This is a genomic window from Klebsiella sp. Sb-30 (assembly GCF_057652795.1).
Genome location: NZ_CM172749.1, coordinates 3033250 through 3148592, shown reverse-complemented (window position 1 = coordinate 3148592; position 115343 = coordinate 3033250). Strand labels below are relative to the sequence as shown.

The window sequence follows — 115343 nt, the reverse complement described above, 5'->3', positions numbered from 1 at the left end:
AATCAGCGCGATGATCAACAAAATCGCTATTTCCCTGAAAGCCTACCATAGCCGTACCGGTGAGTCGCAGACGGCTATGGGCGACGGCTCGGCGACGCTGCGTCATCGCCCGCATGGCGTGCTGGCGGTGTTTGGCCCATACAATTTTCCCGGCCATTTGCCCAATGGGCATATTGTGCCGGCGCTGCTGGCGGGGAATACGCTGGTGTTTAAGCCCAGCGAACTGACGCCACACAGCGGCGAGGCGGTGGTGAAGCTATGGGCCGAGGCGGGACTGCCGCCGGGGGTTCTGAACTTGCTGCAGGGCGGACGAGAAACCGGCGAAGCGCTCAGCGCCCAGCCGGATATTGACGGGCTGCTGTTTACCGGCAGCTCGGCGACGGGGTTTCAGCTGCACCGCCAGCTCGCCGGCCAGCCGGAAAAGATTCTCGCGTTGGAAATGGGCGGCAACAATCCGCTGATTGTCGACGACCCGCAGGACATCGATGCGGCGGTACATTTGACCATCCAGTCAGCCTTTATTACCGCCGGACAGCGCTGTACCTGTGCTCGTCGCCTGTTGGTGAAGCGCGGCGAGAAAGGCGATGCGTTTCTTGCCCGTTTGGTGACGGTGTCACAAACTTTGGTGCCCGACGCCTGGGATGCGTCGCCGCAGCCGTTCCTTGGCGGGCTGATCTCGCCCCAGGCGGCGCAAAAGGTTCATCAGGCCTGGCTCGGGCACGTTGCTAACGGCGGAAAAACGTTGCTGGAGCCGCGGCTGCTACGGGCCGGAACCTCGTTGCTGACGCCGGGAATCATCGAGCTGACGACGGTGGCGGAAGTCGCCGACGAGGAAGTGTTTGGTCCGCTGCTCAGCGTCTGGCGCTATGACGATTTTGCTGAGGCGATTACTCTCGCGAATGCCACTCGATTTGGGCTTTCCTGCGGGTTGATTTCCGCAGAGCGCGAGAAATTCGACCGTCTGCTGCTGGAGGCGCGGGCCGGAATTGTCAACTGGAACAAACCGCTGACCGGCGCCGCCAGCACCGCACCGTTTGGCGGCGTGGGAGCCTCCGGTAACCACCGTCCGGGAGCGTGGTACGCGGCCGATTATTGCGCGTGGCCGATGGCAAGTCTCGAAACGCCGGAACTGACGCTGCCGGAGACCCTCAGTCCCGGTCTCGACTTCCTGCGAGGAGCCGGACGATGAAAGCCTTTGAGGTAAATTTTGACGGGCTTCCCGGTCTGACCCATCACTACGCCGGACTCTCTTTTGGCAATGAGGCGTCGACACGGCATCGCTATCGGGTATCGAACCCGCAGCTGGCGGCGAAGCAGGGGCTGAAAAAGATGAAGGCGCTGGCGGATGCCGGCTATCCCCAGGCCGTCATTGCGCCACAGGAACGGCCGAATGTTCCCCTGCTGCGCCAGCTTGGATTCAGCGGCAGCGATCCGCAGGTCATCGAGAAGGCGGCCCGCCAGGCGCCGGATCTGCTGTCGGCGGTGAGCTCGGCTTCGTCAATGTGGGTGGCCAACGCGGCGACGGTTTCACCTTCCGCCGATTCGCTGGATGGCCGGGTTCACCTGACCGTGGCCAATCTTAACGATAAATTCCACCGCGCCAGCGAAGCGCCAACGACCGAGGCGCTGCTGCGCGCGATCTTCCCCGATGAGCAGCGCTTTGCTATCCATCCTCCTCTACCGCAGGTGGCGCTGTTTGGCGATGAAGGGGCGGCGAACCATAACCGCCTCGGTGGCGAGTATGGCGCGCCGGGTCTGCAGCTTTTTATTTACGGTCGTCAGCAGGGCGGCGAGGGAGAAAGCCCGCAGCGCTACCCGGCACGGCAGACGCTGGAAGCCAGTCAGGCGGTTGCGCGCCTGAATCAGGTTAACCCGCGGCAGGTGATTTTTGCCCGACAGAATCCGGCGGTGATTGATAAAGGGGTATTTCACAACGATGTGATTGCGGTGAGTAATCGCCAGGTGCTGTTTTGCCATGAGCAGGCGTTCGTCGATCAGCCGCAGCTGATGCGCCAGCTTGCCGGGCAGGTTGCCGGGTTTACGCCCGTTATCGTACCGACTCAGGCGGTGACGGTAGAAGAGGCGGTGGCGACCTATCTGTTTAACAGTCAGTTGCTGAGTAAGCCCGATGGAACGATGCGGCTGATTCTCCCTCAGGAGGCACAGGAACATCCTGGCGTCTGGCGCTACCTGAATACGCTTCTGGCCGCAGATAATCCGATTGATGAACTGCAGGTTTACGATCTGCGCGAAAGTATGGCGAACGGCGGGGGGCCGGCCTGTCTACGCCTGCGAGTGGTGTTGACGGAGGCGGAGCTGCGGGCGGTGAATCCGGCGGTGTTGATGAACGAGGCGCTGTTTGTGACCCTCAATGACTGGGTCGATCGCTACTATCGCGATCGTCTCACCCAGGCGGATCTGGCGGATCCACAGCTGCTGAACGAAGGTCGCGAGGCGCTCGATCGGCTGACGCAAATCCTGCAGCTGGGTTCCGTTTATCCGTTCCAGCAGTCGCTGTGACTCAGTTTTCGTTTCAAGGAGGCGTCGTGGACGACTTTCTGGCATTAACTCTGGCGGGGCGTTTGCCTCACCATTTTCATGGCGAAACGGCGCATTTTCGCTGGCACTGGCTGGACTGCGGGGTGTTGCAATTGACTCCGCATGCGCGCTGCGAGCGTTCGCTGGTTCTGTCCGCGGGTATCCACGGCAATGAAACCGCTCCGGTGGAGATGACCCATCTGCTGCTACAGCAGCTGTTTAGCGGTGAGCTGCCGCTGCACTGGCGGCTGCTGGTGATCTTTGGCAACCCGCTCGCGCTGCGGGAAAATAAGCGCTACCGCGACAGCGACATGAACCGGATGTTTGGCGGGCGCTGGCAGCGTTTTCCCGTCAGCGACGAGACGGCCAGAGCGCGTCAGCTGGAGCAGGTACTGACGCGGTTTTATGGCGCCGGCACGGGCAGCCGCTGGCACCTTGATTTACATACCGCGATACGCGGATCGCTGCATACGCGCTTTGGCGTGCTTCCGGCGCGGGAAACTCCGTGGGATGACGGGTTTTTAAGTTGGCTGGGAGGTGCCGGGCTGGAGGCGCTGGTCTTCCATCAGCAGCCGGCGGGGACATTCACCCACTTCAGCTGCGAACGCTTTGCTGCGCTCTCCTGTACCCTGGAACTTGGTAAGGCGTTACCGTTTGGCGCTAACAATCTGACGCAATTTAACGTCACCCAACGGGCGCTAATGCGTTTGCTGGTGGGCGATCTGACGGTCGTTGACGCCGATCCGGCGCCGCTGCGCTATCGGGTGGTGCAGCAAATTACCCGTCATAGCGATAATTTTCATCTCTGTATGTCGGATCAGACGCTCAATTTTACCGCCTTTCCTGGCGGAACCTTGCTCGCCGAAGATGGTGATACCCGCTATGTGGTAGAAAAGGCACAGGAGTTTGTTCTGTTTCCTAACCCGTCCGTGGCGCGGGGGCTGCGGGCCGGGTTGATGCTGGAGCGTTTATCGTAGCCGCTCGCCGAATATTCTGCCGCTCATTCGGGCGGCCGTTTAATTTTGTATAGTCACCTCTTGTGCATAATTTTATTTTTTCGTGCGCGGGGGGCTGATTGCAGATTATTCCTGGATAAATGCTTTGTTTTTAATCTCTGCTGCTTTATAATCCATCAAAACAAATAAAAAACAATGCGTTATATATTTTTTGTTGCAATTCCCTCCTTAATTTCCTTATTTTCTCCACAATTGGTGAGAAAATGTTTTTTACACTTTCATTGTTTTACTCTTGCTCTGACTAATTGACGATAAACGTCGTAAAGTTTATCTCGTCAACACGGCAACACGCCGTAAGAATAACTTAAAGTAAGGACTGGATATGAAGAAGATTACTGCTCTGTTTGTTGCCTCTACACTGGCTCTGGGTGCCGCTAACCTGGCTCACGCTGCTGATACCACCGCGGCTCAGCCTGAAAGCAAACCGATGATGCACCATAAAGGTATGCATGGCGGCCAGCACGAAATGATGTTCAAGGGGCTCAATCTGACCGATGCGCAAAAACAGCAGATCCGCGACATCATGAAGGGCCAGCGCGAAAACATGAAACGTCCGTCCCTGGACGAACGCCGCGCGATGCATGAGCTGATCGCCAGCGATACCTTCGATAAAGCGAAAGCGGAAGCGCAGATCGATAAAATGGAAGCGCAGCATAAAGCGATGGCGCTTTCCCGTATGGAAACCCAGAACAAGATTTACAACATTCTGACGCCGGAACAGAAAAAACAGTTCAATGCGAATTTTGAGAAGCATCTGACAGATCGCAAAGCGCCAGAAGGTAAAATGCCTGCACCAGCTGAATAACTCAGCGCTTTGAATGAAGACCGCCGGTCTTGCCCAACATCGCCGTCAGGCATTGGGCAGGACCGGCGGTTTTTTTTGTGCTAACGAGGGGAGAGCGGATGCAGCGTAAAGCGGCCGCTCAGCAGCGGTTTGCAGAGAATTTTGTAGCCGTCATGATCAAAACCGGCCGGCTGGCGCGTTAAGGTCTCGGCCTGCTCCAGCGTCTCGACCGATCCCAGCCACAGCCAGTTATGAATGACGTGATAGTGGGTGAGGTCCGGGCCTTTCTCCTCCAGCGCGACGGCCCCAGGCCACGGCCAGCACACCAGCTGCATCTGCGCCATCCGGGCGCGGAGTCTTTCATGATGTGCGGCAAGACTTTCCCGACCGCAGCAGGCGCCGGCGCAACGCCCCAGCGCGTGTCGGAAACAGGCGCGGCCCGGAGTAAGCGTCTCCAGTCCCAGCAGCCCGTAGCAAAGATGATGTTCGTCAGCGAGGGTTTTCAGCGCCTGCAGCGCTGCCCGCCGGTTTGCGAACAGGCCATACAGATGATTGTGGTGGGAAAAATCAACCTCGCGGGCGTACACCACCTGCGGGCGGATGTCTTCCAACAGCAACGAGCAGAGCTGCTTATTACGCCGCAGGCGCTTATTAAACAGCGGCTGGCGTTCTTTAATCAGCTGCGCCTCCAGCAGCAGCGCGCCCAGCTCTCCCGCGGTACGTTGCCAGCTGATGCTTCGTGCCTGACGCAGCATGGCCGCCTCTTCGGGAGTACGCAGGTGCGATAGCACCCGACTGCGGAGATTCACGCTCTTACCGATATACAGCGGGAGCGTATCGCTCTCGCCGTGAAACAGATACACGCCCGGCAGATTAGGCAGTGCCTCGACCCACGGACGCAGATGTTCGGGATATTCATAGATAGCCGCGGCGTCGAATTCCAGACGCGGGGCAGATTGCCTTCTCACCACACGGGCTCCTGATGCTGGTTATTTATCCAGTATAGCAGGGCGTGCAGGCAGCGAAAAGTGCAAAAAATAACCCCGGCGATGGCCGGGGTCAGAGAAATGCGGGGGGAGCGCGTTATTTTTTCCAGAAGTCATCGAAAACGGTGATCGGCGTCCGGCGCTTATGCTCGGTTTTCAGATACCAGCCTTCAATAATTCGGGCGATGCTCGCATCCAGCGTTTTACCTTCCAGATAGTCATCAATATTGTCGTAGGTTACGCCCAGCGCAGCTTCGTCCGGCAGCGACGGGCGATCGTCTTCCAGATCGGCGGTCGGCAGCTTCTTATACAGATGCTCCGGGCAGCCCAGCAGCGCCAGCAGCTGCTTGCCCTGGCGCTTATTGAGACGGAAGATGGGGTTGATATCCGTGCCGCCGTCTCCGTACTTGGTAAAGAAGCCGGTAATCGCCTCCGCCGCATGGTCAGTGCCTACCACCACGCCGTGGGTCATCCCGGCAATACTGTATTGTGCTTTCATGCGTTCACGGGCTTTCTCATTGCCGCGAACAAAGTCGCTGAGCTCAATCCCGGCTTCCCGCAATGCCTGCTCGCTGGCCAGTACCGCACCTTTAATATTCACCGTCAGCACCCGATCCGGCTGGATGAAGGCGATCGCATCCTGGCAATCTTGCTCATCCGCCTGGACACCGTAAGGCAGGCGTACGGCAATAAACTGCAGCTTTTCATCGCCGGTTTCGGCACGCAGTTCATTAATGGCCTGCTGACAAAGTTTGCCTGTCAGGGTTGAATCCTGGCCGCCGCTGATTCCCAGAACCAGTGACTTAATAAAAGGGTAGGTCTGCAAGTACGACTTCAAAAAGTCCACGCTGCGGCGAATTTCACCCTCAGCATCGATCTGGGGCTTCGCGCCCAGCGCCTGAATAATTTCTTGTTGTAGCGTCATCGCGCCCTCCGGAAAGTGAATCTGTTTGGCTGCCAGTAGGGGTTAAAGCTACCTCTTTGCCGGGAAAACGACAAGGATCACAGAATTGAGTGGCGCAAAAGAGAGCAATCAATGACATAGGATTTTTTTATTAGAAAAAGCTTAAATTAGCTCCTTTTGTACCTTCGGCTTGAAAAATAACGGTATTTATTCCAGGCTTATTAACACGCAGAAGAAAAGAGGACGCAATATGAACAAGAATTTAGCAGGATTTCTGGGCGCAGCAGCAGTTTTGACCATGCTGGCAGGGTGTACGGCTTACGATCGTACCGCCGACCAGTTCACTCAACCGGTCGTCAAAGATGTCAAAAAAGGGATGACCCGGTCACAGGTTTTACAGATTGCGGGTAAACCGTCTTCTGAGGTCACCATGATCCACGCACGTGGAACCTGCCAGACCTATATCCTGGGTCAACGAGATGGTAAACTTGAAACCTACTTTGTTGCCCTCGACGATACCGGTCGCGTCATGAACTCCGGCTACCAGACCTGTGCGGAGTACGATACCGACCCGCGCAACAGCAAGTAATGCAACATGCTGAGATCTACGAAAGCCCGACCACTGGTCGGGTTTTTTTATGACCGCTAATGCTTATTTAATTGCGCGAATTATTTGGGGGAAATGTGAGGGTAGTCAAAACACGAGGTCAATGAGAGACAATTTTGATTAACCAGGAATTATCCAGGCCCCGCACGATGCCGTATACTCAATGCATAAACAATACTAATTGAATGATTACCTGTCTTAACCGGCTGTCAGACATCAGATGATACTGAAGCCGCCAGGTCTTACAAATTGAGGAAGCGCTCATGGAAAAGAAACACATCTATTTGTTTTGCTCGGCTGGAATGTCTACTTCACTGCTGGTCTCTAAAATGCGTGCACAGGCCGAAAAATATGAAGTGCCGGTCATCATTGAGGCCTATCCTGAGACACTTGCTGGAGAAAAAGGCCCTGAAGCCGATGTCGTATTATTAGGTCCACAAATTGCGTATATGCTTCCAGAAATTCAGCGGCTGTTACCGAATAAGCCGGTGGAAGTTATCGACTCTGTGCTTTATGGCAAAGTCGATGGGTTAGGTGTACTGAAAGCGGCCGTTGCGGCCATTAAGAAAGCTGCTGCACAATAATTTAATTTTAAAACTCAATATCTTTTTGTTTTTCGCTGAATCAACAGTGCGTTAAAGCATTATCTGATTTTCCTGAATAGCGAAAGGTGAGAGTTTATTTTCCCGTCAAAGAGTAATTTCATACATCTATGCCGTAATGATTCGATTACGGCTTTTAAGGGTATTTGCTATGAGCAAAGTGATTGACTCGCTTGAAAAGGTACTCCTTCCTTTTGCAGTTAAAATAGGAAAGCAACCGCACATTAATGCGATTAAAAACGGCTTTATTAAATTAATGCCGCTGACCCTCGCGGGGGCCATGTTCGTATTAATCAACAACGTTTTTCTGAGCTTTGGTGAAGGTTCTTTCTTCTATTCAATGGGTATTCGCCTGGATGGCTCGACCATTGAAACATTAAATGGCTTTAAGGCTATCGGCGGCAACGTTTATAACGGGACGTTAGGGATAATGTCGCTGATGGCGCCGTTCTTTATCGGCATGGCGCTGGCTGAAGAGCGCAAAGTCGATCCGCTGGCCGCGGGGCTGTTATCGGTCGCTGCCTTTATGACCGTTACACCTTACAGCGTAGGCGAGGCCTATGCGGTCGGCGCAAACTGGCTGGGTGGGGCAAACATCATCTCGGGCATGATTATTGGCCTGCTGGTGGCGGAAATGTTCACCTTTGTTATCCGTCGCAACTGGGTTATTACCCTGCCGGACAGCGTACCGGCCTCGGTATCGCGCTCATTCTCTGCGCTGATTCCGGGCTTCCTGATCCTCTCCGTATTCGGCATTATCTCCTGGCTGTTGGCCAACCATGGCAGCAACTTCCACCAGATCATCATGGACTCCATCTCCAGACCGCTGGCGTCGATGGGCAGCGTGGTGGGCTGGGCCTACGTTATCTTTAACTCCCTGCTGTGGTTCTTCGGCGTACACGGGTCTCTGGCGCTGACCGCGCTGGACAACGGCATCATGACTCCGTGGGCGCTGGAAAACATCGCGCTGTACAACCAGTACGGTTCCGTTGAAGCCGCTATCGCTGCGGGCAAAGAGTTCCACTTCTGGGCCAAGCCGATGCTGGACTCCTACATCCTGTTGGGTGGTTCCGGGGCCACGCTCGGTCTGATTATCGCCATCTTCATCGGCTCACGCCGCGCAGATCATCGTCAGGTGGCTAAACTGGCGCTGCCGTCAGGCATCTTCCAGATTAACGAGCCGATTCTGTTTGGTCTGCCGATTATTATGAACCCGGTGATGTTTATCCCGTTCGTCCTGATTCAGCCGATTCTGGCCGCGATTACGCTGGCTGCTTACTCGATGGGAATTATCCCGCCGGTGACCAACCTGGCGCCGTGGACCATGCCTACCGGCCTCGGGGCATTCTTCAACAGTAACGGGAGTATCGCTGCACTTTGCGTGGCGCTGTTCAACCTGTGTGTGTCGGTGCTGGTTTACCTGCCGTTCGTCGCGGTCTCCAACAAGGCACAGGCGGTTATTGAAGAGCAGGAAAGCGAAGAAGATATCGCTAACGCGCTGAAATTCTGATGTCGAGCGGTACGGGAGCTTTCCCGTACCGCCTGAGAAATGAGGAAATACTATGTTTGATCTGGATAATATCGAAGCGGTTGACGCACCTGAAAATGACCTCGAAGAGGTGGTGATGGGGCTGATTATCAACTCCGGACAGGCCCGTAGCCTGGCATATGCTGCACTTAAGCAGGCCAAGCAGGGCGATTTTGCCGCCGCTAAAAACATGATGGAGCAGTCGCGAATGGCGCTGAGCGAAGCGCATCGCGTGCAGACGCAGCTCATTGAAAGCGATGAAGGCGAAGGCAAAATGAAGGTCAGTCTGGTACTGGTTCATGCGCAGGATCATCTGATGACCTCAATGCTGGCGCGCGAGCTGGTTGCCGAATTGATTGAGCTGCACGAGAAGGTACAATAGGCCATCAACACGATGAGGCAGCCAAAGATGATAACCACCGAGATCAGTACCGCACGGGAACAACAGCTTTTCAACGGGAAAAATTTTCATGTGGTTATCTATAACAAAACGGAAAGCGTAAGCGGGCTTCACCAGCATGATTATTACGAGTACACCATCGTTTTAACCGGGCGCTATTATCAGGAAATCAATGGCAAACGGGTATTGCTGGAGCGCGGGGATTTTGTCTTTATCCCGATGGGGTCGCACCACCAGAGTTTTTATGCTTTTGGCGCGACTCGCATTCTTAACGTTGGCATCAGCAAAAGTTTCTTTGAGAAACACTATCTGCCGCTGCTGCCGTTTGGTCTGGTTGCTTCGCAGGTCTACGCGGTAAAAAGCACCTTTCTCAGCTACATCGAGTCGGTTATCGCTTCGCTGAACTTTCGCGAAACTGAGTTTGACGAATTTATTGAGCTGGTCTCGTTTTATACCATTAACCGTTTACGGCATTATCGCGAGGAGCCGGTGCAGGATGTCATTCCGCAATGGCTGAAAAATACCGTCGAGGATATGCACGATAAACTGAAGTTTGGTGAAGGCGCGCTGGAGAATATGGTCGCGCTCTCCGGGAAAACCCAGGAATATTTAACCCGGGCAACCCAACGCTATTATGGTAAAACGCCGATGCAGATTATCAATGATATTCGCATCAATTTCGCCAAGAAGCAGCTGGAAATCACCAACTACTCGGTCACCGATATTGCTTACGAATCGGGGTACAGCAGCCCAAGTTTGTTTATTAAAACATTCAAGAAGCTGACCTCATTTACGCCAAGCAATTACCGAAAACAACTGACCAGCATTAATTAACCGGAGCGGATTGTTCCGCGCCAGGACATATTCAATTTAACTTTCCGCCTCCAGGCGGAGGGTGGGCTACGTACAATTCGTAGTGCCCCAAGGGAGAATATAATGAGCCAGAAATTAAAAATTGTCACTATCGGCGGCGGCAGCAGCTATACCCCGGAATTACTGGAAGGGTTTATCAAGCGTTATCACGAACTGCCGGTAACGGAATTGTGGCTGGTTGATGTAGAAGAAGGGCAGGAGAAACTCGATATTATCCATGCGCTGTGCCAGCGTATGGTGGAAAAAGCGGGCGTTCCGATGAAGGTCTACAAAACGCTGGATCGCCGCGCCGCGCTGGAAGGGGCTCATTTCGTCACCACACAGCTGCGGGTTGGCCAGCTGAAGGCGCGAGAAAAAGATGAACGCATTCCGCTCAGCCACGGCTACCTCGGTCAGGAGACTAACGGCGCCGGCGGTCTGTTTAAAGGTCTGCGTACCATTCCGGTGATTTTTGATATCGTGAAGGATGTACAGGAGATCTGCCCGGATGCCTGGATCATCAACTTTACCAACCCGGCGGGGATGGTGACCGAGGCGGTCTATCGCCACACCAACTTTAAGCGCTTTATCGGCGTGTGTAATATTCCGATCGGCATGAAAATGTTTATCACCGATGTGCTGCAGCTGACGCCGGAAGATGAACTGAATATCGACCTGTTTGGTCTTAATCACCTGGTGTTCGTTCGCGATGTGCTGGTGAATGGCAAATCGCGCTTCGACGAGCTGCTCGATGGCGTAGCCTCCGGTACCCTGAGCGCCAACTCGGTGAAAAACATCTTCGATTTACCGTTCAGCGAAGGGCTGATCCGCTCGCTGCGCCTGATTCCGTGCTCCTATCTGCTCTACTACTTTAAACCAAAAGAGATGCTGGCCATCGAAATGGGCGAGTATTACAAAGGCGGCGCCCGCGCCCAGGTGGTGCAGAAGGTCGAAAAACAGCTGTTTGAGCTGTATAAAAACCCGGATCTGAAGGTGAAACCAAAAGAGCTGGAGCAGCGCGGCGGCGCCTATTACTCCGATGCGGCCTGTGAAGTGATCAATGCTATCTACAATGACAAGCAGACCGAGCACTACGTGAATATCCCGCATCATGGCCATATTGATAATATTCCGGCGGACTGGGCGGTGGAAATGACCTGCACCCTCGGCAGTGTAGGGGCGACGCCGACGCCGCGCATCAGCCATTTCGATGAGAAAGTGCTGGGGCTGATTTATACCATCAAAGGTTTTGAAGTGGCGGCCAGCCAGGCCGCGATCAGCGGCGAACTGAACGACGTACTGCTGGCGCTCAATTTGAGTCCGCTGATTCACTCTGACCGCGATGCCGAGCAGCTGGCGCGCGAAATGATCCTCGCGCACGAAAGGTGGCTGCCAAACTTTGCCGCGACAATCGAGAAACTGAAAGCGTAACGGGAGAGCTGATGGAACGCGTGTTAATCGTTAATGCCGACGATTTTGGCCTGAGTAAAGGTCAGAACTACGGCATTATTGAAGCCTGTAAAAATGGCCTGGTCACCTCGACAACGGCGCTGGTTAACGGGGCGGCGATTAGCCATGCGGCTCAGCTGAGCCGCTGCGTGCCGGAGCTGGGGGTCGGGATGCATTTTGTCCTGACTCTGGGCGAGCCTTTATCGGCGATGCCGGGTCTGACCCGCGAGGGGCGTCTGGGGAAGTGGATCTGGCAAATGGCGGAAGAGGATAGCCTGCCGCTGGATGAAATTGCGCATGAGCTGGAGTGCCAGTATCGCCGGTTTATCGCGCTGTTTGGCTGCGAGCCGACGCATATCGACAGCCATCACCACGTGCATATGATCGCCCGGATTTATCCCATTGTCGCGGCATTTGCCCGCGAGAAGGGGGTGGCGCTGCGTATTGACCGTCAGGTCGCTGAGCGTGATGACCTGGCGCAGGATGCCGCGCGCAGCAGCGACGGTTTTACCAGCGAGTTTTACGGCGAGGCCATCTCGGAGGCGCTGTTTTTACAAACCCTGGATGCCTCTATCCAGCGGGGCGAATCGTCTCTGGAAGTGATGTGCCATCCGGCGTTTGTGGATAACACCATTATGGGCAGCGCCTATTGTTACCCGCGGCTGGCAGAGCTGGAGGTGCTGACCTCGGCATCACTCAAGTACGCGGTTGCCGAGCGCGGGTACCGTTTAGGGACTTACCGCGACGTTTAACGCGGGCGGAGGGGAAGCACACGGCTTCCCCTGATTGCACCCGTGCGTCGGAGATCCGGCGAGGGGGATCCCGCGCCGTCCTTTTCTGTCAGGCCGGAATCGCCGCCGTTTTGCCGGCGCGCGACCACACCCGATGCGCGGCCATCAGCGTGAACAGCGTATCCATCGCCGGAGCGTCAATGGCGTCCGCCTCGACAAGTCCTTCCTCCCCCTGAGTGGCGACCTGCAGCAGAGCCTTAAACTGGCGCCCGTCGCCCGCCAGCACGATCGGTTTTAAATGCTTATAGGCCTCCAGCAGGTAGTAATGTAGCTCCCCGCTGTTGCTGAGAAGGGACATGTCGCCACCCGGGACGATGACCGCATCGACCGTCAGCGATGGCGAGCCGCTAAAGGTCCCGGAGATGGGCAGCCGCGTGCCGTCATCGGCAATCACTTCTCCCATCCGTGAATAAAGCAATCGGGGATGAACCCCTTTCGCCTTCAGGGATTGCAGCAGGGTCAGCACATCCTGCGCTGCCGGGCGCTCGTTGAGCAGCACGGCGACGACGCGGCCCTTGATCTCCCCGCCGGGGATGGCATACAGGCTCAGGCTGGGATCCTTTTTCACCCCGTTCACGTCCGGCGGCGGGGTAATCTTGCACTGTTCGTCGCTCAGCGCGATGCCTGAATTTTTGCCGACGGCCTGCGCCAGCGGGATATCGATGTGCGCCAGCTGATCGACCACCCGTTCGCGGATCCATACCCGGACAACTTTGCTTAACTCGAAGCTAAAGGCATCAATAATATGCTGCTGCTCAACCGGGGTCTGGCTGCGCCAGAACAGCAGCGGGTGGGCGTAATACTCGGTGAACGAGGGGCTACGCTGGCGAATTTTCTCACCGTCGACGCGTTCAGCGTACGACTCAAAACCGCCGCGCTTAGGGGCCGGTGGCGTTTCGCGCGGCCAGTTATCGTTGAGCGAGTTTGGCTCGTAGTTGGCGGGGTTGGTATCAATATCCATCCGGTGCATGCCATCGCGCTGGAAGTTGTGATACGGGCAGGTGGGTTTATTAATCGGGATTTCATGGAAATTAGGCCCACCCAGCCGGCTGATCTGGGTATCAGTATACGAAAATAGCCGCCCCTGCAGTAACGGGTCGTTGCTGAAATCTATCCCCGGTACGATATGGCCTGGATGGAACGCCGCCTGTTCGTTTTCGGCAAAGAAGTTATCCGGGTTGCGGTTAAGCACCATTTTCCCGACCCTCTGTACCGGGACCAGCGCTTCGGGGATCAGCTTAGTGGGATCCAGCAGATCGAAGTCAAACGCCTGTTCATCCTCTTCCGGGATCAGCTGCAGACCCAGCTCATACTCCGGATAATCGCCGGCTTCTATCGCTTGCCACAGATCGCGGCGATGGAAATCCGGATCCCGACCGGTCAGCTTTTGCGACTCATCCCAGAGCAAAGAGGCTTTACCGGCCAGCGGTTTCCAGTGAAAACGGACAAAGGTAGCCTTACCTTCGGCATTGATCAGGCGGAAGGTGTGAATACCAAATCCTTCCATGGTGCGATAGCTGCGCGGTATGCCGCGATCGGACATTGCCCACATCACGTTATGTAACGTTTCCGGCTGTAGAGAGACGTAATCCCAGAAGGTGTCGTGAGCGCTTTGTCCCTGCGGGATAGCCCAGTGTGGTTCCGGCTTCACCGCATGAACGAAATCGGGGAATTTCAGCGCATCCTGGATGAAGAAGATCGGCGTGTTGTTCCCGACGAGGTCAAAAATGCCTTCATCGGTATAAAATTTAGTGGCGAAGCCGCGAATATCGCGCACCGTATCGGCCGAGCCGGCGCCGCCCTGGACGGTAGAGAAACGGACGAATACCGGGGTTTTCCTCGCGGGATCGCAGAGAAAATCCGCTTTCGTCACGTCGCGCAGGCTGCGATAGGGCTGAAAATAGCCGTGCGCCGCCGACCCGCGCGCATGGACGATTCGCTCCGGGATCCGCTCATGGTCAAAGTGGGTTATTTTTTCACGCAGAATAAAGTCTTCCAGCAGCGTGGGGCCCCGGTTCCCCGCGCGGAGCGAATTCTGATCGTCGGCAATCCGTACCCCTTGATTGGTGGTCAGGGGGACGTTTTCGCTGCCTTTGCGCTGGTGAGCCAGCGCGTCAAGTTTGCTGCTGTGGATATCGGGCGCTTTGAGGCTTCCCGGCGCGCTGGGTTCTTCTCCGGGAGCCGTGGGATGCGGCGTCGGGCGCCATGATTGATCGTCCGGAGCCAGAGCGTCCAGTCCGGGTTGTGATTCGCTGCCGTCATGAGGCGCTTTGTGGTTTTGTGGTTTATGGTTCTGATCAGACATTGCTCGTCTCCTGTTTTCATTACTGAAAAATGGTCGTTGCGGTACCAAAACCCTTCTAACTATAGAGCATCTCACCAGATGAGCCGGCAGGAGGCGTGAAAACTATTGCCCGGCGGGCAGAACACACGTAAGGGGCGACGAAAGGCAGGGCAATCGGCTATGATAGCTGTTTCTGTTTCCCGCTTTGTTTAGTGAATCTATTGGTTATGAAAACACTTCGCCAACAAAACCGCCCTGTCATTAGCTACGTGCCTCGGGTGGAGCCCGCCCCTCCGGAACACGCCGTCAAAATGGACGGTTTTCGCGATGTGTGGCTGTTGCGCGGCAAGTATGTCGCCTTTGTGCTGATGGGCGAACATTTCCGCCGCTCGCCAGCGTTTAGCGTCCCGGAAGCGGCGCAGCGCTGGGCCATGCAGATGCGCCAGGAAGGCGAAATCACCTCATGAGAGGGTAGCGAGAAATAAAAAAAACCGCAGATGGCTATCTGCGGTTTTTTTGTGCCTGTTGGCTTAGCGATGCGCCAGTTCGGCGTCTTCTTCGCTGTCGAGAATCGTTTTGTCGGTCTGGCGCAGCCATTGGCTGGTCAGGGTACCGGCCGTCATTGAGCCGTTCACGTTCAATGCCGTACGGCCCATGTCGATCAGCGGTTCGACGGAAATAAGCAGCGCCACCAGAGTCACCGGCAGGCCCATGGCCGGCAGGACGATCAGCGCCGCGAACGTTGCGCCGCCGCCGACTCCTGCAACCCCTGCGGAGCTCACGGTGACGATGCCGACCAGCGTGGCGATCCACAGCGGATCAAACGGGTTGATACCGACAGTCGGTGCCACCATGACGGCCAGCATCGCCGGGTAGAGACCCGCACAACCGTTCTGACCGATGGTTGCGCCAAAGGAGGCTGAGAAGCTGGCAATGGATTCCGGTACGCCCAGGCGACGGGTTTGCGCTTCGACATTCAGCGGGATCGACGCGGCGCTGGAGCGGCTGGTGAAGGCGAACGTCAGGACCGGCCACACCTTGCGGAAATATTTCAGCGGGCTCACGCCGTTAATCGCCAGCAGCAGACCGTGAACCACAAACATAATGCCGAGGCCAATATAGGAGGCAATCACGAAGCTACCGAGTTTGATGATGTCCTGCAGATTGGAACCGGCCACCACTTTGGTCATCAGCGCCAGCACGCCGTACGGCGTTAACTGCATCACCAGACGTACCAGCTTCATCACCCAGCTTTGCAGGGTGTCGATCGCGGTCAGGACGCGCTGGCCCTTTTCAACGTCATCTTTCAACAGCTTCAGCGCGGCGACGCCGAGGAAGGCGGAGAAGATAACGATGCTAATGATAGAGGTCGGGTTCGCACCGGTCAGATCGGCAAACGGGTTCTTCGGTACAAAAGAGAGGATCAGCTGCGGTACGCTCAGGTCAGCGACTTTACCGACATAGTTGCTCTGAATCGCATTCAGACGCGCGGTTTCCGCGCTGCCCTGCACCAGACCTTCGGCGCTCAGGCCGAATAGGTTGGTCACCAGCACGCCGACCAGCGCCGCAATCAGCGTGGTGAACAGCAGGGTACCGATACTCAGGAAGCTGATTTTCCCCAGCTGCGAGGCATTATGCAGGCGAGCAACGGCGCTGAGAATAGAAGCGAAAACCAGCGGCATGACGATCATCTGCAGCAGCTGGACATAGCCATTGCCGACGATATTGAACCATTGAATGGAGTCTTTCAGCACCTGGCTGTCGGAACCATAAATCAACTGCAGCGCCAGGCCGAACACCACGCCAATGACGAGGCCGAGCAGTACTTTTTTGGCGAGGCTCCACTGTTTGTGGCGGGTTTGCCCCAGCGCAAACAGCAAAACCGCGAACACGATAACGTTCGCTATTAATGGAAAATTCATCCCCGTTCTCCTGATAGGTTTTTATCTGGCTGGTCTGTTACCAGCTCTAATGGCGCAAGGTTAGCAGAAGAGGAATTCATTACTTATATTCAAATGGAATGGGTTATAACTATTTTGACTGTTTTGCCTGTTTATCGTCCGGTCTGGTGACTAATAAAACGATTAAAGGTGATCTGCAGTGAATTAATCATCCCCGAAGACCAGCGCACGGCGCTGTTCTCAGCGAAAGTTTGCGGCATCCATACGGCATAAACGAACAGCGCCATGCACAGCGCCCGCTCCAGCTGGTTGCCTTTTCGCGGCGCGAGGATCGGCAGGCGGAAGCGCCAGCGGCAGGGCCACAGCAGCGGTACGCCCGCCGGGGTGAGCATATCGGCAAGAATATGGCTGAGATAGCCAAGCACCAGTCCCTGCACGGCATCGGCGGGCACGAACCAGCTTTCCGGCACTTTCAGATAAAACAGCGTGATTGCGCCAAAAACCGCCAGCAGGCTATGGGTGAACCCGCGGTGGCCAAAGGCGCGGGCGACGGGCTTCGATATCCAGCTTAGCCGCTGCCCGAGAAATGACTTCGGATGATCGATATCCGGCAGCAGGCAGGTCAGTACCGCTGAGGGAACAATATGCCACCAGTCACCCTGTGCCAGAACGGGGGTTAATTCCGCATTTTTCGCAAATACCGCACAGGCGATAGAAAAGAAGAGATGGCCTTCCGCCGTCATGATAAAAACCCTAAACTGTCAATTCATACAGTATAGGGTTTTTATACAGTGTGTGAAAGAGGTGACGGTGTAACTCTTTGTCACAAAATTATTAACGCGCCAGCCAGCCGCCATCAACCGCCAGCGTATATCCATTGATGTAATCCGCTGCCTGCGACGCCAGGAACACGACCGGGCCCTGTAGATCATCCGGGACGCCCCAGCGCCCGGCCGGGATACGGTCGAGGATCTCTTTACTGCGATCGGCATCATCGCGTAACTGCCGGGTATTATCGGTGGCCATGTACCCGGGGGCGATGGCATTGACGTTGATATTCTGTCCGGCCCATTCGTTGGCCATCAGGCGGGTTAAACCGAGCACGCCGCTTTTTGAGGCAGTATACGAGGGGACGCGAATCCCGCCCTGGAACGAGAGCATGGACGCGATGTTAATGATCTTTCCGCCGCTGCCCTGGCGAATAAACTGCCTGGCGACCGCCTGCGATAAAAAGAATACCGACTTGAGGTTGAGATTGAGGACGTCGTCCCACTCTTTTTCGCTAAAGGTGAGCGCATCGGCGCGGCGTATCGTACCGGCGTTATTAACCAGAATGTCCACCCGGCCCATGGCGGAGACGGCTTTCGCGACGATGTCGGCGATGGCATCCTGGCGGCTGAGGTCAGCCTGAATGGCGGTAAATCGACGCCCCAGCGCCAGCACCTGTTCGGCCGTTTGCTGTGGGATCTTACGATTGACGCCGACGATATCGCAGCCGGCCTGGGCAAGGGCCAGCGTCATTCCCTGGCCCAGCCCGGTGTCACATCCCGTCACGATAGCGACCTTACCCGTCAGGTCGAAGGCGTTAAGTACCATATGCACCTCTGTATGCTGATTTATGCGTTTAACCACGCCGTTTTTTCAAGCATAGAGGGTGCTGAGCGGAAAAACAATTAAAAATGAAACATCGTTTTATTTTTGTGATTGTTCAACCGCTGGACGCCTACCGCTGGCCGGAAAGCAGGCCGCAGAGATCGGTGGCGGTGAGTGACTCCAGCGTCGTGAGCTTAACGTCTGCCAGCACAAAACGCGGATCGTGACGATTTTCCTCGGCCGGAACGACGATAGAGCGCATGCGGGCTGCCTTACTGGCGATCATTCCGTTGACCGAATCTTCCAGCGCGACGCAGGCCATTGGGTCCACGCCCAGGCTGGCGGCACAGTTGAGATAGACCTGAGGATGGGGCTTGCTGTACGGCAGCGATTCGGCAGAGGAGAGGGCGTCAAACTGCTCGCGCAGCTCGAACATGGTGAGGACCTTTTCCAGCATCCGCAGCGGCGAGGCCGATGCGAGGCCAACCTTTAACCCTTGTGCCTTACATAAGGCGACGGCTTCTCGTACGCCGGGTAACAGAGGGCGGGAGGCCTCAACCAGCTCAATCGCGCGGCTGATAATCCGCGCGGTGACTTCAGCACGGTCCGCGCCTTTCCATGGCTGCTGGGCAAACCACAGATCCACCACTAAATCGATGCGCAACCCCAGCATATCGGGCAGCTCATCGCGGCGGCTGATATCGACGCCGAGGCTTTCAATAACCTCCAGCTCCGCCTGATCCCATAGCGGTTCGGAATCAATCAGTAATCCATCCATATCGAAAATAGCGGCATGAATTTGTCGCCTGGCTGACATAAGTCCTTCTCCTGTAGCGCAAGTAGATAACGAATTTATCCTCATGGTATATCATACCGCGCATTATTGGGCGAAATTCGCCGGTGAGGGTAGACTTAGACGGTGATGAAGGCGTCTTAAACAAGGGGAATCCATGACGTATCAACAAGCTGGACGCATTGCAGTGCTTAAACGTATTTTAGGGTGGGTTATTTTTATACCCGCGGTGATTTCAACGCTGATTTCGGTACTGAAGTTTATGTATGAACACAGCGAAAAAAAACCGGGCATTGATGCGGTGCTGATGGATTTTGCGCACGTCATGATTGAAATGATGCGTTTTAATACCCCGTTCCTTAACTTTTTCTGGTACAACTCGCCGCTGCCGGATTTTAAACACAGCCTGAATATTGGCTTCTGGATTATCTATATTCTGGTGTTTGTTGGCATGGCGCTGCAGGCGTCAGGCGCGCGCATGAGCCGCCAGGCGAAGTTCCTGCGTGAAGGGGTGGAAGATCAGCTGATTCTTGAACAGGCTAAGGGGCCGGAAGGGCTCACGCGTGAGCAAATTGCGGAGCGTATTGTGGTACCCCGGCATACGATTCTGGTGCAGTACTTCCCGCTGTATATCCTGCCGGTGATCATGATTGTTCTCGGCTATGTGTTCTTCTCGCTGCTCGGATTCTTGTAAAAAATGGCCCGGCACGCCGGGCACTTTTTTTATTCGCCAGGTATCGCGCGTGGCTTGCCCTGATTGTCGACCGCCACATAGATAAACAGGGCTTCCGTGGCTTTATAACGTTGGCCAATCGGCTCAGACGACACTTTCTTCACCCAGACTTCGATGTTGATGGTGATCGAGGTGTTGCCGCGTTTCACGCAGCGTGCGTAGCAGCACACCACGTCGCCCACGGCCACCGGCCGTAAAAAGGTCATTCCGTCAACGCGCACGGTCACTACGCGACCCTGCGCAATCTCTTTGGCCATGATCGCGCCGCCGATATCCATCTGCGACATCAACCAGCCGCCAAAAATATCGCCATTGGCGTTCGTGTCTGCTGGCATTGCCAGGGTGCGTAAAACCATTTCGCCCTTCGGGGTGAGATCTGTTGTTGTCATTCTGTACTCTGTGCTGGTCAAAGAAGATCAGCGCGATGCTACTATGAAAATGGCAGGGAGAAAACAGGGGAATACGCCCGCGGCTGCGGGCGTGGGCATTCAGAAGGAGAGGGTGACGCCAGCGTAATAGGCGCGTCCGGGTTCGTTATAGGTCGAAGCGCCCGCGTTTTCGCGATAAATTTGCTTATCGAACAGGTTGCTGATGCCGGCATTCAGGCGAAGATCTTTCAGCAGCTGGTAGTTCGCACCGATACCGACAACGGAATAGGCACCGATTTCATTCGTGGCGAGCGTGCCGGTCTCGTTGCGGATCTCCGCATACTGACGCGGTTTCTGCCGGCCGTACATCGTCCAGTTGACGTTCGCCGAAAGCTTGCTGTTGACCTGCCAGTCCAGCATGGTGTTAATCGTATATTTCGGGATCACCGACAGCGGATTACCGGTATCTTTGTTCTCCGATTTGATCATATAGGTCGCATTGGTTCGCCAGTCCAGCGTATCGGCCACAATCGGGATGAGCAGGGTACCTTCCAGCCCTTCGACGATCGCTTTGCCGCCGTTTTGCCATTGCAGGATATTGTTGCCGCTCGAGGTATAGCCCAGCACATCGGTACCGGAGACGATTTTGTTTTTATAATCGTTACGGAACCACGTTACGCCTGCGTTATAGCCGTTGAGGTTAAATTCAAGGCCGAGCTCTTTATTGATGCTGATTTCCGGATCGAGGTCCGGGTTACCGAGCAGGTAGCAGCTGCCGTTGCTGATGGTGTTCGGGCAGCCGTTGCCGCGGGTCGACAGCAGATAGCCTTCGCTGGACTGGTACAGGTTTGGCGCCTTGAAGACACGCGCAATGCCGGCTTTGACTTTGAACATCTCGCCAAGCTCCTGCGCCAGGTTCAGGCTTGGGCTCCAGTTACTGCCAAATTCATTGTGGTAGTCAAAACGCAGTCCGGGGATGATATTGGTGCCCGGCGTTGCCTCAATATTATCTTCCAGGTAGAGACCCGTGAGGGTAGCGCTGTTGGTGGTGCTGCGCTGGGAGGCCTCGCCTGAGGTGCCAGGGATGGTCTCGCCAGTAACGTTGGTTGCCTGCATGGAGGCCGGGTCGTTGAGTTCATCGCGGTTCCACTCCATCCCGAGGGTCAGGGTCTGGTCGGCCAGCCAGTGGAAGGGGAGATTCAGCTCGCCGGTTGAACGCCAGGATTCGAGGCGGCTGGTGGCGTACTCATTGCTGTTGATCATCCCCTCCACGCGGCCGGTAGAACCTTCCTGCAGACGCGTGTTATTGGTTTTCTCGTAATAGACTCCGGCTTTGGACTGGCCCCAGTCCCAGATTCCGTTATAGGTCAGCCCCCAGGACTGGCGATACAGACGGTTGGTTTCGTGGCCATACAGCTCGCTGACCAGGCCATCGGGGCTGAGGTTACCGTTGCTGTATTGGGTATCGCCGGCGTAAATATTGCCCTGGCGGCTATAGGCGTAGTTAAAATCGACAATCTGCTGTGGCGTCAGTTTCCATGACAGCAGGGCGTTGATGTCCTTGTTGCGCACCCCTTCGCGACCGGCGGCGTACGAACCATTTTGGGCATGGTTAATGTCCCAGGCGTCAGCATCGGTTTTATTGATGTTACCGTACAGACGCATGGTCAGCGCATCGCCGGCCAACGGTCCGTTGAGGCTAAAGTTGGCGCGATTCGTCGCCCCCTCTTTGTTGTTTTCCGGCTGGTTGGTATAAAACGATAGCGATCCATGCCAGTCGTTAGTGGGGCGTTTAGTAATGATATTGACCACGCCGCCGGCGGCACCGGATCCGTAGCGGGCTGCTGCCGGGCCGCGCAGAACTTCAATGCGTTCGACCATCTCCGGTGGCACCCAGTTGCTATCCCCGCGGGTATCACGTTCGCCGCGCCAGCTGTAGCGTACCGAGTTACGGGATGTCACCGGAACGCCATCGATCAGGATAAGGGTGTTCTCCGGCCCCATTCCGCGAATATCGATCTGCCGGTTGTTACCCCGGCTGCCGCTGGCGCTGTTGCCGGTTAAATTGACGCCGGGCATTTTACGAATGATTTCCGACAGATCGTTAACCGGTGGATCGCGGGCAATATCTTCAGCGGTGATGACAGATACCCCCGGCTGCTGCTTGAGTGCTTCTTCAGCCGTGCTGTGTACCACCATTGTTTCGGTATCGCGTTCCGCTTCCTCAGCAAAGGCGTCGGGCGTCAGAAAGCCAGCAAATACCAGCGCGAGTGGCGTAATGGCATAATAGTTTTGCGGTCTCATTGTAAATATCCATATCAAAGCGTTAAAAATTGAGACTGCGAATATCAATGATAATTATTATCATTTCAATGCATGCAAATGAATCTTCATTAAATCCTCACAATTGGCGCAACTTTGCCGGGTTATAGCAGAAAGGTGAATAAACAGGCGGGGTTGACGGCAGCAGCAGGGGATGGGGGTCCGCGCCGCGGGAATGCGGCGCAGAGTGGGCGGCTTACGGGGAAGGATGTTTGTCTTCTTTCGTCTCAGACGCGGCGGGCGTTTGCCGCTGATGCCAGGCCGGAAGCTCCGCCAGACGGATACCGGTCGGTACGACACGGTGTTTTGGGCCGGCAATCCGCTGCGCCCGGTAGATCCCCGTATAGCCAGAGACCAGGTAGGCCACCACGCAGGCCAGCGCGGCATACACGCCGATCTCTGCGCCAAACAGTTCAATGGCCATCAGCGTAGAAGCGACGGGCGTATTGGCCGCGCCGGCAAACAGGGCCACGAAGCCGAGACCCGCGAGGAACCCGACAGGCAGGTGCATCAGCGGTGCTAACGTATTGCCGAGCGTCGCGCCGATATAGAACAGCGGCGTCACTTCCCCGCCTTTAAAACCGCTTCCCAGCGAGATAACGGTAAAGATCAGCTTGCCACAAAAATCCCACGCTGCCAGCGGATGCAAAAACGCATCGCTGATCTCCGGGATCCCCAGCCCGATATAGCGTTCGCCATGCAGGAGAGAGACGGCCGTCGCAATCACCAGTCCGCCAATAAACGGTCTGAGAGGCGCGTAGGGTAGCTGTTTTTTCATCAGGCTACTCAGCAGATGCGTTGTATCGGCGAAGAGGCGGGCGGCCAGGCCAAAGCAGCATCCGGCGAGGATCACGGCAAGCAGTGTCCAGGCTGAAAGCGCAGGAATGGAGGTGACCAGATAGTGGGTATGCTGTACGCCCCACATCAATCCCACCTGGTCTGCGACGATCGCGGCAAACAGGCAGGGCAGGATCGCCCGGTAGTCCATCCGACCGATCGCCAGCACCTCCAGCGCGAATAATGCCGCGGCGAGCGGGGTACCGAACACCGAGGAGAAGCCCGCGCTGATCCCGGTCATCAACACGATACGCCGGCCGTTATTGTTAAGGCGCAGAAGCGCGGTGAATTGATCGGCTATCGAGGCCCCCATTTGTACTGCGGTACCTTCCCGGCCAACCGATGCGCCAAAGAGATGAGAGATGACCGTGCTGATAAAGACCAGCGGCGCCATCCGCAGAGGAATGACCTGAGCGGGGTGATGGATCTCTTCCAGAATGAGATTATTACCGGCCTCGACGCGGCTACCATAGCGGAGATAAACCCAGCCGACGCTGAAGCCGGCAACGGGTAACAGCCAAATCATCCAGCGATGGCTTTCGCGGCTGGCCGTTGCCCACTCAAGGGAAAAGAGGAAGGCGGCGGATGCGCTCCCCGCAAGAACGGCAACGATAAAGGCGATAAAAAGCCACTGTCCGAGGAACAAGAGCGTGGTGAGAGGTGAAGTATGAAGCGATCGCATGAACGAATCCTTAGAGGGTTGACCATCCCGGACGCGTTGCCTGCATGATAAATATGCCTGCTCATTCCCGGTCCGGGAATAAAAAGCAGGCATCATTAGCCACATGGCGGTTCAAGGGGGAATGCCATCCCCTGTGAGGCTCATTTTACAAGGTGAAACGCGTCAGCTGAAGCGTTTTCTGCACAAAAGTCGGAACAGGGAAACGGCAAGTCAGGCGATGCTTAAGAGAGATAGTTGCCCATGCTGAAAACGAGAACAAGACGATGAGAGTGGAACTCGTCACGCAAAGAAGGGCGGGGGCAGAAGCGCTACCCCCGGCTTCTTAATTAGTGGTTATCGTCCTGCGGCATATGGCGATAGATGTATACGCCGCTCAACAGCGTGAAGACCAGCGTCAGCGCCGTCAGGCCGAAGACCTTGAAGTTGACCCAGATATTCTGCGGCAACCAGAAGGCGATGTAGATATTGGCCAGACCGCAGAGAATAAAAAACAGCGCCCAGGCGAGATTCAGACGCGACCAGACCTGCTGTGGCAGGGTCAGCTCTTTCCCGAGCATGCGTTGAATCAATGGTTTTTTCATTACCCATTGGCTGAACAGCAAGGCGCCGGCAAACAGAGCGTAGATGACCGTGACCTTCCATTTTATAAACTCATCGTTATGGAAGAAAATGGTCAGGCCGCCAAATACGGCAACCAGCACAAAGGTAATCAGCGCCATCTTTTCGACTTTACGATAGCGTACCCAGGTATAGATCAGCACGATAGCGGTGGCGATAATCAGCGCGGTGGTTGCGGCGTAGATATCGTAAAGTTTGTAGAAGGCGAAGAAGACTACCAGCGGTAAAAAATCCAGAAACTGCTTCATACATCGGACCCGTCGTTCAGATAGGGCCGGAAGAGTCCCGGCCCAGGTTAATTTAGTTGCGGATAAGCATATACAGGCGGAACAAATAGATCAGCAACAGCGCAGATATCAGATTGCTGATCGTATTGATTACCACCGCGCCGACGTTCGGCGTCAGTACCGCAAAGCTGGATGCAAACAGCAGCAGGAGTGTTTTCGCCAGCAGCCAGCCAATCACCGCCGGGGCGACCAGACGCATATTGGCCCACACCAGACGCATACTGCTGCGCATGGCGTTAAAAATTCCCAGCTTATCCTGCACCAGCATGACAGGGGCAAAAGCCAGTACGATAGCGAGCAGCACGCCCGGTACCAGCACCAGCATCATCCCCATCTGCACCACAAAGGTGGTGAACAGAATCAGCAGCAGCAGCTTTGGCAGTACCGGCGCAGAAGCGCCGATAGCGCGCAGCGCGCTGACCCGCTGTCCGGCGGAGACCAGCTGAATCATCAGCAGCACGCCGCCGGCAAGAATGGCATTACCCACCAGACCGGAGAAGGTCGATGCGGCCGAGGCGCGCAGCAGGATCTGCTGTTGCTCTGGGGTCATGTTTTGTACCAGCTCAAACAGCCCGGCGCTCCCCGCCAGATTATCCCCTTCGCTCAGAATCGAGAGCTGCTCTTCACTGGGTGAAAAAGCATGGCCAAGGACTACCGTAATTAACGCGCATAACAACGCAATCAGCAAAATGGTGACAAACTGATTACGAAAAAAATTTCCCGTGTCACGGTAGACGGTCTTCGCCGTGATAGACATGCACTCTCCTTGAGTATTGCAGGTGTTAACTAGCCGGCGATTGTACCGCAAATCCCTCGCAGGTAGCAGCCTCTGCCGCTGTCAGGCTAAGTATATCTTTGTAAAGAGGGATGAGCGGCGGCAGGCCGTAGCGGGCGCGGGCCCGGTTGCAGGCTTCGTTTACCTCGCCGCCTTCACCGGACTGGCTGAATTCGCGGCAGGGAGAGGGGCGATGCCGATAAATTGAGCAGTGCACCGATTCACCGATTTCACCTTTGAGGGCGGCGCAGCGGATTTGTCGTTGGTTGGTGCCGCTCATGCAGCGCAGAAAAGGGGTGAGCGGCTCGGTAAGCCTGGTCGGCACAACGCCGCCGGCATCATCGGCTTCCGCCCAGTAGAAAGAGACTCGAAAATACGCACAACAGGCACCGCACGTCATGCACGGGTTGATTTCACTCATGATTACACCTGATAAAAACGCATCAACACAGATTGTCGGCAGATAAATTATCCAGACGCATCGAGGGCGGCAAGAGGCGGGAAAAAATTTTTGCGACTCGAACAGTGAAAATTGATGCGAATGTGAGTTTTTTGGTATCGCCATGAAAGTAAAAATTAATCTGGATCAATAAATGTTAAATCTTACAACTTTATGTGATCCAGAACGGATCAAAGGTAACTCGTTATGGGTATATTGGCCCGCGCTGAATAACCATAATGAGGAAGTGGATATGAAAAAGTTAGCAGCGGTTGGCATTATTTTGAGTACCCTTTCCGGCAGCGTCTGGGCGCATGAAGCCGGGGAGTTCTTTATTCGCGCGGGTTCTGCCACCGTTCGACCGACGGAAGGTTCTGATAACGTATTAGGCAGTCTGGGTGGGTTTAACGTCAGTAATAACACGCAGCTGGGCTTGACCTTCACCTATATGGCGACGGACAACATCGGCGTTGAACTGCTGGCGGCTACGCCATTTCGTCACAAGGTTGGCACCGGCCCGACCGGGACCATCGCCACCGTGCATCAGCTGCCGCCAACGCTGATGGCGCAATGGTACTTTGGCGATGCCCAGAGCAAAGTGCGCCCGTATATCGGGGCAGGTATTAACTACACCACCTTCTTTAATGCAGACTTTAATGACACCGGTAAAAATGCCGGATTGAGCGATCTGAGTCTTAAAGACTCCTGGGGTGCGGCAGGTCAGGTGGGGCTGGATTACCTGATTAACCGCGACTGGTTGCTGAACATGTCGGTGTGGTACATGGATATCGACACCGATGTGAAATTTAAAGCCGGCGGCGTGGACCAGAAAGTCAGTACCCGTATCGACCCGTGGGTGTTTATGTTCTCTGCCGGCTACCGGTTCTGAGTTCCTCTACAAAACTCCTGCAAAACCCTTCTGCAAAGCTGGTCGTTATACGGCCAGTTTTTCCACTCTTTCCCCCGAGAATCACTGTACCTGTCTGGTATGCCCGGGCAGTATTATGCTGTTAGCCTGAATATTGACATCGAGGCGTTCAGAGCGTGATGTATAAACGCCTCGAAGACGCGCTGCAGCGTGACTTGTTGTTATCCAGCGAACGCCGTGACACCTGCATTTCTGAGTCGCAGGGATGACTAAAGCTCACAGTTAACGCTGAGGGCTTTCTACAGGACAAGTTTTCAATAGTGACGACAGAAGAAAAAAACTAGAACTTTTCATTTTTTAATTTTAATAAATAATCATAAACTATTTTTCTATTTGCTTTTCCGGAATCATAAAATTCTTTTAAGGGGCAAATGAAAGAGACTTTACCCATCTCTTCTTCCTGAAAGGGTGCTATTGAGTCGGTGCGATAATTTTCACCACTTAAGGCTTTCATGTTAAACTGTTTATTCGAATGTGGTTTGTCTTTGAATTTGTTTATGCCTATAAGAGTGAAGCCATTGATTGTTGAATATGCTATGTACCATGCTTTATTGGAGTAAAAATTGATTTTTTTAGCTTGAATATATCATGGATGTCGAGTTTTTTTTGGGAGTGTATTTTTTTTAAAGCTCGCGTTATGCATGTCTTGATCAGTATAAAATCAATTAAGGTGCTTAATATGACTACTGTAAAGAACAGGATTACTGATATGGATGATAAGTAAAGAAAGGCTTCAACGGCATTATCTGAAAAAGAAATGTATGCTATAGAAAAGGCTAGTATTATCCACATTAAAATACCAAATATAGTTTCTTTTTTATTGTGTGATTTCATTATGCTTCTTATCACATAAACCAGGAAGCTTAATAGAATGGCACCAAAAAATATTAAAGAAAAATCTGGCATGTTGTTTTCCCTACGGTTAAGGTTATTCGATGAGTAACATCATACAGTTGAATGAGCATTATTGTAATACTTATGCTTATAGATAATCGAAGCTGGATGTTATGCGGTTGACGGCATAATGTTCTGGTCTGTAAGACGTGGACTTGCCAGAACAAAAAACGTTATCGGCCATGCATATGTCATGTGGGCGAAGTCGTTTTTACGAAGGACACCGGTATATAAAGGTGATTTCCGATCGAGAAGGGCGAGCGCTGGACTTAACGGATGATCGCTGGCTATATAAGAGCAGCGTGTATCCACGTGCCCAGAGCATAAGGAAAAGTGGCGAGAACCGAGCGGATAAAGGCGGCGAATAAAGCCGCCGGCTATTAATCCGCGGGGTTATGGTCAGTCAGCCTGTTCATCTTCTTGATACTCAGCGGGAAGAAGAGGAACAAGAGGAATAAGATGAACAGGATTAGCGCAGCAGGACGATCCCGCTGTGGATAGCCAGATAGATCCCCATGACGGCAATCAGCAGGCTTGAAAAATAGGGCGCTCTGCGGGCAAGGGTATAAAAGCCGTCCCAGCGTCTGGCGACCTGACGGACGCCGATTGCGGCACCCACCCCCACCGTCACCAGCGTCAGGGCAAGTCCAATACTAAAACTCACCACCAGCGTTGCGCCCAGCGCCAGGGCTTTGATCTGGATACAAATCAACATCACCGTAATGGCTGCGGGACAGGGGATTAATCCGCCGGTCAGGCCAAAAAGTAAAATCTGCCCGTTGGTGACCTCTTTATCGGTGAACCGTTTTTCAATGTCGTGCGCGTGGGCCAGTTCGTGAGCATCCCGGTACTCTGCGGAATTGATATCCAGTCCTTCAAGTTCCGTATGATCGTGCGTATGTTCATGCTCGCAAAATTCCAAATCGTAATCATGGACATGGCCGCGATGTCCCAGCGACAGTCGAACGACAAAATCATGTGGTTCCGGAATGGGGGATGTTGACTGCAGATAGCTGCCGCAATCGACAAAATCAAATGATTGCGTACCAGCGGGCGTTTCTCGCTGCGTCACTAACGAAACAGTACCGGCATCCCACTCTTTACCGCTGAGCGTGCGTATGCGCCAGTGCGGCGGCTGACCTTGTTCAAAAATGGACAGTTCCACTGTGCCATGACCGGTATCAATCAGTTTTGATTCATCATGATGATGCCGTTCGCTCTCCTGTCGGGCGGCCAGCCAGTCTTTTTCTCCCCTCCAGGTTCGGCAGAACATCCAGACGGCGGTGCCGAGAATGATGATGGCAGAAACCAGCTGCAGCCACGGCTCAGCTGATTCTGCGGTAAAGCGGTTACTGATGTACATTCCGCCAAAAGCAATCAACCAGACGATGGCGGTGTGTGAAAGAGTGGCTGCGAGCCCGAGCATGGCAGCCTGTCTGGCCGTCCCTTTGATGGCGATGATGAAGGCCGCCATCATCGTTTTTGAATGTCCTGGTTCCAGTCCATGAAGCGCGCCAAGGAGCACCGCGCCAGGAATGAAGAACCAGGCGTTTCCCTGCTGGAGCAGCGTTGTAAAGTCGGTCATGAGTCGAATTCTGGGTCGTGGAGGGTGTCTGGATTCTACTCCCCCCCAGTACCAAATACTACCCCCCAGTAGAATCGTAATGGTATAATCAGCATGATTTTTCCATGGGAGATTGCAGCATGTCGCATACCATCCGCGATCAAAAAAAGCTTAAAGCCCGCACCAACAAGATACAGGGGCAGGTCATTGCGCTGAAAAAAATGCTCGATGAACCGCATGAATGTGCCGCTGTACTCCAACAGATCGCCGCAATACGCGGGGCGGTCAATGGATTAATGCGTGAGGTCATTAAGGGCCATTTGGTCGAGCACATTGTTCATGAAGGGGATGAGGCGAAGCGAGAAACCGATCTGGACGTTGTCCTCAAGGTCCTCGACTCCTATATCAAGTAAGCAGCCGGTCGTGAATCATAAAACCGGCTACATGCCCTGAAACAAGAGTCAGGGACGCCGGGATGGTTGTGCGTCGTCCATTAAACCGATCACCACGGCACGGTTCTTCCTTGATAATCCAGGTACTCCAGACCAGGCCTCTGCTGTTTCGCCAGCAGCACGGTAACCAGATGAGGAATCGTCTCTTCGATACTCAGCGGCGCGTCATCGCCACCCAGCGCGGTTCGAATCCATCCCGGTGCCATCACCACCAGCGGACGTGATGCCGAGCGGGCGGCAAAACTGCGCATAAACATATTCAGCGCTGCTTTGCTGCCGCGATAGAGCTCGCGCTGGCCGCGGAGATTATTGGTCAGGCTACCCTGGCCTGAGGACATCGCGCCCAGCAGCCCCTGCGGCGTCACGTGGTGCTGTAGGCGTTCAAGTACCCGCATTGGCGCAAGGGCATTGGTCAGCATCACCTCAACAAATTCCGCGGTGGAGACTTCGCCAATGGTCTGCGTCGGATCGCGATTGGTGGTTCCCGCATTAACAAACAGCATCGCCAGGCGGTCAGCGGAGAGCTTTGTATCCAGCGCGGCCAGCTGGTCATCATCACACACATCCAGCGTTTCCAGGCGTACCCGATCGGGGTTTTCCTGCGCGAGTTGATGAAGCGGAGTGGTGGATTGAATATCGCGAACGGTGCCGATTACATTCCAGCCATGGCGCAGAAATTCAGCAGCCATCGCGTGGCCGAGGCCGCGTGAAGCGCCGACAATCAGTACGGTAGGGCGAACGGTCGTGGTCATAATAAAACTCCTGAGCAAAGCGTGAGTCCATGACTATAGTCATAGGACATATCAGGCGGAAGGCGCAGCATTTGCAGTAATATGCTGCAGCAGACGCCATGACTGAACCCAGGAACTTAAATGACCGATCCCGATTTCAATTTACTCGTGGCGCTGGATATTTTACTGGCGGAAGAGAGCGTGGCGGGGGCGGCGCGCCGCTCCGGTCTCAGCGCCTCGGCGATGAGCCGTACCCTGACCCGTCTGCGTGAGGTTACCGGTGACCCGTTACTGGTGAGAGCCGGGCGCAAAATGGTCTTAACGCCGCATGCGCAAAACTTAAAAGCGCGAACGCAAAACGTGGTGTCTGAGATGCGTTCGGTGCTCAACAACGCCGCTGCGCCGCTTCATCTTCCGACGCTGGAGCAAACCTTTACTCTGCGTACCAACGAGGGATTTGTTGACGCTTTTGCCCCGGCACTAATTTGCGCCTGCGCGGCGCAGGCGCCGGGAGTGAAGCTTAACTTCGTCGCCAAAAGTGAAAAAGGGCCGCAGTTTCTGCGCGACGGGAGCGTGGATCTGGAGATTGGGGTGCTGAAAAATATGGGACCGGAAATTCGGCTGCAGGCGTTGTTTCGCGATCGTTTTGTTGGCGTAGTGGCTAAAACACATCCGCTGGCGCAGGGAGGACAAATCACTCGCGAGCGTTATGCCGCCTGCGAACATGTGATTGTTTCCCGCCACGGGATGGTGCACGGACCCGTTGATCAGGCGCTGGCGGAATTGGGGCTGAGCCGCAAAATTGCGGCGGTGGTGCCGGGTTTTACCGCTGCGCTGGCGGTTGCCCGAGGCTCGCAGCTGGTGGCGCTGGTCCCGGCCTCTTGCCTGCGTCATGGCCTGCAGGAGGGCATCGTCGCCTTTGAACTGCCGGTCAGCACACCGGAGATTACCGTCTCGCAGATGTGGCATCCGCGTCAGGAGCTTGCCCCCGGTCATGCCTGGCTACGCCAGCAGGTGTTGAGCGTGTGTCGGCCGGTGGCATGATGGCAAAAAAAAAGCCCGCACAAGTGCGGGCGAAAAATACTGGAAGCAATGTGAGCAATGTCGTACCGAATACCTGAGTGTTTTGCTCAACTATTCGGTAATGAGAAAGATAATGGTTCTCATCTAAGATATCAACCCCATCTTTTGTGCGGAAGCGTTTTTTTTTAGCTGAGCAGAAAGACGGTCCGTTTCTGGCTGTTATCACGCGGCCATGCGCTCGCTACTTCGCTGAGCGCAAGCGGGGTGGTGGCGATGGTAAAACCACCTGCAACGGCAGCCTGCAGCATTTCACCGGTTGCCGCCAGCAGCTGCGGCATCGACAGGCTACCGATACCACTGCCCATCAGCTGCAGCGGGGCCGCTCTCAGTACCGCGCCGTTGAGCGCAATTTCAGCGCCGGAAAGCGAACCCACCTGGACGTAGCGCACCGGCGCGTTGCCTGGACTGTGTTTCGCCAGCGCCGGCAGCATCAGTTCGGCGCTGCGGCCCCAGAGATAATCCACCACCACATCAACCTGCTGCGCCGCCTGTTCGCTGAATTGTGCCTGTAGCGTCAGATCGTCTGCCGTTAAGTCGATGCAGACGTCGGCGCCGAGGGCGGCCAGCATCTGGGTATTCCGGCCGGTGACGATGATCTTCCTTGCGCCGAGGAAGCGGGCAATCTGTACCGCAAGCTGACCGGCGCTGCCGGTTGCGCCGTTGATCAGTACGCTCTCTCCGGCAGCCAGTCCGGCACGCTTTACGAGCGCCGCCCAGGCGGACATGCCAGGATTTGCCATCGCCGCGGCGGTAATATCATCCAGGTTATCTGGTAAAGGCAGGCAGTTCTCGACGGCGACCGGCGCCCACTGCGCCATGCTGCCCCAGGGCGCAGTGGGGAAGGCAAAATAGACCCGCTGCCCATCGGCCAGCGTTCCAACGCCATCAATGCCGACCACAAACGGTAGCCGGCCGTCGAAACTGTAATGCTTACCGGAGGCGCGACCTTTCACCACATGGCTGATGGCGGCGGCATTCACTTTTACCAGGGAGTGACGGGCATCGGCCTGCGGATCGGTAAAATCGGCCCAGACAGGACCCTGTTGCAGATCGAAAACTACGGCTGCTTTCATAATGTTATCTCCTGAAGGCAATTATGTGTAAAATGCACATAATAGATAACGGCACTATACCCGGTTAAAAAATATATGCAAGATGCACATAATAATTACGATATTACCGATTTCCACGGCGCGCTGCTCGATATCATTAGCGTGATGAACCAGCCCGTTCGCGATGAACAGCTGCTTCAGGCCGCGGATGTGCAAATCGATCAAATCCTGTTTCCACTGCTGGTGGCCATCGGACGCTACGGGCCGGTGGGCGTTGTGGAGCTGGCGGATAGTCTGGGGCGCGATTACACCACCGTCAGTCGGCAGGTAAAAAAACTGGAGGCGCAGGGACTGGCGCTCAAACAGCCTAATATCCACGATCGGCGGATCAGCGAAGTCACCTTGAGCGAGCAGGGAAAAACCGTGATTGAACGCATCGCGGTGGCGAGGACACGGCTGATGAATCAGGTACTGGCAGAGTGGAGTGAGGAAGAGGTTGAGGCGCTGTTTCGTCTGACGCGCAAATACGCCGACAGCTTGCAGCGGAAATAACCGCCCGGCACTGGCGCCAGGCGGCGGAGGCAAGTTATGCCGCTTTAGTCGCTGCCTTCAGGCTCTGCACGAATGCTTTGAGCTCGGCCAGCATGGTCTGCGGATCGTTAACATTGCGCTCGATAATTTTCACGATCGCTGAACCGGAAATCGCTCCGGCAGCTCCGGCTTCAAGCGCAGCGGTCACCTGCTCCGGCGCGGAGATGCCAAAGCCCTGCAGCGGCGGTGCGGCGTTATATTCGGCCAGCTTTTCCACCAGGTGGTGCAGCGGCAGCGCGGCGCGGTTTTCCGCTCCGGTCACGCCGGCGCGTGACAGCAGGTAGGTATAGCCGCGGCCCCAGGAGGCAATCTGGCGCAGCAGGTCATCATCGGCGTTAGGCGGGCAGATGAAGATCGGCGCGATATTATGGCGCAGCGCCGCCTGGCGGAACGGGGCGGACTCTTCAATCGGGACATCGGCGACCAGCACCGAATCGACGCCCACTCGCTCGCATTGGGCATAAAATTCGTCAATACCCGGGCTGAATACCAGGTTGGCGTACATCAGCAGGCCAATCGGAATAGTCGGGTGTTTGTGGCGAATCGCCGCCAGCATTTCAAAACATTGCGCTGGATTGACACCCGCGGCAAAGGCGCGCAGGGTTGCGCCCTGAATCGTCGGGCCATCCGCCAGCGGATCGGAGAAGGGGATCCCCAGTTCCAGTGCGTCGGCACCGGCTTCAATCAGCGTATCGATGATCTTTAGCGACTGCTCAGGGTTCGGATCGCCGAGGGTGACGAAGGGAACAAACGCGCCTTCCCGGCGGGTTTTCAGTTGTGCAAACAGCGTCTCATAACGTTCCATCAGATTTCCCCTCGCGCTTTCAGAATATCGTGTACGGTGAAGATGTCTTTGTCGCCGCGACCGGACAGGTTAACCACCAGCAGCTGCTCTTTTTCCGGGTTTTCACGCATCATTTTCAGCGCATGTGCCAGAGCGTGAGAGGACTCCAGCGCCGGAATAATCCCTTCATGGCGGGAGAGCGCTTTGAAGGCCTCCAGCGCTTCGTTATCGGTGATTGACACGTAATCGGCGCGGCCGGTACTGTTGAGGAAAGCGTGCTGTGGGCCAACGGACGGGAAATCCAGACCGGCGGAAATGGAGTAGGACTCTTCAATCTGGCCGTCTGCGGTTTGCATCATCGGTGACTTCATACCGAAGTAGATGCCGACGCGACCATGCTTCAGCGGCGCGCCGTGTTCACCGGTTTCAATCCCGTGACCCGCAGGCTCGACGCCGATCAGACCGACGTTGGTTTCATCGATAAAGTCAGCAAACATACCGATAGCGTTGGATCCACCGCCGACGCAGGCGATGACCGCATCCGGAAGACGTCCTTCTTTTTCAAGAATTTGCGCTTTGGTCTCTTCGCCAATCATGCGCTGGAATTCACGCACGATGGTCGGGAACGGGTGCGGGCCCGCCGCGGTACCGAGCATATAGTGCGCGGTCTCATAGCTGCCAGACCAGTCGCGCAGCGCTTCGTTACAGGCATCTTTCAGCGTGGCGGAACCGCTGTGCACCGGAATCACTTCGGCACCCATTAATCGCATGCGGAACACGTTCGGCGACTGACGTTCGACGTCTTTTGCGCCCATATAGATGCGGCACTTCAGGCCGAGCAGAGCGCTGGCGAGTGCGGACGCCACGCCGTGCTGACCGGCGCCGGTTTCGGCGATAATTTCGGTTTTACCCATCCGTTTAGCCAGCAGCGCCTGACCCAGCACCTGGTTGGTTTTGTGCGCGCCGCCGTGCAGCAGATCTTCGCGCTTCAGATACAGCGTGGTGCGGGTCCCTTCGGTCAGGTTACGGCATTTAGTCAGCGCCGTTGGACGACCGGCGTAGTTTTTCAGCAGGTCGGTAAATTCCGCCTGAAAGGCAGGATCTTTCTGCGCGCTGACGAACGCTTCTTCCAGCTGGCGCAGGGCGGGCATCAGAATCTGCGGGACGTACATACCGCCAAATTCGCCAAAATAGGGATTAAGTAAAGTGCTCATTATTGCTCCTTAATATGCGCGCAGTGTTTGAAACACCGAAGCCAGTTTGCTGGGATCTTTAATACCCGGCTGCGACTCTACGCCTGAATTGAAATCGAGTCCGGCACAGCCGCTTTTCGCCGCTTCTACACAGTTATCGGCGCCCAGGCCGCCTGCCAGAATGACATTACGCAGGTCCTGGCCCTGCAGCAGCGTCCAGTCGAAACGCTGGCCGCTACCGCCCTGGCCATTATCGAAAACATACTTATCGACATGGGTGAAGTGACGTGAGGGCAGCGTGTCGCTGACGCTGAGGGCTTTCCAGATCTGCACCGACTGCGGAAGGGCCGCACGCAGGGCGTCAATATAGGTCTGATCTTCGCTGCCGTGCAGTTGAATTGCCGCCAGCTGAAGCTGTTCTGCCCGGGCGGCGACCGCCTCGACGGGCGCATCGCGGAAGACGCCAACGTAGCGCAGCGGAGCGGACTGAATAATCTCTTTCGCCTGGGCATCGTTGACGGCGCGCGGCGAGGAGGGAACAAAAATCAGCCCGCCATAAATTGCGCCGGATTCACAGGCGATCTGTGCATCCTGAGGCCGGGTCAGGCCGCAAACTTTATTCTCGCCGAGCAGCACGCGCTTCACCGCAGCATCGAGATCCGCCTGTTCCATCAAGGCGGAACCGATCAGGAAACCGTTGGCAAAATGGCTGAGTTCGCGCACTTCGGCGTAAGTATGGATACCGGATTCGCTGATCACCGTCACATCATGATCCAGGCGCGGCGCCAGCTGGCGGGTGCGGTTCAGATCAATCGACATATCGCGCAGGTCGCGGTTGTTAATCCCGACCACTTTAGCCTTCAGCGCAATGGCGCGCTCCAGCTCCTCTTCGTTGCTGACTTCAGTCAGCACGCCCATGTTCAGGCTATGGGCCACGGCGGCCAGCTGACGGTAGCTATCGTCATCCAGCACCGACAGCATCAGCAGGCAGGCGTCGGCCTGGTAGTAGCGCGCCAGGTAGATCTGGTAAGGATCGATGGTGAAGTCCTTGCACAGAATCGGCTGCGGCGCGATGGCGCTGACGATCGGCAGAAAGTCGAAGCTGCCCTGGAAATATTTCTCGTCGCACAGGACCGAGATGGCCGAGGCATAATTTTTATAGACGCCGGCGATGGTCGCCGGGTCAAAATCCTGGCGAATCAGTCCTTTCGACGGAGACGCTTTTTTGCATTCCAGAATAAACGCGGTGCGCGTACCGGCGAGCGCATCGTAAAAATTACGCTGAGTCGGGACGACGTCGTTCTGAAAACTGGCTAGCGGTTGCTGTTGTTTGCGGGCTTCTACCCAAATCGCTTTGTCGGCAACGATTTTTGCTAAAACGGTCTGCATTATTTACCCTCTTGCCGCTAATGCGGTCACTCTGTCATAGGCCGCTCCGCTGCGCAGCACGTCGATCACCCGCTGAGCGTTGGCCTTCAGGTCTTCATGCCCGTACAGGCGCATCAGCATGGCGACGTTGGCGGCGACGGCGGCTTCGTGAGCGGCTTCACCTTTACCTTGTAGCAAGCGCGTCAGAATGTCACGGTTTTCTTCCGGCGTGCCGCCGGCCAGCTGCTCCTGATGGTAAGGGGTGAGACCAAAGTCATTGGCCGTCAGCTGATAGCTTTTGATTTCCCCGTTATTCAACTCGGCGACCACCGTCGGCGCATGCAGCGACACTTCATCCATCCCGCCGCTGTGAACCACCGCAGCACGCTGGTAGCCCAGCACGCGCAGGGTTTCGGCAATCGGCAGCACCAGTTCCGGGCTGTAGACGCCAATCAGCGCCAGCGGCGGATGCGCCGGGTTAATCAGCGGCCCGAGCACGTTGAACAGCGTGCGGGTTTTCAGCTGCTGGCGAACCGGCATCGCATGGCGAAAACCGGTGTGATACTTCGGCGCAAACAGGAAGCAGACGCCCAGTTCATCCAGCGCGGTGCGGGACTTGTCGGCATTCATATCCAGGTTGATACCGAACGCCGCCAGCAGATCGGAAGAGCCCGACTTGCTCGATACGCTGCGGTTGCCGTGTTTGGCGACTTTCAGGCCGCAGGCCGCGGCCACAAAGGCGCTGGCGGTAGAAATGTTGATGCTGTTGCTGCCGTCGCCGCCGGTACCTACGATATCGGCGAACAGGTAATCCGGGCGCGGGAACGGCGCGGCGTTTTCCAGCAGGGCGGTTGCGGCGCCGGCAATCTCTTGCGGCTGTTCACCGCGCACTTTCATGCTCACCAGCGCGGCAGCCAGCTGCTCGGGTTTCACCTCGCCACGCACCACCGCAGAGAACAGCAGGTGGCTCTCCTGCTGGCTCAGGGTTTCCGCCTGATACAGCTTCTCGAGGATCGGCTGAATCACGTTGGTCTGCTCGAGTTTCTGCAGCGCCCATGCCAGGGTCTGCTCCAGTAGACGTGCGCCCTGGGTGGTGAGAATCGACTCAGGATGGAACTGGAAGCCGCAAACGCGATCGGCATCATGACGTACCGCCATGACCATCCCGTTAAAGTTGGCGTTGATGGTCAGCCCGGCCGGAATATTGCTGCCCACCAGCGAGTGATAACGCGCCACCGGCAGCGGGTTGGTCAGTCCGGCAAACATCGCCTGGCCATCATGTTCGATGCTGGAGGCTTTGCCGTGGAGGATTTCGCCGGCCTGGCCGACGTAGCCGCCGTAAGCTTCAACAATGGCCTGATGACCGAGGCAGATACCGATGATGGGCAGTTTGCCACGCATCCGGGTCAGCAGCTCCGGCATGCAGCCCGCTTCGCTGGGAGTCCCCGGCCCCGGAGAGAGCATCAGTACCGGATTATCCATCGTACCAATACGCTCAATTAAGGTCTGTGCCGGAACCGAGTTACGGTAAATCACCACGTTATGGCCGTTCGCGCGCAGCTGGTCTGCCAGGTTATAGGTAAAAGAGTCGATATTATCGAGCAGCAGAATGTCGGCCATCAGAAAGTCTCCTTAGCGTGGTGGGCCTGAGCAATTGCGCGCAGCACCGCGCGAGCTTTATTACGGGTTTCATCCGCTTCGGACTGAGGCACCGAATCCAGAACAATACCGGCGCCGGCCTGGACGGTGGCGATGCCGTCCTGCACATAGGCAGAACGAATCACGATGCAGGTATCGAGGTCGCCGTGGGCGGTAAAGTAACCCACCGCGCCGCCGTAGCTGCCGCGGCGTTTGCCTTCGGCGGCGGCGATAAGCTGCATGGCGCGTACTTTCGGCGCGCCGCTCAGGGTGCCCATGTTCATACAGGCGCGATAAGCATGCAGGACGTCGAGGTCGCTACGCAGTTCGCCCACCACGCGGGACACCAGGTGCATTACAAAGGAGTAGCGGTCAACTTTGGTCAGGTCGGCGACGTAGCGACTGCCCGGCGTACAGATTCGCGCGAGGTCGTTACGCGCCAGGTCAACCAGCATCAGATGCTCGGAAAGCTCTTTATGGTCAGTGCGCATTTCCAGTTCGATACGGCTGTCGAGGTCGCGATCCAGCGACCCGTCGGCGCGACGACCGCGTGGGCGGGTACCGGCAATCGGGTAGATCTCAATCTGGCGGCTGACGGCGTCATATTTCAGCGAGCTCTCTGGCGATGCGCCAAACAGAGAGAAGTCGTTATCCTGCATAAAGAACATGTACGGGCTGGGGTTGCTCTTTTTCAGGACGTCGTAGGCCGCCAGCGCCGACGGGCAGGGCAGAGAGAAGCGACGGGATGGCACCACCTGGAAGATTTCACCTGCGCGAATGGCGCGCTGCATTTTGCGTACCACCGCGCCGTACTCTTCATCGCTCTGATCGCAGTCGCAGGTCATCGATTCGACTTTAGTCACCGGCAGCGGCGCCGGCGGCTCGTTAAGCTGCTGGCGAAGCTGGGCAATCCGCTGTATCAGACGCTGTTTTTCATTTTCCAGCGGGGTGAACAGGCTCGACTGAATGCGGGTGTTTTTGGTCTGATGATCGATAACCAGCAGGGTTTCGGCCAGATAGAAGCAGTAGTCCGGACAGGCGGTGTCGCTTTCCAGCGGCGGCAGATTTTCAAAACCGGCCACCAGGTCATAGGCAAACAGGCCGCCGAAGAACATCGCTTCACGCTCGTCCGGCGGAACGGTGACCAGCTCCTGCAGCAGACGGAAGGCGTCAAAGACGGATAAAGAGCACAGGCGGGCATCTTCATCCAGCAGCGCGCTGACGGGCGGGAAGGTCAGGATCCGGCTATTGGGCTGGCGCTGATTGCCGATGCCCGAAGGCAGAGTATTATCCAGTAAATCCAGCAGGGCCGCGCCGTTAGCAGAAAGCGCCTGCAGGGTGACAGTGTCACCTAATGCGGTAATGCGCAGCGCGCTGTCAACCAGCAGCAGGCTTTTTAAATCGTCTTTGCTGTCGATGTCCGCCGATTCCAGCAGCAGCGTGGCCGGGCGGGCGCCGCACAGCTGGTGAAACAGCGCCGTGGGGTTTTCGCGATAGATGGCGTCGCTGGTGAGAAGCTCGAGTGCCGGTTTTGATGTTTGCATTATTGTTCTCGCCTTTCGGTATAATAATTTGTCCAATAAAAAGCCCGCTCATTGGCGGGCCGGGTATCTGTATGCTGAGTGCAAAACGCGATCACGCCGCCCGATATCAGGAGGTGCGCCACCAGCCGTGCAGAGTGATAAATTGCGTTTTCATCGTGATACCCCTTCATGTGAACTTGCGTACTAGTTAACTAGTCCAGAGGAATAAAGTCAACCCCTGTTTGCAGATTTTCTCCGCGAGTCGTTATGATAATGCGCTAATTTAAGTCCATGTCCAGCAGGAGTCTCTTTGAGCGACACCCATTACGCAGTGATTTACGATCTGCACAGCCACACCACCGCCTCTGACGGGCGGCTGACTCCGGAAGAACTGGTTCATCGCGCTCACCAGATGCGCGTCGGGACGCTGGCGATTACCGACCACGATACCGTGGCGGCGATTCCCGCCGCTCGTGCCGAAATCGCCCGCGCCGGCTTACCGCTCACGCTGGTGACCGGGGTGGAAATTTCAACATTGTGGGAAAACCACGAAATTCATATTGTCGGGTTGAATATTGATATTGCGCACCCGGCGCTGACCACGCTTCTGGAAGAGCAGAAGGCGCGTCGCCAGCTGCGCGCGCAGATGATCGCCGAACGGCTGGAGAAAGCGCGGATTCCAGGCGCCTGGGAGGGGGCCATGAAGCTTGCCGACGGCGGCGCGGTAACCCGCGGACATTTCGCGCGTTTCCTGGTGGAAGCCGGCTATGCCAGCAATATTGCCGACGTTTTTAAAAAATATCTCGCCCGCGGGAAAACCGGATACGTTCCGCCGCAGTGGTGTACAATAAAACAAGCGATTGATGTCATTCATCATTCTGGCGGCAAAGCGGTTATCGCCCATCCCGGGCGTTACGACCTCTCCGCCAAGTGGCTGAAACGGCTGTTGGCCCACTTCAGCGAGCAGGGTGGCGATGCGATGGAACTGGCGCAATGTCAGCAGGCGCCCCATGAACGTACGCAGCTTGCCGCGTACGCCGTGCAGTTTGGTCTTCTGGGTTCGCAAGGCTCTGATTTTCATCAGCCTTGTCCGTGGATCGAGCTGGGCCGCAAACTTTGGCTACCCGCTGGTGTGGAAGGGATCTGGCACAGCTGGGAAACGGCCGCAGAATAAAATTGAGAGGGAAGTATGAGCCAGTTTTTTTATATCCATCCAGACAACCCGCAGGCACGGTTGATTAACCAGGCGGTGGAGATTGTGCGTAAGGGTGGGGTGATCGTTTATCCCACGGATTCCGGTTACGCGCTGGGCTGTAAGATTGAAGATAAAGGTGCGATGGAGCGTATTTGCCGCATTCGTCAGCTGCCTGATGGCCACAACTTCACGCTGATGTGCCGCGACCTGTCTGAGCTGTCGACCTACGCGTTTGTCGATAACGTCGCGTTTCGCCTGATAAAAAATAACACCCCGGGCAACTACACGTTTATCCTCAAGGGGACCAAAGAGGTACCGCGTCGCCTGCTGCAGGAGAAGCGTAAGACCATCGGGATGCGCGTGCCGTCGAACCCGATAGCCCAGGCGCTGCTGGAGACGCTCGGCGAGCCGATGCTGTCGACCTCGTTGATGCTGCCCGGTAGCGAATTCACCGAATCCGACCCGGAAGAGATCAAAGACCGGCTGGAGAAGCTGGTGGATTTGATTATCCACGGTGGCTATCTTGGCCAGCAGCCGACCACCGTCATCGATCTGACCGAAGATGCGCCGGTGGTGCTGCGTGAAGGCGTCGGCGATGTGAAGCCATTCCTGTAAACCTCTTCTCTCCGGGCGGGACTTTCGCGACCGCCCGGCCCAGCCTCCCGCCCAATGTTTATTTGAAGATAACATTCATGTTGCGGTGGATTCTTAGCATCAACGCTATGATATTGCCAGCCTCGCTACGGTATAGCGATCCGTCTCGCGCTCACAGTCGGGTGCTTGAAGGCCGGCGTAAAAAGCCGGAAGAAGATTCACGTGCCGCTGATTGCCGAGGGGATTGAAGACGAAGCGGTGAAGCTGCAGCTGCAGCAGCTGGGCTGCCAGAAAGCTCAGGGAGACTATTCTCACCGGCCGGCGGAGTTCGCCAGTTTCCGCTGTGAAACGGGGATATTTTATTATCAGAATGACGCGGGGAATGACGGAGCGAAAGAGGAAAAATCTGCCTGAAACGGCGGCGGTCAGCAGGATAAAAGAGACAATCTGGCGCATAATGGAGGCGAGGTGCCGACGATATGCAGAGATGTCGCCAGGCGATTGAAACGCGAAGAGGCATTCATTTTCAAGTTAGTGTAGAATGGCCGCCCACGTATACGGGCGCGTCCGGCTTCTGCGGAAGATAGCGACGGCCTTTGATGCAAAAAGTAGCTACAGAACAATAGGTTATAAATATTAACCTGTTGTTTTATAAAGTATACCAGACGCCTGGGAAGGCGACACCTTAAGGAAGCTCAATGAGCGAGAAATTACAGAAAGTGCTGGCCCGCGCTGGCCACGGCTCCCGCCGTGAAATTGAATCTAAAATCGAAGCTGGCCGGGTCAGCGTCGATGGTAAAGTCGCCACCCTCGGCGATCGTGTAGAAGTGGTTCCTGGTTTAAAAATTCGTATCGATGGTCATCTGATTTCGGTGAAAGAGTCCGCTGAGCAGATTTGCCGCGTCCTGGCCTATTACAAGCCGGAAGGCGAACTCTGTACGCGTAACGATCCTGAAGGTCGCCCGACGGTGTTTGACCGTTTGCCGAAACTGCGCGGCGCGCGCTGGATTGCGGTGGGGCGTCTGGACGTCAACACCTGCGGTCTGCTGCTGTTCACGACCGATGGCGAACTGGCAAACCGTCTGATGCACCCGAGCCGCGAAGTGGAACGTGAGTACGCCGTGCGTGTATTCGGTCAGGTTGATGACGACAAACTGCGTCAGCTGTCGCGCGGCGTGCAGCTGGAAGATGGCCCGGCGGCGTTTAAAACGATTAAGTTTGCCGGTGGCGAAGGGATTAACCAGTGGTACAACGTCACGCTGACCGAAGGGCGCAACCGTGAAGTGCGCCGCCTGTGGGAAGCGGTTGGCGTGCAGGTCAGTCGCCTGATTCGCGTTCGCTACGGCGATATTCCGCTGCCGAAAGGCCTGCCGCGCGGTGGTTATACCGAGCTGGATCTGGCGCAAACCAACTACCTGCGTGAGCTGGTTGAGCTGCCTGCAGAAACCACCTCGAAAGTCGCGGTAGAGAAAGATCGCCGCCGTATGAAGGCGAATCAGATTCGTCGCGCGGTGAAACGCCATTCTCAGGTGGGGAACAGCAACAACCGCCGTTCGGGCGGAAGTCGTAGCAACGGCTAATCTGATTAAATCCGGCGGGCACCCGCCGGATTTCTCTGCGCTACCCTCCTTGCATGTGATTCCTTTCACACTTCTGCATAAAGACAAAAAACAGGAAACGCCCGGACAAATAACGCAAAGTACGGTTTCTGCTATCGCCATATACTGTCGACACTGATTACAAAAACAGGTAGCCAAAAAATGGATACAGCAGGAAAGTTATCGGCAAGCTATGTCGTTATCGGCGTGAAAGAGAAAATAGGTTACGGCTTTGGTGACTTTGCTTCCAATTTATCTTTCGGTTTTGTCTCTCTGTTCTTACTGTTTTTTTATACTAATATTTACGGCATCAGTGCGGTGCAGGCCAGTCTGATATTTGTTATAGCCCGGGTTATTGATGCCATTTTTAATATTCTGATCGGTTTTGCTATTGATAAAACGCACAGTCGGTATGGCAAACTACGTCCCTGGTTATTATATGGAGCAATACCTTTAGGGTTTTTAACGGTGTTGTGTTTTGTCCCCTTTGGCGGTGAGGCGAAATTTTACTTTGCGCTGATCTCTTATACGCTCTATTGCCTGGCGTATACCTCGGTCAATACCCCCTATTCGGCGCTAACTAATCGTCTGACGCAACATGAAGCTTCTCGTTCATCGCTGTCGGTATACCGGTTTGTGCTGGCGATTGTCGGTTATCTCATTGTTTCAACCACCGCTGATATGCTGATCTCGCCCTTTACGGATAAGCAATCAGGGTATGTCTTCGCGGTCTCTTGCTTTGCGCTGCTGGCAACCTTTTTGTTCCTCGCCTGTTTCGGCATGACCCGTGAACGGGTGGGCGAAGAGGAGGAGACTCCGGCGCCATCGCTGCGGGAAATGCTGCGGGCGGTGATGGGCAATGCGCCGCTGCTTAATTTATCGCTGTTCACCGTGTTCTTCTATATTGCCTATACCGTGTGGATGGCGATTGCGATCTATTTTATTAAGTACATTATCGGTAGTGAAGGCTATACCGCCACCTTTTTCCTGATTCAGTCAGGGGCCTATATTGTCGGTACCGTTATTTCAGAAAAAGCGATAGCGCTGATGGGCAAAAAGAGAATGACGCTGGTGGCACTGCTGATCGGTACGTTGGGGGTGCTGATGCAATATTTTGTTGCCGGGCACAACCTGTGGCTGATTATGGCCGGGGTGTGTCTCTACAGTATTACGCTGGGGATGGGATTTGTCGCTATGTGGTCAATGATTGCAGATACCGTGGAATATGCCGAGTGGCATCATGGTGTGCGTACAGAAGGCGCAATTTATGGTTTTTTCAACTTTATTACCAAAATTGCGATGGCGATCGGCGGCGGCTGTGCGGGCTGGATGCTGGACTACTATCAATATGATGCCGGCAATATTAGCGCCAGCGCAATTAACGGGATTAATATTCTGATGACGTTATTCCCAGGCGCAATGTTTGCCATCAGCGCGATATTTGTCGGATGTTACTCGCTGGATGAAAAAACGTATCGCGAGATTGTTCAGAAAATTAGCCTGCGTAAACAGAATGCGCTTTAACCTCAGGGAGCCAGAGATGAATACCGAATTGAATACCCTTATCGCGGCGATGACCGCAGAAGAGAAAGTTGCGCTGTTGACCGGGAGCGGGCTGTGGCGGACGGCATCCCTGCCACAGCACGGCATCGCTGATATCGTGATGACCGACGGTACCTACGGCGTGCGCTACAGCAGCGCGCAGATCGACGGCGACGAAAAATGGAGTATGGACGACTTTATCTCGGTGATCACGCAGACCGCCGACCGGGTCAACGGGGAAGAACCCGCGGCAAAGGGCGGCAGCGAAGCGCTGTTCAGTCCGTCGTTGCCGGCGACCTGTTTTCCCAACGGATCCAGCCTGGCCTGCTGCTGGGACGTCGATCTGGTGTATCAGATGGGGCAGGCGCTGGGGCGTGAATGCCAGCAAATGGGCGTAGGGATTCTGCTGGGGCCGGGAATCAATATTCGCCGTACGCCGCTGGCCGGACGAGGCTACGAATACTATGCTGAGGACCCGGTAGTCAGCGGGGATATTGCCGCAGCGCTAATCAACGGTCTGCAGCAGGAAGGGGTTGGCGCCAGTCTGAAACACTTTGCGGCGAATAATTCCGAATACCGGCGCACCGAAATGGATTCGATCATCGACGAACGGGCGCTACGCGAAATCTATCTGGCCGGTTTTCAGCGGGCCATCGCCAAATCCCGGCCGTGGACGGTGATGTCCTCCTATAACCGGCTTAATGGCGTGCAGACATCGCAGGATCCTTTTTTACTCACTCAGGTATTACGCGATGAGTGGGGCTACGATGGAGTGGTGATGTCCGACTGGTATGGCATTAAGGACCGGCCGGCATCCCTGCTGGCGGGGAACGATCTGGCCATGCCGGAAACCCGCCGCGATAAGCAGACGCTGCTGGCGGCGATTCACGCCGGTGAAGTGCCGATGGCGGTAGTCGATCGCGCCTGTCTGCGGATGTTGACGCTGCTGGATAAGGTTCAGCGCCATCGTCGTCCGCAGACGCAGGCCGATTTCCCGGCGCATCACGCGCTGGCGCAGCAGCTAGCGGCGGAATCTATCGTTCTGCTGAAGAATGACGATAACCTGCTGCCGCTGCGGGCGGAATGTACCCGCCGGATTGCCGTTCTCGGCAAACCGGCGCAGGAGCCGGTGATTCAAGGATCGGGCTGCGCGACCACGGTACCCTGGCTGCTGGATCGCCCGCTCGATGAAATTTTTGACCTCGCCGGGGATGAGTTTAGCGTCTCCTGGGCCACTGGCGCCCCGGACGACCTGCGCAGCGATCCGCAGGCGCTGGCAGAAGCGCGAGCGGTGGCTCAGGCGGCGGACGTGGCGATTATCTTTGTCAGTACCGCCGTCGGCGAAGACGGTGAAAACGGCGATCGTCAGGATTTGAATATTCTGGCGGTACATGAGCAGCTGATTCGGGAAGTGGCAACGGTTCAACCCAATATCGTGGTGGTGCTGGCGAACAGCGATGCGGTGGTGATGCCCTGGCTTTCCGAATGTAAAGCGCTGCTGGAAACCTTCTTCGCCGGGCAGGGGATGGGCCGCGCCGTGGCCGAGATTCTGTTCGGTAAACGTAATCCCTGCGGCAAGCTCACGGTCACCGTACCTGAGACCCTTGAAGAGACGCCCGCCTGGCTGCATTATCCCGGGGAAAACCTGCGTCATCATTACGGAGAAGGGCTGTTTGTCGGCTATCGCTATTATGATAAACGCCGCATGACGCCGCGGTTTCCGTTTGGGTTCGGCCTGAGCTACACCCGCTTTGCCTGGCGCGATATCCAGCTTTCGGCGTCGCGCGTCGGGCCCGATGAGACCCTCACCGTCTCTTTCGAACTGACCAACTGCGGCGAGTGCGAAGGCAAAGAGATTGTGCAGCTGTACGTCAGCGCGCCGGTCGGGGAGTTGATTCGTGAAGAGCAGGCGCTGAAAGGGTTCTGTAAAGTGTCGCTCGCTGCCGGAGAAACTCGCCGCGTCACGCTCCAGCTGCCTGTCGCTGAGCTTGCCTGCTATCATCCCGGGCTGGCGGATTGGGTGGTAACGCCCGGGCGCTGGCAGATTCGCCTGGGGAGCTCCTCTCGCGATCTGGCGCTGAGTGCCCAGGTCGAGGTGGACTGTCCGCCGCGCTATGTTCCGCTACGTGATGATAACTCGTTGCAGCAGTTAATCCAGCAGCCGGAGGCGTTCGCGCGGGTGGTGGCGCTGATTGCCCGTAAGAGCCAGCGGCCGCCGGCGCAAATCCGCGAACGGCTGATCCAACTGGCGCCGGACCTGTTCTGCGGGCTGCTGATCGCGCTGACCGAGTTTTTAGCGCTTGATATTGACCGCGATGAGCTGAATGCCGCGCTTAAAGGGACGGAATAATCGTCCCGCGACAGGAGATGATGCGTGTTTCCATTTTCCGTGACACATCCACGTTCGGCGACAGAGACCGGGCGGCATACGGCGAACAGCGGCTATGAGCTGATTGCTTTTGATGCTGAAAAGCTCAATGTTTTTGCGGCCGAGGTACGCTACTGCGAACCTCACTGGCACCCGGCACCAGAGCTTATCACCGTTCTGAGCGGGCGGTTTTCTATTGTCGTCGGCCAGCAAAGCGTGGAGATGGTTGAGGGAGACATGCTCTACATCAACGCCGAGGCGGTGCACTCGCTGCGTGCGGAAGTGGCGGGGAGTTCGCTGGTGACCGTCCAGTTTTCCCCCGGTTTGTTCGATGAGCTGCACCCGGCGCCGGTTCTGACCTGGTGTACCCGGGGGCGCAGCCAGAGCGCGGCAGACCAACAGGTCCTGCAGTGCCTTTGCGACCTGCTCGCTCAGCTGATTGATAACCGCGCGCCGTTCCAGCGTATCGCGATGACCTATTTGCTGCTCGATGCGCTGGTACAGGCCGGAGAACCGGCCACCCAGGTGGAGAGTTCACTGCGCGAAGAGGCGATGATCAAGAAAGGGATCGATTTTATTAATCAGCACTTCGACCAGCCGCTGACCCTGAGCGAGGTAGCGAATCATAGCGGTATGAGCTATTCGTGGTTTTCGCGCCTGTTCAAAAAGGTCAGCCGGCATAATTTCAAAGAGTATCTCACCCTGGTCCGGCTGAATAAGGCGAGAACGCTACTGCGCGATACCCGCACGCCAATTACCGAAATCAGCCACAGCTGCGGCTTCCAGGAACATAAGTACCTGATTGCCGCCTTCAATAAATACTGTGGTCTGACGCCGACGGAATACCGTAAGCGCTTTGTTTCGCGGCAGAACATGATTGAAAGCGCGCTGGCGTTGGGAGAGGACTGCCTGTGTCTGCCGCTGAATCATGCGCTGCTGGCGCGGCTGACGCTTAGTAATCAATCCCCATCTGGGCTTTGATACCGGCATCGAATGCGTGCTTAACCGGCCGCAGTTCGCTGACGGTATCGGCCAGCTCGATGATCTCCCGGTGGCAGCCGCGCCCGGTGATAATCACCGTCTGCTGTAGCGGGCGATTGCGCAGTGCGGTGAGAACCGTCTCGAGCGGCAAATAGTCGTACGCCACCATATAAGTCAGCTCATCCAGCAGCACCATATCCAGGGATTCGTCGGCCAGCATCCGCTGCGCGTGCTGCCAGACGGCAAGGCAGGCCGCCGTATCGCTTTCACGATCCTGGGTATTCCAGGTAAATCCGGTGGCCATCACCTGAAACTCGACGCCGTGCGGCTCCAGCAGGTTACGCTCGCCGTTGGGCCAGGTGCCTTTGATAAACTGGATGACGCCCGCTTTTTTCCCATGTCCGATAGCGCGGGTGACGGTACCAAAACCGGCCGTCGTTTTTCCTTTTCCGTTACCGGTGAACACGATAACAATACCGCGTTCTTCCTGCGCTGCCGCCACGCGGGCATCAACTTTGTCTTTTACCCGCTGCTGGCGTTCACGGTAGCGTTCATCACTCATTGTGCAATTCCTGGTTTACGCCCTGGCTGGGCATCGAAGGTCATTCCCGTCTTGCGACGGCTGTCATCGCCCATCAGCCATAAATAAACCGGCATAATATCGGCGGGGGTTTTGAGCTTTTGCGGATCTTCCGTCGGGAAAGCGTTAGCGCGCATTTTGGTGCGCGTTCCGCCTGGATTGATACAGTTAACCCGCAGATGACGGCTCTGGTACTCTTCGGCCAGCACCTGCATCATCCCTTCCGTGGCAAACTTGGAGGCCGCATAGGCGCCCCAGTTGGCGCGTCCCTGGCGGCCGACGCTGGAAGAGGTGAAGACCAGCGACCCCGACTCCGACTTGAGTAATAAAGGAAGCAGTGCCTGGGTCAGCATAAAGGTGCCGTTGACGTTGACCTGCATCACCTGCTGCCAGACTTCCGGCTTTTGCCGATCCATCGGACAGACATCGCCGAGCAAACCGGCATTGTGCAGTACGCCATCGAGGCGCGGGTAGTGGACGCCGATCTGCTGCGCCAGCTGTTGGCACTCCTGCGGCGTGCAGGTTAACAGATCCAGCGTGAACCAACGTGCCGGAAGCCCGCCGGCCTGGTCTATTTCTTGCGCCACGCTGCGCAGTTTCTCTTCGTTACGTCCGACCAGCACCACGCTTGCGCTGTAGCGGGAATAGGTCAATGCGGCTTCGCGGCCAATACCGTCGCTGGCGCCGGTCACCAGGATAATGCGATCTTTTAATAAATGATGCTGCGGTTGATAGTGCACGGCGACTCCTTAGGCAATCTGCTGACGATCGCGCGTTGTATTCGGTCTCATACTTTTGCGTTTTATGCCTGAAACAGCCGGGCATTGCAATCAGCGAAAGGGAAACTCTTTGCGGAATGAACATCTTGCAACGATTTCATCGTCGCTGAAAAAAACGGGAAGGGGCCTCGCGCACCACACAAAGCGCAGAGACTTCGTCACGCAGGCTGATGTACACTGTGCTTCAACGTCAGTGGTTTGCACAAGGTGAATACGTGGAATTACTTGCTCAATATGGCCTGTTTTTGGCCAAAATCGCGACCGTTGTCGTCGCCATTGCGGTTATTACCGCCCTCATCGTTAACCTGACCCAGCGGAAGAAACAGCGCGGGGAACTGCGGGTAACCAATCTCAGCGAGCAATACAAAGAGATGCGGGAAGAGCTGGCGGTTGCGCTGCTTGATGGTCCGCAGCAAAAGGTGTGGCACAAAGCGCAAAAGAAAAAGCACAAGCAGGAGGCGAAAGCGGCCAGGGCGCGGGCTAAGCTCGGGTCTACGGAGCCAAACAGCAAGCCGCGTGCCTGGGTGCTGGATTTCAAAGGCAGTATGGACGCCCACGAAGTCGCCAGCCTGCGCGAAGAGATCACCGCGGTTCTGGCGGCGGTAAAACCGCGCGATCAGGTGATCCTCCGTCTGGAAAGCCCCGGCGGTGTGGTTCACGGCTACGGCCTCGCGGCATCACAGCTGCAGCGGCTGCGTGATAAGCAAATTCCCTTAACCGTAGCGGTGGATAAAGTCGCGGCCAGCGGCGGTTACATGATGGCCTGCGTGGCGAACAAAATAGTGGCTGCGCCGTTCGCCATCCTGGGCTCTATCGGCGTGGTTGCGCAGATCCCTAACCTGCATCGCTTCCTGAAGAACAAAGATATCGATATCGAACTGCATACCGCCGGGCAGTACAAACGCACCTTAACGATGCTGGGTGAGAATACTGACGAAGGCCGGCGTAAGTTCCGTGAAGACCTGAATGAGACTCACCAGTTGTTCAAAGATTTTGTCCACGAGATGCGGCCGTCGCTGGATATTGAGGCCGTTGCAACTGGTGAACACTGGTACGGAGTTCAGGCGCTGGAGAAAGGGCTGGTGGACCTGGTGGAAACCAGTGACGAACTGCTTCTGGGGCTGATCGACAATCACGATGTGATCGGCGTTCGTTACCAGCAGCGTAAAAAAATGCTCGACCGTTTTACCGGCAGCGCCGCCGAAAGCGCCGACCGTCTGCTGCTACGCTGGTGGCAGCGAGGGGAAAAGCCGCTGATGTAATCAGCGTACGTGAACAAAACAACGCGAGGCAACTGCCTCGCGTTGGCGTTTTATGCCCGATAAATAATTTATGCCCGCTAAATAATAAGAGGGCTTAATCGGTCAGATGGTATTTCTCTGACAGCGCGTGCGCGAGGTATTTGAACATATTGAATACCGCCGTACTCTTCGCCGTTGGCAGGCCTTGCTCATCAAGATAAAACTCGCCGCTGAATACCAGCACGCCGTTACGCTGAGCGACGTCGGTAGCTTCGATCCCGGCTAGCGTATCTTCATGTTCACGAATGAGTTTGTTGGCTATTTCAAGCAGCGACTGGCGATCGATAGGTTGGGTTGTACCTTGCATAAGTGACTCCTGTGATTCTTCGTCCGCTAGTTTACGCCGCGCGGCGAGATGGGGCAAATTTTCCATTCAGAGTACAGGGTTAATGGCAAAGCTCTAAGAAACATGACTTTACTGGCGGGATTTGCTTTTGCATGCTAATAAAGTTGCGTAACGAATTTTATCAGGTACAGTGTGACGCTTTCGGCGATCTGGCAACAGATTTGCTTGACATTCGGCCAAAAATTCTTCGTGCTATGTCACCTGACGAGCAAAAGTCAGTAAACTCAGCTATCTGGTTTTATGGATGTGAAACTGGACGTGCAAAGGGTTGATATCCATCGACGGCGTCGCAACATTTGACGTACGTCGTCAGCGGATGGTGAATCAAAATGTGCGATGTATTCCTGGATGAATCAAATTAGGTAAAGGTGAATATGGGTAAAGCTCTCGTTATCGTTGAGTCCCCGGCAAAAGCCAAAACGATCAATAAGTATCTGGGTAATGACTACGTGGTGAAATCCAGCGTGGGTCATATCCGCGATTTGCCGACCAGTGGCTCAGCTTCCAAAAAGAGCGCCGACTCTACCTCCACCAAAGGGGCTAAAAAGCCTAAAAAGGATGAACGTAGCGCTCTGGTCAATCGTATGGGTGTAGACCCATGGCATGACTGGGATGCTCAGTATGAAGTACTTCCGGGTAAAGAAAAGGTAGTTTCAGAACTCAAGCAGTTGGCGGAAAAAGCCGACCACATCTATCTCGCAACCGACCTTGACCGCGAAGGGGAAGCCATTGCATGGCACCTGCGGGAAGTGATCGGTGGAGATGAAAAACGCTATAGCCGCGTGGTGTTCAACGAAATCACCAAAAATGCGATCCGTCAGGCTTTTGACAAGCCGGGCGAGCTGAATATCGATCGTGTTAACGCCCAGCAGGCGCGTCGCTTTATGGACCGCGTCGTGGGCTACATGGTTTCCCCGCTGCTGTGGAAAAAAATTGCCCGCGGTCTGTCCGCAGGCCGCGTTCAGTCGGTTGCTGTACGCCTGGTCGTGGAACGTGAACGCGAAATTAAAGCGTTCGTGCCGGAAGAGTTCTGGGAAATCGACGCCAGCACTACCACGCCGGGCGGCGATGCTCTGCCGCTGCAGGTGACGCATAAGCACGACAAGCCGTTCCGTCCGGTTAACCGCGATGAAACTATGGCTGCCGTTGCGCTGCTGGAGAAAGCCAGCTACAGCGTGCTGGAGCGTGAAGACAAACCGACCAGCAGCAAGCCTGGCGCGCCGTTTATTACCTCGACCTTGCAGCAGGCAGCCAGCACTCGCCTGGGCTTTGGGGTGAAGAAAACCATGATGATGGCGCAGCGCCTCTATGAGGCCGGCTACATCACCTATATGCGTACCGATTCAACGAACCTGAGCCAGGATGCGCTGAGCATGGTTCGCGGCTATATCGGCGATAACTTTGGCAAAAAATATCTGCCAGAGAACGCCAACCAGTACGCCAGCAAAGAAAACTCACAGGAAGCGCACGAAGCGATTCGTCCTTCTGACGTGAACGTGATGGCCGAAGATCTTAAAGGGATGGAAGCCGACGCGCTGAAACTGTATCAGCTGATCTGGCGCCAGTTCGTCGCCTGTCAGATGACGCCGGCGCAGTACGATTCCACCACGCTGACCGTCAAAGCCGGCGACTTTAAACTCAAAGCGCGCGGCCGTACCCTGCGGTTTGACGGCTGGACCAAAGTGATGCCGGCGCTGCGTAAAGGCGATGAAGATCGGACGTTACCGGTCGTCAACCAGGGCGAGAGCCTGAGCCTGGTCGAACTGACTCCGGCACAGCACTTTACCAAACCGCCTGCGCGCTTTAGCGAAGCCTCGCTGGTCAAAGAGCTGGAAAAACGGGGTATCGGCCGGCCGTCTACCTATGCGTCGATCATTTCGACCATTCAGGATCGCGGCTACGTGCGGGTGGAAAACCGCCGCTTCTACGCCGAGAAAATGGGTGAGATTGTCACCGATCGCCTGGAAGAGAACTTCCGCGATCTGATGAACTACGATTTTACCGCGCAAATGGAAGATCGCCTCGATCAGGTGGCGAATCATCAGGCCGAGTGGCGTCAGGTACTGGACCACTTCTTCGGTGACTTCACGACTCAGCTGGAAACGGCGGAGAAGGATCCGGAAGAGGGCGGCATGCAGCCGAACCCGATGGTGCTGACCAGCATCGACTGTCCGACCTGCGGTCGCCAGATGGGGATTCGCACGGCCAGCACCGGGGTATTCCTGGGCTGTTCAGGCTATGCGCTGCCGCCGAAAGAACGCTGCAAGACCACCATTAACCTGGTGCCGGAAAACGAAGTGCTCAACGTGCTGGAAGGCGACGATGCCGAAACCAACGCGCTGCGTGCCAAGCGTCGTTGCCAGAAGTGCGGCACGGCGATGGACAGCTACCTTATCGATCCTAAGCGCAAGCTGCACGTATGTGGTAACAACCCGACCTGCGACGGCTATGAGATCGAAGAGGGCGAGTTCCGCATCAAGGGTTACGACGGCCCGGTGGTTGAGTGTGAAAAATGTGGTTCTGAAATGCACCTGAAAATGGGGCGTTTTGGTAAGTACATGGCCTGCACCAACGACGAATGTAAGAATACGCGAAAAATTCTGCGTAACGGCGAAGTCGCTCCGCCGAAGGAAGATCCGGTTCCGTTACCGGAGCTGCCGTGTGAGAAGTCGGACGCCTTTTTCGTCCTGCGTGATGGTGCGGCAGGTGTTTTCCTTGCGGCAAACACCTTCCCGAAATCGCGTGAAACTCGTGCGCCGCTGGTGGAAGAGCTGTACCGCTTCCGCGATCGCCTGCCGGAGAAACTGCGTTATCTGGCCGACGCGCCGCAGCAGGATCCCGAGGGTAACAAAACGCTGGTGCGTTTTAGCCGTAAAACGAAGCAGCAGTACGTCGCGTCAGAGAAAGATGGCAAAGCGACCGGTTGGTCCGCCTTCTATATCGACGGTAAATGGACTGAAGCGAAGAAGTAAGCGTAGTACTCTCTGTGAAGGGCCGCGATGCGGCCCTTTTTCTCACTGATTTCCCTGCCTTATTCGCCATTCTTTGACGCCGGACGGCGGCCTTATAACCAGCTTATTATTTTTCGTTAGTATCTATACACTGTAGATATAAATGATATAGTGGTTATAGCTAATCTCTTTTTTATTATTAAATCGTCTTATACATCATCGTGTTCAGGATGCTTTGTGGCGCCATAACGGCGAGTCGCAGGGACGGCAAACGCGCAGCTTGCCGACAGGCGGCCTGAACGTAAAATGTATGAACGAATTCATTTTACGCGTTAACGGATATCAGCCATGAAACTACAGCAGCTCCGCTACATCGTTGAGGTTGTTAATCATAATCTGAATGTCTCCTCGACTGCCGAAGGCCTGTATACCTCACAGCCCGGTATCAGCAAGCAGGTACGCATGCTGGAAGATGAGCTCGGTATTCAGATTTTCGCCCGTAGCGGCAAACATTTAACTCAGGTGACGCCGGCGGGCCAGGAGATCATCCGCATCGCCCGCGAAGTCCTGTCGAAGGTCGATGCGATTAAGTCGGTCGCAGGGGAACATACCTGGCCCGACAAAGGCTCGCTGTATGTGGCCACCACCCATACTCAGGCCCGCTATGCGCTGCCCGGGGTGATAAAAGGTTTTATTGAGCGCTACCCGCGCGTCTCTTTGCATATGCATCAGGGATCGCCGACGCAAATTGCGGAAGCGGTGTCAAAGGGGAATGCTGATTTCGCCATCGCCACCGAAGCGCTGCATCTCTATGATGATCTGGTCATGCTGCCGTGCTATCACTGGAACCGCTCGATTGTCGTGACGCCTGAACATCCGCTGGCCTCCCGTGGTTCGGTGACGATTGAAGAGCTGGCGCAGTACCCGCTGGTCACCTACACCTTTGGCTTTACCGGCCGCTCCGAGCTGGATACCGCCTTTAACCGCGCCGGGCTGACGCCGCGTATCGTCTTCACCGCCACCGATGCTGACGTTATCAAAACCTACGTCCGTCTTGGCCTTGGCGTTGGGGTTATTGCCAGCATGGCGGTGGATCCGGTCTCCGATCCTGACCTGGTGAAACTTGATGCTAACGGTATTTTCAGCCACAGCACCACGAAGATAGGTTTCCGCCGTAGCACCTTCCTTCGCAGCTATATGTATGATTTTATTCAGCGTTTTGCGCCGCATTTGACGCGAGATGTGGTGGATACCGCGGTGGCTTTGCGTTCGAATGAAGATATTGAGGCAATGTTCAAAGATATTAAACTACCGGAAAAGTGATTCAACCAACAATCTGGCATCCCTGTCGGGGATGCCAATACTTATAATGGCCCCGAATTAAATTTGTAAACCTCGCCTGAATCACAAAAATCGTTATTTCTATTAACACGATTGCAAATATACCCGCTCCGATCAAAATAATAGTTAAAGATAATATCCAGAGGGAAGAATTCACTGGATTAATTCATTAGCTATAATTAAGCTTTAACTGTACCTGATAATTTTAGCGATTGGTGGTGATAAAATGATTAGTGATATCGATTATATGAAGTTGGCGATGTCACAGGAAAGTGACAAAACGGAGATTGATCCTGTGTTGAGGAGCCGCGCCTGGAGTGCCGTGCTCGTTGGGCTGGCGATGTTCTGGAGTATCATCGCGCTCGTAGTCTGTAACGTTTGGATCATCAGCTGAGCGTACATTTTCTGGATGGCTGTATGTGTCATTTTTATGACGGCGAAATCGTGAGAAATTATTTAAGCTAATAACCCGCGGTGACAAGGAGGATATATTTCGCGACACTTTGTGTATAAACAAACATCCCTTCCTGTGAACTAATCGTCAATTAACTGGCGATTAGTTCTTTCTGTACTCATGTACTCGTACAGTTATCCTGCTGCCAGTTCCCCTCTATCAAATTCATTCGATATTTTCTCGTATAATCATTCAGATTTTTTGCTTTAAAACATTTAACCGATTTTAGCAATTTGGGTTGTTATCAAAGTGTTATGCCTGGTATGTGTTATCTTTAATATTAACCCTGAGGAGGATCAGGGCATGCCATCCCTGTGATAAAGGAGGAGCTATGTCGTCAACCCTACGAGCAGCCAGTAAGGATACGCTACAGGTCAAAGATAAAACCTACCGCTACTACAGCTTACCGCTGGCCGCTAAAGAACTGGGCGATCTGACCCGTTTGCCCAAATCGCTTAAAGTCCTGCTGGAGAATCTGCTGCGCTGGCAGGACGGTGACTCGGTCACCGCCGAAGATATTCATGCGCTGGCAGGCTGGCTTGAACATGCTCATGCTGACCGGGAAATTGCCTATCGTCCGGCGCGCGTGCTGATGCAGGATTTTACCGGCGTGCCCGCGGTGGTGGATCTTGCGGCAATGCGTGAGGCGGTCAAACGGCTGGGAGGCGATACGGCGAAGGTTAACCCGCTGTCGCCGGTGGACCTGGTTATCGACCATTCGGTCACCGTCGATCGCTTCGGCAATGACGATGCGTTTGAGGAAAACGTGCGTCTTGAGATGGAACGTAACCACGAGCGCTACGTTTTCCTGCGCTGGGGACAGCAGGCGTTCAGCCGCTTCAGCGTCGTGCCGCCGGGTACCGGTATTTGCCACCAGGTTAACCTCGAATACCTTGGCAAAGCGGTCTGGAGTGAAGAGCAAAACGGCGAATGGGTTGCCTGGCCCGATACGCTGGTCGGTACCGATTCGCATACCACGATGATCAACGGCCTGGGCGTACTGGGCTGGGGCGTCGGCGGCATTGAGGCGGAAGCCGCGATGCTGGGCCAGCCGGTCTCGATGCTGATCCCGGATGTGGTGGGCTTTAAACTGAGCGGTAAACTCCGCGAAGGCATTACCGCCACCGATCTCGTGCTCACCGTCACCCAGATGCTGCGGCAGCACGGCGTCGTGGGTAAGTTTGTTGAGTTTTACGGCGATGGCCTGGATTCGCTCCCGCTGGCCGACCGCGCGACCATCGCCAATATGTCGCCTGAGTACGGTGCTACCTGCGGCTTCTTCCCGATTGATGCGGTAACCCTCAGCTATATGCGTCTGAGCGGCCGCAGCGATGAACAGGTGGCGCTGGTGGAGGCCTATGCCAAAGCGCAGGGAATGTGGCGTCAGACGGGCGATGAGCCGGTCTTTACCAGTACGCTGGCGTTAGATATGGGAACTGTCGAAGCGAGTCTCGCCGGGCCAAAACGGCCGCAGGATCGCGTTGCGCTGGGGGATGTCCCGAAAGCCTTTGCCGCCAGCAGCGAGCTGGAGGTCAACCTGACGCAAAAACAGCGCCAGCCGGTCGACTATACGCTGAACGGGCATCGCTATTCGCTACCCGACGGCGCGGTGGCGATTGCCGCCATCACCTCCTGCACCAACACCTCTAACCCCAGCGTGCTCATGGCCGCCGGTCTGCTGGCCAAAAAAGCGGTTGAGCTGGGCCTGAAGCCGCAACCGTGGGTCAAAGCCTCTCTGGCGCCAGGATCTAAAGTGGTGTCCGATTATCTGGCCCACGCCGGGCTGACGCCGTATCTCGATGCGCTGGGGTTCAACCTGGTCGGGTACGGGTGTACCACCTGTATCGGTAACTCCGGCCCGCTGCCGGAACCGATCGAAGAGGCGATCAAGAAAGGGGATTTAACCGTCGGCGCGGTGCTGTCCGGTAACCGTAACTTCGAAGGGCGTATTCATCCGCTGGTGAAAACCAACTGGCTGGCATCACCGCCGCTGGTGGTGGCCTACGCTCTGGCCGGGAACATGAACGTCAATCTGACCCGCGATCCGCTTGGCACCGGCAAAAATGGTCAGCCGGTCTATCTGAAGGATATCTGGCCGAGCGGTCTTGAGATCGCCCAGGCGGTTGAGCAGGTCACGACCGAGATGTTCCACAAAGAGTACGCGGAGGTATTTGAAGGAACGCCTGAATGGAAAGCCATTCACGTCGATCGCTCCGATACTTACGACTGGCAGGAGGATTCGACCTATATCCGTCTGTCGCCATTCTTTGACCAGATGGAGGTTCAGCCTGAGCCGGTGGAAGATATTCACGGTGCGCGTATTCTGGCGATGCTCGGCGATTCGGTCACCACGGACCACATCTCTCCGGCCGGGAGTATCAAGCAGGACAGCCCGGCCGGACGCTATTTGCAGGAACACGGCGTCGCGCGCGCTGATTTTAACTCCTACGGTTCCCGCCGCGGCAACCATGAAGTGATGATGCGCGGGACCTTTGCCAACATCCGTATTCGCAACGAAATGGTGCCGGGCGTGGAAGGTGGGATGACCCGGCACCTGCCGGGCAGCGAGCCGATAGCGATTTATGACGCGGCAATGCGCTATAAAAATGAGGGGATCCCGCTGGCGGTGGTGGCCGGGAAAGAGTACGGCTCAGGCTCCAGCCGCGACTGGGCGGCGAAAGGCCCGCGGTTGCTGGGCGTGCGGGTGGTGATCGCCGAATCATTCGAGCGTATCCACCGTTCCAACCTGATCGGGATGGGGATCCTGCCGCTGGAGTTCCCGCAGGGCGTCACGCGTAAAACGCTGGGGCTGAACGGGGAAGAGCGGATAGATATCAGCAACCTGCAGGCCTTGCAGCCTGGCGCAACGGTTGCGGTGACCCTGACGCGGGCGAATGGTAAACAAGAGGTGATCCTCTGCCGTTGTCGCATCGATACCGCCACCGAACTGACCTACTATCAGAATGACGGTATTCTGCATTATGTGATCCGCAACATGCTGTAAAAAAAAGGGCCAGCAAGCGCTGGCCCTTCATTTTTCTGCCGATTTATTTATTCAACAGATGCCCCATTTTGGCGGCCTTGGTGTCCAGATAGTGGGCGTTTTTCGGGTTGCGCCCGACAATCAGCGGCACGCGCTCAACGATATTAATCCCGGCTTCGCTGAGAATTTCCACTTTTTTCGGGTTGTTGGTCAGCAGACGCACCTGGTCGACGTGGAGCAGTTTGAACATATCTGCGCACAGCGTAAAGTCGCGCTCGTCTGCCGCAAAGCCCAGCTGATGGTTGGCTTCCACGGTGTCATAGCCCTGGTCCTGCAAGGCATAGGCGCGAATTTTATTCAGCAGGCCAATGTTGCGGCCTTCCTGACGATGGTACAACAGGATACCGCGCCCCTCTTCGGCAATATGCGACAGCGCCGCTTCGAGCTGAAAACCGCAATCACAACGCAGACTAAAAAGGGCGTCGCCCGTTAAGCACTCAGAATGTACGCGTGCAAGGACGGGGGACTGGCCCGAAATGTCGCCGAAGACCAGCGCGACATGATCCTGCCCGGTTGCCAGTTCTTCAAATCCCACCATCAGGAAATCGCCCCAGGGGGTTGGCAGTTTGGCTTCTGCCACACGTTTAAGCTGCATGTGATTCTCCAGATTCTGTCAGCACCTGAATGTGCTTTCTGTTTGGCGCTATTTTGCCACAGTGGCGCGACGTTCTCCTAATTACGCACGGCTGCCTGCGCGTAAAGCGCACAAACGTACCACTTTCCGTTATGATAGTCGGAAGAAGAGATAAGGAGATAAGATGCTGTCGATCGCCAGACGAACCGCCATCGGTGCGGCATTGCTTATGATTATGCCCGGGGTGGTGTGGGTATCCGGCTGGAAGTGGCAGCCAGACCTTCCGCAAGCATGGTTAAAACTGCTCTACTGGGTGACTGAAAGCGTGACCCAGCCGTGGGGCATCATCACCCATACGGTTTTATGCGGCTGGTTTCTGTGGTGTCTGCGTTTTCGTCTGCGCGCCGCCGTGATGCTGTTTGTGATTCTGGGGACGGCGATTCTGCTGGGGCAGGGCATAAAGTCCTGGATCAAAGAGCAGGTTCAGGAGCCGCGTCCTTTTGTGGTTTGGCTGGAAAAGAGCCGGCAGGTGCCTGTCGATCAATTCTACGCGTTAAAACGCAAAGAACGCGCTAAACTGGTGCATGAGCAGCTGGCGCAAGAGCAGGATATTCCTCGCTTCCTGCGCAAGCACTGGCAGAAAGAGACCGGTTTTGCTTTTCCGTCCGGGCACACGATGTTTGCAGCCAGCTGGGCATTGCTGGGTGTCGGACTGCTGTGGCCGCGGCGACGCTGGGTCACCATCGCCGCGCTGCTGACGTGGGCGACGGCCGTGATGGGCAGCCGGCTGGCGCTTGGCATGCACTGGCCGCAAGATTTGCTGGTCGCCACGCTTATCTCCTGGCTGCTGGTGACGCTGGCCACCTGGCTCACCCAGCGGCTGTGCGGCCCGCTGACGCCGCCGGGAGAAGAGGCGCAGGAGATTAAGACACGGACGATAAATCAGGGATAACGTTGATTTTCGCGCCTGACGGACGCATATCCTGACAGGGTGTCATGCTTTTCCATTTCACCGCTGCAGCGAAAATGATACTTTATAGGGCTGAACGCGGGATTTTTTCGCTCAACCCACAAAACGGGAAGTAGTGTGAAATATTTACTGATTTTCTTACTGGTATTAGCCATCTTCGTCATCTCCGTGACGTTAGGTGCACAGAATGATCAACTGGTCACGTTCAACTATTTGCTCGCGCAGGGTGAATTCCGTATTTCGACGTTGCTGGCAGTGCTCTTTGCCGCAGGGTTTGCTATTGGCTGGCTGATTTGCGGCCTTTTCTGGCTGCGGGTTCGCGTTTCTCTGGTTCGCGCTGAACGTAAAATAAAGCGTCTTGAACATCAGATTGCGCCAACCAACGCCGCGCCGGCCGACGCAGGTGTTCCTGCGGTGAAGGAATAATCATTTATGCTGGAGTTGTTGTTTCTGCTTTTGCCCGTTGCCGCTGCTTACGGATGGTATATGGGGCGCAGAAGTGCACAACAGTCCAAACAGGACGACGCTAACCGCCTGTCGCGTGACTACGTGACCGGGGTGAACTTCCTGCTGAGCAACCAGCAGGATAAAGCGGTGGATCTGTTCCTCGACATGCTGAAAGAGGATACCGGTACCGTTGAGGCCCACCTGACGCTGGGAAACCTGTTCCGCTCCCGTGGCGAGGTTGACCGGGCTATCCGTATTCACCAGAGCCTGATGGAAAGCGCCTCGCTGACCTACGATCAGCGGCTGCTGGCCGTGCAGCAGCTGGGGCGCGACTACATGGCCGCCGGTCTCTACGATCGCGCGGAAGATATGTTCAAGCAGCTGGTGGATGAAACCGATTTTCGCCTCAGCGCGCTGCAGCAGCTGCTGCAAATTTATCAGGCCACCAGCGACTGGCAGTCCGCCATTGATGTTGCCGAGCGTTTAGTGAAGCTGGGCAAAGAAAAACACCGGGGCGATATTGCCAACTTCTGGTGCGAGCTCGCGCTGCAGCAGATGGCGAACAGCGATATGGATAAAGCGATGTCGCTGCTGAAAAAAGGGGCCTCGGCTGACCGCAACAGCGCCCGCGTGTCGATTATGATGGGTCGGGTATGGATGGAAAAGGGCGATTACGCGAAAGCGGTAGAGAGCCTGGAACGGGTCATCAATCAGGATAAAGAGCTGGTGGGTGAAACGCTCGAGATGCTGCAGACCTGCTATCAGCAGCTGGGTAAACCCGATGAATGGGAGCTCTTCCTGCGCCGCTGCGTCGATGAAAACACCGGGGCAACCGCGGAGCTGATGCTGGCGCAAATTCTCGAACAGCGCGAAGGCGTGGAGGCTGCGCAGAGCTATGTTACCCGTCAGCTGGAGCGTCATCCGACGATGCGGGTCTTCCATAAGCTGATGGACTACCACCTTAATGAAGCCGAAGAGGGGCGCGCGAAGGAGAGCCTTGGCGTTCTGCGCAATATGGTGGGGGAGCAGGTCCGCAGTAAACCGCGCTACCGCTGTCAAAAGTGCGGCTTCACCGCCCACACTCTGTACTGGCACTGCCCGTCCTGCCGTTCGTGGTCAACGATTAAACCGATCCGCGGCCTCGACGGACAATAGTTTTTAAAACATCGCATTTTAGTTACAACATACTTATCGGTTTTTAGCGTTTGCCCGCTTTAACGTCAGCGCTGCCATCGTCCGCCAGGCGGTAAAAGCAGCCTGTCAATTTCCCTTCATCGCAGGTAGAATGCTGCCCGTTTACCTTTTTTGCGCCAAAACGGCGCCCATCAACAATTAAGGTCTGGTCATGACGTCTACTGCTTCATCTTCGCCTCGCGTTGTCACATCCTCTCCCGTTGTTGTTGCGCTCGATTATGATAACCGCGACAAAGCGCTGGCCTTTGTTGACCGCATTGATCCACGCGACTGCCGCCTGAAGGTGGGCAAGGAGATGTTTACGCTGCTCGGGCCACAGTTTGTTCGCGACTTGCATCAGCGTGGTTTTGAGGTCTTCCTTGACCTGAAATTTCATGATATCCCGAACACCACCGCGCGGGCGGTAGCCGCTGCGGCAGAGCTGGGTGTCTGGATGGTCAATGTTCATGCCTCTGGCGGTGCGCGAATGATGACCGCGGCACGTGAAGCGTTGCTCCCGTTTGGCCAGGATGCGCCGCTGTTGATTGCCGTGACCGTCCTGACCAGCATGGAAGCCAGCGATCTCCAGGATCTGGGTATTACGCTTTCTCCCGCCGATCATGCGGCAAAACTGGCGGCATTAACGCAGCGCTGCGGACTGGACGGCGTGGTCTGTTCTGCGCAGGAAGCGGCTCGCTTCAAGCAGGAGCTGGGGCAGGCCTTTAAGCTGGTGACGCCCGGCATCCGCCCGCAGGGCAGCGATGCCGGAGACCAGCGCCGCATCATGACGCCGGAACAGGCGCAGGCAGCTGGCGTAGACTACATGGTGATTGGTCGTCCGGTGACTCAGTCTGCGGATCCGGCGGCGACCTTACGCAGTATCAATGCGTCACTGAATAAGGGGGCATAATGACCGATTCTAATAGTCGTCTGGTGTACTCGACGGAAAGCGGCCGTATTGACGAACCCAGGGCGGTGGTTGAGCGGCCTAAAGGCGATGGCGTGGTGCGCATTCACCGTCAGACCAGCGGCCGCAAGGGGAAGGGCGTATGTCTGATCGCCGGTATTGACCTGGATGATGATGCGCTGACAAAACTGGCCGCTGAGCTGAAAAAGAAGTGTGGCTGCGGCGGGTCGGTGAAAGATGGCGTGATTGAAATTCAGGGCGATAAGCGCGATTTGCTCAAATCACTGCTGGAAGCCAAAGGCATGAAAGTTAAGCTGGCCGGCGGTTAATAAACAACAAGGCCACGGTAAATGCCGTGGCCTTGATTCTTTGCCGGTGCGTAAGTCTGTAAGTCTACCGATGCGGATTATTTTTTATCGTTGATCCGGTTCAGGCCTTATTTACCAACCTGGTGACCGATAATCCCGCCAACCGCTGCGCCGCCCAGGGTCCCCAGCGCGCTGCCATCGGTTAATACTGCGCCGCCGAGTGCGCCCGCGCCTGCACCGATTGCGGTATTACGATCGCGTTTAGACCAGTTGGAACATGCGCTCAGAGACATTACTACGGTAACGGCCAGCACAGCTGCAGCCATTTTTTTGCTCATTGAAGTCATCATAATTTTCTCCTGAATAATCTATTCATGGATACAACTTCCTTAAAGCATAGCGTGATGCCGGGTTTTAAGGGCTATTCCATGAAACTTAAGTTGCGCAGGTGTTACTTTAATCACGCGGGTGATAGTCACTTCCTGTTATATCGCTAACATTAATTCTACTTTTTTTAAATTTTACCGGCAGGTAAAAACTCTTAATTGCGGGCTCGGAAAACTCTCAGACAGGGAGTCATGCGGTCTGCGCCCACATGAGTGGGCGGCGGGGGAAGAAAAACGCTGGGCGAAAAAGAGAGTCGGGATGAGTTCAGGAAAAACTGACAATATCGACGGTGAGCCCGCTTTCTGTCAGCTGCTGGCGCGCATCATCGTGCAGACTGCTGTCGGTAATGATGCGGCTAAAACGCGCTACCGGACCGAGCGGATAAGGGTGCACGACGCTGAACTTCGAACTGTCGCTCAGGACAATCGCCTCACAGCCCTTTTCAAGGACGGCATTGACTACATCCGCACGCATCATATCCTTGCCGGTAAACCCGGTTTCCGGCTGCCAGCCATCGATGCCAATAAACGCTTTGCTGAAGTGGACCTGCTGAATAAACTGCCGCGTGAGCGGACCGACCATACTTTCGCTGCGCTTCTGGTAGATTCCACCGAGCAGAATGACCTCCCCGGGTGTCTCTTTAAGCAGATGCGCAATATAGCTGCTGACGGTGATGATGGTAATATCGCCGCGCTCGGCAAGCGTACGGGCGAGGAGGGCGTTGCAGCTGCCGTTTTCGATAAATACCGTCTCACCGGCGTTGACCAGCTCCGCGGCGCGCGTAGCCAGTTCACGTTTGATCGAGAAATGGGTCATCATACGGGTTTCGACATCTTCGCTATCCAGCGGTACGGCGAAACCATGAGTCCGGCGCAGATAGCTCTGCTTTTCCAGTAAATTCAAATCCTGACGAATCGTGACTTCAGAGACACCGGTCATTTTCGCGAGATCGGCCACGCTCATGCGGCCTTTATCGATGACCGTTTGCAAAATACTTTGTTGTCGGGCGTTCATAGCAACATCACAGTTAGGGGACTATTTTGGCTGACAATCGACATCATTGATCGATTGTGGCGATGTGGGCGATCAGATTTCCCAGGGCGCTTTAGGTTGGCCGGGTTTCGCTTCAGGCTCATCGGCAGAAAGCGCCTGAAGCTCCGCTTTGAGGATCTCCAGATTATGAATCGCAGAGTGATAATCTCCGGCAACCAGAATATCCAGCACGGTATCGATACGTTGGGCGAGCAGGCGGGCATTCAGATCAGACATAGCATTATCCTGGTTACAAAAACGAATGAAATCAATGATGCTAAAAACAGATGAAAAAGAGAAGAGAAAAAAACGCACAACGTAAATCATCTGCGATAGATAGTCAGGAAAACGAGGAAAAACGGGACAATATCAGACAACGCGGGGAAAAAATAAGCGGCCCCCGATAACGGGAGCCGCTGAAGACGGCTATCAGGCGAACGGACGCGCGATGACGCTGCGGGTTTCCATACGGACTTCGGCAATCTTGACGTCGATAACGTCAGTCACTTTGTAGACGGTTTCGCCTTTGATCTGCACGGTACCGTTTTCCTGGCTACAGACCAGCTCATCACGAACGGCGTGCAGGAACGGTGCCGGGATAAAGGCGACGGCGCCGTTATCCACCAGGCGAACGCGCATCCCGCCGCGGCTGATATCGATAATTTCCGCGGCATAGCGCGTATCGGTACCGGCCTGCGGGCTCAGATAACGGGCGTACAGCCAGTCACCAACATCGCGTTCGGCCATGCGGTTCAGGCGACGGCGCTCGGCCATCTGTACGGCAATCTCATCTTGCGGACGCGTTGCCGTTTCACCTTTGATGATCGCTTTCAGCAGGCGATGGTTAATCATGTCGCCATATTTACGAATCGGTGAGGTCCAGGTGGCATAGGCTTCAAGGCCAAGGCCAAAGTGCGGACCCGGTTCGGTGCTGATTTCCGCGTAGGACTGGAAGCGACGAATGCGGCTGTCGAGGAAACCCGACGGCTGGGCATCAAGCTCGCGACGCAGTTTGCAGAAACCCTCGAGGGTCAGCACTTCAACCGGATCAACGTGGACGTCGTGAGTCTTCAGCAACGTTGCCAGCTGTTCGGTGTTGGCCGGATCAAAGCCGGTATGCACGTTATAAACACCAAAGCCCAGCTTGTCGCGCAGAACGCGGGCCGCGCAGATGTTTGCCGCAATCATTGATTCTTCGACAATGCGGTTAGCGATGCGGCGCGGTTCGGCAACGATATCCAGCACCTCGCCTTTCTCACCCAGCACGAAACGGTAGTCAGGACGGTCCTTGAATACCAGCGCATGGGTTTTACGCCATTCGCTGCGGCGCAGGCAGACATCCTGCAGCAGTTTGATCTGCTGAGCGATAGACTCGCTCTCAGGCTGCCAGCTGCCGGTATTTTCCAGCCAGTCGGAGACGTTGTCGTAGGCCAGCTTGGCTTTTGACTCAATAGTCGCGGCGAAGAATTCGATATCGTCTTCAATCGTGCCGTCAGCCGTCAGGATCATGCGGCAGGCGAGGACCGGACGCACTTCGTTGGCGCGCAGAGAGCACAGGTCGTCAGACAGCTCGCGCGGCAACATCGGGATGTTAAAGCCCGGCAGATAGTTGGTGAAGGCGCGAATTTTTGCCGCTTTGTCCAGTTTGCTGCCTTCGGCAATCCAGGCGGTCGGATCGGCGATAGCGACGGTCAAATGCAGCTTGCCGTCGGCGGCGGCTTCGACATACAGCGCATCGTCCATATCTTCGGTGCTGGCGCTGTCGATGGTGACGAAGTCCAGCGCCGTTAAGTCACGACGTTCCAGACCTTCATCCAGCAATTCGGTCGCCACGCCGTCCGGGGCTTCTTTTTCCAGATTGTGGCGAGCCAGCGTGACCCACCACGGAACGAAATGATCGTCGCTGAAGGTAATAAACTGGGTTAATTCGGCATAAAAACCGCGGTCGCCTTTCAGCGGATGACGGCGCATTTCAGCAACGGCCCAGTCACCCTCTTTAAAATCATGGCTCACGCTACGGTCGGCGCGGCAGGGAATAGCGTCTTTCAGCAGCGGATGATCGGGAACGATGGACAGTCGGTCATCTTTCTTATGCACTTTACCGACGAAACGGGTCAGGAAAGGTTCAATCAACTCTTCCGGCTCGGCGCTTTCACGTTCTTTTTCAGTGTGGATCACGGCGCTGATACGGTCGCCATGCATCACTTTTTTCATTTGCGGCGGCGGAATAAAGTAGCTTTTCTGCGCATCAACTTCGAGGAAGCCAAAACCTTTTTCCGTCCCCTTCACGACCCCTTCAACACGAGGAGTCTGGGAATGCAGTTGCTGTTTAAGCTGCGCTAGCAGCGGGTTGTCCTGAAACATAATTAGGTATTTTCGTGGCTAAAAGAGCGGCTGACATTTTTACGCGATAATGCCTGTTGCAGCAAGCGATGTTTGGCATTTTACGTCTGTTGACGAACGATGCCGAGGGCGATTTTCAGACGATTCATCCAACCACACGCACCGCTCCACGCCAGAATATCGATAATCTGCGCATGGGAAAGCCCCTGTTCAGCGAGGGGCGTTAATTGCGCCGCGCTGAAACGGTCGGGCGCCCGGGTCAAAAGCTGTACCGCCTGCAAGATGACGCGCTCGGTGGGATGGCTTGGTTCCCAGGCTTCTGGCGTACGCTCATCGTGGCGTAATGCATCAGCAAGCTGCGGGGAAACGGATCCGCTTTCGGCCCAGGCGTTAAAACAGCTGGCGCTACCGTTGATGCGCGCGGTCATCAGCGCCACCAGCGAAGCAAAAGGCTGATTTACGCTTAATTGGGTGAGTAATTGATGCTGGGCTTTGAGTATTGTTTCGTGGGCTGCAAGCAGCGGCGCCAGCCCGGACAGGCCAGGATGCGGTAGCCAGTCGGCCAGCAGCACCTGGCGTTCGTCATTGGCATAGCGGAGATCGGTATCGTTGATGTCGGGTGTCCAGGTCAGCTGACCGATCGTAAAATCGTCTGCCGGCGCATCTTCCTGCTGCGGCATTCCCGGCATCCAGCGCACCGGAAAGCCGAGGCCGGCGTGAAACGCGGCAATTGCGCGCGCCTGGAAACCGACAAAACCGACAATCTGATTAATGAGGATCATATCGCGGCTGGTTAACCCGACCTCATCCAGCTGGCTGCGGGAAAGGGTGTTAATGACCGAAGGCGAACCGGCCAGCTGGCGGGCATATTGGGTCATTTGCGCCAGTCGGCGATTGCTCTCACGTGAAGAGTCCGGTCCCGGCAGCGGCGCCAGCCGGGCGGCATAGTGATTACACAGTCGCTGCACGCCATACACCTGAGCGACGGTCAGCGCGGTGCTCAGTCGGTCATAAGCGCTAACGGTTTGTAAGCGATTGACGACGACGGAGGCAGGGAAGAGCGCGTCGGCCAGACATCGCGCTGGCGTCAGCCAGCCCGCATGGGCGTGAAGCCACTCTTCCGGTAACGTCAGATCGAGTAAAAAGCGATCTTCGACATGGGCGGCTTCAGGGACGAGCGGCAGCACATCCACCGGGCAGATTGTTGACTGGGTTTCATGATACCAGTGGTTTTTGCCATACACGCGGCGTTGCTCCATGGGCGTTCCTTGATCGGTATGTGGCGAGCCGCACTTCCGTCGGCCATATATGCATAACTATCCTGGCGTAACCCTGGAGCGGGAGAAAATATTGATACGTGCTAACAAATAGCTGTTTGGAATAACAGGGGTGAATGTAGGTTTCTGGAATGCAGGGAATGCAGGGAATGCAGGGAATGCAGGGAATGCAGGGAATGCAGGGAATGCAGGGAATGCAGGGAATGCAGGGAATGCAGGGAATGCAGGGAATGCAGGGAATGCAGGAAATGCAGAGAAGAGCGGGATGCCGCGAAGGCAATCCCTCCTCACGGGGTGAGGAGGGAAAGGAACTTATTTCAGTTCCAGCTCGTTCATTGCCGCGATGCTGAAACCGCCATCGACGTGAACGACTTCACCGGAGATACCGGCAGACAGGTCGGAGCACAGGAAGGCTGCGCTGTTACCCACGTCTTCGATAGTCACGGTACGGCGAATCGGGGTAACCGCTTCGCAATGCGCCAGCATTTTACGGAAATCTTTAATGCCGGACGCTGCCAGCGTACGGATTGGACCCGCAGAGATGGCGTTAACGCGCACGCCTTCCGGACCCATCGCGTTTGCCATGTAGCGCACGTTCGCTTCCAGAGACGCTTTTGCCAGACCCATAACGTTGTAGTTAGGAATCGCACGCTCTGCGCCCAGATAGGAGAGCGTCAGCAGCGCGGAACCCGGGTTCAGCATACCGCGGCAGGCTTTCGCCATCGCCACGAAGCTGTAGGCGCTGATATCGTGAGCGATTTTGAAACCTTCGCGGGTGACCGCGTTGACGTAGTCGCCGTCCAGCTGGTCAGCCGGTGCGAAACCGATTGAGTGAACGAAGCCGTCAAATTTCGGCCAGACTTTAGTCAGTTCAGCGAACAGAGAGTCGATGCTCTCATCTTCAGCCACGTCGCACGGCAGTACGATGTCAGAACCCAGTGCCGCGGCAAATTCTTCCACACGACCTTTCAGTTTTTCGTTCTGATAGGTGAACGCCAGTTCAGCCCCTTCACGGTGCATTGCTTGCGCAATACCGTAGGCGATGGACAGTTTGCTGGCAACGCCAGTGACCAGAATGCGCTTACCGGAAAGAAAACCCATAGCTTTAATCCTTATCGTTATTGCTTATTTTTACTTTAACAATCATGGGGTTAAGGTTGTTATTTCAAAATAACTCAAATTTAGCCGAGAATTATATCCCACTGACGACCCCTTGTGTCACGATATTTTCGTGCCTTAACACGTAATGACGACCAGACACACTCCAGTATATCACCGGATATCAGGCTCGTTTTACGCCTCTTGCCCGGCGTTGTGCGGGCTAACGACGGGTGATACCGGTCAGCAAAAGCCGGGCATCAGGCGAGAGTGGAATCAGGGCCCCGGGCGACTGGCTCTGCCACCAGAGCCCTGAGCGCGCGTCATAGCGTTCGCCGGCAAGCTGCCAGCATCCCTGAAGTACCCAGGCGATGCCTTCGTTACCGGGATGCTGTTCACCGGAGACCACGCTGACCTGCGCAGCCGCGCGGGTGCGTTGCGTCATAATGTTAAAATCCAGCCCCGGTGCGGAAATGCCTTCGCTACCCAGCGCCCATTCGCCGGAAAATGCCCACGGCTCCCAGCGTCTCAGATGATGATGAATCCCCTCGCCGCGAAGCCAGAGCGGCTGGCCCTCAATTAAGGTAATGATCCGGTCAATGCCGCTGAACCGGGAAAACGGTCCGTCGTGCTCCAGCGTGGCAATGCTGGCTCGCCACAGAAACGGGGCATCGGCGTCAGGCGAGGGCACGCTGACAATTTCGCGGGTTTCGCCGCCGCCGTTTTTCCACGGAGTCCTCGGCAGGGAAGAGAAGTTAAAGGGAGTTATCATCGCAGTTTCACCATCGCTTTGTCGCTTTGTGTAAAGTTTTAGCTACACACAATTTTCAATTCGATTACAAATTATTTACAGTGCAGCTCACAAATCCATCATCAGGAGGGTGTGCTGATTTGTCAATGCTTGTATATACATGCTCTGTCATCTGAATTTTACGTCCGGCTGGCACCGCCAGAGCGGCATGACTTAAATGAAATCAGGAGAATTATCATGAAGCAGAGCATCACTTTTCGCCAGGTCTGTCTGACAACCCTGTTTTCAGGACTTTTGCTCTGCGGCAGTACGGTCAATGCCAAAGAGTGGAAGTCCATCACCATCGCAACGGAAGGGGGTTATGAACCCTGGAACCTGACGCTGCCGGGCGGCAAGCTCAGCGGCTTCGAACCAGAACTGATGGCTAATCTCTGCCAGCGCATGGGCATTGAGTGCAAGCTGGTGGTGCAAAACTGGGACGGGATGATCGCCGGACTCAACGCCGGGAAATACGATGTGATTATGGACGCCATCGTCATCACCCCGGAAAGAAAACAGGTGGTCTCCTTCACGGTCCCCTATGCCGCAACACCGGCGTCATTTATCGCGGTAAAAGGCACGTTGCTGCCGCCGGCGACCGGAGCCAACCACACCATCAAGCTTAACGATGATGAAAAAGAGATTCAGGCGGCGATTGCGCCATTAAAAGCGGCCCTGAAAGGAAAAACGATCGGTATCGCTTCCGGCACCGTTTATACCCCGTTCATCGACAAATACTTCAAAGATGTGGCCGATATTCGTGAATACAGCAATTCAGCGGACGCTATTTTGGATCTCCAGGCCGAACGTATTGATGCCGTCTTCGACGATATTACCTTCGCCAACACCACCCTTGCGCGTCCGGAAAACAGCAACCTCAACTTCAGCGGCCCGCAGCTGAGCGGCCCCATCTGGGGCGAGGGCGAAGCGATGGGCGTTCGTCACGCTGATGTCGATTTAAAAGCGAAGCTGGATACCGCGATTCAGGCCGCGCTGGCGGACGGAACGGTGAAAAAGCTGAGCGAAAAATGGTTTAAAAGCGATGTCACGCCATAAGTGAGGTTGAAGATGCTTAGTCTGCTGAGTTTTGGTGAGAACGGTTGGGGAACGCTCATCCTGAGCGCGACGCTGACCACGCTGCTGCTGTCTCTCGCCGCGTTAGCGGTCGGCGCCGTGGTCGGCGGCATGATTGCCGCAGCAAAGCTGTCGCCACACGCCCCCGTGCGCTGGTTCGGCTCCGCCTATTCGGTGGTATTCCGCGGCATTCCTGAGCTGCTGGTCATTTACCTGTTCTATTTTGGCGGGTCTGGACTGGTCTCGGCGATTGGTCAGCTGTTTGGCGCCGACGGCTTTATCGAGGTCCCGCCGTTTCTGATTGGCTCGCTGGCTATCGGCTTAATTTCCGCCTCTTATCAGGCTGAAGTTTACCGCGCGGCGCGCCTGGCGCTGATGCCCGGTGAAGTCGAGGCGGCATCGGCAATCGGCATGCCGCGCTGGCGGATTTTTCAGCGCATCATGCTGCCGCAGATTGCCCGCTATTCGCTGCCTGGGTTGTCAAACGTCTGGCAGATGAGCCTTAAAGATTCGGCGCTGGTCTCGGTGACGGGGATTGCGGAGCTAATGCGCGCCAGCCAGATCGCCGCTGGCTCCACCCGCGAATACTTCCTGTTCTATGTGATTGGCGGCGGCTGCTACCTGATACTCACCCTGGTGTCCAACCGGGCGTTTATTCGGGCGGAACTTCGCCTGAATCGCGCCTGGCTGCGCCGTACCGCGGCTCAGGCTTAAGGAGAATTTATGTTTATCGACGTTGCCTTTCTCAGCGATACCTTCCTCAAGCTCTGTGCCGCGCTGCCGGTCACGCTGGGGCTGTTTATCTGCTCCTTTCTCTGCGGCGGCGTACTGGCGGTGGGGGTTCTGGCGCTGCGCATGAGCCGCTGGCCGCTGCTCAGCAGTGTTGCCAAAGGTTACATTCTGGTGTTTCGCGGTTCGCCGCTGCTGATCCAGCTGTTTCTTATCTATTACGGGCTGGGGCAGTTTGGCGTGATTCGCCACAGTTTTCTGTGGCCGCTGCTGCGCGAGCCGTTTATCTGCGCGGTGCTGGCGCTGGCGCTGTGTACCGCCGCCTACACCGCGGAAATCCTGCGCGGCGCGCTGCTGGCGGTGCCCTCTGGCCAGATTGAAGCCGGACAGGCATGCGGGATGTCCCGTTTTCTGCTGCTGCGCCGCATCATCGCCCCGGTGATGCTGCGCTATGCGCTGCCGGCCTACTCAACCGAGGCGATTTTGCTGGTGAAATCCACCGCGCTGGCCAGTCTGGTGACGGTGTGGGATGTGACCGGCGTGGCGCAGCAAATTATCCAGAGAACCTACCGGACGATGGAGGTCTTTCTCTGCGCCGCGGTTATCTATTTGCTGCTCAACTTTATCATCGTACAGCTTTATGCGCTGCTTGAGCGTCGTCTGACGCCGCATACCCGGCAAACCCCGGCCACCGTCGCACTCAAACCGGCCGCCAAAGGAGAATAGTATGCACGATCCCCGTCCCGTGACGCTGTCCGTCAGCGATATCCATAAATCCTTTGGTTCACTTGATGTGCTGAAGGGAATTTCTATCCAGGCGCAAAAAGGCGATGTGATCTCGATTCTGGGCGCCAGCGGTTCAGGTAAGAGTACGCTGTTGCGCTGCATCAACCTGCTGGAAACACCCGATGCGGGCGTGGTCAGCGTGGGGGGTGAAACCATTGAGATGAAACACCATGCGCGCGGCCACCGTTTAGCGGCCAACCCTAAGCAGATCGAACGTCTGCGTTCGCGGCTGGGGATGGTGTTCCAAAGCTTTAACCTGTGGTCGCATATGACGGTGCTGCAAAACGTGATTGAAGGGCCGCATTACGTCTTAAAACGCAGTAAGCAGGAGTGCATTGAACAGGCGGAGCAGCTGCTCGATCGCGTCGGCATGTTGAACCGCAAGGATTTTTACCCGGCCCAGCTCTCGGGAGGTCAGCAACAGCGCGTGGCAATAGCCCGGGCGCTGGCGATGGATCCGGAGGTGATGCTCTTTGATGAGCCGACTTCGGCGTTAGATCCGGAACTGGTGGGCGAAGTATTAAAAGTGATGCGCAGCCTGGCGGAAGAGGGGCGCACGATGCTGGTGGTCACGCATGAGCTAGGCTTTGCCCGCCATGTCTCCAACCGCGTGGTGTTTATGCATCAAGGCACGATTGATTGCGACGGTGCGCCGGAGGCGCTGTTCGGCGCGCATGGGTCGCCGCGTTTTCAACAGTTTATTTCCAGCCATCACCAACCAGGACAATCCGTATGAACCAACAGGTGCTGTGGGGCGACGCCCCGTTATGCTGGCAGGAGGTTGTGCAGGTCGCCAGAGGCCAGGCGCAGCTGGCGCTCAGCGCCGGCGCCTGGGAGCGCATCGCACAGGGGCGAGCGATTGTTCAGCATATTATCGACGCGGGGCAGATAGCCTACGGGATTAATACCGGCCTCGGAGCCTTGTGCAATATCACTCTGCCTGAAGAGCAGCTGAGCCAGCTATCGCGCAATACGCTGTTGAGCCACGCCTGCGGCGTCGGCCCTCTGCTGGACGACGCCCAGACGCGGGCCATTATGTGCGCCGCCGTCGCCAACTACAGCCATGGTAAGTCCGGGATTTCCTGCGCCATCGTGCAACAGCTGCTCGCCTTCCTGAATCAGCAAATCACGCCGCAGGTGCCTTCGCAAGGTTCGGTGGGCTATCTGACGCATATGGCGCATATCGGCCTGGCGCTGATGGGGATCGGCGAGGTGAGCTGGCAGGGGCGGGTGGTTCCTGCTGCCGAAGCGCTGGCGCAGGCGGGACTATCCGCCATTTCGCCGGGGGCAAAAGAGGGATTAAGCCTGGTCAACGGGACGCCGTGTATGACCGGAATGGCCTGTCTGGCCCTCGACGACGCCAGCCAACTGCTGGACTGGGCCGACGTCACCGGTGCGATGAGTTTTGAAGCGCTGCGCGGACAGATCGTGGCGTTTGACGCCGAGATCCTGGCATTGAAGGCCAGTCCTGGCATGCAGCACAGCGGCGCCCGATTGCGCCAGCTGCTGGCCGACAGTCCACTGTTGAGCGCCAGCCAGGGGATACGTACCCAGGATGCGCTCAGTCTGCGATCTATGCCGCAGGTACACGGCGCCTGCCGCGATCAGTTCGATCATGCCGAGCGGCAAATTAACACCGAGCTGAACGCCTGTACGGATAATCCCTTGATTCTCGGCACCCTCGAGAACTGGCGAGTGGTGTCGCAGGCGCATCCGCATGGGGAATCGGTCGCCATGGCCTGTGATGTGCTGGCGATTGCGATGGCCGAACTGGGCGCGATTGCCGAGCGGCGTCTGGATCGCCTGGTCAACCCGTTAATCAGCGGCCTGCCGGCGTTCCTGGTGGCCAAACCCGGGGTGAACTCCGGGATGATGATCGCCCAGTACGTCGCGGCCTCGCTTTGTGCGGAGAACAAGCAGCTGGCGCAGCCGGCGGTGCTTGATAATTTTGTGACCTCGGCGCTGCAGGAAGATCACCTGAGCCTCGGGACCGGCGCATCGCTCAAGCTACAGCGCCTGCTGGCCAACCTGTATCAAATTATGGCTATCGAGTATCTGCTGGCCGCTCAGGGGCTGGAGTTTCATGCTCAGGACATGCTGGCAGCCGGCACGCGTCACGCGCTGGCGCTGCTGCGACAGCGCGTGGCGACATGGGAAGACGATCGCTGGCTGGCGCCAGAAATCGCCAAAGCGGTGGCGACCATCAAAAGCCATCGGGCTGACTGGATGGCATCGCGCCTGAACGGTCAATAGCAACAGAATAAGAAAATAAAACACAACAATAACAATAATCTATAGCGAGGAAATAATGTCTTCTTTTTCACCAGCCGACCGGCAGTCAACCCAGCGCGAACAGGGGGTAACGGAAACGCGGTCGATCGATTATATTCCTGACCGCGAACGCCACGGGCATCCCTTTAGCCAGTTTACGCTGTGGTTCGGCGGTAATCTGCAGATTACCGCCATCGTCACCGGTGCGCTGGCGGTGGTGCTGGGGGGCGATGTTGTCTGGTCGCTGATTGGGCTGTTGGTGGGGCAGGTGCTTGGCGCGGCGGTGATGTCCCTGCATGCGCTACAGGGGCCGCGCCTGGGGTTGCCGCAGATGATCATCAGCCGGGCGCAGTTTGGCGTGTTTGGTGCCGTGGTGCCGCTGGTGCTGGTGTGCGTGATGTATGTCGGCTTTTCGGCCAGCGGTACCGTACTGGCCGGTCAGGCAATGGCAAGGCTGCTGTCGATCTCTGACGTGGCCGGCATGTTGTTGTTCAGCGCGATTATTATTGTGATTGCCGTGCTGGGCTATAGGGTCATCCATAAGCTGGGCAAAGTGGCGAGCGTGGTCGGGGTGCTGGCGTTTGTCTATCTGTTCGTGACGCTGCTGCTGTCCGCCAATCTGCCGGCGATCGCGCAGAATAACCATTTTTCTCTGCCGATGTTTTTACTGGCCGTGTCGTTATCATCGTCGTGGCAGATTGCGTTCTGCCCCTACGTTTCCGATTACTCTCGCTATCTGCCGCGCAATGTCTCGGGCGCGAAAACGTTTTTGTGCGTCTTCAGCGGTACGGTGCTGGGGACTCAGGCATCGATGACGCTAGGCGTTCTGACGGCGGCTATCGCCGGCAGCGCGTTTTCCGGCCATGAAGTGAGCTTTATCGTCGGGTTAGGCAAAAGCCAGCTGATGGCGATGGTGATTTACTTTGCGATCTGCTTTGGCAAAATCACCTTTACCACCCTGAACGCCTACGGCAGCTTTATGTCGCTGAGCACCATCGTTTCCGGATTTCGCCGTCAGGCTTCGCTGTCGAAGCGGGCGCGTATTCTCTTCGTGGTGCTGATGGTGGCTATCTCATGCGTGATTGCGTTGTTGAGCGAGCCGGCGTTCTTAAAGAACTTCACCCATTTTCTGCTCTTCCTGCTGGCGTTTTTCGTTCCGTGGAGCGCCATCAGTCTGACCGACTACTATCTGATTTCCGCAGGCGCCGTGGATATTCCCGCGCTCTCCGATCCGCAACAGCGTTACGGATACTGGAACATCTACGCGATTGTCGTTTATGTGGCCGGCGTGCTTATCCAGCTGCCGTTTATTGAGAACCCGCTGTATCACGGCTCGCTGACGTGGCTGTTTGCCGGCAACGATGTCTCCTGGATTATCGGCTGGTTCGGGACCGGGGCTCTTTACTACGCGCTGCGTCGTTTTGATCGTCGCGTGCTGCCGACGCAGAGCGTGTTCCCGGACTAGGGCCGATGGAGCTGCTGCCGGCGCGGACGGTTATTTACCGTCTTTGCGCCAGGCATCGGCGGTCAGCGCCTCGCCAAAGTGGCCGGCAATCAGACGTCGGGTGAGGTCGTGCAGCGGTGACGCCAGCACATCGGCAGTACTGCCGCGCTCGACGACCTCGCCCTGATGCATCACCAGAACCTGGTCGCTGATATGCTTCATCATCCCCAGATGCTGGGTCACGTAGATATACGAAATCCCCTGTTTCTCCTGTAACTCCAGCATCAGGTTGATCAGCTGCGAACGCATTGACATATCCAGCGACGCCAGGGCTTCATCACAGATGATCACTTTCGGACGCAGAATCAGCGCGCGCGCGAGGCCCAGACGCTGCTTCTGGCCGGGAGCCAGCATATGTGGATAGTAGCTCACGTGGTCCGGCAGCAGGCCGACCATTCGCAGCGTCTCAATAATCTGCTTCTCCCGCGCCTCTGGTTCGAGGTCGGTATTCAGGCGCAGCGGGAAGTCGAGGATCTGCGAAATACGCTGCCGCGGGTTCAGCGAGGTCGACGGGTCCTGAAAGATCATGCGGATACGCTGACTGCGGAAAGAGTAGTCGCCAAACGTCAGCGGATGATCGTCAATCAACAGCTCGCCGGATGTCGGTTCGATCATGCCCGCCAGCATTTTCGCCAGGGTCGATTTTCCTGAACCGTTCTCGCCGATAATCGCCAGCGTCTGGCGTTCGCGCAGCGTAAAACTGAGCGGTTTCACCGCTTCCACCATCTGACGACGAAACCAGCCGGTACGGTAGCGAAAGGTCTTACTCAGATTACGGACTTCGAGCAATGTTTCGACCATTTCACTCTTTCTCCATGTTTAGCGGGAAATGACAGGCATACAGATGCGTTCTGGCTCCGGTCAGGCGCGGCGTTTCAATGCATTCACGCTGCGCGTAGGGGCACCGCGGTCCAAGACGGCAGCCGATCGGCAGCTGCTCGAGCAGAGGGATGGCTCCCGGCAGCGTATTCAGGCGGCTTTTATGCGGGAGCGCGCTGCCAAAATCCGGGATCGCGCGGATTAATGCCTGGGTATACGGATGATGAGGCGTTGTCACCAGCTCTTCGCTGGGCGCCGTTTCTACCGTTTGTCCGCAGTACATGACATTGATTTTATCCGCCCATTTGCTGAGCATCTGCATATCGTGGCTGATCAGCAAAATGGTGGTGTTATTGTTCTGATTCAGACGCGTAAGCAGGCGGATGATTTGCGCCTGGGTTGTCGGTTCCATGGCGTTGGTCGGCTCATCGGCGATCAGCAGACGCGGCTGGTTGGCGAGGGCGATGGCAATCATCACCTTCTGACACTCCCCGTCGGTTAATTCGTAGGGAAAACTGCGCATGGCGTCTTTGTGATCTTTAATCCCGACACGATGCAGCAGTTCGATGGCCCGGCGTTTTCGCCAGCCGATACGCTGCCACCAGCGGCCTTTAAAAGTCCAGCCGGGGATATTCTGCATTAACTGCAGGCCGATACGCTCCGACGGATCGAGACAGGACTGTGGCTCCTGAAAAATCATCGACACGTTGTGGCCAATCAGCTTGCGGCGTTCGCGGCTGGAAAGGCGTAAGAGATCGATATCATCGAAACGCATACGGTCGGCGGTGACCCGCCAGTTGTCTTTGGTGACGCCACAGATCGCTTTGGCAATTAAACTTTTACCGGAGCCGGATTCGCCCACCAGGCCGCGAATCTCACCTTCCGCAAGGGTCAGGCTGACGCGGTCGACGGCTTTGACCCAGCCCTCGTTGGTTTTGAACTCAATGGTCAGGTTGCGAATATCAAGTAACGGCATTATTCCACCCCGGCGATAATGGCGCGGCGGATCCCGTCGCCCAGCAGGTTGACCAACAGGACGCTAATCATAATCGCCGCACCGGGCAGCATTACCGTCCATGGCGCGACGTAAATCAGCTCCAGCGCGTCGCCCAGCATCGCCCCCCATTCCGGGGAGGGAAGCTGGGCGCCGAGGTCGAGAAAGCCCAGGGCAGCGATATCGAGAATCGCCATGGATAATGCGCGGGTGATCTCCGTGACCAGCCCGGAGGCGATATTCGGCAGCACCGCAAACCAGAGAATATTTAATGTCGACGCGCCGTCGAGACGGGCGGCGATGACGTACTCTTTTTCCAGCTCATCATGCACCATGCTGTAGACCGAACGCACGATACGCGGCAGCAGCGCCAGCCAGACGGCGAACATCGCGTGGCTCAGATGCGGCCCGGCGAAAGCCACGACAATAATGGCCAGCAGCAGCGACGGAATCGACAGCAGGGTATCGAGGATATGGTTCAACATCGCCGACAGCAGGCCATGGGTTGAGCCGGCGACGACGCCGAGCACCAGGCCAAACAGCGTCGCCGCGAAGGTGACGACAAAAGCGCCGCCGACGGTCGGCGCCGCGCCGCTCAGCAGACGGCTCAATACATCGCGACCGAGATCGTCGGTCCCGAGGAAGAACGACACTTCGCCATAGCGCGACCATGACGGCGGCAACAGCTGGTAGCCAAGAAACTGCTGATCGATACCATAAGGGGCAAACCAGCCGCCGAAGACGCACAGCAGCACCAGACCCGCGCAGCCGTACAGGCCGATCATCGCAGTCGTGTCGCCGTAGAATTTTCGCCAGACGGTACGCAGCGCCCCGGGCGGACGCTTTTCCAGATACACACTATCGTAGGGCATACCATTCCTTATGTTTCAGCGGGTTAGCCATCGCACCCAGAATATCTGATATCACGTTGACGGTAATCACCAGTGCGCCAATGACCATCACGCCGGCCGAAATGGCGGCGTAATCCTGCTGGCGAATCGCGTTTATCAACCAGCGACCGAGCCCCGGCCAGCTGAAGACCATTTCAGTGATCATCGCCAGGGTCAGCATGGTTGAAAACTGCAGCCCAAGACGTGGGATCACCGGCGGCAGAGCGTTGTGCAGCACGTGGCGGTGTAAAATCGTACGTCGCGACACGCCGCGGGTAGCCGCCGCCTTCACGTAGTTGGTGTCATACACTTCGCTGGTGCTGATGCGCATCAGGCGGATCACTTCGGTGGTGGGGGCGACCGCCAGCGTCAGTACCGGCAGCACCATATGGCGAACGGCGCTGACGATCATCTCATGGCGCCACGGCGAATCGGACAGCCAGGCGTCAATCAGCGCAAAACCGGTAACCGTTTTCACTTCGTACAGCAGGTCGAAGCGCCCGGAGACCGGGAACCAGCCGAGGGTCAGAGAGAAAAAGAGCGTCAGCAGCAGCGCCAGCCAGAACACGGGAATCGAGAAGCCAAGCAGCGCGAGGGCGCTGATCAGCGTATCGGGCCACTTGTTGCGCATAATCCCCGCCAGCATACCGACGGGGATACCCACCAGCAGCGCGAAGCCAAACGCGAGGATACACAGCTCCATGGTGGCAGGGAAAACCTCTTTCAGCTGTTCGGAAATCAGCTGACCGTTAATGCTGGAGACCCCGAAGTCCCAGTGCAACAGCCCGCTGAACCAAAACTGCCAGGCGTTCCACAGCGACGCGCCCTGCAGCGGGGCGTGGGGGGTAAAATAGCTCAGGCTGAAGCCGACGAAGGTCAGGAAAAAGAGGGTGACCAGCAGCAGCAGCAGGCGGCGCAGGGTAAAAATAATCATGGTTTTTTCACCTCGTCTTTTTTCTCCCGCGAGACGCCCGCAAAGGAAGCGTTGCCAAACGGACTCAGTATCAGACCTTTCATATCATAGCGGTAGGCCTGCAGACGCAGCGATGACGCCAGCGGCAGCACCGGCAGGTCGCGGGCCAGGATATGCTGCGCCTCTTTATAGGCTTCAATGCGCGACGCCAGCTGCTGCGAGCGCAGGGCCTTTTGCAATACCTCGTCAAATTCGCGATTGCACCAGTGGGCGAAGTTGGTCTGTGAGGCAATGGCCGCACAGCTCAGCAGCGGGCGGAAAAAACTATCCGGGTCGTTGCTGTCCGTGGCCCAACCGGAGAGCGTCAGATCGTGGTTCATGTCCATCAGCCTGGCCTCCTGGAAACGGCCTTCGACCGGTACAATAATCACCTTCACGCCAATTTGCGCCATGTCCGCCTGAATCAGCTCGGCGGTTTTCAGCGGGCTGGGGTTCCAGGCCTGTGAGCTGGTGGGCACCCAGAGCTTGAGCGTCAGCTTTTCCAGCCCCAGCGCTTTGAGCCGCTCGCGCGCTTCTTTTGGATTGTATTCGGTAATTTTAGCGTCGTTATCGTAGGCCCACGAGGCGCGCGGCAACATCGACGCGGCTGTTTCCGCCGTACCGTAATAAATAGACTGCATCAGGCGTTGGTTGTTGATAGCCAGCGCCAGCGCATGGCGAACTTCCGGTTTATCCAGCGGCGGCCGGGCGGTATTGAACGCCAGCCAGGCGATATTCATTCCCGGGCGTAGCGTCAGACGCAGACGGGGATCGTCGCGTAAAATGGTCAACTGGCTGGCGGCAGGCCAGGCCAGAACGTCGCACTCCCCGGTGAGCAGTTTCGACAAGCGGCCGGTACCGCCGGAACCGAGGTCGACCACCACCTGCGGCATCAGCGGTTTGCCGCGCCAGTAATCCGGATGGCGCTGCAGGCGCACGTATTGCCCGGCGCGGTACTCTTCCAGCTGGAACGGACCGGTACCGACCGGTTGACGGTCAAGCTGTTCCGGACGATCGGCTTTGGTCAACTGCGCGCCGTATTCCGCAGACATGACCGACGCATAGTGGGTGGCCAGGTGCCAGAGGAACGAGGCATCCGGCCGCTTCAGGCGAAATTCGACGGTTTGGTTGTCCAGCTTACGCACGCTTTCGACGCTGTCGGCGAACTGTAAGCTGTCGAAATAGGGGAAGCTGCTGCCGTTGACGCTGTGCCACGGATCGTCGCGGTTAAAAATACGACTGAAGGTGAAAATCACATCGTCAGCGTTAAAGGCGCGGGTGGGTTTAAACCAGGATGTCGACTGGAAAGGGACGTGGCTACGCAGATGGAAGCGGTAAGTCGCGCCGTTATCCAGGACTTCCCAGCTTTCGGCCAGCTCAGGGACCAGACGGTAGGTATAGGGATCGACATCCAGCAGGCGATCGTACAGCTGGGCGGCTAACGTGTCGACAATCAGACCGCTGCTGACTTTCTGCGGGTTAAAGGTATTAACCTGACCGCTGACGCAGTAAACAAAGCCGCTATCGCGAATATCGGCATTCGCAGGCAGCGTGGGCGCGGCAACAGCCTGCCCGCACAGCAGCGATGCTACCGCCAGGAGAGAAGATATTTTCAGGCGCATAATGTTTTTATGATGATAGAGCGGTGCTCTATCTTATTAATATTGAATGACATATTCCATCACCTTCAACGCTCACAGGGACAATATCACGACGGCTGCGCCGCCGTGCTGTTCCGCAGGTTCGAATGCATACCACACCGCTACTTCGAGTATACCTCGTAAAACCACCAGGCGTTTTTATCCTCCATCTCCCTGAATAAACGGACAAAGCGTACGAGAGCACGGGTTGCGCCGATCGTGATGCTGCAAAGGGAGCTGTGGATTGATATTCATCAAAAACCTGAGGGTATGGTGCTCTTTTAGGCGCTTCTCAGCATATTCATGCGGTGTATGGCGGATAATGAAACATGGTATCTTTTTATTGCCACTTTCTCCAGTTAGCTGTTAATTCACCGACGCTTACAGCGGAAGTAAGCGGTTATATCGACCGATATAATCCTTTGGCGTGATTTCGATCGCCGTCCCACCCCGATGGGTGGCAACAAAGCTGCGCAGAACCAGTCCGCTGCACTTCTCGCTAATTTCCCAGCCCTGTTCGCTGTAGGAATCCAGGGTTGAACGGATACATAAATCGGAGAAGATCATCATTACGGAGAGGGCGGGCGAACGATGGTTTTTCATCGTGTGGGTCAGGCTGACATGGGCCGCATAGCGACTAAGAGTATGAATATTAACCGGAATCATGTGCGTTTTCAGTCCATTGAACGATGATGCGCAGACTATAATTCACATTGGCACATCTTACCAGTTACAAATAATTAACTCGGAGGGCGGGAGCGCCGGGGGTCATTCAATACCGACGATGCGGGATAATGCGGGCCGGCCGTCTGCGACTTACCCGCATTGTTTCATGCTCTGTCAGGTGAGCGATTGCGACAGATTGGCCAGCGCAAATTTAAGCACGCTGTCGCCGTTGAATGCGGCGTAGGGCAGGCTCTCAATAACCGCAATCTCCTGTTGGTCTTGCAGCACGTTAGCGATCTCATCCCTTTTATATTGAATATGCGGCGCCACTAATACGGCGTTGTAGGCCGGGGCAACGCTAAACACATTCTCCAGGCCTACGGCGCTGATTAACAGATTCAGACCCTGCGCATCCGCTATTTTTTGCATTTTCTTCGCTAAGATGTTCGCTGTCTCGCCGGACAGGCAACATATCAGTAATTTTTTCACGGTTTTATCCTCGATGGAGTACCGCAACTACCTTATTCCGCTCCCGGCGGAGAAAATGCGTGGCCCATCAATTTTGTCTGACAAATTTATTCGGGCGGCGAGATAAAAGGGCCGCCGGCTCAGCGCGCGCTAAGCATACGGCCGCCGTTTTAGTGACATTGTCACTTATCGTGATTCAGGCGACGCAGATCGTCCAGCAGGCTCGGGCCGGTGGGCCGCCAGTTCAGCTGCTGACGGGTCCAGACCGAGGTTGCGCGTAAATCCATGCCGGCGAAGGCGGCAAACCAGCCAAAGTGGGCCGCCGCGCGATCGGCGCTCAGGGACTGCAGCGGCAGGTGCAGTTTCTCCGCCACCGCCTCGGCGATGCGCAGAGAGGGGATCGCCTCTTCATCAACGGCATGATAGCGCCTGCCGGCCAGACCTTGTTCCAGTACCCGCAGATACAGCGCGGCAACATCGCTGATGTGGGCGGCCGACCAGCAGTTATTCCCCTCGCCGACCACGGCCACGACCCCTTTTTCTGCCGCCTGCGCGATGTAATAGGTCAATAAGCCCTGGCGGGTGGTGTCATGCACCTGAGGCAGTCGCACCACCCGGACATCAACCCCGGCATCCAGCAGCCGGTTTCCCGCACGCTCTGAGGCGACGCGCGGGTTCGGGTGCCCGGGGTTGAAGTGCATTTCACTGGCGGGTAGTCCGTTACCGATGTCACCCATGGCGGTACCGGAGGTGATGATGAGCGGCCGCCGGCTGCCTTTCAACGCCGCGCCGATGGCGAGAATAACGCGGTGGTCTTTTTCGCAGTTTTCCACAAAGCGGCTGAAATCATGATCGAAAGCGGTGTGGATCACCGCATCGCAGCGGGCGACCGCCGCCAGCAGCGAGTCCGGATCTTCCAGGCTTCCGTACTGCACTTCTGCGCCTGCCGTCTGCAGCGCGAGGGCGCTGGCCTCTGAACGCGCCAGGCCGGTGACCTGGTGCCCGGCGGCCAGCAGTTCGCTGAGAATACGTGAGCCGATAAATCCGCTCGCGCCGGTGAGAAAAATTCGCATAACCTGCCTCCAGAATGAGTATCCAGGCTATGGTAGTCTTAACGCGATACGATAAAAGTAGAGACATTATCAGGGTATAAAGACTAACAGGCTGAGTATGAGCGACTCTTCAACGTATGCATTGGGTGAATTTCTGCGGGCGCGGCGTTTACGGCTCGATCCGGCAACATTTGGCTTCACGCCAGGCCGTCGGCGCACGCCCGGGCTCCGGCGCGAAGAGGTTGCTCAGCTGGCAAATATCAGCCCCACCTGGTACACCTGGCTGGAACAGGGGCGCGGCGGAGCGCCATCCCGGGAAGTGCTGGGCCGTATTGCCGGTGGATTAAGGCTGACAACGCCGGAGCGTGAACACCTGTTTATTCTGGCATTTGGCCATCCGCCGGAAACCCGGCTGATTGTCTCCGACGACATTACCCCGCGTTTACAGCGGGTGCTGGATGCCTTCCCCGTTCCGGCGATCGTCAAAACCGTCGCCTGGGACGTGATTGCGTGGAATGATGCCGCCGCCCGTGTCCTGACCGACTATGGCCGACTGGCGCCCGCCGAACGTAATATTCTCCGTCGCCTGTTTACCCACCACTCTGCGCGCAGCGCGCTGGAGGACTGGTCGTCCGTTGCCCGCCTTATCGTCAGCGCCTTTCGTGCCGATGTTGCCCGGGTAGGCGCATCGCCGGAAAACGAACGGCTCATCGCCGAACTCTGCCGTCAGAGCCCGGAATTTGACACCTTCTGGCGCAGCAATGATGTGGCCGGGCAGGGCGAAGGCTTTAAGCGCATGCATCATCCGCAGCTTGGTATGATTGAGCTGGAGTTTTCCACCTTTACCGTTGATGGCCGCCCGGACCTCACCATGATGGTATTTAACCCGGCAACCGAGGAGAGCCGGGTGAAAATCCATGATTGGGTAAAACAGGGAACGCCGTTATCTGATGGTGGAGAGGTTAGTCACTTACCGGGGTAAATTCGTAGAGAACCAGGGCGTTGCTTTCCAGCGAGTCGACGACATGCCAGCCGTTTTCCTGCCGCTCTTCTGAGACGCTCAGCGCCGGGCGGGCTTTGTGCATTATCCAGTGATAATCCTCTTCTTCCGGCCCGCTCTGGCTGCGGAAGGCGTCAAAAAGCGGGAATAACGCCCCGTGATGGCGATCGAAGAGATGCTGTTTAACCCGCCAGCGGCCCTCCAGCCCCAATAGCTGTACGCTATAGGGCTGGCTGAAGCGTTGGATAAAAGCCTCTTCGCTGGAGAGCCAGGGATTGAACACCACCGTATTACGTAACAGCAGCTGGTAATGTTCCCCGTGGCGTAACAGCAGCAGATTTTTGTCATTCACCAGCACCTCCCCACGCAGGCGGCGCCACAGCCACAGCACCCAGTAAACCGGACGCGGGAGGCCGTGCAGATAGTGCAGCGCCAGGCTCGAGGTATCCAGCTTGCCGTTCGCCCGCGCTTCGCCCTGCAGGCCTGAGTTGAGCCAGAACCCGGCCAGCCACACCTGATCCGCCAGCCCCAGCAGGTTATCCATCAACAGCGCGCCGCGAAAGAAACGGCCGTTGGTGTCGCGGGTGTTGCCGGTCAACGTATTCCAGGAGAGCAGCCAGACGGGAAGCGACAGCTGGCGCTGGCGCAGGGCGCTATGGATCTGGCGCAGTTTATGTACCGGATAGTTTTCGCTGGCGGCCAGCCTGCTGCTATCGAGCTGGGCCAGATCCAGCAGTTCGTTCGCATCGGCCTGACAGGCGAGAAAACTGGCTTCGGTCAACAGCGGCGAACGGAGCAGAGTGTCTTCAGCAATGGCGCTCTCCGGGAAGCGATGCCAGATCCCCAGCTGCGACTGCGGCACTATCGCCCGCAGCGTGTCGCGCTGCTGTTGCCAGGCGTGCTGGCGCGCCTCTTCGCTGGCCTGCGGTGACCAGTGCCAGACAAATCGCCAGCTGGCAAGCGTCGCCGGAGGGAAGTGATTCGCGGCGAGGCGTAAAAAACGCTGTAGCAGATCGCAGCGGGTGGTCAGCCCGGTATGCAAAATCAGCCCCCAGCCCATGTTGGCCAGCCAGCTGAAAATTTGCTGCAGCTGGTACCAGCAGGCATAGCCTGCCATCTGCGGGTCATCCCAGCCGGTGGCGAACAGTCTGCTGCTGAGAAACGGGTCGTGAATATCAATCGCATAGACCGGCAGGGTATCGTGCAGCCGCTCCAGCTCGCGGCGGACATCTTCGCGTAATAAATCGTCCAGTTCGCGCACGGTGACCACGATTCGGGTATGGCGTAATGGCGTGGCCCGGCCCGGTAGCTGACGCAGATCAATCTGGCGGGTCTGCTGCGGATTCAGCCGCGGCGGAGGATTATCCCAGCCGTTTTTCTCCGGCTCATTCAGCCGGGCATAGAGGCGCTCCACGGCTACCGGCTGCCAGATATCGGCCTGGCCTATCCGTGAACGGACGGATTCCTGGTGGCTCTGCGGATGCTGCTGGCGAAACTGACGCGGCGTCAGTTCATGCAGCCGTTTAAACAGGTCGCTCATGATGCGGGTGCTGGCGAACCCCTGCTCCTGGGCAATCTGCTGCACCGACTTGCGGGTGGTGAGGAGCTGTTCCGCCGCCTTGTTGAGACGCAGAGCGGTAATGTACTGCACAAAGCTTACGCCGACCTCCTTGCGAAACAGCCTGGATAGCCAGGCTTCGGAGACAAATTCGGCCGCGGCGACATCGTGTAGCGAAAGCCGCTGCTGATAGTTGGCCTCGATCCGCGCCACCACCCGGGCAATGCGGCGGCTCCACTTCTCCGCCCCGCGCTGTGTCCTGGCGATGACGGGCCGGGTGTAGCGAGTAGCCAGCAGCAGGGCAATTTCACTGAGCCAGCGATTGGCTTCCAGGCGGTAGCGGGACTGGTGATTCACCAGTTCAATGACCAACAGCTGGCGCATCAGATGGCGCAGGTTATCATCGGCATCGCGGGTGGCGTCGGTGACCTGGTAGTCAACGGCGAAAAAATCACCGTCAAGACGCGTCAGCCAGCCATAAGGCAGGGTCAACAGCATCACCGCATTGGCGGCGGCGGCGGCGGTCAGGCTCCAGCGCTGATGACGGTTCACTATCGCCAGGTCGTCAGTATCCAGCTGCTGACGGAGATCGCCGTCATGCAGCCCGACGCGGCCTTCCAGCACCCACAGCAACGTTAAGGCATCGCTATCCTGTTGACTGTACTGACGAACATCGCGAACCACGACGCTAAAATCGCCTGAATGGTGTTCCACCGTAACGTCCCCTCAAAGACAAAAAATAACAGGTTATTTTTTGTCATAACCGATTTGTATGAAAAGCACTCATGAATAATCCGTCAATATAAAACAAAAAACAGCGCATCGTAGACTTTTTAACCGCATAAACTCGGAAGTGTCGCGCAAACCCAATGAAGGAATAACAAAAATGACACATCCACTTATTGAGGCCTTACAGGTTAATGAAGCGCAGTTTATCGCCCTGCGTCGCCGTTTCCATCAGCAGCCGGAGATCGGCTTCGAAGAACATCAAACCAGCGATGAAGTGGCACGCCTGCTGACCGAGTGGGGCTATGAGGTGCATCGTGGTCTGGCGGGAACCGGCGTGGTCGGGAGCCTGACCGTCGGCAGCGGTCAGCGTCGCCTCGGCCTGCGCGCCGACATGGACGCGCTGCCGATGCAGGAGGTGAGCGGTAAAGCCTGGGCCAGTCAGGTCGATGGTCGTTTTCACGGCTGCGGTCATGACGGACACACCACCACGCTCCTGTACGCCGCCGAGTATCTGGCGCGTACCCGGCAGTTTAATGGCACGCTACAGCTGATTTTTCAGCCCGCTGAAGAGCTGCTGTACGGCGGGCGGGTTATGGTGGAAGACGGCCTGTTCGATAAATTCCCCTGCGACCTGATCTTTGGTCTGCACAATATGCCGGGGCAGGCGGTGGGTAACATTGGCCTGCGCGACGGCGCCATGATGGCCTCCTCCGATACCCTGCATATTGAGGTCAAGGGAGTGGGCGGGCACGGGGCGGTACCGGAGCATACCGTTGACGCCACGCTGGTTGCCTGTCACATCACGCTGGCGCTGCAATCCATCGTGTCGCGCAATATCACGCCATTTGAACCGGCGGTGGTGACCGTCGGCAGTATTCAGGCGGGACATGCGCCAAACATTATCAACGATAAGGTGCTGATGAAGCTGACGGTCCGCACGCTGAATGAGCAGGTGCGGGAAACGGTCCTGCAGCGCATTCACGATATTGCCGTTGCCCAGGCGGAAAGCTTTAACGCCACGGCCACCTTAACCCACGTCAACGGCAGTCCGGTGCTGAAAAACGATCCCGCCGCGAATCAGATGGTGCGCGAGGTGGCGACGTCGCTGTTTGGCGAAGCGCAGGTCGGGGAGGTGAAACCGTTTATGGGCAGCGAAGATTTTGCCTTTATGCTCGAACATAATCCGAACGGGTGTTATTTCACTATCGGCGCCGGAGATGAAGCCGATCGCTGTATGGTGCATAACCCCGGCTATGATTTTAACGACGAGATCCTGCTCAAGGGCGCGGCGCTGTGGTGCGGCCTGACGGAACATTATCTGCGCTAACGACCCGCGACCGGGAGGACCCTATTTTGACACTCCCCACCCTGAAGGAAGGGGATTCTTGTTTCGCGGAGTCGAACCTGAGCCGCACTAAGCGTTTTAGGATTTACAGACTCTCCACAAGCTAACACTGCCAGTCCGGCAGCTTTTATATTCCGGGCCGCGTTAATGTCACGGTCATGGTCTGCGCCGCATTCAGGGCAGTGCCATTTCCGAACATCAAGAGGCATTTTTTGCATGGTGAAACCGCAACAGCTACAGCGTTTTGAGGACGGAAAATACGGGTCAATTGCGACCACGCTACGCCCTGCCCATTCGCCTTTATACCGGAGCTGGCGCACGAATTCGCTCCAGCTCGCGTCTGCTATCGCTTTGGATAGTGACGGGTTGCGGAGCATGTTGTTCACCTTAAGGGATTCGACGCAAACAACCTGGTTATCGTTAATCAGTTTGCGGGTTGCCTTGTGCAAGGCATCCAGTTGGCAATCGGCAATTTTTGCGTAAAGTCGGGCAACTTTTAAGCGAGCCCTGGCGCGGTTTTTCGACCCTCTGGCCTTTTTGCTTAACCGGCGCTGGAGTAGAGCCAGGCGTGCTGCGTATTTAGCAGTATGGCGGGGATTGCTTTGTTTAAATCCGGTATCGGTGACGAACAAATCTTTTAAACCGACATCAAGGCCGACGGTGGAAGCGGCGATCGGCAGTGATACAGGTTCAGACTCGCAAAGGCAGGAGACGAAATATCGTCCGGCGGCATCTTTTGAAATAGTGACGGTAGAGGGTGCAGACGGTAATTCACGGCTCCAGCGCACGTCTAAAGGCGCTTTGCATTTTGCCATGTACAACCTGCCGTCACGGTATTTAAACGCGCTGGCGGTCAGCTCTGCCGTCTGTTTATGGCGTTTGCTCTTAAAGGCAGGGTATGCGGCACGTCCGGCGAAGAAGTTCGAAAACGCCGTTTGTTGGTGGCGCAAGGCTTGCTGTAGTGGCACGCAGGAAACGTCATTCAGCCAGACAAATTCTGGCTCTTTTTTCAGTGCTGTCAGACGGGCACTGGCTTGTGTATAGCCTATTTTCTCCTGGCGTTCGTAGTAGGCATCGGTACGCCAGCGCAGGATCGAGTTATAGACAAAACGCACGCATCCGAACGTTTGAGCCAGAAGCTCAGCTTGCCCGGGTGTTGGATAAAACCTGTATTTATAGGCGCGTCTCATAGCCTCAGAAAATACGCATAAAAATGTGAAGGATATTGACGATGGTCAAATCAAAAGCAGTCAGGGGGAAACCCAGCTCCTTTCCTCGCCGTCCTAAAAGGACGAAGTATCCCGGAGGCACTCGATGAGCTCCGTATCTCTGACCGACACACCGTTTGTCGGCACCGATCGTCTGCTGGCAGGCATCGTGCTGAGCGTGCTGACCTTCTGGCTGTTTGCCCAGTCGGTTATCAACGTCGTGCCGGCAATGAAAAACAGTCTGGATATTTCCCTGGAGACGCTGACGCTTGCCGTCAGCCTCAGCGCACTTTTCAGCGGCTGCTTTGTTGTCGCCAGCGGCGGGCTGGCGGATAAATTTGGCCGGATGCGCATGACCCATATCGGCTTAGGATTGAGTATTGCCGGTAGTGCGCTGCTGATCCTGGCCCAGGGACCCTGGCTGTTTCTCGCCGGGCGCGTTTTACAGGGGCTGTCGGCGGCCTGCATCATGCCCGCGACCCTGGCATTGATCAAAACCTGGTATGAAGGCAAGGCCCGCCAGCGCGCAGTGAGCTTCTGGGTTATCGGTTCGTGGGGCGGTAGCGGGCTGTGTTCATTCGTCGGCGGCGCCATCGCGACCGGTCTTGGCTGGCGCTGGATCTTTGTCTTTTCCATTGCCGTTGCGCTGGTGGCGCTGCTGCTGCTTCGCGGCACGCCGGAAAGCCGTAGCGCCGGCGCGCAGCAGCAAAAGCTGGATATCAGCGGCCTGTTGAGCCTGATCGCGTCGCTGGTGCTGTTGAATCTGTTTATCAGTAAGGGGCACGGGTGGGGCTGGAGCAGCGGCCTGTCGCTGACGATGTTTGCCGGCTCGCTGCTGGCGGCAGGGTTTTTCATCCGCAGCGGCCTGCGCAAAGGGGACGCCGCGCTGATTGATTTTGCGCTGTTTCGCAACCGGGCCTACAGCGCCGCCGTGCTGTCAAACTTTCTGCTTAACGGCGCGATTGGCACGATGATGATCACCAGTATCTGGCTGCAAAAAGGGCACAATATGAGCCCGCTGGAGACCGGCGGCATGACGCTGGGCTATCTGGTGACCGTTCTGGCGATGATCCGCGTGGGGGAAAAGCTGCTGCAGCGCTACGGGGCCAGGCTGCCGATGATGACCGGGCCGCTCCTGACCGCCGTGGCGATTGTGCTTATCTCCTGCACCTTTCTCGATAAGTCGCTCTATATCGTCACCGTTTTTCTCAGCAACGTGCTGTTTGGCCTCGGGCTGGGGTGCTATGCGACACCCTCTACCGACACGGCGGTAGTCAACGCGCCGGAAAATAAAGTGGGCGTCGCCTCGGGGATTTACAAAATGGGCAGCTCGCTGGGTGGGGCGATGGGAATTGCGGTGACAGCGTCACTTTTTGCGCTGTTTTTACCGCTCGGTATGGCCAGCGCCGCCCAGTATGCGCTGTGGTTTAACGCGGCGATGTGCCTGGGGGCAACGGTGGTCAGCGCCCTGATGCTGCCGTGTCGGTCTCACAGCTGATGTTTTTTGAGCAGCGCCCGCAGCTGGTGGTAGGTTAACCCAAGCAGCGCCGCCGCCTGTTTTTGATTGTATTTCGCCTGCTGCAGACTCGTCTGCAGCAGGTTTTTTTCTTGTTCCTGCTGGAAGGCCCGCAGATCCAGAGGTAGCGTTGGCCCGGCGGGATTTGCGGCAACGTCTGCAGGGGGCGACTGAAGCGGCAGAGGTTGATGGAACGGATTAATGATGATGTTATCCAGTTCGCTGTCGCTGGTGCCGTGGCGATAGACCGAGCGCTCCACCACGTTTTTCAGCTCACGAATATTCCCCGGCCAGCGGTAGCCGAGCAGCGTTTCGCGGGCGCGATCGCTGAAGCCGGGAAACAGCGGCAGACCCAGTTCACGACACATCTGGATAGCGAACTGGTTTGCCAGCAGCATAATGTCGCTCTGTCTGTCGCGTAGCGGCGGCAGCTGCACCACATCGAAGGCGAGGCGGTCGAGGAGGTCGGCGCGGAAATGGCCGGCCTCAACCATCTGCGGCAGATCGGCATTGGTCGCACACACCAGACGCACGTTGACCTGCAGCGGCTGACTGCCGCCCACGCGCTCCAGTTCGCCATATTCAATTACCCGCAGCAGCTTTTCCTGTACCAGCATCGGCGCTGTCGCCAGCTCATCCAGGAACAGGGTTCCACCGTCGGCGCGCTCAAAGCGTCCCGGATGACGCTTGCTGGCTCCGGTAAAGGCGCCGGCTTCATGGCCAAACAGTTCGCTATCCAGCAGATTTTCATTCAGCGCCGCGCAGTTGAGGGAGATGAACGGTCCCTGCCAGCGCGAAGAGAGAAAGTGCAGGCGGTTGGCGATAAGCTCTTTACCGGTGCCGCGTTCACCAATGACCAGCACCGGTTTGTCCAGCGGCGCCAGCCGCGACACTTGTTCCAGCACCTCGAGAAAGCTGTTCGCTTCTCCGAGCAGGTTATCCTTGTATTCCGCCATGATGAAATTCGCCATTTAATCGTGTGATTCACCAGGTTACTGTAGCAACCTGCTGTGTAGATAACAACCACTCCTTTTAAAATCAACAAGATAAAAAGTTGGCACAGGATTTGTATTAATCAGCGTAAGTATCATCACAGGCCCCGGCCTGAAATCAGAACTATGAGGATCAACGTTATGGGTATTTTTTCTCGTTTTGCCGACATCGTGAACGCCAACATCAACTCCCTGCTGGAGAAAGCGGAAGATCCGCAGAAGCTGGTTCGTCTGATGATCCAGGAGATGGAGGATACGCTGGTCGAAGTGCGTTCGACTTCGGCACGCGCGCTGGCGGAAAAGAAACAGCTGAGCCGCCGAATTGAACAAGCGCTTGCCCAGCAGGCCGAGTGGCAGGAAAAAGCGGAACTGGCGCTGCGTAAGGACAAAGAAGATTTGGCGCGTGCCGCGCTTATCGAAAAGCAAAAGCTGACCGACCTTATCGGCAGTCTGGAAAATGAAGCGCAGATGGTTGATGAAACGCTGACGCGCATGAAAAAAGAGATTGGTGAGCTGGAGAATAAACTGAGCGAAACCCGCGCTCGCCAGCAGGCGCTGACTCTGCGTCATCAGGCGGCCAGCTCTTCCCGCGATGTGCGTCGTCAGCTGGATAGCGGTAAAATTGATGAAGCTATGGCGCGTTTTGAATCCTTTGAACGCCGCATCGATCATATGGAAGCCGAAGCGGAAAGCCACGGTTTTGGTAAACAGAAAACGCTGGATCAGCAGTTTGCCGACCTGAAAGCGGATGATGAAATCAGCGCACAGCTGGCGGCGTTGAAAAGCAAAATGAATCAAAACAACTAATGGCATAGGCCAGCGCCTTCGGGACAGGCAGGCCAGGTCTGGCGGCCTCAGCTAAAGCTGGTCGTGGGTCGATGCTCCGACGTTCTGAAGGATAACGCGTTGCGGCGCTGCTATGCGCCGCCGTTCACTCACTGTAAGGAGTACACATGAGTACGCTTTTTATTGCCATACCCCTGACGCTGTTTGTGCTGTTCGTTTTACCGGTCTGGCTTTGGCTGCACTACAACAACCGCACCGCGAGCGGCAGCTTATCGCAGAATGAACAGCAGCGTTTGCTGCAGCTGACCGACGATGCAAAGCGCATGCGCGAACGTATTCAGACGCTGGAAGACATTCTTGATGCCGAACATCCGAACTGGAGAGACAAATAATGGGCGGACTGGATCTGAATAAAAAACTGTGGCGCGTGCCGCAGCACGGCATGGTAAAAGGCGTCTGCGCCGGTATCGCGCAGTATCTGGATGTGCCGGTCAAGCTGGTACGACTGATTACCGTACTGGCGATGATCTTTGGCCTGTTTTTCTTTGTGGTGGTGGCGTACATCATCCTGACATTCGCTCTTGACCCGATGCCGGAAAGTGAATTGTACGGCGAGAAAATGCCGACCAGCGGTGAGCTGCTGGCCGCGGCGGATCAAGAACTGGCGGCCAGCGAACGCCGCCTGCGCGAAATGGAACGCTATGTCACGTCGGATACCTTTACGTTACGCAGCCGTTTTCGCCAGCTCTAACTGAAATCTGAGGTCACGCATGAATATAAAATGGCAGCAGGCGGGGCAAAAAGTGAAACCCGGCCTGAAAATCGCGGGTAAGCTGGTTCTGCTGACCGCGTTACGTTATGGCCCGGCGGGCGTTGCCGGCTGGGCGGTGAAATCGGTGGCGCGTCGGCCATTAAAAATGCTGCTGGCTGTGGCGCTGGAACCGTTGCTCAGCCGTCTGGCCAATCGTTTTGCCCGTGGGATGAAATGATCGAACGAGGCGATGCGTCAGGCGCATCGTACCGACGTCGACGGGGTGGACGGGGTGAACTCGCGCAGGCGCGCCTGCGCGCAGCCACTGAGGTGAATGCCATCAGCGCTCAGCCTCCGGCATCACGGGCGGGAATCTTGCTACTTATCCTCACCTAATAGCTTATAATCAAAGCACTTTCCTTCAGAGCATAACAGGATGGCAATGAAGCGATTCAAAACTGAATTTAATGCGCTGGTGAACCGCGGCGTTGACCGCCATTTGCGTCTGGCGGTCACGGGGCTGAGCCGCAGCGGTAAAACCGCCTTTATCACCGCGCTGGTCAATCAACTGCTGAATATTCACTCCGGGGCGCGCCTGCCGCTGCTTAGCGCGGTGAGAGAAGAGCGCCTGCTTGGCGTCAAACGGGTTCCGCAACGTGATTTCGGCATTCCGCGTTTTACCTATGATGAAGGGCTGGCGCAGCTGTACGGTTCGCCGCCGGTCTGGCCGACGCCGACCCGCGGAGTGAGCGAAATTCGTCTGGCGCTGCGTTACCGCTCCAGCGAATCGCTGCTCCGCCATTTTAAAGAGACCTCCACGCTGTACCTGGAGATTGTCGATTATCCGGGCGAGTGGCTGCTTGATTTACCGATGCTGGCGCAGGACTACCTCAGCTGGTCGCGGCAGATGACCGGCCTGCTGCAAGGGCAGCGTGAGGCGTGGTCAGCCCGCTGGCGTCAGCTCTGTGACGGGCTGGATCCGCTGGCTCCGGCGGATGAAAACCGTCTGGCGGAGATTGCCGCCGCGTGGACGGAGTATCTGCATGCCTGTAAACGAGAAGGTCTGCACTTTATTCAGCCGGGACGCTTTGTACTGCCGGGAGATATGGCCGGGGCGCCGGCCCTGCAGTTTTTCCCCTGGCCGGATGTGGACGCAATTGGTGAAGCGAAGCTGGCCCAGGCGGATAAACACAGCAACGCCGGAATGCTGCGCGAACGCTTTAAATATTACTGCGAAAAAGTGGTTAAGGGCTTTTACAAAGACCATTTCCTGCGTTTTGACCGCCAGATCGTGCTGGTGGACTGCCTGCAGCCGCTGAACAGCGGCCCGCAGGCCTTCAACGATATGCGCCTGGCGCTGACTCAGCTGATGCAGAGCTTCCATTACGGTCAGCGAACCCTGTTCCGCCGTCTGTTTTCCCCGGTGATCGACAAGCTGCTGTTTGCCGCGACCAAAGCCGATCATGTCACCGTCGATCAACACGGCAATATGGTTTCTCTGCTGCAGCAGCTGATTCAGGACGCCTGGCAGAATGCCGCGTTCGAAGGCATCAGTATGGATTGTCTGGGACTGGCATCGATTCAGGCGACGCAGAGCGGGTTGATTGAGGTTAACGGCGAGAAGATCCCCGCGCTGCGCGGCAACCGCCTGAGCGACGGTCAGCCGCTGACCGTCTACCCCGGAGAGGTTCCGGCCCGGTTGCCGGGTCAGGCGTTCTGGCAGCAGCAGGGGTTTCAGTTTGAGAATTTCCGTCCGCAGGTGATGGACGTCGATAAGCCGCTGCCGCATATCCGCCTGGATGCCGCGCTTGAATTTTTGATCGGAGATAAATTGCGATGAGCGAACCCTTAAAACCGCGTATCGACTTCGACGGTCCGCTGGAAGCGGAGAAAATGGAGGCGCTGAAATCGGCACGTGCCTTTGACGGCGCGGAAGCGGCGAAATTTGCCCCGGCGCGAGTGGATGCGCTGGAGGAAGACGAAGGGGCGGCAGAAGCGGTGGTCGAATCGGTTCTGCGGCCAAAACGTAGTTTATGGCGCCGCATGGTCAGCGCCGGTCTGGCTATTTTTGGCGTCAGCGTCGTGGCGCAGGGCGTACAGTGGACCCTGACCGCCTGGCAAACCCAGGACTGGATTGCGCTCGGCGGCTGTGCGGCGGGAGCGCTGATTGTCGGCGCCGGTGTTGGGTCGGTCGCGACCGAATGGCGGCGACTGTGGCGTCTGCGCCAGCGGGCCCATGAGCGCGACGAGGCGCGGGATTTGATGCACAGTCACGCGGTCGGAAAAGGACGCGCGTTTTGCGAGAAACTGGCGCAGCAGGCCGGGCTTGATCAGGCGCATCCTGCGCTGCAGCGTTGGTATGCGGCGATTCATGAAACGCAAAACGATCGGGAAGTGGTCAGCCTGTATGCGCAGCTGGTGCAGCCGGTGCTGGATGCCCAGGCGCGGCGGGAAATCAGCCGTTCGGCGGCGGAGTCCACGCTGATGATCGCCGTCAGCCCGCTGGCGCTGGTGGATATGGCCTTTATCGCCTGGCGTAATTTACGCCTGATCAACCGCATTGCCACGCTGTATGGCATTGAGCTGGGTTATTACAGCCGCCTGCGTCTGTTCCGCCTGGTGCTGCTGAATATCGCCTTTGCCGGCGCCAGCGAACTGGTGCGGGAAGTGGGCATGGACTGGATGTCGCAGGACCTGGCGGCCAGACTTTCAGCGCGTGCGGCGCAGGGGATTGGCGCCGGACTGCTTACGGCACGTCTGGGGATTAAGGCCATGGAGCTGTGTCGCCCGCTACCGTGGATCGCTGACGACAAACCGCGGCTGGGCGATTTCCGTCGTGAACTGATTGGTCAGCTGAAAGAGACGCTACAAAAAAGTAAAAGCGGTCCGCAGCCCTGATCGCCTTCTGATAACCGCCGGGCGACCGGCGGTTTTAGGACATCTCCCCCGGCGCCCGGGGCTTTGAACGGATATCTTTACGCCATAACGGCCGTTTTTCCGCCATGCTGTCAATAATTGTTGACAGCTATCTTCACGCCAGCAAATAACTGTCCTATTATTCATCCGTCATTGGCCTTTTTAGGGTGAATACTCCCATGCGTCTTGAAGTCTTTTGTGAAGACCGTCTTGGTCTGACTCGTGAATTGCTTGATTTGCTGGTGCTCCGCGGTATCGATCTGCGCGGCATCGACATTGATCCCATTGGCCGAATTTATCTTAATTTTGCCGAGCTGGAGTTTGCCAGCTTCAGCAGCCTGATGGCGGAAATCCGCCGGATTGCCGGCGTCACCGACGTGCGTACCGTGCCGTGGATGCCGTCGGAACGTGAACACCTGGCGCTCAGCGCGCTGCTGGTGGCGATGCCGGAGCCGGTGCTGTCGCTGGACACCAAAGGCAAGGTTGAACTGGCGAACCCCGCCAGCTGCCAGCTGTTTGCGCAGAGCCCGGAGCGGCTGCGCAATCATCCGGTCGCTCAGTTAATTACCGATTTTAACGTCCAGCGCTGGCTGGAGAGCAGCCCGCAGGAGTCGCATAGCGAGCATGTGGTGGTTAACGGCCAGAACTTCGTGCTGGAAATCACCCCGGTCTACCTTGAAGGCGAACACGGCGAACGGGTCCTGACCGGTGCGGTGGCGATGTTGCGTTCCACCGTTCGTATGGGGCGTCAGCTGCAAACCATGACGACGCAGGACACCAGTGCCTTCAGTCAAATCCTCGCCGTCGGCCCGAAAATGCGCCATGTCGTCGAACAGGCTCGTAAGCTGGCGATGCTCAGCGCGCCGCTGCTGATCGTCGGCGATACCGGAACCGGCAAAGATTTACTCGCCCACGCCTGCCATCTGGCCAGCCCGCGGGCAAACAAACCCTATCTGGCGCTGAACTGTGGCTCCATCCCGGAAGATGCGGTGGAAAGCGAGTTGTTTGGCGACGCTATTCAAGGCAAAAAAGGCTTCTTTGAGCAGGCGAACGGCGGTTCGGTCCTGCTGGATGAAATCGGCGAAATGTCGCCGCGTATGCAGACCAAGCTACTGCGTTTTCTTAATGACGGCACCTTCCGGCGCGTCGGGGAAGATCACGAAGTTCACGTCGACGTGCGGGTCATCTGCGCGACGCAGAAAAATCTGGTGGAGCTGGTGCAGAAGGGATTATTCCGCGAGGATCTCTACTACCGCCTCAACGTGCTCACCCTCTACCTGCCGCCGCTGCGCGACTGTCCGCAGGATATCATTCCGCTGACGGAGCTGTTTGTTTCCCGGTTTGCCGACGAACAGGGGATCCCGCGACCGAAGCTTTCCGCCGACCTCAGCACGGTGTTGACCCGCTATAGCTGGCCTGGCAACGTTCGCCAGCTGAAGAACGCGGTTTACCGCGCGCTGACCCAGCTCGAAGGCTATGAGATGCGTCCGCAGGATATTCTGTTGCCGGATCACGATGTGGCCTCGCTACCGGTTGGCGAAGAGGCGATGGAAGGGTCGCTGGATGACATTACCCGTCGCTTTGAACGCTCGGTGCTGACCCAGCTTTATCGCAGCTTCCCGAGCACCCGTAAGCTGGCGAAGCGCCTCGGCGTATCGCATACCGCGATCGCCAATAAGCTGCGTGAATACGGTCTGAGCCAGAAGAAAGGCGAAGAGTAGGCGCTGTCACCGGCGGCTCAGGCGGCCGGTGACAATCTGGCGCCATAGAGGCTTCAACCTTTCGCCCGCTTCTGTATATACTCAGTTTTCTTCATCTTTTTCCAGGAATACGGATGTCAACTTCGCCGGGTCATCTGCTTCAGTGGATGAAACTGCTGGGACTCTCTGCCGGACTCTCCGGGGTTCTGTTCGGGCTGCACCTGCCTGCGGCATTGCTGCTGGGGCCGATGATCGCCGGGATAACGTTGAGTCTGCGCGGGGCGAGCATTCGCGTTCCGCGGCCGTTTTTTATTGCCGCTCAGGCCATTATCGGCTGCATGATTGCCCGCACCTTAACCCCCTCTGTTTTTAGCGTCCTCATCGGGCACTGGCCGCTGGTGCTGCTTACCCTCTTCTCCACGCTTGCCGTCAGCGCGCTGACGGGGTGGCTGCTGGTGCGCTATAGCGCGCTCCCCGGCGCGACCGGTGCGTGGGGCAGTTCGCCTGGCGGAGCGTCGGCTATGGTGGTGATGGCGCAGGAGTATGGCGCCGATGTGCGGCTGGTGGCCCTGATGCAGTATCTGCGGGTGCTGTTTGTCGCGGGCGCGGCGGCGCTGGTGGTGCGTTTTGCCCTGGGCGGCGATGCGCAGGCGATGACCCAGCATATCGTCTGGTTTCCACCATTGACGTGGCAGCTGCCGTGGACGCTGCTGCTGACGATGGTCGCGGGATGGCTGGGGCTGAGAATGCGTTTCCCGTCCGGTGCGATGCTATTCCCGATGCTGGCGGGCGCGGTGGTGCAGGGAGAGGGCTGGTGGATGCTTGAGCTGCCTGAATGGCTGCTGGCGCTGGCATATGCCGCCATTGGCTGGAGCGTTGGACTAAAGTTTAATAAAGAGATCTTCCTGCTGGCCCTGAAAACGCTGCCGCAGATTATCGCCTCCATTATCGGCCTGATTGTGGTTTGTGCGCTGCTGGCGCTGGGGGTGACCCAGGTGCTGCCGCTCGATTTTATGACCGCTTATCTGGCGACAAGCCCCGGCGGGCTGGATACGGTGGCGATTATTGCCGCAGGTACGCGGGCGGATATGTCGTTTATTATGGCGATGCAGACGCTGCGTCTGTTTACCATTTTGCTGACCGGCCCGATGATTGCGCGTTTGATTTCGCGCTATGCGCCGCAGAAATAAACAAGCCTCCGCAGAACGGAGGCTTAACGTAGCCGGAAGGCCGGCGGTGACGCCATTTTCCGGGATAGCTTGTGGTCTTAGCCTTTCAGCGAAGCCAGGGCCGCATCGTAGTCCGGCTCTTCGGTGATTTCGTTCACCAGCTGGCTGTAAACAACCTGGTCATTTTCATCAATAACGACCACCGCACGCGCGGCCAGACCGGCCAGCGGACCGGCTGCAATGGCGACACCGTAATCGGCCAGGAACTGCGGAGCGCGCAGCGTGGACAGGGTGACGACATTGTTCAGGCCTTCCGCGCCGCAGAAGCGAGACTGGGCGAACGGCAGGTCGGCAGAGATGCACAGCACAACGGTGTTATCCAGCTCGGAGGCCAGTTGGTTAAATTTACGAACCGATGCCGCGCAAACGCCGGTATCGATGCTCGGGAAAATATTCAGTACTTTACGTTTGCCGGCGAACTGGCTCAGCGCGACGTCAGAGAGATCTTTGGCGACCAGCGTAAACGGCTGCGCGGTAGCGCCAGCCTGCGGAATGGTGCCCTGAACAGAAACGGGGTTGCCCTGGAAATGCACGGTTTGTGACATGTTTATCTTCCTGTTTACATATAGTTAACGTCACGGGTAGTGTATGACATCCGTTATCGGCACGGCAAATCCTATTTAATGTTTCCCCTGGAGGAACCTGGGAATGCGAAACCTGCGAGTGTACGAAGAAGCCTGGCCGTTACATACGCCCTTTGTGATTGCCCGCGGCAGTCGCAGCGAGGCGAAGGTGGTGGTGGTGGAAATTGAAGAGGACGGCGTAAAAGGCGTTGGAGAGTGCACGCCGTACCCGCGCTATGGTGAGAGCCTCGCGTCGGTCATGGCGCAGATCCTCACCATTGGCGAGCAGCTGGAAAGCGGCATGACCCGCGAACAGCTCCAGCATCTGCTGCCGGCAGGGGCCGCGCGCAACGCCGTAGATTGTGCGCTGTGGGATCTGCAGGCCCGTCGCGTCGGGAAAACGATTCCTCAACTGCTGGGTATCGGACTCCCCAATCGGGTGGTGACGGCGCAGACGGTCGTGATCGGAACCCCTGAACAGATGGCGGCCAGCGCCGCCGCGCTGTGGGAGAAGGGGGCCCGGCTACTGAAGGTGAAACTGGATAATCATCTGATCAGCGAACGGCTGATTGCCATTCGCAACGTGGTGCCAGAGGCGACGCTGATAGTGGATGCCAATGAATCCTGGTCCAGCGATGGCCTGGCGGCGCGCTGTCAGCTGCTGGCGGACATCGGTGTGGCCATGCTCGAACAGCCGCTTCCGGCGGACGCCGACGACGCGCTGGAAAATTTTATTCACCCGCTGCCCATCTGTGCCGACGAGAGCTGCCACACCCGCGATAGCCTGCCGCAGCTGCGCGGGCGTTATGAGATGGTGAATATTAAGCTGGATAAAACCGGTGGCTTGACCGAAGCGCTGTTTCTGGCGCAGGAGGCCGGGGAGCTGGGGTTTGAACGTATGCTGGGCTGCATGCTCTGCACGTCGCGGGCCATTTCAGCGGCGCTCCCGCTGGTGCCGCTGGCGCGTTTCGCCGATCTGGATGGCCCGACCTGGCTGGCGGTAGATGTTGAGCCGGCGCTGCATTTCAGCACCGGGGTGCTTCATCTCTGAGCGTGCCAGCGCAGTAGATCCATCATTGCCGACAGATGCTTTTCCGTCGCTTCGTCGGCTGAGATGGGCGGAAACTCGGCGGTGATGCAGGGCAGGCCGATATCGGCACACCAGCTGCCAAAAGAGCCGGGGGTTTCGTAACCGACGCTGCCGACCAGCGGCAGGGCAAACGCGTCGGCCAGCCACTGTCCCAGCTCGCTGTGGCCGGGATCTTCAATGCAGGCCAGCGGATCGTGGAAGGAGACGACCCACGCGGGGTGGATCTGATGGATCAGCTGGCACAGTGCCTGGGTTTCCGGTTCTGAACCGGGTTTTTCGCCGGTCAGCAGTACCACATCGCGCTGTTCTGCCGCGCTATTCCAGCGATACACCGTTTCCCCTTCTTTCCAGTTTGCCGCGGGGAAGTTGCGGTTCAGATCGACGCCGCGGGCGTTGGCCCGTAGTCCCAGCTGACAGCCATCGGGATTCACCGCCAGCACGACGTGATGGCGGCGTAATTCCGGTTTCAGGGTACGCAGCGCACAGGAGAGCGTCACGATCGATGAGTTTTCATCGCCGTGGGTACCGGCAAGAATCAGGCCGCTGCGGCTGTCCGCCAGCGGGGCGGGGAACCAGAGCAGCGGCGCGCCAAGATGTGACTGACCATAGCGCTGCGTACCGGGCGGAAAGGCGCCGCGCAGGGGGCGAGGACGGGAAACGGGCATAGGGCATCCTGTTAGCAGGTTATTTTCTGCAGTGTTGTGTAAAAGCCTCCCGGAATCAAATAGTTTTCTGGGGCGGCTAAATCAGTGGACATGTCAATTTTCTATCACAAGCCGTTTGCAATTTCAGGTGATGAAACAAATAATTATCGCTCTGCCAGCTCTGGTTCTTTTATTTTAAAGGGGATCTCATGAAGTATCCTGTCACATTGACATGCGGCGCGCTGTGGTTAGCCAGCGTTTCTTCTCTTGCCTGGGCAGCGGATGTCCCCCAGGGAACCGTATTAGCCGAAAAGCAGCTGCTGGTACGGCATATTAAAGATGAACCCGCATCATTAGATCCCGCCAAAGCCGTTGGTCTGCCGGAAATTCAGGTGATTCGCGATCTTTTTGAAGGTTTAGTCAACCAGGACGCGAAAGGCAATATTATCCCAGGCGTGGCGACCCGCTGGCAGAGTAATGATAACCGCGTCTGGACGTTTACGCTGCGCGATAACGCGCGCTGGTCCGATGGCTCACCGGTGACCGCAGAGGACTTTGTCTATAGCTGGCAGCGTCTGGTTGACCCGAAAACCACCTCGCCTTTCGCCTGGTTCGCCGCGCTGGCGGGGATCAGCAACGCGCAAAATATTATCGATGGTAAAGCGGCGCCGCAGACGCTGGGCGTCACCGCCGTTGATGCGCGTACCCTGCGCGTGCAGCTGGATAAACCGCTGCCGTGGTTCAGTAACCTGACGGCCAGCTTCGCCTTTTATCCGGTACAGAAAGCTAACGTAGAGAGCGGTGCTAACTGGACGCGTCCGGGCAATCTTATCGGCAACGGCGCTTACGTTTTAAAAGATCGCGTCGTTAACGAGAAACTGGTGGTCGTGCCGAACAGCCACTATTGGGATAATGCGAAAACGGTTATTCAGCAGGTGACGTTTGTTCCGATCAATCAGGAGTCCTCGGCAACGAAACGCTATCTGGCCGGCGATATTGATATCACCGAGTCTTTCCCGAAGAATCTGTATCAGAAATTGCTGAAGGATATTCCGGGCCAGGTGTATACGCCGCCGCAGCTGGGAACCTATTACTACGCCTTTAATACTCAGAAAGGTCCGACCGCCGATGAGCGCGTGCGTCTGGCGCTGAGCATGACTATCGACCGTCGTCTGATGGCGGAGAAGGTACTGGGAACCGGCGAAAAACCGGCCTGGCATTTTACGCCGGACGTGACCGCCGGGTTTGTACCGCAGCCGTCGCAGATGGAAAGCATGAGTCAGGCCGAGCTGAACGCTCAGGCCAAAGCGCTATTGCAGGCGGCAGGCTACGGTCCCGGTCGTCCGCTGCAGCTGACGCTGCTGTATAACACTTCAGAAAACCACCAGAAAATCGCGATTGCGGTTGCTTCGATGTGGAAGAAAAATCTCGGCGTGGATGTGAAGCTGCAGAATCAGGAGTGGAAAACCTATATCGATAGCCGCAACACCGGTAACTTTGATGTGATTCGCGCTTCGTGGGTAGGGGATTATAACGAACCTTCCACTTTCCTGTCGCTGCTGACCTCGACCCACAGCGGGAATATTTCCCGTTTCAACGACCCGGCCTATGACAAGATTCTGAGCCAGGCGGCACAGGAAACCTCGGATAAAGCGCGTAATGATGATTACAATGCGGCGGAAAAAATCATCATGAGCAAAGCGCCTGTTGCCCCGATCTATCAGTATACCAACGGGCGTCTGATTAAGCCGTGGCTAAAAGGGTATCCGATTAATAACCCGGAAGATGTTGCCTATAGCCGTACGATGTATATCGAGAAGCACCCATAACGCTTACCTCAGCACCATTTCATCAGGGCGCGGTTATCCGCGCCCTGATTTTTTGGCAATATTATTGGCTACGATAGTCCGTTCTGACGTTATGTCAGAGGGGGATAACTTCCTTTTTGCGCAGGCCCGTCTTTATCCTTGTCGCGGCCGCAGTATAAATGCCAGCGCACGGAGGGCTCATTTAGCGTAGCGCAGGGAATATGGTGATCGCGCCCCAAAAACTACGACTTTATTTAGCCGACATTAAGGAATACGCTGTAGGTGCGGTGGCCGAAAAGGTAAACCGATCGACGATCGTGACTTAAGATTTTTCTTGCGTTTTTAATCCGTGGACTGAAAATCATGCTGCGTTCTTGAATATCCGATGGTTGCATAATAAAGTCAACGCAGTCTAATTGTTGCCCGTTACGGAATACTTTGTATGGTCGCTGTTATTTTAATCTTTATCGTCTGTTTTCTTTTTATTATCACCCTGTGGTCCGTATATTCTTATTAATATAATGTAAAAGGCCGATGCATTTCTGAGTCAACCTTTCTTAATGCAGAGGCAGGTAACGGTTTGATTCACTTCTTTTTTTGGCCAAACAGATTAGCAAATTTTTGCAGTTCCTGTTTGTTGGCAAGATTAAATTTAGTCATTACATTCCGTTTGTGTGAAAACACCGTTTTATAGTTCATGCTTAATTTATTGGCAATATCGGAAGTATTTAATCCAATGCTGGTGGCATAGAGAATCTTTAACTGTATCGCGGTGACCGAATTGCACTGGCAGTCAAGACATCTCCTGAGGCCGCATGATGCTGATTCATTCGTAGTTTTTATGCTGCTGACATCCAGTGCTTTTGCCATGGTCTTTTTGATATTGCCAGGTAAATCTTTTTCGTAGATAAATACAGATCCTTTAATGCAGTTGGGGAGTGGATTTTTTACCACAGGGCCCTTTTGGGAGTGAATGATGAAAATTCTGGCGGCGTCGCTTCTGTTATTCAGCGTGTCATGACATAAAGAAAATTCGCCCACCACCATCTCTGTAAAGATGATATCGGCAGTGCTGATGTTTTTTATATTGTAGTTGAAATCATAAGTAATGTTTTCATGCTCAATGATGAGATCTTCAATTAATTTCATTATGGCAAATCGGAAGTAAATATTTTTTATATTAAGTAAGATTCTAGTCATTTAGTGTTCACAGTTAATCGTCAGGGCAAGATATGATAATGTTATATTTATTATAAATTTATTTTATTCATGCATTGCAGCTAAGATATTTCACTACCATTATCTTTGCAAGCGCTGTGGCAAAAATGAGATACAGTCTTACTTTGCTAAGAAAAATCCTATTTAACAATGAATTAGCGCATTGTAATAGTTTGTTTTGTTTTATTTTAAACGAAAATCGCTGCCGCTAGTCGGCGCAGCGGCGTTGAAGAGAGAGATAGCGCTGTTTTAATAAATAAAGGCACAGCGGAAATTATCTGTATTTCATGATCTTTATGCGTCGATAGTATTATTTAGTCAATATGGGTAAAGACAGTACGGAAGGTTATTACTGCAGGTAACAATGATGTCAGAGTGTGAAATAGCATCGGTGATAAATATGTCGGAGCCCACTCCGCTCGATGCAGCGGGGGAGAATTGATCGCGCCGGAGCCTGAAAAAAGGGGGGCTCTATGATGTCGCGGATGGTGTCGCGAGTACCATGTTCTTTCTCATGATAAAGGAGAGAGAATCGACAGATTAATCGCATCATTTCAGGCTGACCACGCTGCGGTAAGGTCAGAGCGACCTGAGTGAATTTGGCCGCGCTGTTTTGCTATCCGCCGCCGGAGGGCATCTCCCTTCCCTTAATCCGACAGAGCCTCTCCCGTCGGGCGGGAATCTCAAAGACGCTCCTGGTTCTGTGGCGTATGCGGCGATGATTTCGCGGACTGATAGCGGAAAATGGCCGCTCACTGTACCCCTGCAGGCGTACTGACAGGGTTGCAAGTATATTTGGTTATCGCATTTTTGTGGGCGTGCAGGAGTTCACTCAACGTCTACAGCGCATTCTCCGGGCAGGTGATATTGTCGACATACAGAATCAACGGATTTCGATGGCTGGCGAGAGGAACCATTGCCCTGATGGCACCGAGTATGAGATGACCTGACGTTCGCAGACGATTTGTGGCGAAAGGATGCGGAGGGATGACACCGACGGGTCAACTCGGGTGGCCAGCAGCAGACCACCGAGAGGACAAACAGCATTTTAATTTCGCGGCACGGCCTGTCAGCATCAATTACCCTTCGGTGTTGATAAGATCGTTAAATAACCATCTTGAGTAACCCACGAGAAATTAAAATCTTATTAATGCAATATTATTAATTGGATTTGCTTATGCGTAATATGGCTAAAACTCATGACCTGTGCGTTTAAAGCGACGTCAACCTTTTGACGCGATCTCGCGTTAAACGGGCCATGTCAGACTATCGAACATTAAGATAAATTCATTTTAGAAAGTTCACCGATGCGTGCCTCTCCAGTGGTGGTTTGTTATTAACGCCTTTTTTTGAACGTAAACTGCTGCTTTTTTCTGTCCTTGATATAAGAAACGAGAGAAAAAACAGCAACCAGAAGCAGTACTATAGCTAATACTAAAAAGAATAAGTTTGCCATGTGGTTTAGTCCCCGAGAAGTTCATGGATATTCTTGCTTTTATGAAAGCGAATCTACTCCAGGATTAAGAAAAATCCTAACTAAATATTTTAATGGAATGTGAAAAAAGTTTTTTTAATTCTGTTTATGCCGTTAGTGCGAGATTTTGTGCCAATCATGCCGCGATGGCGTAGCATTATATGGTTATTGATAATGGATTTTTCGCTCAAAAACATCGGGTACGCTGCGGTTGGCCTGTGAGGCAGATAAGCAGAAAAAAGAGGCCGGTAGCAGGCGATATCTGATTAATAACTCACTGGAAATAGCAAACGGGCGGCGTGGCGGGAGTTTTAGTGAAACATGAGGCAGCAGGTCTCGCGAGAGACCTGCTGAAGAGGCCTGTTTAGCACAATACGCGCGCGGATCGCGCGTGACAGCCCTCCGTGAGCGGGTAACGACGGGCTGTTCATCCATAAACGCTCACCGGACTGCTGTGCCCGAATGAGAAATAAAAACCTGTGCGGATTCCGACCGGCGTCAATCCACGTTATTGAAGTAGTCCCGCGCAACGGCTTCGACGCGCTTTGAATCAATACCCGTTTTTTCGGTAATCAACTCAATGAACTGCTTGAACTTATCGCTCATGACATTACCGCCGTCCCAATGGGCGACGTAGAATCGGCACTGATAGCGATAAAAGTGGAGGGTGGTATCTCCTAACGTGTAATACATAAGAATCTCCAGTTCAGTATGTCGGATACATCGCCGGTATGGTGGGGATAGCGATGGCCCATAACGGTCGGTTGCACAGAGACTATCCTCCTCCCAATCGGCGCAAATTTCCAGAGATGCGACTTACTCTTTGCCAATTTTCTGGTCACTTCTTCTGCCAGCGCTCGTGTTTGTGGTGGGCATCTGGCGAGTGATATCTCTTATCGTGCCGGCCGGTGACCGTAGCTTTTGCTTTATCGTCCGCCTTTTCTCGCTGCCTTGCCCTGCAGACCAGAGCCTTGCCTTATAAGCACAAAGAGTCGTCATGAAATCAGAGGGATACGCTGCCAGTACTCCGTTAGCACGCAGGCAGCCCTTGATTTCTTTCATCGATCGATAATACTGTATGTGTATACAGTATTTTTGATGGTGATTATCATGCGGTTTTTCACACCTGCCGACCTACGCCAGATCGTGGCGTTGCCTTTGTTCAGCGATCTTGTGCCATGCGGCTTTCCGAGTCCGGCACAGGATTATGTCGAGCGGCGTATTGACCTGAATGAACTGATGATTCAGCACCCGAGCGCGACCTATTTTGTGAAATCCACCGGCGATTCAATGATCGACGCCGGAATTGGCGAAGGGGATTTGCTGGTGGTGGATAGCTCCCGTAAGGCTGAGCATGGCCATATCGTTATTGCCGCGGTCGATGGCGAATTTACCGTTAAGCGCCTGCAACTGCATCCCGTTGCGATGCTTAAGCCTGAAAACAGCGCCTATTCCCCGATTGTGATTGGCCGCGAAGATAGCCTGGATATTTTCGGGGTGGTGACCTACATCGTGAAGTCTGTGAGCTGATCATGTTTGCGCTGTGCGATGTGAATTCGTTTTATGCCTCGTGTGAAACCGTTTTTCGCCCGGACCTGAAGGGGCGGCCCGTGGTGGTGTTATCCAATAACGACGGATGCGTTATTGCGCGTTCTGCCGAAGCGCAATCGCTGGTGAAAACCGGTGAACCGTACTTCAAACTGAAGGATCTCTTCAGGCGTCACCGGGTGGTTTGCTTCAGTAGCAACTATGAACTCTATGCGGATATGTCCAATCGGGTGATGACCACGATCGAGGAGATGTCTCCCCGCTGCGAAATATACTCTATTGATGAGATTTTTTGTGACCTCACCGGCGTGCGCAACTGTCGCGATCTGACGGAGTTTGGGCGCGAAATCAGAGCCACGGTTTTGCAACGTACGCATCTGACGGTTGGGGTGGGGATCGCTCAGACCAAAACCCTGGCCAAACTGGCGAACTATGCGGCCAAAAAATGGCAACGGCAGACCGGAGGGGTGGTCGATCTGTCAAATATTGCGCGTCAGCGGAGGCTCATGGCGGCATTAAATGTCGGTGACGTCTGGGGCGTAGGTCGGCGGATTGCGAAAAAACTGGAAGGGCTGGGCATCAGGACCGTCCTGCAGCTGGCAGACACCGATATTCGGTTTATCAGAAAGCATTTCAACGTTGTGCTGGAGAGAACCGTGCGTGAACTCCGCGGCGAGCCATGTCTTGAACTGGAAGAATTTGCTCCGATCAAACAGGAGATTATCTGCTCCCGGTCCTTCAGCCACTACATCGTGGAATATGAGGAGATGCGGCAGGCTATTTGCAGCTATGCCACACGGGCTGCGGAGAAACTGCGTAGCGAGCATCAATATTGCCGCTTTATCTCCGCGTTTGTTAAAACCTCGCCATTTGCGCACAACGAGCCGTATTACAGCAACAGCGCATCGGTAAAGCTGCTGACCCCCACCCAGGACAGCCGGGATATTATCGGCGCGGCGATGCGCTGCCTGGATGCCATCTGGAAAGATGGTCAGCGGTATCAGAAAGGGGGGGTTATGCTGGGTGACTTTTATAGTCAGGGGGTGGCGCAGCTTAACCTGTTCGATGAAAATGCGCCGCGACACAACAGCCAGAAGCTGATGGAGGTGTTGGATCGTCTGAATGCGAAAGAGGGGCGCGAAACGCTTTATTTCGCCGGACAGGGTATCCAGCCGCAGTGGCGGATGAAACGGGAAATGCTTTCGCCGAGATACACCACGCGCTATGCCGACCTGCTCACGGTTAAGTGATACTCCTCCGGTCATTACCTGTCAGCTTGTGCCAGAAGCGAACGCTGAGAAGGAGAATTTTTGCAAGGTTACGACCATTCCGGGTGACCGATAAGGGGGCCCCGGAAATGTCGTTAAAGCGGTGAAATGGCTTCTACAACATGCTGAAAGACGTAGGGGTCGGAAAGGAGCTCAAATTCTTCGTCATCTGGATAAGTAACTGCGACCTGATAGTTTTCTCCAGCAAATGCTTTCACCGACGGTAAATCCTGCCAGTAAGTCGCCAGAAAGAAGTGCTCCCGATCGCCCTGAGTCTCCCTGCGCACAAAGGCGCCTCTGTTCCCCTCGATACTCCTTGCGTGTTCCACGCCTGTCCGCTGAAGATGATTCGCAAAACCTTCTGCGTGTTTAAGCGGGACACAACCGTGCCAGGTCCTTACAATCATTTGCTTTCCCTCATTTAACGACAGAATATCACCCTGGCACCTAAAGAGATCGTGATGGGCAATTTGCGGCGCAATCCGCACAATATTTATCCTGATTAAGTCGAGAGTCTCTCCTGCAGGCCCGCTCCTTGCGCCAGGAGAACGGCATCTTCCCTGGCGCTGTCTGCTGCGGGCCAGGGGAGGAGGTGATTAACCTCACAACATCCCTGGCAGCGAATCTCTGAGATAACCCTCTAGCAGCGACGCACAAATTCGCGTTTCATTTGACATCATGCTTGCCGGTGGATGAAGTAACCAGGCACTAAAAGGCGGTAGCGGGTAGTGGCTTAAAAGGGGGATTAATCTCCCCTGTTCAATGGCGTTCTTGCAGACTGGATATTGCAAAACACCGATCCCATGCCCGGCTAATAAATAGGTGAAGACACTCCGCCAGTGCGTGGAACGAAATTTAACGTTAATGGGAGCATTAATGTGTTGATCTTCAGCGGTCATTAATGGAATGCGATTATTGGCGAAAATTCCCGATACCGCAGCAAAAGGATAACGGACCAGTTCTTCCGGAGATTGTGGCGAACCCATTTTCGCCAGGAGGGCAGGCGATGCCAGTAACATTCTGTGCACGATACCGAGTGGACGCGCGACAAAAAAACCTTCCGTGACCTCTCCAAGTCTCAATGACAAATCCACACCTTCAGTGACAGGATCGATGACGCGGTCGTTAAAAATCATATCGATCTGCAGATCGGGATGTTCCTTCTGAAGCTGCAATATTGCAGGCATCAGCACGCTGTCTCCAACGGAGTAAGGGGTGGCAATACGTATTTTGCCTTGCAAACCCTGATGTTCTTCGTTCACCGACAGCGCGTGATCAGCCGCCTGAAGCGCCGTTTTGCTCCGCTCATAAAACAGATTACCGCTATGCGTCAGAGACATATTACGCGTATTGCGTCTTAGCAAACGCGTACCAAGGTGCGTTTCCAGTTTTTCAATCCGTTCACTGACGGCAGGTTGCCCAATACCGAGATCGCGGGCAGCAGCCGACATGCTGCCCCGCTCAACCACCCTGACGAATATGCGCATTGCTGAGAGTATATCCATTCAACGATTATATTGGTTTTACTGATATATGTAAGTGGATACAGGATTCTACTGCTCTCCTTCGAAATAATGGAAACTTAACGCCAGAGTCAGCCCTGGACCGTGGAGTCATATAATTCATTAATTTTTATGGAGATTTATCATGTCAGATATCAAGCTTTTTATGTTCCAGTCAGGAATACAGCAATGTAAATATCAGCATATCCGTATGAATCAAGGCGCAGGAGAGCGCTATGAGATACCTGTCCCCTGGTTCTTACTGACACATCCGGATGGCTTTGCTCTGATCGACGGTGGCCTGGCTGTCGAAGGATTGAAAGACCCCCATGCTTACTGGGGCAGTGCGGTAGAGCTGTTTAAGCCGGTGATGTCAGCAGAACAGGGTTGCGTAGAACAGCTCAAAAAAATTGGCATTGCCCCTGAGGAAATCCGCTACGTGCTAGTGTCCCACTTGCACTCGGATCATACTGGCGCGATTGGGCGCTTCCCCAACGCCACTCATATAGTGCAAAAATGTGAGTATGAATATGCTTATGCCCCTGACTGGTTTACCTCTGGCGCCTATTGTAGAAAGGATTTTGACCATCCTGAACTTGACTGGTTGTTTCTAAACGGTCTGTCAGATGATCGCCATGACCTGTACGGTGATGGCACGTTACAATGTATTTTCACGCCCGGGCATTCGCCAGGACATCAATCTTTTCTTATCAGGTTACCGAGCGGTACAACCTTTATGCTCGCCATTGATGCGTGTTATACCCTCGATCATTATCATGATCGAGCGCTTCCAGGTCTGATGACGTCAGCCAGTGACGTTGCTCAGTCTGTACGAAAGTTGCGCCAACTTACCCGGCAACATAATGCGCTACTTATTCCCGGGCACGATCCTGAAGAATGGCGCAAATACAGGCTTGCGCCAGCCTGTTACGGTTGATTTGTTCCTGATGTATGCCTGTCAGTGGCATGAGCGGATCGGTAAAATACCGTCACGCGCACCGGCAAGAGCCAGTGCAGGTTAATGGCAAAAAAATAATGCGCTGAATGTCAGCGGCCATGGGGCGTACGCTGGGGGGGGAATGAAGTAAACAAGCCTGAGCGGGCGTACAGCCACGCCGCTGACTTCATTTCTTTCGTCCCCGTTGCCAACTGCATATTCAGCCGCTTCCCTTTAGTGTCAGATACGGACGTGATTACCTCATCGACTTTTTGATAACTATTGTTCTGCTCAGGGGGCTGAATCTTACATTTCAGCATTAATAGCCGCATCGGGGAGGGATTTATTCTCTTTTTCAACTTCTTTTGCCATATTTGTTATATGTCGACCGGTCACTTATATGGCATATAAGTATTAAATGAACATCAAAGGGAGTGACCTTATGCCGCTTTATGATCTCAGAACCGAAGCACATGCTATACCGGAGGCATGGCACTCTCATATTTTAGGTCGCGTTGGCGCTGCGAATCTCAAAGTCTTACGTATGGATAAGCGCTCAGCAACTGAAGAAGTACATGAGTATGACGAGGGGTTACTGGTCATTGACGGATGCCTCGAACTGAGCGTGGAGGGTAAAAAAATCTCTGTAACGTCTGGCCAGCTTTATGTAGCCAAAGCGGGCATTCCTCATACTGTGGAAACCGGTAGTTTTGGCACCCTGATTATTATAGATTTAGCAGAAATCACAGTTTCCTGCGGACTCATTGGGGAAGAGTCTGAATGACGGGTAATATCTCTTTTCCACCGATAGCCAATATTTTATCCGCGTGATGCGACGAGCCTCGCCGACTATTGCAACGATATTATGTCCACTTTGTACCATGAGCCGATAAGGTGAACATAACGGTACGTAAGATACCTAAAAGCTCATGTTTCGCGTGGATAGATGATGTGGCGACGTGGCTCAGATAGCGATCGGCTGCGGGTCTGTTTTCCTGCCGATGTACAATGGCTAAAGGCGCAGACACCGGGCGTGACAACCGTATACCATAGGTTATGAGCCTCGTTCAGAACAAGACGCTGCTGGAGTAAAAAGGCCTGCAGCTGCTGGTGCTGGAATAAATTTCTGTTTGCGTGATATTAAAAAATTTGCGTGGTTCAAGCCGTTGTTATTATTTTATTCTTTTAGCGTGTCGATACCTTAATGGTGGCAGTTTATAATTTTTAGAAAAAATGCGTGTAAAGGTCTGCTGTGAGTCAAATCCATATTTATAGGCTATGCTGATCACGGGTTCATCTGTCTCAATAAGATCTTTTGCCGCCAGACTGAGTTTCTTATCTCTGATATATTTCCCCAGGCTCACTGCTTTTACCTGTACAAAAACCCGCTGAAGATGCCACCTGGAATATCCCGCCCGTGCAGCAACATCCTCAATCCTCAGCGGTTTGTGTAAGTTTGAATCAATCCATTGGGTTATCTCATCGATGATGTCTTCTGTTCTGAACATAAATCGATGCTCATAATAAAAGGTTTATGAAACATCCTTTACAGGATGCTAATGATTCATTTATAGATTTCAGCCACTCCGTGTAGCCTGTTATTTCCGGTCGCGGACAGGATTTTGAATGACGTGGCACCTTGCTCATCGGCCTTACGAGAAAGCGCAGTCGATAACTCATCAAGCGTAAGGGCATTGCTGGCTGAGACCACACCTATTTTTTCTTTGCCATCTGCATGATTAAGTTCCTGAGCTGCAGATGCGGCATTCACAGCAATAAATCCCATGAACAATAGCGTAATAAGTCGTGCTTTCATATTCTATACCTCTTTTAAATAATAGGGTTGAAACTGGACTTCTGTCAGGAGGAAGGCCCTCCGTCTTGATAGTTAAATATACCGATCTAAGCTGTCATCAGGCTGACCGCGATATGACAAAATTGTCAGGTTTTTAGCTTAGCTGGAATACAGTTCAGCTCGTGAATAATGCACTCAGGCTCTTCACTGAGGGGCATATTGTCCATATCCAGAATCCCATCATTTTTTTGGCGATGATCCGTCCGCAGAGCTGCAAACAGAGGGGTGAGATCCTGCTGCGCTTCCCCTCGTTCTGCCACCAGCTCGAACGTTTTATTTTTTGCCGCATCGTTGCTCAGGGCGCTGACCAGAACCCGGGCGATTTGCTCTCGGGATATCACGCCATCTTCCGGCGTTCCCGTATGGCGTCGATCGCCCTGCAGCATAACGATTCTGTGCTCATCATCCTTGTTGTAATCAAACCAGCCGGGCCTGACGATGGTGTAGGGATGGCCGCTCGCCCTGACCAGACGTTCGGCTCGTCTTTTCCAGTCATGAACCTCAGTACGTTGATTCCAGGTGCTGAGCCGTTCAGTCACGCCAATCGTGGTCATTAAGCTGATGCAAACAGGGGTATCCTTGAAGATGCGCAAAATGTTACGCACACCGCCGTAATCTATCGCTCTGGCACCAATACGACCCTGGCCATCGGAACCGAGCGTGAAGATGACCGCAGCAATATCTTTCGGTAAATCGGTGAGAGTTTCGGGCATGGAAACATCGCCGTAAAAAACATCCGTTCCACGAGGAAGCCATTTTACTTTGTGCTTATTTCTGACCAGCGCCACGGGGTGATGGCCCATTTCAATAGCGGTATTCACGACATGAAGACCAATACTTCCTGTCGCTCCGGCAACGAGTATTTTCATGATAAACCTTCTGATAATTCAGATTTATTTTCGATATGGCCAGAATATCAATTATCATTATTGTCAGTAATGGGGCACAAATGATTGTGTCTATGAACACCCTTCATGAGTGCGCTGCGAAGGGAATGCCTCTATAAGGAAATCGCCAATGCTGAAAGAAAACTTCAACGAACTGCAAATCTTTCTTGTGGTCGCAAGAGAGCGGAGTTTTACCAAAGCAGCGGGCAAACTGGGTGTTTCTCAGTCCGCACTCAGTCATGCGATGAAAGCGCTGGAGGAAAGGCTAAATATCCGCCTTCTGACTCGTACGACCCGAAGCGTTGCCCCTACGGAAGCCGGTGAGCGAATTATTGCCTGTCTTGAACCCCGTATTGCCGATCTTGAGCAGGAGCTGGAAGCGCTTGTGCAACTGAACGGCACCGCCTCCGGTAATATCCGTTTATCCGCCGGGGAGCATGCCGCGCGAAGTCTGGTATGGCCGAAGTTAAAACCTTTCCTCAGGGAATATCCGGAAATTAATCTTGAGCTGGTGGTCGATAACGGCTTTGTCGATATTGTTGAGGGGCGTTTTGATGCCGGGATCCGCCTGGGCGAAAGCGTGGATAAAGACATGATCGCCGTAAAGATTGGGCCGGATATGCGCATGGCTGTGGTGGGTGCACCGTCCTATTTTGCCGCTAACCCCGTGCCTGACACGCCTCACGAGCTACAAAATCATCGCTG

Annotated in this window: 111 protein-coding genes, 1 pseudogene, 1 riboswitch and 1 other annotated feature (2 of these 114 only partly in view); of the genes and pseudogenes, 59 read left to right on the top strand and 53 right to left on the bottom strand. The window is 55.7% G+C overall.

Annotation, left to right across the window (positions count from 1 at the left end; all coding sequences use genetic code 11):
* From astD to spy, 4 genes are all read left to right on the top strand, one after another.
* Positions 1-1189: the 3' portion of a succinylglutamate-semialdehyde dehydrogenase gene (gene astD, locus AC236I_RS14745; RefSeq protein ID WP_487608529.1), read on the top strand. It extends 290 nt beyond the left edge of the window; the window shows 1189 of its 1479 coding nt (coding positions 291-1479); its start codon lies beyond the left edge, outside the window; the stop codon is at positions 1187-1189.
* Positions 1186-2520 carry an N-succinylarginine dihydrolase gene (astB, locus tag AC236I_RS14740; RefSeq protein WP_032717267.1) on the top strand — a complete coding sequence of 445 codons (1335 nt, stop codon included), beginning with the start codon at positions 1186-1188 and terminating at the stop codon, positions 2518-2520. The genes astD and astB overlap by 4 nt, the downstream gene beginning before the upstream one ends.
* Positions 2521-2546: 26 nt before the next feature.
* Positions 2547-3515 (top strand): succinylglutamate desuccinylase, encoded by a 969-nt coding sequence (gene astE, locus AC236I_RS14735; protein ID WP_064359528.1) that lies wholly within the window; start codon positions 2547-2549, stop codon positions 3513-3515.
* Positions 3516-3876: 361 nt separating this feature from the next.
* Positions 3877-4359 (top strand): ATP-independent periplasmic protein-refolding chaperone Spy, encoded by a 483-nt coding sequence (spy, locus tag AC236I_RS14730; protein ID WP_004860902.1) that lies wholly within the window; start codon positions 3877-3879, stop codon positions 4357-4359.
* Positions 4360-4439: 80 nt separating this feature from the next.
* On the opposite strand, the gene cho is transcribed toward spy, so the two are convergent.
* Positions 4440-5309 carry an excinuclease Cho gene (cho, locus tag AC236I_RS14725; protein ID WP_015584586.1) on the bottom strand — a complete coding sequence of 290 codons (870 nt, stop codon included), beginning with the start codon at positions 5307-5309 and terminating at the stop codon, positions 4440-4442.
* Positions 5310-5421: 112 nt separating this feature from the next.
* Positions 5422-6249, bottom strand: a complete 828-nt coding sequence (nadE, locus tag AC236I_RS14720; RefSeq protein ID WP_004860911.1) for an NAD(+) synthase — start codon at positions 6247-6249, stop codon at positions 5422-5424.
* A gap of 229 nt (positions 6250-6478) precedes the next feature.
* Between nadE and osmE the strand changes: the two genes are divergently transcribed.
* From osmE to chbG, 7 genes are all read left to right on the top strand, one after another.
* Entirely contained in the window at positions 6479-6817 is a 339-nt protein-coding gene (gene osmE, locus AC236I_RS14715) for an osmotically-inducible lipoprotein OsmE (RefSeq protein WP_004860914.1), read from the top strand.
* A gap of 281 nt (positions 6818-7098) precedes the next feature.
* Positions 7099-7419 carry a PTS N,N'-diacetylchitobiose transporter subunit IIB gene (gene chbB / locus AC236I_RS14710; RefSeq protein WP_004860916.1) on the top strand — a complete coding sequence of 107 codons (321 nt, stop codon included), beginning with the start codon at positions 7099-7101 and terminating at the stop codon, positions 7417-7419.
* A gap of 169 nt (positions 7420-7588) precedes the next feature.
* A complete protein-coding gene (chbC, locus tag AC236I_RS14705; RefSeq protein WP_004860919.1) occupies positions 7589-8947 on the top strand; it encodes a PTS N,N'-diacetylchitobiose transporter subunit IIC in 1359 nt (452 codons plus the stop codon).
* 52 nt (positions 8948-8999) lie between these two features.
* Entirely contained in the window at positions 9000-9347 is a 348-nt protein-coding gene (chbA, locus tag AC236I_RS14700; protein ID WP_004860922.1) for a PTS N,N'-diacetylchitobiose transporter subunit IIA, read from the top strand.
* Positions 9348-9374: 27 nt separating this feature from the next.
* Positions 9375-10199 (top strand): transcriptional regulator ChbR, encoded by an 825-nt coding sequence (gene chbR, locus AC236I_RS14695; protein ID WP_004860924.1) that lies wholly within the window; start codon positions 9375-9377, stop codon positions 10197-10199.
* A 102-nt stretch (positions 10200-10301) separates the two neighbouring features.
* Entirely contained in the window at positions 10302-11648 is a 1347-nt protein-coding gene (locus tag AC236I_RS14690) for a 6-phospho-beta-glucosidase (protein WP_487608528.1), read from the top strand.
* 11 nt (positions 11649-11659) lie between these two features.
* On the top strand, positions 11660-12418 hold the full coding sequence (gene chbG, locus AC236I_RS14685; protein WP_004860933.1) for a chitin disaccharide deacetylase: 759 nt from the start codon (positions 11660-11662) through the stop codon (positions 12416-12418).
* 88 nt (positions 12419-12506) lie between these two features.
* Here chbG and katE read toward each other — a convergent pair whose 3' ends face one another.
* A complete protein-coding gene (gene katE / locus AC236I_RS14680; RefSeq protein WP_487608527.1) occupies positions 12507-14762 on the bottom strand; it encodes a catalase HPII in 2256 nt (751 codons plus the stop codon).
* 206 nt (positions 14763-14968) lie between these two features.
* On the opposite strand from katE, the gene cedA reads away from it, so the two are divergent.
* Entirely contained in the window at positions 14969-15208 is a 240-nt protein-coding gene (gene cedA, locus AC236I_RS14675) for a cell division activator CedA (protein WP_004860939.1), read from the top strand.
* A gap of 63 nt (positions 15209-15271) precedes the next feature.
* Here cedA and AC236I_RS14670 read toward each other — a convergent pair whose 3' ends face one another.
* The 4 genes from AC236I_RS14670 to hxpB form a co-directional block, all read right to left on the bottom strand.
* Positions 15272-16663 (bottom strand): L-cystine transporter, encoded by a 1392-nt coding sequence (locus tag AC236I_RS14670; RefSeq protein WP_004860941.1) that lies wholly within the window; start codon positions 16661-16663, stop codon positions 15272-15274.
* A gap of 131 nt (positions 16664-16794) precedes the next feature.
* Positions 16795-17385: a metal-dependent hydrolase gene (locus AC236I_RS14665; RefSeq protein WP_004860944.1), complete on the bottom strand. Its 591-nt coding sequence runs from the start codon at positions 17383-17385 to the stop codon at positions 16795-16797.
* A 91-nt stretch (positions 17386-17476) separates the two neighbouring features.
* Positions 17477-18238, bottom strand: coding sequence for a 2-dehydro-3-deoxy-D-gluconate 5-dehydrogenase KduD (gene kduD / locus AC236I_RS14660; RefSeq protein WP_044350896.1), 762 nt, complete (start codon positions 18236-18238; stop codon positions 17477-17479).
* 127 nt (positions 18239-18365) lie between these two features.
* Positions 18366-19052 (bottom strand): hexitol phosphatase HxpB, encoded by a 687-nt coding sequence (hxpB, locus tag AC236I_RS14655; RefSeq protein WP_004860949.1) that lies wholly within the window; start codon positions 19050-19052, stop codon positions 18366-18368.
* Between the two features lie 133 nt (positions 19053-19185).
* On the opposite strand from hxpB, the gene AC236I_RS14650 reads away from it, so the two are divergent.
* Positions 19186-19722, top strand: a complete 537-nt coding sequence (locus tag AC236I_RS14650; protein ID WP_004860952.1) for a YniB family protein — start codon at positions 19186-19188, stop codon at positions 19720-19722.
* A 29-nt stretch (positions 19723-19751) separates the two neighbouring features.
* Here AC236I_RS14650 and yciA read toward each other — a convergent pair whose 3' ends face one another.
* From yciA to AC236I_RS14620, 6 genes are all read right to left on the bottom strand, one after another.
* Entirely contained in the window at positions 19752-20150 is a 399-nt protein-coding gene (gene yciA / locus AC236I_RS14645; RefSeq protein WP_004860955.1) for an acyl-CoA thioester hydrolase YciA, read from the bottom strand.
* A 99-nt stretch (positions 20151-20249) separates the two neighbouring features.
* The gene (locus AC236I_RS14640) at positions 20250-22433 is read right to left on the bottom strand and encodes a TonB-dependent siderophore receptor (RefSeq protein WP_004860958.1); all 2184 of its coding nucleotides are present in this window, start codon (positions 22431-22433) and stop codon (positions 20250-20252) included.
* Positions 22434-22647: 214 nt separating this feature from the next.
* The gene (locus AC236I_RS14635; RefSeq protein WP_015584582.1) at positions 22648-23970 is read right to left on the bottom strand and encodes a voltage-gated chloride channel family protein; all 1323 of its coding nucleotides are present in this window, start codon (positions 23968-23970) and stop codon (positions 22648-22650) included.
* 79 nt (positions 23971-24049) lie between these two features.
* Positions 24050-24111, bottom strand: a riboswitch (Fluoride riboswitch).
* A 185-nt stretch (positions 24112-24296) separates the two neighbouring features.
* Entirely contained in the window at positions 24297-24836 is a 540-nt protein-coding gene (locus AC236I_RS14630) for a septation protein A (RefSeq protein ID WP_004860967.1), read from the bottom strand.
* 52 nt (positions 24837-24888) lie between these two features.
* A complete protein-coding gene (locus AC236I_RS14625; protein ID WP_004860970.1) occupies positions 24889-25632 on the bottom strand; it encodes a YciC family protein in 744 nt (247 codons plus the stop codon).
* Positions 25633-25657: 25 nt separating this feature from the next.
* Positions 25658-26071 carry a YkgJ family cysteine cluster protein gene (locus tag AC236I_RS14620; protein WP_004860973.1) on the bottom strand — a complete coding sequence of 138 codons (414 nt, stop codon included), beginning with the start codon at positions 26069-26071 and terminating at the stop codon, positions 25658-25660.
* Between the two features lie 271 nt (positions 26072-26342).
* Between AC236I_RS14620 and ompW the strand changes: the two genes are divergently transcribed.
* Positions 26343-26978, top strand: coding sequence for an outer membrane protein OmpW (gene ompW / locus AC236I_RS14615; protein WP_015584581.1), 636 nt, complete (start codon positions 26343-26345; stop codon positions 26976-26978).
* Positions 26979-28026: 1048 nt separating this feature from the next.
* A pseudogene (locus AC236I_RS14610) lies at positions 28027-28195 on the top strand (ISL3 family transposase); the annotation flags it as partial.
* A 185-nt stretch (positions 28196-28380) separates the two neighbouring features.
* On the opposite strand, the gene AC236I_RS14605 reads toward AC236I_RS14610, so the two are convergent.
* Positions 28381-29496, bottom strand: a complete 1116-nt coding sequence (locus tag AC236I_RS14605) for a nickel/cobalt efflux protein RcnA (RefSeq protein ID WP_015584579.1) — start codon at positions 29494-29496, stop codon at positions 28381-28383.
* 119 nt (positions 29497-29615) lie between these two features.
* Here AC236I_RS14605 and rcnR point away from each other — a divergent pair, with 119 nt between their 5' ends.
* Entirely contained in the window at positions 29616-29888 is a 273-nt protein-coding gene (rcnR, locus tag AC236I_RS14600; protein WP_004860981.1) for a Ni(II)/Co(II)-binding transcriptional repressor RcnR, read from the top strand.
* Positions 29889-29977: 89 nt separating this feature from the next.
* Here rcnR and AC236I_RS14595 read toward each other — a convergent pair whose 3' ends face one another.
* Positions 29978-30679, bottom strand: coding sequence for an SDR family NAD(P)-dependent oxidoreductase (locus tag AC236I_RS14595; protein WP_004860983.1), 702 nt, complete (start codon positions 30677-30679; stop codon positions 29978-29980).
* A 120-nt stretch (positions 30680-30799) separates the two neighbouring features.
* Between AC236I_RS14595 and AC236I_RS14590 the strand changes: the two genes are divergently transcribed.
* Positions 30800-31702 carry a LysR family transcriptional regulator gene (locus AC236I_RS14590; RefSeq protein ID WP_015584578.1) on the top strand — a complete coding sequence of 301 codons (903 nt, stop codon included), beginning with the start codon at positions 30800-30802 and terminating at the stop codon, positions 31700-31702.
* A gap of 164 nt (positions 31703-31866) precedes the next feature.
* On the opposite strand, the gene AC236I_RS14585 is transcribed toward AC236I_RS14590, so the two are convergent.
* Entirely contained in the window at positions 31867-32814 is a 948-nt protein-coding gene (locus tag AC236I_RS14585; RefSeq protein WP_015584577.1) for a quinone oxidoreductase family protein, read from the bottom strand.
* 75 nt (positions 32815-32889) lie between these two features.
* On the opposite strand from AC236I_RS14585, the gene AC236I_RS14580 reads away from it, so the two are divergent.
* On the top strand, positions 32890-33345 hold the full coding sequence (locus AC236I_RS14580; RefSeq protein WP_032717281.1) for a MarR family winged helix-turn-helix transcriptional regulator: 456 nt from the start codon (positions 32890-32892) through the stop codon (positions 33343-33345).
* 34 nt (positions 33346-33379) lie between these two features.
* Here the strand turns inward: AC236I_RS14580 and trpA are convergent, their stop codons facing one another.
* From trpA to AC236I_RS14555, 5 genes are read right to left on the bottom strand one after another with little or no spacing between them, the layout of a single operon-like run.
* Positions 33380-34189, bottom strand: a complete 810-nt coding sequence (gene trpA / locus AC236I_RS14575; RefSeq protein WP_032724694.1) for a tryptophan synthase subunit alpha — start codon at positions 34187-34189, stop codon at positions 33380-33382.
* Entirely contained in the window at positions 34189-35382 is a 1194-nt protein-coding gene (trpB, locus tag AC236I_RS14570; RefSeq protein ID WP_004860995.1) for a tryptophan synthase subunit beta, read from the bottom strand. Before trpB ends, trpA begins: the two co-directional genes overlap by 1 nt.
* 9 nt (positions 35383-35391) lie before the next feature.
* Complete coding sequence (gene trpCF, locus AC236I_RS14565) at positions 35392-36750, bottom strand: bifunctional indole-3-glycerol-phosphate synthase TrpC/phosphoribosylanthranilate isomerase TrpF (RefSeq protein WP_015584574.1); 1359 nt, start codon at positions 36748-36750, stop codon at positions 35392-35394.
* 3 nt (positions 36751-36753) lie between these two features.
* Positions 36754-38349: a bifunctional anthranilate synthase glutamate amidotransferase component TrpG/anthranilate phosphoribosyltransferase TrpD gene (trpD, locus tag AC236I_RS14560; protein ID WP_004860999.1), complete on the bottom strand. Its 1596-nt coding sequence runs from the start codon at positions 38347-38349 to the stop codon at positions 36754-36756.
* Complete coding sequence (locus AC236I_RS14555; RefSeq protein WP_004861001.1) at positions 38349-39911, bottom strand: anthranilate synthase component 1; 1563 nt, start codon at positions 39909-39911, stop codon at positions 38349-38351. The genes trpD and AC236I_RS14555 overlap by 1 nt, the downstream gene beginning before the upstream one ends.
* 34 nt (positions 39912-39945) lie before the next feature.
* Positions 39946-40041, bottom strand: a sequence feature (Trp leader region).
* 159 nt (positions 40042-40200) lie between these two features.
* On the opposite strand from AC236I_RS14555, the gene rnm reads away from it, so the two are divergent.
* The 7 genes from rnm (at position 40201) to AC236I_RS14520 (ending at position 48168) form a co-directional block, all read left to right on the top strand.
* Positions 40201-41064: an RNase RNM gene (rnm, locus tag AC236I_RS14550; protein WP_004861003.1), complete on the top strand. Its 864-nt coding sequence runs from the start codon at positions 40201-40203 to the stop codon at positions 41062-41064.
* A 15-nt stretch (positions 41065-41079) separates the two neighbouring features.
* Positions 41080-41700, top strand: coding sequence for an L-threonylcarbamoyladenylate synthase (locus tag AC236I_RS14545; protein ID WP_004861005.1), 621 nt, complete (start codon positions 41080-41082; stop codon positions 41698-41700).
* 201 nt (positions 41701-41901) lie between these two features.
* Complete coding sequence (locus AC236I_RS14540) at positions 41902-42093, top strand: EAL domain-containing protein (protein WP_064357142.1); 192 nt, start codon at positions 41902-41904, stop codon at positions 42091-42093.
* A 284-nt stretch (positions 42094-42377) separates the two neighbouring features.
* Complete coding sequence (gene rluB, locus AC236I_RS14535; RefSeq protein WP_004861010.1) at positions 42378-43259, top strand: 23S rRNA pseudouridine(2605) synthase RluB; 882 nt, start codon at positions 42378-42380, stop codon at positions 43257-43259.
* A 180-nt stretch (positions 43260-43439) separates the two neighbouring features.
* A complete protein-coding gene (locus AC236I_RS14530) occupies positions 43440-44801 on the top strand; it encodes an MFS transporter (RefSeq protein ID WP_201165053.1) in 1362 nt (453 codons plus the stop codon).
* Positions 44802-44817: 16 nt separating this feature from the next.
* Positions 44818-47169, top strand: a complete 2352-nt coding sequence (locus AC236I_RS14525) for a beta-glucosidase (protein ID WP_213894788.1) — start codon at positions 44818-44820, stop codon at positions 47167-47169.
* Positions 47170-47193: 24 nt separating this feature from the next.
* Positions 47194-48168 carry a helix-turn-helix transcriptional regulator gene (locus tag AC236I_RS14520; protein ID WP_487608526.1) on the top strand — a complete coding sequence of 325 codons (975 nt, stop codon included), beginning with the start codon at positions 47194-47196 and terminating at the stop codon, positions 48166-48168.
* Here the strand turns inward: AC236I_RS14520 and cobO are convergent.
* Together cobO and AC236I_RS14510 are read right to left on the bottom strand one after the other, a co-directional pair.
* Complete coding sequence (gene cobO, locus AC236I_RS14515; RefSeq protein ID WP_004861019.1) at positions 48140-48730, bottom strand: cob(I)yrinic acid a,c-diamide adenosyltransferase; 591 nt, start codon at positions 48728-48730, stop codon at positions 48140-48142. The two genes, AC236I_RS14520 and cobO, sit on opposite strands and share 29 nt — an antisense overlap.
* Positions 48727-49488, bottom strand: a complete 762-nt coding sequence (locus AC236I_RS14510) for a YciK family oxidoreductase (protein WP_004861022.1) — start codon at positions 49486-49488, stop codon at positions 48727-48729. Before AC236I_RS14510 ends, cobO begins: the two co-directional genes overlap by 4 nt.
* Before the next feature lie 254 nt (positions 49489-49742).
* On the opposite strand from AC236I_RS14510, the gene sohB reads away from it, so the two are divergent.
* Positions 49743-50789 carry a protease SohB gene (sohB, locus tag AC236I_RS14505; RefSeq protein WP_015584568.1) on the top strand — a complete coding sequence of 349 codons (1047 nt, stop codon included), beginning with the start codon at positions 49743-49745 and terminating at the stop codon, positions 50787-50789.
* Positions 50790-50883: 94 nt separating this feature from the next.
* Here sohB and AC236I_RS14500 read toward each other — a convergent pair whose 3' ends face one another.
* A complete protein-coding gene (locus AC236I_RS14500) occupies positions 50884-51135 on the bottom strand; it encodes a YciN family protein (RefSeq protein ID WP_004861030.1) in 252 nt (83 codons plus the stop codon).
* A gap of 413 nt (positions 51136-51548) precedes the next feature.
* Here AC236I_RS14500 and topA point away from each other — a divergent pair, with 413 nt between their 5' ends.
* The 4 genes from topA (at position 51549) to acnA (ending at position 58924) form a co-directional block, all read left to right on the top strand.
* Entirely contained in the window at positions 51549-54146 is a 2598-nt protein-coding gene (gene topA, locus AC236I_RS14495; RefSeq protein WP_004861033.1) for a type I DNA topoisomerase, read from the top strand.
* Positions 54147-54473: 327 nt separating this feature from the next.
* Positions 54474-55448 carry an HTH-type transcriptional regulator CysB gene (gene cysB, locus AC236I_RS14490; protein ID WP_004861036.1) on the top strand — a complete coding sequence of 325 codons (975 nt, stop codon included), beginning with the start codon at positions 54474-54476 and terminating at the stop codon, positions 55446-55448.
* A gap of 244 nt (positions 55449-55692) precedes the next feature.
* Positions 55693-55860: a YmiA family putative membrane protein gene (locus AC236I_RS14485; protein ID WP_004861039.1), complete on the top strand. Its 168-nt coding sequence runs from the start codon at positions 55693-55695 to the stop codon at positions 55858-55860.
* A 391-nt stretch (positions 55861-56251) separates the two neighbouring features.
* The gene (acnA, locus tag AC236I_RS14480) at positions 56252-58924 is read left to right on the top strand and encodes an aconitate hydratase AcnA (protein ID WP_316936126.1); all 2673 of its coding nucleotides are present in this window, start codon (positions 56252-56254) and stop codon (positions 58922-58924) included.
* A gap of 43 nt (positions 58925-58967) precedes the next feature.
* Here acnA and ribA read toward each other — a convergent pair whose 3' ends face one another.
* Entirely contained in the window at positions 58968-59558 is a 591-nt protein-coding gene (gene ribA, locus AC236I_RS14475) for a GTP cyclohydrolase II (protein ID WP_004861045.1), read from the bottom strand.
* A 163-nt stretch (positions 59559-59721) separates the two neighbouring features.
* Between ribA and pgpB the strand changes: the two genes are divergently transcribed.
* The 5 genes from pgpB (at position 59722) to yciH (ending at position 63363) form a co-directional block, all read left to right on the top strand.
* Positions 59722-60489 carry a phosphatidylglycerophosphatase B gene (pgpB, locus tag AC236I_RS14470; protein WP_134936666.1) on the top strand — a complete coding sequence of 256 codons (768 nt, stop codon included), beginning with the start codon at positions 59722-59724 and terminating at the stop codon, positions 60487-60489.
* Positions 60490-60624: 135 nt separating this feature from the next.
* Positions 60625-60933 (top strand): LapA family protein, encoded by a 309-nt coding sequence (locus tag AC236I_RS14465; protein WP_004861050.1) that lies wholly within the window; start codon positions 60625-60627, stop codon positions 60931-60933.
* 6 nt (positions 60934-60939) lie between these two features.
* Positions 60940-62109, top strand: coding sequence for a lipopolysaccharide assembly protein LapB (gene lapB, locus AC236I_RS14460; protein ID WP_004861056.1), 1170 nt, complete (start codon positions 60940-60942; stop codon positions 62107-62109).
* A gap of 190 nt (positions 62110-62299) precedes the next feature.
* The gene (pyrF, locus tag AC236I_RS14455) at positions 62300-63037 is read left to right on the top strand and encodes an orotidine-5'-phosphate decarboxylase (RefSeq protein WP_004861062.1); all 738 of its coding nucleotides are present in this window, start codon (positions 62300-62302) and stop codon (positions 63035-63037) included.
* The gene (yciH, locus tag AC236I_RS14450) at positions 63037-63363 is read left to right on the top strand and encodes a stress response translation initiation inhibitor YciH (protein ID WP_048024421.1); all 327 of its coding nucleotides are present in this window, start codon (positions 63037-63039) and stop codon (positions 63361-63363) included. Before pyrF ends, yciH begins: the two co-directional genes overlap by 1 nt.
* Before the next feature lie 107 nt (positions 63364-63470).
* Here the strand turns inward: yciH and osmB are convergent, their stop codons facing one another.
* The 7 genes from osmB to AC236I_RS14415 all read right to left on the bottom strand — a co-directional run bounded on the left by osmB (position 63471) and on the right by AC236I_RS14415 (position 70251).
* A complete protein-coding gene (osmB, locus tag AC236I_RS14445) occupies positions 63471-63689 on the bottom strand; it encodes an osmotically-inducible lipoprotein OsmB (protein ID WP_015584565.1) in 219 nt (72 codons plus the stop codon).
* Positions 63690-63993: 304 nt separating this feature from the next.
* Positions 63994-64743 carry a DNA-binding transcriptional regulator YciT gene (yciT, locus tag AC236I_RS14440; protein ID WP_004861071.1) on the bottom strand — a complete coding sequence of 250 codons (750 nt, stop codon included), beginning with the start codon at positions 64741-64743 and terminating at the stop codon, positions 63994-63996.
* Positions 64744-64815: 72 nt separating this feature from the next.
* Positions 64816-64998 carry a YciZ family protein gene (locus AC236I_RS14435; RefSeq protein WP_004861074.1) on the bottom strand — a complete coding sequence of 61 codons (183 nt, stop codon included), beginning with the start codon at positions 64996-64998 and terminating at the stop codon, positions 64816-64818.
* Positions 64999-65190: 192 nt separating this feature from the next.
* On the bottom strand, positions 65191-67125 hold the full coding sequence (locus tag AC236I_RS14430) for an exoribonuclease II (protein ID WP_004861077.1): 1935 nt from the start codon (positions 67123-67125) through the stop codon (positions 65191-65193).
* An 80-nt stretch (positions 67126-67205) separates the two neighbouring features.
* Positions 67206-68363 (bottom strand): carboxymuconolactone decarboxylase family protein, encoded by a 1158-nt coding sequence (locus AC236I_RS14425; protein ID WP_004861081.1) that lies wholly within the window; start codon positions 68361-68363, stop codon positions 67206-67208.
* A gap of 330 nt (positions 68364-68693) precedes the next feature.
* Positions 68694-69482 (bottom strand): enoyl-ACP reductase FabI, encoded by a 789-nt coding sequence (gene fabI, locus AC236I_RS14420; protein WP_004861084.1) that lies wholly within the window; start codon positions 69480-69482, stop codon positions 68694-68696.
* Positions 69483-69702: 220 nt separating this feature from the next.
* On the bottom strand, positions 69703-70251 hold the full coding sequence (locus tag AC236I_RS14415) for a HutD/Ves family protein (protein ID WP_015584563.1): 549 nt from the start codon (positions 70249-70251) through the stop codon (positions 69703-69705).
* Between the two features lie 216 nt (positions 70252-70467).
* On the opposite strand from AC236I_RS14415, the gene AC236I_RS14410 reads away from it, so the two are divergent.
* From AC236I_RS14410 to AC236I_RS14385, 6 genes are read left to right on the top strand one after another with little or no spacing between them, the layout of a single operon-like run.
* A complete protein-coding gene (locus tag AC236I_RS14410) occupies positions 70468-71325 on the top strand; it encodes a transporter substrate-binding domain-containing protein (protein WP_015584562.1) in 858 nt (285 codons plus the stop codon).
* A 12-nt stretch (positions 71326-71337) separates the two neighbouring features.
* Positions 71338-72057 (top strand): ABC transporter permease, encoded by a 720-nt coding sequence (locus AC236I_RS14405; protein ID WP_032717294.1) that lies wholly within the window; start codon positions 71338-71340, stop codon positions 72055-72057.
* Positions 72058-72066: 9 nt separating this feature from the next.
* Entirely contained in the window at positions 72067-72798 is a 732-nt protein-coding gene (locus AC236I_RS14400) for an ABC transporter permease (protein WP_004861096.1), read from the top strand.
* A 1-nt stretch (position 72799) separates the two neighbouring features.
* Positions 72800-73594 (top strand): ABC transporter ATP-binding protein, encoded by a 795-nt coding sequence (locus AC236I_RS14395; protein ID WP_004861098.1) that lies wholly within the window; start codon positions 72800-72802, stop codon positions 73592-73594.
* The gene (locus AC236I_RS14390) at positions 73591-75111 is read left to right on the top strand and encodes an HAL/PAL/TAL family ammonia-lyase (protein ID WP_015584559.1); all 1521 of its coding nucleotides are present in this window, start codon (positions 73591-73593) and stop codon (positions 75109-75111) included. The genes AC236I_RS14395 and AC236I_RS14390 overlap by 4 nt, the downstream gene beginning before the upstream one ends.
* A 55-nt stretch (positions 75112-75166) precedes the next feature.
* Complete coding sequence (locus tag AC236I_RS14385; protein WP_104896245.1) at positions 75167-76594, top strand: purine-cytosine permease family protein; 1428 nt, start codon at positions 75167-75169, stop codon at positions 76592-76594.
* A gap of 30 nt (positions 76595-76624) precedes the next feature.
* Here AC236I_RS14385 and sapF read toward each other — a convergent pair whose 3' ends face one another.
* The 8 genes from sapF to AC236I_RS14345 all read right to left on the bottom strand — a co-directional run bounded on the left by sapF (position 76625) and on the right by AC236I_RS14345 (position 84135).
* Positions 76625-77434 carry a peptide ABC transporter ATP-binding protein SapF gene (sapF, locus tag AC236I_RS14380; protein ID WP_004861112.1) on the bottom strand — a complete coding sequence of 270 codons (810 nt, stop codon included), beginning with the start codon at positions 77432-77434 and terminating at the stop codon, positions 76625-76627.
* 1 nt (position 77435) lies between these two features.
* Positions 77436-78428 (bottom strand): putrescine export ABC transporter ATP-binding protein SapD, encoded by a 993-nt coding sequence (gene sapD, locus AC236I_RS14375; RefSeq protein ID WP_004861115.1) that lies wholly within the window; start codon positions 78426-78428, stop codon positions 77436-77438.
* Entirely contained in the window at positions 78428-79318 is an 891-nt protein-coding gene (gene sapC / locus AC236I_RS14370; protein ID WP_004861118.1) for a putrescine export ABC transporter permease SapC, read from the bottom strand. Before sapC ends, sapD begins: the two co-directional genes overlap by 1 nt.
* Positions 79305-80270, bottom strand: a complete 966-nt coding sequence (gene sapB / locus AC236I_RS14365) for a putrescine export ABC transporter permease SapB (protein ID WP_004861121.1) — start codon at positions 80268-80270, stop codon at positions 79305-79307. The genes sapC and sapB overlap by 14 nt, the downstream gene beginning before the upstream one ends.
* Positions 80267-81910: an ABC transporter substrate-binding protein SapA gene (gene sapA, locus AC236I_RS14360; protein WP_004861123.1), complete on the bottom strand. Its 1644-nt coding sequence runs from the start codon at positions 81908-81910 to the stop codon at positions 80267-80269. Before sapA ends, sapB begins: the two co-directional genes overlap by 4 nt.
* Before the next feature lie 399 nt (positions 81911-82309).
* On the bottom strand, positions 82310-82594 hold the full coding sequence (locus tag AC236I_RS14355) for a hypothetical protein (protein WP_048024413.1): 285 nt from the start codon (positions 82592-82594) through the stop codon (positions 82310-82312).
* A gap of 174 nt (positions 82595-82768) precedes the next feature.
* On the bottom strand, positions 82769-83083 hold the full coding sequence (locus AC236I_RS14350) for a PTS sugar transporter subunit IIB (RefSeq protein WP_004861127.1): 315 nt from the start codon (positions 83081-83083) through the stop codon (positions 82769-82771).
* Between the two features lie 161 nt (positions 83084-83244).
* On the bottom strand, positions 83245-84135 hold the full coding sequence (locus tag AC236I_RS14345; protein ID WP_163980060.1) for an SDR family oxidoreductase: 891 nt from the start codon (positions 84133-84135) through the stop codon (positions 83245-83247).
* A 97-nt stretch (positions 84136-84232) separates the two neighbouring features.
* Between AC236I_RS14345 and AC236I_RS14340 the strand changes: the two genes are divergently transcribed.
* On the top strand, positions 84233-85096 hold the full coding sequence (locus AC236I_RS14340) for a helix-turn-helix transcriptional regulator (protein ID WP_069476017.1): 864 nt from the start codon (positions 84233-84235) through the stop codon (positions 85094-85096).
* On the opposite strand, the gene AC236I_RS14335 is transcribed toward AC236I_RS14340, so the two are convergent.
* On the bottom strand, positions 85077-87386 hold the full coding sequence (locus AC236I_RS14335; RefSeq protein ID WP_163980058.1) for a helix-turn-helix domain-containing protein: 2310 nt from the start codon (positions 87384-87386) through the stop codon (positions 85077-85079). The genes AC236I_RS14340 and AC236I_RS14335 overlap by 20 nt on opposite strands.
* A gap of 172 nt (positions 87387-87558) precedes the next feature.
* On the opposite strand from AC236I_RS14335, the gene AC236I_RS14330 reads away from it, so the two are divergent.
* Complete coding sequence (locus tag AC236I_RS14330) at positions 87559-88728, top strand: M20 aminoacylase family protein (protein ID WP_163980056.1); 1170 nt, start codon at positions 87559-87561, stop codon at positions 88726-88728.
* On the opposite strand, the gene AC236I_RS14325 is transcribed toward AC236I_RS14330, so the two are convergent.
* A complete protein-coding gene (locus tag AC236I_RS14325; protein ID WP_163980055.1) occupies positions 88725-89936 on the bottom strand; it encodes an RNA-guided endonuclease InsQ/TnpB family protein in 1212 nt (403 codons plus the stop codon). The genes AC236I_RS14330 and AC236I_RS14325 overlap by 4 nt on opposite strands.
* A gap of 124 nt (positions 89937-90060) precedes the next feature.
* Here AC236I_RS14325 and AC236I_RS14320 point away from each other — a divergent pair, with 124 nt between their 5' ends.
* The gene (locus tag AC236I_RS14320; RefSeq protein ID WP_064359515.1) at positions 90061-91452 is read left to right on the top strand and encodes an MFS transporter; all 1392 of its coding nucleotides are present in this window, start codon (positions 90061-90063) and stop codon (positions 91450-91452) included.
* Here the strand turns inward: AC236I_RS14320 and pspF are convergent.
* Positions 91443-92441 (bottom strand): phage shock protein operon transcriptional activator, encoded by a 999-nt coding sequence (pspF, locus tag AC236I_RS14315; RefSeq protein WP_162098163.1) that lies wholly within the window; start codon positions 92439-92441, stop codon positions 91443-91445. The two genes, AC236I_RS14320 and pspF, sit on opposite strands and share 10 nt — an antisense overlap.
* Before the next feature lie 162 nt (positions 92442-92603).
* Between pspF and pspA the strand changes: the two genes are divergently transcribed.
* From pspA to AC236I_RS14275, 8 genes are all read left to right on the top strand, one after another.
* Positions 92604-93269, top strand: a complete 666-nt coding sequence (pspA, locus tag AC236I_RS14310; protein WP_004861156.1) for a phage shock protein PspA — start codon at positions 92604-92606, stop codon at positions 93267-93269.
* A 146-nt stretch (positions 93270-93415) separates the two neighbouring features.
* The gene (gene pspB, locus AC236I_RS14305) at positions 93416-93640 is read left to right on the top strand and encodes an envelope stress response membrane protein PspB (protein WP_004861160.1); all 225 of its coding nucleotides are present in this window, start codon (positions 93416-93418) and stop codon (positions 93638-93640) included.
* Positions 93640-93999, top strand: coding sequence for an envelope stress response membrane protein PspC (pspC, locus tag AC236I_RS14300; protein ID WP_004861164.1), 360 nt, complete (start codon positions 93640-93642; stop codon positions 93997-93999). The genes pspB and pspC overlap by 1 nt, the downstream gene beginning before the upstream one ends.
* 19 nt (positions 94000-94018) lie before the next feature.
* Positions 94019-94237 carry a phage shock protein PspD gene (gene pspD, locus AC236I_RS14295; protein WP_004861166.1) on the top strand — a complete coding sequence of 73 codons (219 nt, stop codon included), beginning with the start codon at positions 94019-94021 and terminating at the stop codon, positions 94235-94237.
* A 204-nt stretch (positions 94238-94441) separates the two neighbouring features.
* Positions 94442-95839 (top strand): YcjX family GTP-binding protein, encoded by a 1398-nt coding sequence (locus AC236I_RS14290; RefSeq protein WP_015584552.1) that lies wholly within the window; start codon positions 94442-94444, stop codon positions 95837-95839.
* On the top strand, positions 95836-96897 hold the full coding sequence (locus AC236I_RS14285; RefSeq protein ID WP_004861173.1) for a YcjF family protein: 1062 nt from the start codon (positions 95836-95838) through the stop codon (positions 96895-96897). The genes AC236I_RS14290 and AC236I_RS14285 overlap by 4 nt, the downstream gene beginning before the upstream one ends.
* A gap of 197 nt (positions 96898-97094) precedes the next feature.
* Positions 97095-98636, top strand: coding sequence for a transcriptional regulator TyrR (gene tyrR / locus AC236I_RS14280; RefSeq protein ID WP_004861176.1), 1542 nt, complete (start codon positions 97095-97097; stop codon positions 98634-98636).
* Positions 98637-98749: 113 nt separating this feature from the next.
* On the top strand, positions 98750-99805 hold the full coding sequence (locus AC236I_RS14275; RefSeq protein ID WP_411294251.1) for an AbrB family transcriptional regulator: 1056 nt from the start codon (positions 98750-98752) through the stop codon (positions 99803-99805).
* Positions 99806-99882: 77 nt separating this feature from the next.
* Here AC236I_RS14275 and tpx read toward each other — a convergent pair whose 3' ends face one another.
* Positions 99883-100389, bottom strand: a complete 507-nt coding sequence (gene tpx / locus AC236I_RS14270) for a thiol peroxidase (protein ID WP_004861181.1) — start codon at positions 100387-100389, stop codon at positions 99883-99885.
* A 103-nt stretch (positions 100390-100492) separates the two neighbouring features.
* On the opposite strand from tpx, the gene ycjG reads away from it, so the two are divergent.
* Positions 100493-101458, top strand: coding sequence for an L-Ala-D/L-Glu epimerase (ycjG, locus tag AC236I_RS14265; protein WP_004861183.1), 966 nt, complete (start codon positions 100493-100495; stop codon positions 101456-101458).
* Here ycjG and mpaA read toward each other — a convergent pair.
* A complete protein-coding gene (gene mpaA, locus AC236I_RS14260) occupies positions 101449-102162 on the bottom strand; it encodes a murein tripeptide amidase MpaA (protein WP_015584551.1) in 714 nt (237 codons plus the stop codon). The genes ycjG and mpaA overlap by 10 nt on opposite strands.
* A 188-nt stretch (positions 102163-102350) precedes the next feature.
* Here mpaA and AC236I_RS14255 point away from each other — a divergent pair, with 188 nt between their 5' ends.
* Entirely contained in the window at positions 102351-103970 is a 1620-nt protein-coding gene (locus AC236I_RS14255; protein WP_004861189.1) for a peptide ABC transporter substrate-binding protein, read from the top strand.
* Positions 103971-104534: 564 nt separating this feature from the next.
* Here AC236I_RS14255 and AC236I_RS14250 read toward each other — a convergent pair.
* The 3 genes from AC236I_RS14250 to AC236I_RS14240 form a co-directional block, all read right to left on the bottom strand.
* On the bottom strand, positions 104535-105098 hold the full coding sequence (locus AC236I_RS14250) for a helix-turn-helix transcriptional regulator (protein WP_044352899.1): 564 nt from the start codon (positions 105096-105098) through the stop codon (positions 104535-104537).
* Between the two features lie 1405 nt (positions 105099-106503).
* Positions 106504-106623 (bottom strand): small membrane protein, encoded by a 120-nt coding sequence (locus AC236I_RS14245; RefSeq protein ID WP_137056547.1) that lies wholly within the window; start codon positions 106621-106623, stop codon positions 106504-106506.
* 516 nt (positions 106624-107139) lie between these two features.
* Positions 107140-107334 carry a hypothetical protein gene (locus tag AC236I_RS14240; protein ID WP_015584548.1) on the bottom strand — a complete coding sequence of 65 codons (195 nt, stop codon included), beginning with the start codon at positions 107332-107334 and terminating at the stop codon, positions 107140-107142.
* A 417-nt stretch (positions 107335-107751) separates the two neighbouring features.
* Here AC236I_RS14240 and AC236I_RS14235 point away from each other — a divergent pair, with 417 nt between their 5' ends.
* On the top strand, positions 107752-108171 hold the full coding sequence (locus AC236I_RS14235; protein ID WP_213895095.1) for a translesion error-prone DNA polymerase V autoproteolytic subunit: 420 nt from the start codon (positions 107752-107754) through the stop codon (positions 108169-108171).
* Between the two features lie 2 nt (positions 108172-108173).
* Positions 108174-109439: a Y-family DNA polymerase gene (locus AC236I_RS14230; RefSeq protein WP_032717305.1), complete on the top strand. Its 1266-nt coding sequence runs from the start codon at positions 108174-108176 to the stop codon at positions 109437-109439.
* 113 nt (positions 109440-109552) lie between these two features.
* Here the strand turns inward: AC236I_RS14230 and AC236I_RS14225 are convergent, their stop codons facing one another.
* Together AC236I_RS14225 and AC236I_RS14220 are read right to left on the bottom strand one after the other, a co-directional pair.
* Positions 109553-109864: a hypothetical protein gene (locus AC236I_RS14225; protein WP_015584544.1), complete on the bottom strand. Its 312-nt coding sequence runs from the start codon at positions 109862-109864 to the stop codon at positions 109553-109555.
* Positions 109865-110059: 195 nt separating this feature from the next.
* On the bottom strand, positions 110060-110944 hold the full coding sequence (locus AC236I_RS14220) for a LysR family transcriptional regulator (protein WP_065906380.1): 885 nt from the start codon (positions 110942-110944) through the stop codon (positions 110060-110062).
* A gap of 157 nt (positions 110945-111101) precedes the next feature.
* Between AC236I_RS14220 and attM the strand changes: the two genes are divergently transcribed.
* Both attM and AC236I_RS14210 read left to right on the top strand, forming a co-directional pair.
* Positions 111102-111896 (top strand): AttM family quorum-quenching N-acyl homoserine lactonase, encoded by a 795-nt coding sequence (gene attM / locus AC236I_RS14215; RefSeq protein ID WP_163980129.1) that lies wholly within the window; start codon positions 111102-111104, stop codon positions 111894-111896.
* 442 nt (positions 111897-112338) lie between these two features.
* Positions 112339-112680, top strand: a complete 342-nt coding sequence (locus AC236I_RS14210; RefSeq protein ID WP_065907367.1) for a cupin domain-containing protein — start codon at positions 112339-112341, stop codon at positions 112678-112680.
* A gap of 388 nt (positions 112681-113068) precedes the next feature.
* Here the strand turns inward: AC236I_RS14210 and AC236I_RS14205 are convergent, their stop codons facing one another.
* The 3 genes from AC236I_RS14205 to AC236I_RS14195 form a co-directional block, all read right to left on the bottom strand.
* Positions 113069-113404 (bottom strand): helix-turn-helix domain-containing protein, encoded by a 336-nt coding sequence (locus AC236I_RS14205; protein WP_015584532.1) that lies wholly within the window; start codon positions 113402-113404, stop codon positions 113069-113071.
* Positions 113405-113460: 56 nt separating this feature from the next.
* Positions 113461-113712, bottom strand: coding sequence for a YdgH/BhsA/McbA family protein (locus AC236I_RS14200; RefSeq protein ID WP_015584531.1), 252 nt, complete (start codon positions 113710-113712; stop codon positions 113461-113463).
* A 125-nt stretch (positions 113713-113837) separates the two neighbouring features.
* Entirely contained in the window at positions 113838-114620 is a 783-nt protein-coding gene (locus AC236I_RS14195; protein WP_044023538.1) for an SDR family oxidoreductase, read from the bottom strand.
* Positions 114621-114768: 148 nt separating this feature from the next.
* Between AC236I_RS14195 and AC236I_RS14190 the strand changes: the two genes are divergently transcribed.
* Positions 114769-115343, top strand: partial view of a LysR family transcriptional regulator gene (locus AC236I_RS14190; protein ID WP_015584529.1) — the 5' portion only. The gene runs 319 nt beyond the window's last position; the window shows 575 of its 894 coding nt (coding positions 1-575); its start codon is at positions 114769-114771; its stop codon lies beyond the right edge, outside the window.

Bases quoted from the DNA above. Each gene is read 5' to 3' on its own strand.
- astB (WP_032717267.1), top strand. From the start codon at position 1,186: ATGAAAGCCTTTGAGGTAAATTTTGACGGGCTTCCCGGTCTGACCCAT.
- spy (WP_004860902.1), top strand. From the start codon at position 3,877: ATGAAGAAGATTACTGCTCTGTTTGTTGCCTCTACACTGGCTCTGGGT.
- nadE (WP_004860911.1), bottom strand. From the start codon at position 6,249: ATGACGCTACAACAAGAAATTATTCAGGCGCTGGGCGCGAAGCCCCAG.
- osmE (WP_004860914.1), top strand. From the start codon at position 6,479: ATGAACAAGAATTTAGCAGGATTTCTGGGCGCAGCAGCAGTTTTGACC.
- chbB (WP_004860916.1), top strand. From the start codon at position 7,099: ATGGAAAAGAAACACATCTATTTGTTTTGCTCGGCTGGAATGTCTACT.
- chbC (WP_004860919.1), top strand. From the start codon at position 7,589: ATGAGCAAAGTGATTGACTCGCTTGAAAAGGTACTCCTTCCTTTTGCA.
- chbA (WP_004860922.1), top strand. From the start codon at position 9,000: ATGTTTGATCTGGATAATATCGAAGCGGTTGACGCACCTGAAAATGAC.
- chbR (WP_004860924.1), top strand. From the start codon at position 9,375: ATGATAACCACCGAGATCAGTACCGCACGGGAACAACAGCTTTTCAAC.
- AC236I_RS14690 (WP_487608528.1), top strand. From the start codon at position 10,302: ATGAGCCAGAAATTAAAAATTGTCACTATCGGCGGCGGCAGCAGCTAT.
- chbG (WP_004860933.1), top strand. From the start codon at position 11,660: ATGGAACGCGTGTTAATCGTTAATGCCGACGATTTTGGCCTGAGTAAA.
- katE (WP_487608527.1), bottom strand. From the start codon at position 14,762: ATGTCTGATCAGAACCATAAACCACAAAACCACAAAGCGCCTCATGAC.
- cedA (WP_004860939.1), top strand. From the start codon at position 14,969: ATGAAAACACTTCGCCAACAAAACCGCCCTGTCATTAGCTACGTGCCT.
- AC236I_RS14670 (WP_004860941.1), bottom strand. From the start codon at position 16,663: ATGAATTTTCCATTAATAGCGAACGTTATCGTGTTCGCGGTTTTGCTG.
- AC236I_RS14665 (WP_004860944.1), bottom strand. From the start codon at position 17,385: ATGACGGCGGAAGGCCATCTCTTCTTTTCTATCGCCTGTGCGGTATTT.
- kduD (WP_044350896.1), bottom strand. From the start codon at position 18,238: ATGGTACTTAACGCCTTCGACCTGACGGGTAAGGTCGCTATCGTGACG.
- hxpB (WP_004860949.1), bottom strand. From the start codon at position 19,052: ATGTCAGCCAGGCGACAAATTCATGCCGCTATTTTCGATATGGATGGA.
- AC236I_RS14650 (WP_004860952.1), top strand. From the start codon at position 19,186: ATGACGTATCAACAAGCTGGACGCATTGCAGTGCTTAAACGTATTTTA.
- yciA (WP_004860955.1), bottom strand. From the start codon at position 20,150: ATGACAACAACAGATCTCACCCCGAAGGGCGAAATGGTTTTACGCACC.
- AC236I_RS14640 (WP_004860958.1), bottom strand. From the start codon at position 22,433: ATGAGACCGCAAAACTATTATGCCATTACGCCACTCGCGCTGGTATTT.
- AC236I_RS14635 (WP_015584582.1), bottom strand. From the start codon at position 23,970: ATGCGATCGCTTCATACTTCACCTCTCACCACGCTCTTGTTCCTCGGA.
- AC236I_RS14630 (WP_004860967.1), bottom strand. From the start codon at position 24,836: ATGAAGCAGTTTCTGGATTTTTTACCGCTGGTAGTCTTCTTCGCCTTC.
- AC236I_RS14625 (WP_004860970.1), bottom strand. From the start codon at position 25,632: ATGTCTATCACGGCGAAGACCGTCTACCGTGACACGGGAAATTTTTTT.
- AC236I_RS14620 (WP_004860973.1), bottom strand. From the start codon at position 26,071: ATGAGTGAAATCAACCCGTGCATGACGTGCGGTGCCTGTTGTGCGTAT.
- ompW (WP_015584581.1), top strand. From the start codon at position 26,343: ATGAAAAAGTTAGCAGCGGTTGGCATTATTTTGAGTACCCTTTCCGGC.
- AC236I_RS14605 (WP_015584579.1), bottom strand. From the start codon at position 29,496: ATGACCGACTTTACAACGCTGCTCCAGCAGGGAAACGCCTGGTTCTTC.
- rcnR (WP_004860981.1), top strand. From the start codon at position 29,616: ATGTCGCATACCATCCGCGATCAAAAAAAGCTTAAAGCCCGCACCAAC.
- AC236I_RS14595 (WP_004860983.1), bottom strand. From the start codon at position 30,679: ATGACCACGACCGTTCGCCCTACCGTACTGATTGTCGGCGCTTCACGC.
- AC236I_RS14590 (WP_015584578.1), top strand. From the start codon at position 30,800: ATGACCGATCCCGATTTCAATTTACTCGTGGCGCTGGATATTTTACTG.
- AC236I_RS14585 (WP_015584577.1), bottom strand. From the start codon at position 32,814: ATGAAAGCAGCCGTAGTTTTCGATCTGCAACAGGGTCCTGTCTGGGCC.
- AC236I_RS14580 (WP_032717281.1), top strand. From the start codon at position 32,890: ATGCAAGATGCACATAATAATTACGATATTACCGATTTCCACGGCGCG.
- trpA (WP_032724694.1), bottom strand. From the start codon at position 34,189: ATGGAACGTTATGAGACGCTGTTTGCACAACTGAAAACCCGCCGGGAA.
- trpB (WP_004860995.1), bottom strand. From the start codon at position 35,382: ATGAGCACTTTACTTAATCCCTATTTTGGCGAATTTGGCGGTATGTAC.
- trpCF (WP_015584574.1), bottom strand. From the start codon at position 36,750: ATGCAGACCGTTTTAGCAAAAATCGTTGCCGACAAAGCGATTTGGGTA.
- trpD (WP_004860999.1), bottom strand. From the start codon at position 38,349: ATGGCCGACATTCTGCTGCTCGATAATATCGACTCTTTTACCTATAAC.
- AC236I_RS14555 (WP_004861001.1), bottom strand. From the start codon at position 39,911: ATGCAAACATCAAAACCGGCACTCGAGCTTCTCACCAGCGACGCCATC.
- AC236I_RS14545 (WP_004861005.1), top strand. From the start codon at position 41,080: ATGAGCCAGTTTTTTTATATCCATCCAGACAACCCGCAGGCACGGTTG.
- rluB (WP_004861010.1), top strand. From the start codon at position 42,378: ATGAGCGAGAAATTACAGAAAGTGCTGGCCCGCGCTGGCCACGGCTCC.
- AC236I_RS14530 (WP_201165053.1), top strand. From the start codon at position 43,440: ATGGATACAGCAGGAAAGTTATCGGCAAGCTATGTCGTTATCGGCGTG.
- AC236I_RS14525 (WP_213894788.1), top strand. From the start codon at position 44,818: ATGAATACCGAATTGAATACCCTTATCGCGGCGATGACCGCAGAAGAG.
- cobO (WP_004861019.1), bottom strand. From the start codon at position 48,730: ATGAGTGATGAACGCTACCGTGAACGCCAGCAGCGGGTAAAAGACAAA.
- AC236I_RS14500 (WP_004861030.1), bottom strand. From the start codon at position 51,135: ATGCAAGGTACAACCCAACCTATCGATCGCCAGTCGCTGCTTGAAATA.
- topA (WP_004861033.1), top strand. From the start codon at position 51,549: ATGGGTAAAGCTCTCGTTATCGTTGAGTCCCCGGCAAAAGCCAAAACG.
- cysB (WP_004861036.1), top strand. From the start codon at position 54,474: ATGAAACTACAGCAGCTCCGCTACATCGTTGAGGTTGTTAATCATAAT.
- AC236I_RS14485 (WP_004861039.1), top strand. From the start codon at position 55,693: ATGATTAGTGATATCGATTATATGAAGTTGGCGATGTCACAGGAAAGT.
- acnA (WP_316936126.1), top strand. From the start codon at position 56,252: ATGTCGTCAACCCTACGAGCAGCCAGTAAGGATACGCTACAGGTCAAA.
- ribA (WP_004861045.1), bottom strand. From the start codon at position 59,558: ATGCAGCTTAAACGTGTGGCAGAAGCCAAACTGCCAACCCCCTGGGGC.
- pgpB (WP_134936666.1), top strand. From the start codon at position 59,722: ATGCTGTCGATCGCCAGACGAACCGCCATCGGTGCGGCATTGCTTATG.
- lapB (WP_004861056.1), top strand. From the start codon at position 60,940: ATGCTGGAGTTGTTGTTTCTGCTTTTGCCCGTTGCCGCTGCTTACGGA.
- pyrF (WP_004861062.1), top strand. From the start codon at position 62,300: ATGACGTCTACTGCTTCATCTTCGCCTCGCGTTGTCACATCCTCTCCC.
- yciH (WP_048024421.1), top strand. From the start codon at position 63,037: ATGACCGATTCTAATAGTCGTCTGGTGTACTCGACGGAAAGCGGCCGT.
- osmB (WP_015584565.1), bottom strand. From the start codon at position 63,689: ATGACTTCAATGAGCAAAAAAATGGCTGCAGCTGTGCTGGCCGTTACC.
- yciT (WP_004861071.1), bottom strand. From the start codon at position 64,743: ATGAACGCCCGACAACAAAGTATTTTGCAAACGGTCATCGATAAAGGC.
- AC236I_RS14435 (WP_004861074.1), bottom strand. From the start codon at position 64,998: ATGTCTGATCTGAATGCCCGCCTGCTCGCCCAACGTATCGATACCGTG.
- AC236I_RS14430 (WP_004861077.1), bottom strand. From the start codon at position 67,125: ATGTTTCAGGACAACCCGCTGCTAGCGCAGCTTAAACAGCAACTGCAT.
- AC236I_RS14425 (WP_004861081.1), bottom strand. From the start codon at position 68,363: ATGGAGCAACGCCGCGTGTATGGCAAAAACCACTGGTATCATGAAACC.
- fabI (WP_004861084.1), bottom strand. From the start codon at position 69,482: ATGGGTTTTCTTTCCGGTAAGCGCATTCTGGTCACTGGCGTTGCCAGC.
- AC236I_RS14415 (WP_015584563.1), bottom strand. From the start codon at position 70,251: ATGATAACTCCCTTTAACTTCTCTTCCCTGCCGAGGACTCCGTGGAAA.
- AC236I_RS14410 (WP_015584562.1), top strand. From the start codon at position 70,468: ATGAAGCAGAGCATCACTTTTCGCCAGGTCTGTCTGACAACCCTGTTT.
- AC236I_RS14405 (WP_032717294.1), top strand. From the start codon at position 71,338: ATGCTTAGTCTGCTGAGTTTTGGTGAGAACGGTTGGGGAACGCTCATC.
- AC236I_RS14400 (WP_004861096.1), top strand. From the start codon at position 72,067: ATGTTTATCGACGTTGCCTTTCTCAGCGATACCTTCCTCAAGCTCTGT.
- AC236I_RS14395 (WP_004861098.1), top strand. From the start codon at position 72,800: ATGCACGATCCCCGTCCCGTGACGCTGTCCGTCAGCGATATCCATAAA.
- AC236I_RS14390 (WP_015584559.1), top strand. From the start codon at position 73,591: ATGAACCAACAGGTGCTGTGGGGCGACGCCCCGTTATGCTGGCAGGAG.
- AC236I_RS14385 (WP_104896245.1), top strand. From the start codon at position 75,167: ATGTCTTCTTTTTCACCAGCCGACCGGCAGTCAACCCAGCGCGAACAG.
- sapF (WP_004861112.1), bottom strand. From the start codon at position 77,434: ATGGTCGAAACATTGCTCGAAGTCCGTAATCTGAGTAAGACCTTTCGC.
- sapD (WP_004861115.1), bottom strand. From the start codon at position 78,428: ATGCCGTTACTTGATATTCGCAACCTGACCATTGAGTTCAAAACCAAC.
- sapC (WP_004861118.1), bottom strand. From the start codon at position 79,318: ATGCCCTACGATAGTGTGTATCTGGAAAAGCGTCCGCCCGGGGCGCTG.
- sapB (WP_004861121.1), bottom strand. From the start codon at position 80,270: ATGATTATTTTTACCCTGCGCCGCCTGCTGCTGCTGCTGGTCACCCTC.
- sapA (WP_004861123.1), bottom strand. From the start codon at position 81,910: ATGCGCCTGAAAATATCTTCTCTCCTGGCGGTAGCATCGCTGCTGTGC.
- AC236I_RS14355 (WP_048024413.1), bottom strand. From the start codon at position 82,594: ATGATTCCGGTTAATATTCATACTCTTAGTCGCTATGCGGCCCATGTC.
- AC236I_RS14345 (WP_163980060.1), bottom strand. From the start codon at position 84,135: ATGCGAATTTTTCTCACCGGCGCGAGCGGATTTATCGGCTCACGTATT.
- AC236I_RS14340 (WP_069476017.1), top strand. From the start codon at position 84,233: ATGAGCGACTCTTCAACGTATGCATTGGGTGAATTTCTGCGGGCGCGG.
- AC236I_RS14330 (WP_163980056.1), top strand. From the start codon at position 87,559: ATGACACATCCACTTATTGAGGCCTTACAGGTTAATGAAGCGCAGTTT.
- AC236I_RS14325 (WP_163980055.1), bottom strand. From the start codon at position 89,936: ATGAGACGCGCCTATAAATACAGGTTTTATCCAACACCCGGGCAAGCT.
- AC236I_RS14320 (WP_064359515.1), top strand. From the start codon at position 90,061: ATGAGCTCCGTATCTCTGACCGACACACCGTTTGTCGGCACCGATCGT.
- pspF (WP_162098163.1), bottom strand. From the start codon at position 92,441: ATGGCGAATTTCATCATGGCGGAATACAAGGATAACCTGCTCGGAGAA.
- pspA (WP_004861156.1), top strand. From the start codon at position 92,604: ATGGGTATTTTTTCTCGTTTTGCCGACATCGTGAACGCCAACATCAAC.
- pspB (WP_004861160.1), top strand. From the start codon at position 93,416: ATGAGTACGCTTTTTATTGCCATACCCCTGACGCTGTTTGTGCTGTTC.
- pspC (WP_004861164.1), top strand. From the start codon at position 93,640: ATGGGCGGACTGGATCTGAATAAAAAACTGTGGCGCGTGCCGCAGCAC.
- pspD (WP_004861166.1), top strand. From the start codon at position 94,019: ATGAATATAAAATGGCAGCAGGCGGGGCAAAAAGTGAAACCCGGCCTG.
- AC236I_RS14290 (WP_015584552.1), top strand. From the start codon at position 94,442: ATGAAGCGATTCAAAACTGAATTTAATGCGCTGGTGAACCGCGGCGTT.
- AC236I_RS14285 (WP_004861173.1), top strand. From the start codon at position 95,836: ATGAGCGAACCCTTAAAACCGCGTATCGACTTCGACGGTCCGCTGGAA.
- tyrR (WP_004861176.1), top strand. From the start codon at position 97,095: ATGCGTCTTGAAGTCTTTTGTGAAGACCGTCTTGGTCTGACTCGTGAA.
- AC236I_RS14275 (WP_411294251.1), top strand. From the start codon at position 98,750: ATGTCAACTTCGCCGGGTCATCTGCTTCAGTGGATGAAACTGCTGGGA.
- tpx (WP_004861181.1), bottom strand. From the start codon at position 100,389: ATGTCACAAACCGTGCATTTCCAGGGCAACCCCGTTTCTGTTCAGGGC.
- ycjG (WP_004861183.1), top strand. From the start codon at position 100,493: ATGCGAAACCTGCGAGTGTACGAAGAAGCCTGGCCGTTACATACGCCC.
- mpaA (WP_015584551.1), bottom strand. From the start codon at position 102,162: ATGCCCGTTTCCCGTCCTCGCCCCCTGCGCGGCGCCTTTCCGCCCGGT.
- AC236I_RS14255 (WP_004861189.1), top strand. From the start codon at position 102,351: ATGAAGTATCCTGTCACATTGACATGCGGCGCGCTGTGGTTAGCCAGC.
- AC236I_RS14250 (WP_044352899.1), bottom strand. From the start codon at position 105,098: ATGAAATTAATTGAAGATCTCATCATTGAGCATGAAAACATTACTTAT.
- AC236I_RS14245 (WP_137056547.1), bottom strand. From the start codon at position 106,623: ATGGCAAACTTATTCTTTTTAGTATTAGCTATAGTACTGCTTCTGGTT.
- AC236I_RS14240 (WP_015584548.1), bottom strand. From the start codon at position 107,334: ATGTATTACACGTTAGGAGATACCACCCTCCACTTTTATCGCTATCAG.
- AC236I_RS14235 (WP_213895095.1), top strand. From the start codon at position 107,752: ATGCGGTTTTTCACACCTGCCGACCTACGCCAGATCGTGGCGTTGCCT.
- AC236I_RS14230 (WP_032717305.1), top strand. From the start codon at position 108,174: ATGTTTGCGCTGTGCGATGTGAATTCGTTTTATGCCTCGTGTGAAACC.
- AC236I_RS14225 (WP_015584544.1), bottom strand. From the start codon at position 109,864: ATGATTGTAAGGACCTGGCACGGTTGTGTCCCGCTTAAACACGCAGAA.
- AC236I_RS14220 (WP_065906380.1), bottom strand. From the start codon at position 110,944: ATGCGCATATTCGTCAGGGTGGTTGAGCGGGGCAGCATGTCGGCTGCT.
- AC236I_RS14210 (WP_065907367.1), top strand. From the start codon at position 112,339: ATGCCGCTTTATGATCTCAGAACCGAAGCACATGCTATACCGGAGGCA.
- AC236I_RS14205 (WP_015584532.1), bottom strand. From the start codon at position 113,404: ATGTTCAGAACAGAAGACATCATCGATGAGATAACCCAATGGATTGAT.
- AC236I_RS14200 (WP_015584531.1), bottom strand. From the start codon at position 113,712: ATGAAAGCACGACTTATTACGCTATTGTTCATGGGATTTATTGCTGTG.
- AC236I_RS14195 (WP_044023538.1), bottom strand. From the start codon at position 114,620: ATGAAAATACTCGTTGCCGGAGCGACAGGAAGTATTGGTCTTCATGTC.